Genomic DNA, 115,343 nt, shown 5'->3' with positions numbered 1-115,343 from the left:
GCTCTTGCGCCGGCCGGAGCTCGGAGGATGAGCGCTAACCCGCACGCCAATGGCGGACTTCTGCTGCGGGACCTCGACCTGCCCGACTTCCGTGATTACGCGGTGCCCGTCGACGAACCAGCTGTTCAATCACGAGAATCCACAAAGGTTTTAGGTGCGTTTTTGCGCGACGTGATCGCGCGCAATCCCGACCGGTTCCGTTTGACGGGTCCGGACGAAACTGCCTCGAACAGGCTCGACGCAGTCTTCGAGACAACCGACAAGGTGTGGTTGTCCACGATCGAGGGAAACGACGAAAATCTCGCACCTGATGGCCGAGTGGTCGAAGTCCTGTCCGAGCATCTTTGCCAGGGCTGGCTCGAAGGTTATCTGCTCACCGGCCGCCACGGACTGTTCAACTGTTACGAGGCATTCGTCCACATCGTTGACTCGATGTTCAATCAGCACGCGAAGTGGCTCGCCACCAGCCGCGAACTCGGCTGGCGGCCGCCCGTTGCATCGCTGAATTACCTTCTGAGCTCCCATGTCTGGCGCCAAGACCATAACGGCGCGTCCCATCAAGACCCCGGCTTCATCGACCTAGTCGCCAACAAGCGCCCAGAGGTCGTCCGTGTCTATCTGCCGCCTGACGCCAACACGCTGCTTTCGGTCACCGACCATTGCCTCCGGAGCCGCGACTACGTCAACGTGATCGTGGCCGGAAAGCAACCGGCCTTGACGTACCTGACCATGGATGAGGCGATTCTGCATTGCACCCGCGGGCTTGGGATCTGGCCGTGGGCCAGTACGGCAGTCGCTGAACCCGATGTAGTGCTCGCCTGCGCCGGCGACATCCCTACGCTCGAGACACTCGCCGCCGCCGACATCTTGAGACGCGACCTTCCTGGTCTTCGGGTCAGAGTCGTCAACGTCGTCGATCTGATGCGCTTGATGCCGGATTCAGATCACCCACACGGCCTCACCGACCATGAATTCGACGCGCTGTTCACCAGCAACAAGCCGGTGATCTTCGCCTATCATGGTTATCCCTGGCTCATTCACCGCCTGACCTACCGACGCACTGGTCATCGCAACGTTCACGTCCGCGGCTTCAAAGAACGCGGCACCACTACGACTCCGTTCGACATGGTCATGCTCAATGACCTGGATCGTTTCCACCTGGTGATGGACGTGATCGATCGAGTCGATGGTTTGGCTGAGCGCGCTGCTGGGCTGCGTCAACAAATGGTCGACGCCCGCGTGTCCGCCCGTGCCTATACCCGTGAGCATGGCGAAGACGACCCCGAGATTGCCGCGTGGACCTGGTCGCCGAAGGTCCCGCACGCACGATGGAAGCGTGTCGACACGTAGCGTTCGGGTGTGACTAACGGACGATGAGCAACGAAAAGTCGCTGTGCTTCAAGGCAACAGCACCGCCGGCGCCGAAGATTTGGAAGAGTTCGGCAGTCTTGCGCGCGCTAATCACCGCCAGCTGTGTGGTCGCCGCATGTTCAGAAAGATATCCGAGGAACGTGCTGAAAGCGGTCATGGTGTGAAGTGTTACGTGTGGGTAGCGCGGACTTCGCGCCGCGGCATAGCGATCGAGGATTGCCTGCATGCGACGATCATGATCGACCAGATCGGTATCTTGCTGCAGCAGATCGAATCCTGTTCGGTATGCCGACATCAACACCAAGGCAGCTTCCCTGCGGTTGGCTTCGGCGAAACCCCATTCGAGCGCGGCATCGTCGCTGGCTGACCCGTCGACCAAGGTGACGATCGATCGGTGATCGGGCATTTCCGCGTGGTGCTCACCCCTGACGACCGCAAGCGGACAAGCGGTAGATTGCGCCAATTGCGCTGCTGTTGAACCAAATCCATTAGCCGATGGAGTGCCGGACTCGGCATTGCCGATACATAGCAGGTCGGCGGACCTGGATGCCTCGACCAGTGCGCTCAGCGAGTGGTTCTCGACCCGTCGCGTCTCGACCTTCACCGGGTGCCCTAATTCTTCGATGGCAACGCGGGCTTCGTGGATTGCCTTCTCCGCCGCCGCAATCATTTCCGATCGGACGCTTCGGTCCGCGCCGGGGTTGAGGTCCGAGCAGTAAAGAAGCCGAACCGGATCGGCTGTGCCGGCGACTTCCCGGCCAGCCCACATCGCCGCTCGGATCGCGGCCCTCGAGCCGTCGATCCCGACGACGACCGAGCGCGGGGAATGACCCGTAGACATTGGCACTCCAAGGACTGGCGTTGACTGGATGGTGTCGAGACCGCCGGTGCGTGTTGCACTGCGGTCAGAGCGAATTGATGTCATGCTCGGATTACGTCGGGTCAGATTCTGGACTGTCAGCGGGATTGCTGTGCACGGCTGGCAGACCGCCGCGCTGGTACTGCCAGATCACATACCCTGGCCCGACCAGCACCAGCGCGAAGACCAGAATCCCGGCGATGACGAAGATCGCTAAGTCTTGGCTCACTTCGTCACCGCACAGATTTTCGGGCCACGATCACCGGCGTGCGCGCTGATTGGACGAGGGCGTTGCTCACTGAGCCAAGGACCAAGCGGCCGGCGAAGGTTCTTCCGTGACTGCCCACAACGACGAGTTGAGCGGAGCGGGCGGCGTCGACTAACGCGCGGCTCGGAGCATCGCAGACAAGCGACGTCGTCACTTTGACGTCGGGGTAGCGCTCGCGCCAACCGGCCAGCGCCTCCGAAAGCAAACGCTGCTCTTCGGCTTTGACTTCCGACCAGTCGATGCCAGGAAGCTCGACGAGTTCCCGATCGCTCCAGGCATGCACGGCCACCAGTTCGACGTGACGGCGTGAAGCCTCGTCGAAAGCCAGCTTGGTGGCAAGCTCCGAGGAGGACGAGCCGTCTATTCCCACGAGAACGGGTCGCTGGTCGGGCTGCCCGGCGGGTGCCCCCTCGTCGCGAATGACCGCCACCGGGCAATGGGCGTGTCGCACGAGTCCCGAGCTGACGGAGCCAAGCAATCCTCGGGTGAGTGCCCCGCGCCCGTCGGTGCCAACGGCTATTAACTCGGCGCGCCGCGAGAGCTCGATGAGTTTGGGAACCGTTGCCGCGAAGAGTAGTTCACCGTCAATCTGCACTGCGGAGTTCTCTCCGATCGCGTCGTAGGCGATCTTGAAGGCGCTCGCGAGGACATTGCGCCCCTCTGCTTCCTGCCAGCCGCGCACCTGCTCCAGGATCATGATTTGTGACCACGTCGGAGCTTTCGGATCCTCGACATGAACCAGGGTCAACGGGACCCGGCGCATCTCGGCGTCGTGGGCGGCCCAGCTAACGGCGGCGTCTGACGCGGCGGATCCGTCTACGCCGACGACGATCCCGTAATGCGTTGTCTTAGATGACATCTTGTTGTCCTCTCGTCGTGGATAACGCTATCCGCGGCGAGTCTTGGAGGCGTGAGGCTTTCGGCCCTATTCCGGGAGGTGTTCGTCCCTTCGTTCAGGGATGCTCATGGTGACGAATCCGGCAAGTCTCGCCGGCCGACCGCGGCGCGTGGTCGATTGAGCGATAGCGTTCCGGGACCAATTATTTGAGTTCTATGTGTCATCCGAACAACGTATGTTCATACCAACTGGCCTCATAAACCCGGATTAATGATACCTTAATTAATCAGCGAAGGATGCTGGCGGTGAATGTGTCATACGATCAGGTGAATCGCATAACCAGGCTTTCAGGAATGTGAGTTCCGTTGCTCTTGGATCCGCGCTTCCTTCACACGCCTGAAGAGGGTTCGGTGTGGGAAAGAACTACTCACAAGCCGCGTCACGAAAGTCACGTACGAGTGCTGAGAAAACTCAACGGCTCACGGGGTTTACGGTATCTGGTCGAGGGCCTCACTTCAGGTCGCCAATGGACGGTCTCGCACCTCACACTGCTCAACACCTATCAACCGAATCCCCTGGCTTCATAACGAATTCGCGGGCGCCCTGAACCCAAGGTAGGGACAGCGCGCAACGAAAGTGAATTGCAGGCTCGGCCGCGTTGGACGATCATGTGTCCGGCTATCTCTGTCGGCGATTCCAGGAGGTGTCATGAAGCTTGCCGAGGCACTGTCGTTGCGGGCAAACGCAAAGCGCCGCATCGAGCAGTTGCGCGCGCGCATCGTGAGCAATGCCCGCTATCAGGAGGGCGAGGAGCCTGCCGAAGACGCCGTGGCATTGTTGACTGAAGTCGACAGCGTGATCGACGAATACGAAGCTCTCATCCGGCGGATCAACCGAACGAACGCGGCGACCGCGATCGGTGCGGATGGCACGTTGACCGACGCGCTGGCCCGACGGGACGCGCTGAAATGGCGCCACCACGTGGTCAACACCGCCGCCGACGCGGCGGCGGGAAATACCCAGCAGGGCTACTCGCGGCAGCTGCGTTCGGAGCTGAAGATGTTGTCGGCCTTACCCGTTGGGGAATTGCGCGCGCAGGCCGATCGGGTTGCCCGCGAACTGCGCGAGCTCGACGTGCGAATTCAACAGTCGAACTGGGAGGTGGACCTGCTGGACTGAGGACGTAGGTGGAGCAGGTAGTCGTCGCGGAGGCGTGCACAAGCCCTGACCGGCGGGCCAAGCCCGGTCTCTCCTGGCGCGCGGAGGGCAGCGCAGAGGGTTCGACTCCCTCGTTACAGATCAGCTCCGCACCGTGCACAGGTGACAGCGCACAGCGCATTTCTCATCACCGCGTGCAGATTCGCGACGGTGAGGGCGGGCACGGGGCATCCACCTCCAGTCAGGTCACCGCCGGGGTGACAGTGCCTTCTTGCGCCGGCCGCAGCGCGCTTTCGAGTGCGCGATCGCGGTGCCGCCCGTAGGCCCATTCGAAAATTGGGCTGGCCATCAGGGTGGTCACGACGGCGACCAGGACGAGCATGGTGAACAGCGTCGGGGTGATGATCCCGGCTTGAAGTCCGATATTCAGCAGAATCAGCTCGATGAGTCCCCGGGCGTTCATCAAACCTCCCAGCGCCACGGCTTCCCGTAACGGAACCTTCCTGAGGCGCGCCGCGACCGCGCAGGCGACTCCCTTGCCGGCGATCGAGATTGCGAGTATCCCGGTGGTGACGGCCCAAAGGCGCGGCGTGTTCACCAGGCCGATCTGCGTATTCAGTCCCGAATAGACGAAGAACATCGGCAGCAGAAACGTCGTCACGAGCGGCTCGAGATTCATCGTCAGTCGTTCAGCAAAAAAGCCGTCCGGCATTGCGACGCCGAGAATGAATGCGCCGAAAATGGCATAAATACCAATGGTGTCGGTGAACCAGGCACACCCCATCAGCAGGATAAGGACGACGCTTAACACCCCCGGCGAGATCGCCCGCCGGCGCTCAGACATCGTGCCGAGCACGCGAAATGCCTTGCGGCCGAACGTAACCAGTAATAGCGTGTAGAGAATTCCACCCACTATGGCGACCACCGCCACCACGGCGTCGCCGCGGTGAATGGCAAGCACTGTGGCGAGCAGGCACCACGAGAACGCGTCGTCAGCCGCACCGCATGCTAGCGCCAGCGTGCCCAACGGTGTTCCCGCCAAACCTTTTTCGTAGATGATGCGGGCCAACATGGGAAAGGCTGTGGTTGCGATCGATGCGCCGAGGAACATCATCGCCATGACCAACGTGACGCTCTTGTCGAAGTAAATCCCGGCAGACAGCAGCGGCGCCGCGATCAGTGACCCCAGGCCGAGGGGCGCGAGAATTCCTGCCGAAGAGACGGCGGCCGCGGTACCGATGCGGTGCTTGATCAGGTTGACGTCGAAGTTGAGGCCGATGAGGAACATGTAAAGCACCAGCCCGACCTGCGCCATCGTGTACAGCACGACGTTCGCCGGTCCAGGCGGAAAGAGGTGATGCTGCATGTCCGGCCAGACGCGACCCAACAACGACGGTCCCAGCAGCACGCCGGCGATCATTTCGCCCACCACGGGTGCCTGCCCCAGCCGCTGCACCACCAGTCCGGTGATGCGGCAGGCGATAAGAATGACCGCCAGTTCCAGCAGAAAGTGAACCGCAGTGGTTGCAGGCACAGGTCTGTCCTAAGGGGTAAGCCTGACTGTTCCAATCTCCGGTTGCCGGAGCTCCGAGTTAGTGTAGCTTCTGAAATGTTAAGTAACTGTCCTATCCGAATAGCTGGAGGGACTCATGGACGTTCACGCGCAGCTGTCACAACTGAGCCCGCAGGCGCGGGCCGCGCTCGCGCAGCGGATCAAATCCCGGCTCGTGGACAGCGAGGACGTCCGGCCGGATCACGATGTGGCAATCGTCGGCGGGGGAGCTGCCGCCCTCACGTTGGCGCTGGAACTGCGTCGCGCCCGCCCCGGGATTCGAGTGGTGATCATCGAACCACGTGAACACCCGTTGCCGGAGGTTACGCACACAGTCGGGGAGTCCACGGTAGAGATCTCCGCGCAATACCTGCGCGACCGTCTGGAGTTGGCCGAGCACCTCAACACCGCGCAGATCCGCAAGATGGGGCTGCGGATGTTTTTCAGTGACGCAGGGAACACAGACATCGCCCAGCGTATGGAGCTCGGCAGCTCCTCGTTCACCCCGCAGGTGACCTACCAGATCGACCGCGGTCGGCTGGAGAATGAGCTGACTCGCCGCTGCGCATCCGAAGGCGTCGGGATGCTCGCAGGCCGAGTCACCTCTGTCGACATGAACGCCTGCGGTGACCCACACGAACTGCGCGTTCAGCGCGGCATCGAGACGACGACGACCACTGCTCGGTGGGTGATCGACGCTTCAGGCCGCAATCGGGCGTTGTCTCGGCAGCTGGATCTGAAGCGCGCAAACGAACACCATTGCAATGCCGCGTGGCTGCGGGTGGCGACCGAAATCGATATCGGGCAGTGGAGCGACGACCCGGTCTGGCAGGGCCGCCTGCGTGAAGGCGACCGAGCGTTGTCGACCAATCATTTGATGGGCGAAGGCTATTGGGTGTGGCTGATCAGGCTTGCGTCCGGCTCCACCAGCGTCGGCATCGTCGCGGATCCGGCTTTTCATGCTTTCAGCGACTTCAACACCCTGGAGAAGGCGCAGGCGTGGCTGGCGGAGCACGAGCCGCAGTGCGCCGCGGTACTCGATCAGAGCAGGCACCTGATCCAAGACTTCCGGGTGATGAAGAACTACAGTCACGGGTCGACCAAAGTGTATGACGCGCAAGCCCGGTGGGGATTGACCGGTGACGCGGCCGTCTTCCTCGACCCGTTGTACTCGTCAGGGCTCGACCTCGTAGCGATCGGCAACGGGCTCATCACCGACATGATCTGCCGCGACCTCGACGGACAAGACGTCGTGGCGCGCGCCGGCATCAATGACTCGCTGTTTCGATCGCTGGCCGACATGTGGCTGAACATTTACTGCGGCCAGTACGTGCTCATGGGTACGCCTGCGGTGATGGCCGCCAAAGTCATCTGGGATGTTGCGTTCTACTGGGGCTTCCTGGGGATGATGTACAGCAATGACCGCTTCGCAAGCGTCGCCGACGACCCGGGGATAGTGCCGCACCTGGAAGGCCTCATCGAACTGAGCAACCGGATGCAACGATTCTTCCGAGAATGGGCCGGCGTCGAAAGTGCCCACCACCGTGAGCAATTCGTCGATCTGTATTCGGCTCACAATTTCATGGTGAGGTTACACACCGCGATGATGGGACGGTCGTCGAACTTCGCGGCGGAATTCGAGGCGAACATTCTGCTATTGCGGCAATTGGCCGGCCAGCTGATCGACACCATCCTCACCGATAAGTGCCGTCTTTTCACCGACGACGTCATGCGCCAGGTGCAGGCATGGCAACGCGACACCTTCCTACGGGAACTGCGATCCGCATACCAACAGGAACAGCGTGGCGAGCCGCTGAGCAAGAAGTGGATTGTCCGAGACGCTCCGCAACTCGAATTCACTTGAGCAGAAGAATCTTCCGTTTCACAGTTTGTAAGGTCATCACTTGGATATGCGTTCCGAACACAGCGCTCAAGAGCCACTGGCTATCGTCGGGATCGGTTGCCACTTCCCGGGAGGCGCGGTGACCCCGGAGCTGTACTGGGAGTTGCTGCGCAGCGAAACCGACGCTACCCGGGTAGTTCCCGAAACCCGTTGGAATGCCGACAAATACTACGACCCGAACCCGAAGAAGGTCGGAAAGATGGCGACCCGACGAGGTGGGTTCCTCAGCGAAATCGACCAGTTCGACCCACAATTCTTCGGCATCTCGCCGCGCGAGGCAAACTTGGTCGACCCGCAGCAGCGCTTGCTGCTGCGGACCACGTGGGAGGCTTTGGAAGACGGCGGAATATCCGCCGACCACCTGGCCGGCTCTGACGTCGGGGTCTTCGTCGGCGGATTCACCCTCGATTACCAGCTTTTGCAAAATCAGGGCCGCACCAGTCGGTACCGATTCAAAACACACTCCGCCACCGGAATGATGATGACGATGCTGGCGAACCGCATCTCGTTCGCCTTCGACTTCCGGGGACCGAGCATGACCGTCGACACCGCCTGTTCGAGCTCGCTGGTCGCGCTTCATCTTGCAGCGCAATCTATTTGGAATGGCGAATGCAGTCTGGCGATAGCGGGCGGCGTAAACGTCATCATCGGGCCGAACACAGCCATCGCAGAATCGAAAAGTGGGTTCCTGGCACCCGACGGCCGATGTAAGGCCTTCGACGAGGCCGCCGACGGATACGCACGCGGCGAGGGTGGTGCTGTCGTCGTGATCAAACCAACGGCGCAGGCTTTACAAGATGGGGACAGCATCTACGCCCAGATCCTGGGCACGGCGGTTTCCCAAGACGGGCACACCGACGGCATCACGGTACCGAGCGCGGATGCGCAGCAGGCGGCCATCACAACGGCCCTGCGGCGGGCCGGCGTTCGTCCCACCGACGTCGGTTACGTCGAGGCGCACGGCACGGGAACCCCGGTTGGTGACCCAATCGAGGTCCAGGCTCTGGCCAACGCGCTCGCCTCCGAGCGCCCGGCAGCCGACCCGTTGGTCATCGGATCGGTCAAAACCAACATCGGCCACCTCGAGGCCGGTGCCGGCGTGGCCGGACTGATCAAAGCTGCCCTGGTAGTCAAACACGGTTACATTCCGGCGAACTTGCACCTGCACAACCCCAGCGCGCAGATCCCTTGGGAGCAGCTCAATATCGAGGTTCCACGAGCCGGACGCCCGTTCCCTGAAACCGCGCGACGGGTGGCCGGTGTCAATTCCTTCGGCTTCGGTGGCACCAACGCGCACGTGGTACTCGCCGAGCCACCCGCCCCGTCACGCTGCTCCGGGCCCGACCGACCACGGCCCCTCGCGGTCCTGCCCATCTCGGCGCGCGCCGAGGACGCGCTCGCGCTCACCGCCCGCCGCTTGGCTGATCATGTCGCCGCGCATCCCGATCTCTCGTTGCTCGATCTCGGCTACACCCTCAGTCAACGGCGCAGCCACCTGAACTACCGACGCGCCCTCGTCGTAGACAGCATTACCGATGCGCAACAACAACTTCAATCTCTCGCCGAGGCCGGCCATATTTCGGCGATCCGCGCGAGCACGCCGCCACCAAAACTCGCATTTGTCTGCAGCGGCATGGGCCCCCAGTGGTGGAAGATGTGCCGCGGACTGCTCGACGACTACCCCGCGTTCACCGAAAGCCTCCTGCGCAGCGATCGCGAACTGTCACGCCACACGGGTTGGTCTCTGATCGACGAGCTCCGCGCCGACGAAACCCGCTCTCGGATGGGCGAAACCGACGTGGCCCAGCCGGCTAACTTCGCCATCCAGGTTGCTCTCGCCGCGCAGCTGCGAGAATTCGGAATCGTGCCCGACGCCGTCGTCGGGCACAGCGCCGGTGAGGTGGCGGCTCACTACCTCTCTGGCATGCTCACTTTCGAGCAGGCTATCTACGTCATCTACCACCGAAGTCGCCTGCAGCAGCGGACCAGCGGTCAGGGACGCATGCTCGCCGTTGGCCTCAGCGCCGAAGCCTTTATGGCGGCGATCGACGACGCGGCACGCAACGCTGTGGGAGCGCAGATTTCGATCGCCGCTGTGAACGGTCCGTCCACCGTCACCGTTGCCGGTGAGCGCGACGTCCTCGAGGAGATCGCACGCCAACTCGAGGACGCCGGGGTCTTCAACCGGTTCCTCAACGGCAAAGTGCCCTATCACACCCACTTCATGGACGTCATCAAAGACGACCTTGTCAACGCGTTCCACGAAATGAAGTCCGATTCGGCCACGACACCGCTGTACTCGACGGTCACCGGTGAGCGGCTGGACGGATACGCCGACGGAGCCGGCTACTGGTGGCAAAACACCCGTGCCACCGTACTTTTCGAACCTGCGATTCGTCACATGCTGCAAGATGGTTACACCCAGTTCGTCGAACTGGCACCCCATCCGGTCCTGGCTTCGTCGATGTTCGAGATTGCTGCCGCTCTAAAGACCGATGCTGTGGTGCTGGCCACCCAGCGACGTAACGAGGACGACAGTCGCACGCTGATGAACTGTGTCGGAGCGCTGCATTGCCACGGCCATCCGGTCGCGTGGGGCTCCCTTTACCCTCGGGAGCAGGCGCGGCTGGTCAAGCTTCCGCCTTACCCATGGCAGTCCAAACGCTACTGGAATGAGACCCAGGAAGCTGCCGAAGATCTGCACTACCACCCGGTCCACCCGCTACTCGGGCAACCAGTGAGCGGTATCCACCCGACCTGGGAAGTCGAGTTGAGCACCGCCGCCCTGCCGTTTCTGGCCGAGCACACGGTGCAGGGGAGTGTTCTGGTTCCCGGGGCGGTGTACGTCGAAATAGCTTTGGCCGCAGCGGAAGCCACCTACGGCTCGACCGAGTTCTGTGTTGACGAGCTCCGTCTTCTGCGCGCGGTAATCCTCGACGACACGTGTGACCCAGTCCTGCGGACCACCCTAAACCGCGATACGGGGTGTCTTGAGTTCGCGGCCTTCACCGCGACCGCGTCCGGTGACGTCAAGTGGACGCTCACCGCAACAGCGGAACTCAACCGGCGGACCACCCCAGATCCGGTCGCCGCGGCGGGCGCCACCCCGGTCACCACCACCGTCGACGGCGACGAGTTCTATCGTCGCTCACAGTCAGTCGGCTTCACCTACGGCGAGCCGCTCCAATCGATTGCCCGCATTGTGTGCGGCGACGGTTGGGCGATGGCCGAGATCGTGGCTCCCCAGTGGATCGCCGACGATACCGGCAAATACCGATTCCATCCGGTCCTCATCGACGGCGCCTTCCAATCTGTCATCGGCACAACCCTTTTAGACCGCGAGGGCGACGAGGACGCTTATCTTCCCGTCTACGTCCGGCGCAGCGCCATTTACCGCGCCCCCACCCAACGCATGACGGCCCAGATCACCGTCGTGTCGACCACCACGGACGGGATCGAAAGCGACATCACGTTGCTCGGCGACGATGATGAGCTGGTTGCGGTATTCACCGGCTTCACATTGCAGGTACTGAGCGAGACGTCGCACCTGTCACCCGAGCGGGTCGAAAAGGGACTCTATGAACTCGAGTGGGTCGAGCGCGCCACGTCGGCCGACACCGAGGCTACGACGTCACCGAATAACCTGTCCTGGTTGGTTTTTCTCGACAGCGACGGAGTCGGCACCACCCTGGCCGATCAGCTGCGCCGCAGCGGGCATCACGTCTGCGTGGTCACACGCCAAGACGTCACGGCGCTGACCAAGGTCGACGGAGGGTACGCGCTGAACCCTCGACAACCCGAACAATTCGAGCAGTTGATCGAGACCCACCTGGCCTCCGACGCCCACCTCGCTGGCATCGTGAACTGCTGGCCGCTCGACATCCGCCCCGCGCCGGACGGCCGCCAACCGCACAGCCGCAACGAGATCAACGACTGCCTCGGTGTGGTCACAATTCTGCACCTCGTCAACGCTCTCGCCGACCAGGACGCCGCCAGGCCGCGGCTCTATGTGCTCACAGCCAACGCGCAACCGGTCCTGGGAAACGAGACACTCGCCGTCGACCAGTCCGCTGTATGGGGACTAGGACGCGTCGTAGGCCACCAAGAGTTCGTCGACCGCTGGGGCGGATTGATCGATATCGGCGCCGACGACGACAGAATCGACCTGGCCTCGCGCATCTGCGAGCATATCCTCACCGGGAGCCCCGAGGATCAAATCGCGCTCAGGGGCACAAGGAAATTCGTACCGCGGCTGCGCCCGGCGGCACACCTCACACCGGCGTTCCCGACGAAACTCACGCCCGACGCGACCTACGTCGTCACCGGCGGCGCCGGCGCCCTCGGCCGCATCGTGGCCGCCTACCTCGCTGAGCGCGGAGCCCGTCAGATCGTATTGCTGTCGCGCAGCGAGATCCCATCGCGGGATCAGTGGTCGTTGCTGCCCAAGGGGCACCGGCATTACGAGACGGTCGCCGCAATCCGCAGGATTGAGCGCCTCGGCGCCCGCGTGAGCACTGCGAGCGTGGACATTACTGACCCCGCCCAGGTCGACGGCTGGCTGCAGGACCACGCCCACAATGGAGGTCGGCCGATTCGCGGAATCGTGCACGCCGCGGGATCGGTCGACGACCGACTGTTGGTGAACATGACCGAAACCCACTTCGCCTCGGTCATGGCGCCGAAAGTCACAGGCACCAGGGTGCTGCACAATGCGCTGCTCGGTCACGAACTGGAATTCTTCGTCATGTTCGGCTCGGCGGGTTCGGTGATCGCCTCGCCCGGACAGGGAAACTACGCCGCCGCAAATGCATTCCTCGACGCCTTCGCGCATTTCCGGCGGGCCCATGGACTGCCGGCACTCACCATCGGGTGGGGTCCATGGTCGGTGGGCATGGTCGAAGAACTAAAACTGGAGAAGCTTTACGCACAGCGGGGCATCGAGCTCATTACCCCCTCGGCGGGCACCGCGATCCTCGACCGACTCTTCAATCAGAAGATGCCGACCGTCGTCGCGATCACCGCCGATTGGGCACGAGCCCGCCGTGCCGGTCTCGGCGGCCAGCTGCCACCGATGTTCTCCGAGCTGGGCACAGCTGAAACAGCCTCGGAAACCGTCGATTCGGACTCATCGGTATTGGACTTGCTGGCTAAGCGCCCGAAAGCAGAAAGGCTCGAGGTAGTCGTCAGCACCGTCACGCAAATCGCTGCCGCGGTATTCGAGATCGCGGCTACCGACATCGGCGCGGACGATGCACTCGACGATCTTGGCCTGGACTCTTTGATGGCGATGGACTTCCGGCTGAGGGTCAACGCGATATTCGCCATCGACCTGCCGTTGCTCGAGCTGCTCCGGGGTGTCAGCGTCAACTCAGTGGCGACCCGAATTCTCTCCGACCTGCGTTTCGACGAAGACCCAGACAGCGCGACCGCTGCGGCAGCCGAGGCGAACGGCGCCGACGATGTCGATGTGGACCGGATGGTCGAGCAACTATCGGAGGCCGAATTGCGGCAGCTGCTGGCCGAACTCGAGAAGCCGGACGAGGCGCTGTCGTGACATCCGCCGTGCAGGTCCGTGGATTGTCCAAGCGGTATGGGCAATCGCAGGCCGTGCGGAACGTGGACCTTGACGTCGAGTACGGCGAGGTGTTCGCGATCCTGGGGCCCAACGGGGCCGGCAAGTCCACGACGATCGAGATCCTCGAAGGACACCGCAAACGAGATTCGGGTCAGGTCAGCGTGTTGGGAGAAGATCCGGGAACCGCCGGGCGGGCCTGGCGCGCCAACATCGGCATCGTGCTCCAAGAGGTCAGTGACGCCGGAATGCTCACCGTCACTGAGACCCTCCGGATGTTCGCGAAATGCTATGGAACAGCGGATGATCCCAAGGACGTGCTCGACCTCGTCGGCCTTGACGCGGTGTCCGAGTCGAAGGTGAGAACGCTGTCCGGGGGCCAGCGACGCCGACTCGACGTCGCGCTCGGCATCATCAACCGGCCTGCCCTGCTATTTCTCGACGAGCCGACGACCGGCTTCGATCCCGAGGCAAGGTTGCGCTTCTGGGACCTCATTCGGTTGCTGGCACGCGGCGGTACGACGATCCTGCTCACCACGCATTACCTCGAGGAAGCGGCGGCCCTTGCCGATAGGGTTGCGGTCATTGCCGGGGGACAAGTCGTTGCGGTCGACTCGCCGCGGAACCTGATCCGCTACGTCAGCTCGGCGGCCACTGTTCGGTGGACCGTCGACGGGCGCACCCACACCGAGCAGACTGATCACCCGACCGCCTTGATCAGGCAGCGCTCCATGGACGGCACGGAGCTCGCCGAGCTGACCGTCTCTCGTCCCACGCTCGAGGATGCCTACCTGCAACTGATCGGCATGAAGTGACGGGGATCGACCGCCAAGCCCCCGCCGCGCGACAGCCAACGCGGCGGACTGGACCTTCGTTGCCGTCCCCGCTGAGCATCGGCTTGTCGCGCGTTGTCCCCGAGCTCAAGATGTTCTACCGCCGGCCGGAACAATTAGTACTGACTTTCTCGCTGCCGGCGCTCATCTGCATTCTGTTGGGATCGATCTTCTCGACGAAGCTGCCCGACACTCGCGTCAGCACGGGATCGGTCATTGCGGCCAGCATGCTCGCCTACGGGATTCTTTCGACGTCTTTCATCAACCTGGGCATCAGCATCGCCGCCGACCGCGATACCGGCGCCTTGAAGCGTCTTCGAGGCACCCCGACGACGGCGCTGTCGTATTTCATCGGAAAGATCTTCTTGGTGGCAATCGTCAGCCTTGCCGAAGCTGCGATCCTTCTGACGGTGGGTCTGCTCTTTTTCGATTTGCGGCTGCCCGCAACGGTTTTCGAATGGTTCACGTTCGCCTGGGTGTTCCTTCTCGGGGTGGTCAGTTGTTCGCTACTGGGCATTTTCATCAGCAACCTGGCGAGCAATGCGGTCGCCGCCGCCGTCGTCACCAACGGCCCGGCGGTGGGCTTGCAGTTCGTGTCGGGGACTTACGTGCCGCTGATCGTGCTGCCGACGTGGATGCTGATCGTGGGCTCCGTCTTCCCGGTCAAGTGGATGGCTCAAGGCTTTCGTTCGGTGTTGCTCCCGTCGAACCTGGCCGCGTTCGAGCCGGCTGGGACGTGGGAGCACTGGCACAGCTTTCTGGTGCTGAGCGCGTGGGCGGTCGGAGGTTTGGCCGCGTGCCTCGCGGTCTTCCGGTGGTCGGATCGAGACTGATCGATCGGACCAAAATTGTGTGAGCGCACCCCGTCGGGCTTGGATGCCGAGAAAAAAGGGAACAAGGAGGCACCCATCGATGCCTAGGGGCGGTTCAGCATGCGGTCGCTAGCAAATGCAATCCGGCTGTGTCTGGCGGCCAGCGTGCTGGAGGTGGTTGTCTTGACGCAGCGACGGTAACGGTTCGAAAGGATGTCGGTGGTCTTTCGCGCAGACCAAGAGATCGGACGCGATCTTGCCGCTGTCGATTGGGCGGCAACCCCGCTCGGACCGGTCGAGAACTGGCCGCAAAGTCTTCGCACGGCGGTCAACATTCTGCTGGCGTCGAGATTTTCGATGTGGATGGCCTGGGGCCCGGAGCTGACATTCTTCTGCAACGCGGCGTACCGCCTCAATACCTTGGGCAGCAAATATCCCTGGGCGCTAGGGCGTCCGGCCAGCGAAGTATGGGCCGAAATCTGGGGAGACATCGGCTCGCGGGTCGAACGGGTCATGTCTGCCGGCGAGGCGACCTGGGACGAAGCCCTGATGCTGCTACTCCAGCGTTCGGGTTACCCCGAGGAAACTTTCCACACCTTCTCTTACAGCCCGCTGCGCGACGACGACGCCCAGGTCGTCGGCATGCTGTGCGTGGTCAGTGAGGAGACCGACCGTGTAATCGCCGAACGTCGGATGGCGACGCTGCGTGATCTCGGCTCCGACTCGAGCGTGGTACGCACCGAGAAACAGTTGCTCAACTTCGTCGGCGAGCAACTCGCCCGTAATTCCCACGATCTGCCGTTCACCCTCACCTATCTATTCGACGGTGACGGCGACGCGCACTTGGCCGCGGTCAGCGGTATCACGCCCGGGGCTGCTGGTGCGCCGCAGACGCTACCGCGCGACGGCAGCGGAACGCCTTGGCCGGTTGACAAAGCCGCCCGGGGTGAATCCGAGCTGGTCGCACTCGATCGGAGGCTGGATCTCCCGACCGGGGCCTGGCGTGAGCCTCCCGAGAGCGCGCTCGTTGTGCCGTTGCTCCAGGCCGGGGGCGCGCCGTATGGATTTTTTGTCGCAGCGCTCAATCGGCATCGCGTGTGCGACGACGACTATCGAACCTTCGTCGAAATGGCGGCCGGATACATCGCTGCTGGAATCGGACGGACACGAAGTTTCGCGGCGCAGCAGTCGCGCGCCGAGGCGCTCGCCGAACTCGACAAGGCCAAGACCACATTCTTCTCCAGCATCAGCCACGAGTTCCGGACCCCGCTCACCCTGATTCTCGGCCCGGTCAACGAGTTGCTGAACCAACCAGCCGCAGTCGGCGAGCAGGTGCGTCAGGAACTCGAGCTCGTCCAGCGCAACGGGCTTCGGCTGACCAAGCTGGTCAACACCTTGCTGGATTTTTCGCGCATCCAGGCGGGTCGCATGGAGGGGCACTTCGAGCCGACTGATCTGTCGGCGGTCACCGCCGAACTCGCCAGCATTTTCCGATCGGCGATCGACCGGGCCGGCCTGACCTTCACCGTCGACTGTCCGTCGCTCGAGCGACCCGTCTACCTGGATCGCGAGATGTGGGAGAAGGTCGTGCTCAACCTGCTGTCGAACGCACTGAAGTACACGTTCGAGGGCTCGATAACAGTCCGAGTCGAACGCGACGACACCCATGCGGTCGTCACGGTCACCGACACGGGGATCGGAATACCAGAGGCGGAGATGCCGCGACTCTTCGAGCGGTTTCACCGCATCGAGACGTCGCGTGCCCGCTCCACCGAGGGCAGCGGAATAGGGTTGGCTCTGGTCAAAGAACTGGTGGGCCTGCACGGCGGGACCATTACCGCCGATAGCCGCCAAGGCGAGGGCACCACGTTCACCGTGCGGATGCCTTTCGAGGCTGTGGAACTGGCAGGGGATCAAGGTGATTCGGTGCCGGCGTCGCATGCGATCCCGGGACTGATAGCGGACCCATACGTGCAGGAAGCGCTGCGCTGGTTGCCTTCAGGAAAGGGAGCCGGCGCTTCGTCGGAAGCCACCACCGTCGGGGTCATCCCCGTCGAGAGCGACGGCGGCCGCGTGCGCGTTTTGATCGCCGATGACAACGCCGACATGCGTGTGTATCTGTCCAACCTGCTCAGCAATTCCGGTTACGGCGTGGACGAGGCGGTCGACGGCGAAGAAGCGCTGAAAGCGATACGGGCCGCGGCTCCGGATCTCGTCATCAGCGATGTGATGATGCCCGAGATGGACGGCCTACAACTAGTCTCGGCACTACGGGCGGACCCGCGAACGGCGGCTATCCCGGTACTGCTGCTATCGGCGAGGGCCGGCCAGGAAGCATCCATCGAAGGTCTGCAAGCCGGTGCCGACGACTACCTCGTCAAACCATTCGCCGCGGCCGAGCTGTTGGCGAGGGTGCGTGCGAATATCGAGCTGGCACGCTTGCGTAACCACCAATCCCGTTGGCGCGCCGCTTTGGTCGACTCTTTGCAGGAAGCGTTTTTCGTAGTCGACGAACACGGCGCCGTCATCGAAATCAACAACGCCTTCACCGAGATTCTCGGCTACGGTTCCGAAGGCCTGCCGTATCGGTCGACTCAACCATGGTGGCCTGACGCTGACGCTGACCCGGAAGCCCACCGACTCGTCGAAGAAGCTTTCCAACAGGTGTTGACAAGTTCCCACGGGGGATTCACCGTCCCGGTCAATCACTCTGACGGACACCGGGTTTGGGTGGCGGCCACCTTCAACCATGCCGAAGATCCCGACACGGGCCGACAGGTCATAGTCGGCACCATGCGAGACGTCACAGCAGAGCACTACATCGTGCAGCGGCAAACCGCTTTGGCGGCACTGAATCAGCAGTTGGCGCAGGCCGATACGGTCGACAGTGCATTGCGCGGTGCAGCACAGGAGTTGCGTCGGGTGTGGAAGGCTCGGCGCGTTCTCGTCGCAACATTCGACGGCAACGACCAGTCGGCCGCTCCCGATCTGGTGTGCGCCGGCGACCCTGTCGCCTGGAGCGAGCTGGCGCCGCAGGACCGAGAGCTCATCACGTCGCTTCGCGACGCCGAACTGCTCACCACCGTCGCCCAGGAACCCGGCGCTGCCGGGATCACACTGCGTCATTTGCGCGGAGTGTCGGTGTTCTGGGTTGAACTGGCCGAGCATCGCCCGTTCACCGCCGAAGACCACACCCTGCTGACCGTCTTGGCGGGACGGCTGGGCCAAGGATTGCAGCGCGTGTACGAGCTCGACGAGCAGCGTGAAACTGCTGTGGCCCTACAACATGCGATGCTGGGTCCCGCCAGTCTGCCCGGTGGTTTTGCCGTGCGTTACCACCCGGCAAGCCGCCCCTTACAGGTGGGCGGAGATTGGTATGACGTCGTCAGCTTGGACGCCGGCCGGGTCGCGCTGATCGTCGGTGACTGCGTCGGTCACGGACTGGCCGCCGCCACCGTAATGGGTCAGCTGCGTAGTGCCTGCCGGGCGCTCCTGCTCGAAAAGTCCAGTCCGAGAGATGTTCTCGCCGGGCTGGACCGCTTCGCCGCCCGGCTGCCAGGTGCGGATTGCACCACCGCCTTTTGCGGGGTCCTGACCCTGTCCACCGGGGAGCTGGTGTACTCGAGCGCGGGGCATCCGCCGCCGATCATCGTGCAGTCCGACGGAAGCACCCAGATGCTGGAAAGCGGACAGGGGTTTCCGCTGACAATCCGGGCCGACCAAGATCGGCCGGAGGCCGTCATCACCATGCCGCCGCGTTCGACGCTGCTGCTCTATACCGATGGCTTGGTCGAACGCCGTGGTGACCCCATCGAAGACGGCATGGCGCGCGCGGCTCACCTCGTAGAAGGCGGCCGGTCAAGCGAACTCGATGAGCTTGCCGACGAATTGATGTCCGGTCTCGAACCCGCCGGTGGTTATCCCGACGATGTCGCCATCCTGCTCTACCGGCAGCCGGCCCCGTTGACGATGGACTTCACCGCCGACGTTCGATACTTGGGCCCCAGCCGCGAGGCGTTGAGAACGTGGCTGACCGACGTGGGCGTCCAGCCGGACCAAATTCAAGACATGCTTGTCGCGACTGGCGAAGCCGTCGCGAATGCCATCGAACACGGACACCGAAACCGGCCCGAAGGCACGATTTCTTTGCGCGCGACGGCCGTCGTCGACGGGCTCCACGTCAGCGTGATCGACACCGGGGTCTGGAAGATACCGCGCCAGATCCCCAGCGAATATCGCGGTCGGGGTCTTTCCCTGATGCGTTGTTTGGTGCAGGACTTGAGCATCCATTCCAACGACGCGGGTACTACAGTTCACATGTACGCAAGGATCACGTAATGATGACCCCGCTCACCTTGAACACCGACCGTGGCGTCGATGGGACGCCACGGGTGACTGCGGCGGGCGAGATCGACATCAGCAACATCCACGTGTTCACCGAGGCGTTGAATACGGCGAGCGGCGGTAACGGCGGGCCGATCACCGTCGATATGAGCGCGGTCAAGTATCTGGACAGCGCCGGCGTCAACGTACTGTTCAAGCACGCTGACGAAATCGACCGCCTTCACCTCATCGTCCATCCTCTTTTGGTCCGGGTCCTGTCGATCACGGGACTGAGCGAGATCGCGATCGTCGAATCCGCGCCGACCAGTGATGCCGGCAGGAAATAGCGAGGGTGAACCCTACGGCCGAATTTCGACTTGGTCGTTGGGATTGAAATAACGCTCGGTGCCGTCGGTGAACTTAACCGTGCACAGTTCAGGCAGGAAGCCGCCTTCGTATGGGGCCAACTCGGACACGACTCGGGTCTTGACCCGTTTCCACGCGTCGTCACCTTCGCCACACTCGCGCAGTTGGTATCCAGGCAACCGGTTGGTGAGATCGACTGCCCGCATTTGGAGCACCCGGCTTGATGGCGTTGGCATAACTACCAATTCTGCCGAGCAATTCTTACAAGCAGGTGACGACTAAGTACGAACGGGCAGTGCATCCGACAGCCGTCGGCAGATCGATGTAGACGTCACGGACGGACCACCGGCACCGGCTGTGTCGCCGGTTCGCCGGACCCGCCAGGTCCGGGCAGCGGATCTGACGGCCGCCGGCGCACCAGCGTGGGCCACCAGAACCATGGCCCCAGGATGGCGAGGATGGACGGCACGACGAACGAGCGCACGATCAACGTGTCGAGCAGTAGGCCGATGCACACCGTCGAACCGACCTGACCGATGGTTCGCAGATCGCTGATCAACATCGCCAGCATTGTGAATGCGAAGACCAGACCCGCAGAGGTCACGACACCTCCGGTGCTGCCCAGCGCCCGGATCAGCCCAGTGTGCAGTCCGCCGTGCAGCTCCTCTTTCACCCGGTTGATCAGCAGCAGGTTGTAGTCCGAGCCGACTGCGACCAGGATGATGAACGTCAGCGGCAGGATCAACCAGTGCAGCGGCAGCCCGATCAAGTGCTGCCACAGCAGGATCGAGAGCCCGAACGCGCCGGCATACGAGAACGCCACGGTGGCCGGAATGACGAAGGCGGCCACCAGGCTTCGGGTAATAAACATCATGATCAGAAAGATCAGTACGAACGCGGCAATGGCGGCGATGAGCAGATCTGACATCGCGTATTGCTTGATGTCCTTATCGTTGGATCCCGAGCCGCCGATGTAGACGCGCGCGCCGGCCAGCGAGGTCTCCTTCAAGATCGTCTTGATCGCCTCGGGAAACATCTCGACGTGCTCGACACCTTCGGGGCCCATCGCATCGCCCTCATGCGTCACGATGAAGCGGGCTGCCTTGCCGTCCGGCGACATCATCAACTTCATGCCGGTCTTGACATCTTCGTTGTCGAACCCTTCGTGCGGGATGTAGAAGAAGTCGTCGCTGCGTGACTGGTCCCAGTCGTTGCCGACGTTGATGGAGTCGTCGAATGTCTGCTGGGTCGATTGGGACTGCAGATCTGCCGACCCATAACTGTTGACCAGCTTGGCTTTCAGGGCTTCGGTGTCATCTGCGGTGGCCTTCAATTGCTCAATGATCTTCGGGAAGGTTTTGTCCACCTCCGATAGCGAGATCCTGGCGAATTTGATGTCTTCAGCCAGATGGTCGATGTCGTCGACGGTGGCGAATACCGATCTGAACGTCCAGCAGATCGGAATGTCGTAACAGTGCTTCTCCCAAAAGAAATAGCTCTTGATCGGTCGGAAGAAATCGTCCAGGTTCGAGATGTTGTCGTTCATCTCGTTACTGATCGCCTCGAGGTCCTCGACGGTCAGCACGGTCTTGTGGAGTTCGTCGGAGACCTTCTGAAAGAAAGTTATTTCTTTTCGCAGCACCGCAACCGAGTCGTCCTGGATCTTGGCCTGGGCGTCGGTGTTGTTGTTCTGTTCGATGTTGAAAGGCAACTGGGCGCCATTGCCGCTTCCCTGAGTCGTGAACAGGTAGGGGATGCTGGCGTGTTCCAGAGCCCGGCCCAAAGGCCTTGTCATTCCTTGCACCATCGCAACGCCGTTGAGTCGAATCAGCGCTCTGTTGACCCGGTCGAGAGAGATGAAGTCGGCCGAGTTACGCATGTCGTGATCCGATTCGATCATCAGCATCTCGGAGAACAGCTTGCTCTTCGGGAAGTGGCGATCGGCGGCCTGGAAGCCCATGTTGGAGGGCGCGTCGTGCGGCTGATATTGGCGGTCGTCGTAATTCTGCCGATAGCTCGGCACGAAGACGGCGCCCAGCATCACGATCGCCGAGCTGGCAACCAGGATCGGCACCGGCCACCGCACGACGCTCGCACCGATTCGCCGGTACAGGTGCCCCCTGGCCTGCTGCCTGGGTTCGAACATTCCGAACAGACTGCCCACCGTCAGCACCGCCGGGCCGAGCGTCATCGCCGCGGCGATCGTGAACAGCATCGTGACCGCGACGGCTGGGCCCATCGTGTGGAAGTAATTCAGTCGCGCGAAGGTCAGGCAGAAGCACGCGCCGGCGATCGTCAGCCCAGAACCCACGACGATGGGCAGGACGCCCTTGTAGGCGATATAAAAGGCGTCTTCGCGGCTGTAGCCCTTGTTGCGTTCCTCGTGGTAGCGGCCCATCAAGAAGATGCCGTAGTCCGTCCCCGCCCCCAACGTCAGTGCGATGACGATGTTCACGGCGAAGGAGGACAACTCGAGCCACCCGTGATGCCCGAGAAATGAAACGAGCCCCTTGGCGAACAGCATCTCGATGAGGACGCCGAGCAACACCGGTAACACCGTCGGAGGGGAGCGATAGACGATGATCAGCATCACCAAGATGAGGATGATCGTCACGATCGTGACGTTGTTCAGGCTGGCATTGGCAATGCTCAGCGTGTCGGACGCCAGCGGCGCGGCCCCGCTCACAAAGACCTTGAGCCCCGGAGGAGGAGCGTTGTTGTCCTTATCGCCATGGTTCACGATGTCGCGGACGGCATTGACCGAGTCGTTGGCTTCCATCGTCCCGATGTCGCCCGCCAGCCGTAACAACACGTACGTGCACTTGCCGTCGACGCTTTGCGCTCCGGCGGCGGTGAACGATTTGCCCCACAGATCCATCACGTACTGCACGTGCTTGGTGTCGTGCTGGAGGCGGGTCATCAACTTGTCGTAATAGGCGTGGTCCTGGTCACCCAGTTTCCGGTTCTGCGCCTCGAGTACGACCATGCTCAAGTTCGTCGAGTTCGACTCGTGGAACTTCTCGCCGATATGCAGCAGCGCCCGCTGCGACGGCGCGTAGTGCGGCACCATTGGGCCCGCGAGCTCCTCGGCGACGTCTTCCACCTTGGGTGTGAAGGCCGTCATCGTGACCGACGTGAAGCCCCAGAAGAAAATGATCGGTATCGCGAACCGACGCACCATGCGGGGGAGAAACGGACGCTTGACCTGGTGGTCGTCCATTCGGTGCTCGCTCACGCCGATTTCACCCTGCACTCGACGTCAGCGTCGGGATGATCGTCGGTGGCTTCCGGAACCCCGGACTGAGGGGGCGGCAGCACGCCGTTCACCAGCATCCGGCATTTCAGCGGACCGCCATGGACATGCACGGAGATGGCACCGGATGCCACCGTCAACGTGGTGGTCTCGTCGTGACTCCACGGCTCTTTGGTGAATGTGACGTCAACTGGATGAGGGTGGCCTTCGATGTCGACGTAGACGATCTTTCCTTTTCTGCCGACCGGCCCGATCACCTGATAGGTCAGTCGTTTGATGTTGAACTGTTCGGGTGCCTGCGGCCCGTTGACGGTGATGACCGGTTCCGGCTCTGAAAACTGGTGCACCTTGTCCATGCAGATCAATCCGATGCTGACGACGATGACGGAAACCAGAGGCATCCAGATGCGCGACAGCACACTGCGCGCAGTGGGACGACGGCTCACCCGATGACCCTTTCGGAACGACGTTTCCCCGGAACTCGTTTGCGTGACCGACCGCGGCGTCGGCCCTATATATCAACCAGCTTGATATACAGCCGTTCTGACGTTACCAGTACAGAACGCGAACGACTACAACTTGGCGGAACGTTATCACCTGCCCATGCGCTCGGCACGGTGTGCAGTGTGCCCTCAGCCGACCACTTGCGTGGTGCGCAGACGGCCCCTGAGCCGTTTCGCCCGCAACAGCTGAATCGCCAGGTTCGTCGAGGTGAACATCGGGATCACCCCGATGAAGGTCCGTTCGGATGGAGTGGCGCCTTGCAGGTACTCCAGGCAGCCGAAGACGTAGTAGACCGACAGCGCGAACAGCGTGAAGGGAATGCAGAAGGCCATTGGATTGCCGCGGATCGCGACGATGCGTTGGGCGTATTCGAACTCGGCGGGCGTCATCGACTCGCGCTTGCGCAGTTTCTTGATCACTCGCGGCGCGGCCCCGATCTCCTCGCTGAACGGCAGCTTCGGCTCGCTCTCCAGCCGCCGCACGTAGACGGTTCCGATCGTCAACAGAACAAGTGCGACCGCCAGGGCGATCAACGCGAACAGCCCCCACAGATATGTACTCAGACCCAACGAGTTCACATTCGACTCCTTTACTTGCTGCTCGAACCTAACACCGCGCGCAGGGTTCAGCCCGCCCGTCGACCCTGCAAGACTGGCCGCGTGGCAGCCTTCGACACCCGCGTGCGCCACGCCAGCCCGCAGGATGCGGCGGCGTGCCTGGAGATCTATCGCCCGTACGTCGAGAACTGCGCGGTGAGTTGGGAACTCGAGCCGCCCACCGTCGAAGAAATGGCGAATCGGATCGCAACGGTCAACCAGACACACGCCTGGTTGGTGCTCGAAAGGGACCAGCAGACAATCGGATTCGCCAACGGGCACGCCCTGTGGAGCCTTCCCTCGTACCGATGGTCCACGCAGACCGGCCTCTACATCCACGCCGGCGATCAACGGCGCGGTGGCGGCCGCATTCTCTACACACACCTGTTGCAGCGGCTCGGTGAGCGGGGCTACCGACGGGCGTTCGCCGGGATCACCCAACCAAACGAGGCGAGCAACGCGTTCCATCGATCGATGGGCTTTCAGGATGTGGGTATATATCGCCGTGTCGAATGGAAAAACGGTCAATGGCATGACGTCGCGTGGATGCAACGCGACTTGCCGGGTGCTGAGAACGCCGCCGACCCCCCGGGCGTGATCACCTGAACGCCCCCGGTGTCCGATGAGAACGGAGCAACATGAGCGAGAGCGCCCAGACCGCAACGATCGAGACCCGCGTCCCGGCGAGGTTGGATCGACTGCCGTGGTCGCGATTCCACTGGCGCGTCGTGATCGGACTCGGCGGAGTGTGGGTGCTGGACGGCCTCGAGGTCACCATGGTCGGCAATGTCTCGTCACGCCTCACCGAGCACGGCAGCGGAATCGCGCTCACCGCGGCGGATATCGGGACCGCCGCGGCGTTCTACATCGCAGGGGCATGCGTGGGCGCATTGTTCTTCGGCCACCTGACTGATCGATTCGGGCGACGCAATCTGTTCATCTTGACCCTCGCGCTCTACCTGGTCGCGACGGTTGCGACCGCATTCGCCTTCGCTCCGTGGTACTTCTTCCTGACCCGATTTTTCACCGGCGCCGGGATCGGCGGCGAGTACGCCGCAATCAATTCGGCCATCGACGAACTCATACCCGCGCGGGTGCGCGGACGCGTCGACCTCGTGATCAACGGGACGTACTGGCTCGGCTCGGCCGCCGGGGCGGGCGGGGCGCTGCTCCTGTTGGACACGGCGAACCTTCCGGCCAACATCGGCTGGCGGCTCGCGTTCGGGATCGGTGCGATCTTCGGGATATTCGTCCTGCTCGTCCGGCGCAACGTTCCGGAAAGCCCACGCTGGCTGTTCATTCACGGACACAACGACGAAGCCGACCGGATCGTCGGCGAGATCGAAGCCGACGTCGAGCAAGAGACCGGTGGGCCACTTCCCGATCCGCAGGGCGAGCCGCTCAAAGTCCGTCAGCGCGAGACGATTTCGTTCGTCGAAATAGCCAAGGTGGCGTTCATGCTCTACCCGCGACGCGCTGTCCTCGGACTGGCGTTATTTGTCGGGCAGGCATTTCTCTACAACGGTGTGACGTTCAACCTGGGCACGTTGCTCAGCGGGTTCTTTGCCGTCAATGCCGGAAAGGTGCCGCAGTTCTACGTGTTGTGGGCGCTCAGCAACTTTCTCGGGCCGCTGGTGCTGGGTCGACTGTTCGACACCATAGGCCGCAAGCCGATGATCACCATCTCCTACGTGGGCTCTGCCCTGCTTGCCGGGCTGCTCGGGGTGCTGTTCGCGACGCAGACCGGGGGAGTGTGGACCTTCATCGCCGTGCTCGCCGCCACGTTCTTCCTGGCGTCGGCGGGCGCAAGTGCCGCCTACCTGACCGTCAGCGAGAACTTTCCGATGGAAACCAGAGCGCTGGCCATCGCATTTTTCTATGCCGTCGGAACGGCAATCGGCGGCATCAGCGGGCCGCTACTGTTCGGTGAGCTCATCGAGTCCGGCCAGCGAGACCATGTGATGTGGTCCTTCCTCATCGGCGCTGCCGTCATGGCCGCCGCCGGACTGGTGGAGTTGTGGTTGGGGGTCGCCGCCGAGCAACGTCCGCTCGAGGAACTAGCGCTGCCGTTGACCGTCGCCGACGCCCAGCGTGAGGAGCAGCCCGGGCACTGAAAGCGTCGTGCGGGCCACGACCTCGTTAACATTCGCTGAAATCGCGGCAACCACCTGCGAAGATGCGCCGAGGCGGCCTGCGTTTCGCGGGCAGATTTGGGAGACTTTCGAGCCATGAGACGACGACTGCTGATGCTTCTCAGTGCCCCGGTCATGATCGCGCTCGCTGCCACGGCGCAGGCTGACCCTTCCTCAGCGCCAAACGACGATGTCGATTTCCTCAAGCAGATGACCGATGCCGGGTTGTCCTATCACGACCCGAAACAGGCAGTGACGGTCGCCAAGAGTGTCTGCGATCTGGCCGATAAAGGAACATCGCAAGCAGACATCGAGAAGGACTTGATGACGTCAAATCCGTCGTTCACTTCCGGCGGCGTAAGAAAGTTCGTGATCTTGTCGGCGGGTGAGTATTGCCCCAAATATCTGCCGACCGAATATCGGCCGAAGCCGCCTGCGGAGGGTGATTCTCCCAAGCCGCCCAGCCCTTAGAGGAACTAGGCGCCTTTGCGCACCACACTGTCGGCAGCAGCGTGCATCCGCTCCGACAGGCGCAACAGATCGTGTTCACCGATCCCGTTCTGCATGGTGTACGCGAGTTGCCGCAATTCGACTGCGCAGGTGCGCAGTTCGTCTTCGAGCCGGGTCTGAACCGGGATCATAACTGTCTCCCTCGAGCGGGGCGGGCGCTGAGCCCGACGATCCAATATGAAGAATCTACGGAGTCCGTAAGTCTTCCGCGACGGTTGCGAAGCTCTTTTTACGGGACATTGACATTGCGTTTACGTCCGACCTTTTCTGCCGGACACATCAATTGCGGGATTAACACTCGCGCGAGCGCTTCGCGCTGGGACGGGCACATCACACAGCACACCTATCGCTGGCTTGAACGTCATTGCACCACAATGACATCGCCATGACTGGTGCCGTCCACAGGAACAGATCACGGCCTTGTTCACGACCCGTTCGGCCCTCATCAGATGACCGCGGGGACAGCGCGGCGGGGCCGACACGATATGGATCGACGGAAACCGCACACGTTCTCCGGCTGCGGACATAGAGCGACGGTAAGGGCCCACCCTGCGCGCGTCATTATTAAATCAGATGGACTGGCTAAGAAAAGTTGAGCGCCACGCGCTTGCACGTGACCCCGAAATCGGCGAATGAAACTGTGGATCCCTATATTTCGAGTGCTGCCATTTCGGCGGGGTGTAGCTTCGACTCGTGTCTGAACCGGGAAAGCCCCTGCGCGTCGGCGTGCTCGGCGCGGCCAGGATCGCGCCGGCGGCGCTCATCAAGCCTGCCAAGGACAACCCCGCTGTGGTGGTGTCGGCGGTAGCCGCGCGAGACCGGTCACGTGCTCAAGCGTTCGCCGGCAAATACGGGATTGCGCGAGTGCATGACAACTACGAGGCGCTGCTCGCCGATCCTGAGCTGGATGCGATCTACAACCCGTTGCCGAACGGCTTGCATGGCAAATGGACTCGGGCAGCAATCGATGCCGGCAAACACGTGCTGTGCGAGAAGCCATTCACCGCCAACGCCGACGAGGCACGCGCGATTGCCGCCTTGGCGGCGCAATCCGATCGTGTCGTGATGGAGGCATTTCACTATCGCTACCATCCGCTCGCACTTCGCACCGAGCAGATCATCGCGTCCGGCGCGCTGGGAAGGCTCACGCGAGTCGAGGCCGCTCTTTGCTTCCCGCTGCCTAAGTTCTCCGACATTCGGTACGACTACGCGCTGGCCGGCGGAGCGCTGATGGACGCCGGCTGCTACGCCGTGCACATGGTCCGCACCTTCGGCGGGTCGACCCCCGAGGTGGTCTCCGCCAAGGCGACACTTCACGACCCGCAGATCGACCGGGCCATGACGGCGGAATTGCGCTTCGCTGAGGGGCACACCGGTCAGATTCGCTGCTCAATGTGGTCCACCCGCCTGTTGGAAATTAGCACCCGAGTGGTCGGCGAGCGGGGTGAGGTGAAGCTATTCAATCCAGTGACCCCGCACTTCGTCCACCGACTCACGGTCCGCGACGCCACGGGCCGACGCGTCGAGCGCTTTTCTCGCCGGCCGTCCTACGCCTACCAGCTCGACGCTTTCGCCGCGGCAGTCCAGCGCGGCGAACCGGTGAAAACGACACCGGAAGACGCAATCGAGAACATGACCTTGATCGACGCCATTTACCGCGCGGCCGGCCTTCCGCTGCGGCAGCCGAGCTGATCCTCTAATCCCGATCGCCCGGGTGAGTCCTCGCCATATCATCGGTCGATGAGTACCGGCCGCGTGGACACCGTGGGTTCGCCGGCCTTCACCGACGAAGAATCGGCTCGCTATTACGCGGCCGGCTGGTGGTCAGGCTCGACCCTGTCTGAGGCGGTCGCGCGCAACGCCATGCAACGCCCGGGTCGTGCCGCCTACATCGATCGGCCAGGCCAACCGGTGACATGGTGCGAATTCGACCTCGCTGCAACGGCTCTCGCGGAACAGCTGATCGGTGCCGGTGTGGCACGAGGTGATCGAATCGCGGTGTGGCACGGTGACTCAAGCGCCCTACACGCCTTGTTCGTCGCCATCGAGCGTTGCGGGGCCGTTGTGGTCGGCATCGGCGCTCGAGCCGGCGTCCGCGAGGTCGCCGCGATCCTTCGCGCCGGGCAACCGTCGATGTTGATCTGCGACGCTCCACGTGACGACGACGCGGCCCGGGCTACCGCCGATATCCCGGTCGTGGTCCTGACCGCGATTGGCGGGAAACTTCGGCTGGACGTCGAGGCCGCGCCCGTGGCGTTGCCGGCCGACCGTGCGCTCGGGCCCGACGAGGCCTTCCTGATCAATTCGACGTCGGGAACCACCGGGTTGCCAAAGTGTGTCGTACACACCCAGAACCGCTGGTTTTATTTCCACCAGAAGGCAGTCGAGAACGGTCAGCTGACGCCCGACGACACCTTTCTGCCAGTCATCCCGATGCCATTCGGGTTCGGGGTGTGGACCAGTCACACCACGCCGATCTTCTCGGGGGCCACCGCGGTGATTCTCGACCGCTTCGGCGCCCGCGCGACCTGTCAGGCGATCGCGGAGCATCGCGTTACGGTGTTGTGCTGCGTGAGTACGCAGTTGACGATGCTCATCGCCGACAGCGCCGCACGCGAGTATGACCTGAGTTCGGTGCGAGTCGTCTTCACCGGCGGTGAGGCGCTGCCTTACCGTCCGGCAGAGGAATTCGAGAGGCTAACCGGCGCAACGATTCTTCAGTTCTACGGATCGAACGAGACTGGTTTGCTCAGCGCCACCACCATTCACGATTCGCAGTCGCGTCGCCTGCGCACGGCCGGCCGCACCGTTCCAGAGATGGCGGTACGCCTCTTCGACCGCGACAGGGATGTGACTACGGAGGGCCGGGGCCAGCCAGCATGCCGCGGTCCCGCCACCAGCCTCGGCTACCTCGGCGGCACCGACCACGACAAGTTGTTTACCTCGGACGGGTGGATGCGGATGGGTGACATCTGCGAGATCGATGCCGACGGATACGTGACTGTCACTGGCCGCACGTCGGACTTCATCCTGCGAGGCGGCAAGAACATCAGCGCGGCCCAGGTCGAGGACGCCGCCACCGTACATCCCGCCATCGCGGTCGCGGCCGCGGTAGCCATGCCCGACCCGGTGTTCGGCGAGAAAGTCTGCCTGTACGTGGAATTGGTCGAGGCGGCGTCGGTCGATCTGCCGGGTCTGATCGACTTTCTACTGGCCGACGGTGTGTCGAAGGAGCTGCTCCCCGAGCGCCTGATCGTGGTCGACCGGCTACCCCGATCGTCGGGCGGCAAGATCGCCAAAGCCGCACTCCGTGAGGATGTTCAGGCAAGGATGGAGATCAACCATGAACGCTCCTGACGCCCGCCAAGGCGGCCTGCAGGTGTGGGCGCCGTCGGTGGTCCCGCCCGTCGGCGTCGACCTGACCGACGAGCAAGCGCTGGCCGTCGCCTTCCGTCACCTGGCCGCGATCGGTTTCGCCGAGAATCTGGCCGGACACATCACCTGGCAACCCGATGGGCGGACCGACATGTTCGTCAATCCGTGGGGCCTGTGGTGGCAGGAGATCACCGCCTCGGACATCTGCGTGGTGAACCCCGACGCGAGGGTGGTGCGCGGGCGGTGGGACGTCACGCCCGCGATTCACATCCACACCGAGCTGCACCGTGCCCGCAGCGACGCTCGGGTGGTCATTCACAACCACCCGTATTACGTCTGCGTGCTCGCCGCGCTGGGCAGGCTGCCGGAGCTGGTGCATCAGACCGGCTCATTGTTCCTGGATGACCTCTGCCTAGTCGAGACCTACGACGGCGAGATCGACAGTGCTTCGCGCGCAGCCGATCTCGCGGCCCGGATCGGTGGCGCCAATCTCACGATCCTGGCCAATCATGGCGTGATCGCCACCGGGCGCAATCTCGCGGAGGCCGTCTACCGCGCCGCATCCATCGAGCGGGTCTGCAGGCTCGCCTACGACGTGCTGCTCACCGGCATGCGACCCACGCCGATGAATTGGTCGGACATGGCCGGCGTGCAGCGGTCACTCGTCGAACGCGCGGCCGACGTGTATTGGGCGGGTGCGGCACGCCTGACCATCAAAGCCGATCCCGCCGTCCTGGATTGAGGCTGATAGTGAGCGAAGCGCGATGAAATCGATCGACGATCTGGCCGCCAATCTGAATTTCACCACCGCGAAGACCGGCCAAGACCGGTCAGTCACGTTTCTGCCTGATCCGCCCAGGGCTTTGCGGCGTTACACCCTGATCTCGGTGGACGATCACATCGTCGAGCCGCCGGACACATTCACCGGGCGCCTGCCGCTCCGGTTCGCCGACCGCGCACCGAAGGTGGTGGAGACCGACCACGGCGGCCAGACGTGGGTCTACGACAACCAGGTGCTGCCAAACGTCGGATTTAACGCGGTCGTCGGTCGTCCGGTGTCGGAGTACGGCTTCGAGCCGGTGCGCTTCGACGAAATGCGGCGGGGTGCTTGGGATATCGATGCCCGGGTCAAAGACATGGACCTCAACGGCGTCTACGCGTCACTCAATTTTCCGTCATTCTTGCCAGGGTTCGCCGGCCAGCGCCTGCAGCAGGTGACCAAGGACCGCGATCTGGCGCTGGCCTCGGTGCGCGCCTGGAACGACTGGCATCACGACGTGTGGGCCGGTTCGCACCCGGGCCGGATCATTGCTTGCCAGCTGCCTTGGCTGCTGGATCCCGAACTCGGTGCGCAGATGATTTACGAGAACGCCGAGCGCGGATTCCATGCGATCACCTTCAGCGAAAATCCGTCCATGCTGGGGTTGCCCAGCATTCATTCCGGCCACTGGGATCCGATGATGGCCGCGTGCGCGGACACCGGGACGGTGGTGAACCTACACATCGGGTCGTCGGGGTCGTCGCCGTCGACCACAGACGACGCACCACCGGATGTGCAGGGCGTGCTGTTCTTCGCGTACGCCATATCGGCGGCGGTCGATTGGCTGTACTCCGGGTTGCCGAGCAGGTTCCCCGATCTCAAGATCTGCTTGTCCGAGGGCGGAATCGGTTGGGTCGCAGGGCTATTGGATCGCCTCGATCATATGCTCGGTTACCACGAAATGTACGGCACATGGGCCGCGCTGGGGGAGAGCCTGACCCCGGCCGAGGTGTTCACCCGCAACTTCTGGTTCTGCGCCGTGGAAGACAAGTCGTCTTTCGTGCAGCACGATCGCATCGGAGCCGACAACATCATGCTGGAAGCCGATTATCCGCACTGCGACTCCACCTGGCCGCATACACAGGAGATCGTGCATCAGCAGATCGGGGATCTGCCGGTGCACCTGATCCGGAAGTTCACCTGGGAGAACGCATCACGGCTGTATCGCCACCCCGTACCGGCCGAGGTGCAGGTCGACCCTGACGCGTTCTGACGTAACGCGGCTATACGGCACCTTTACCCGACGTCGTTGTCGAGGGCGGATAGACTCCGCGGCCATGACAGTACCGCAGCCCTTACTGGAAGGCCGCCGAGTATTGGTGACCGGCGCCGCCACCGGGATCGGAGCAGCGGCCGTCCGCGTTCTGCACGATGCGGGAGCGCAACTTGTGGCTACCTATCATCGGACCCCCGCCGCTGTCGACGCGGCGGCAGTGACGTGGTTGCAGTGCGACGTCCGAGATGTGCACTCGGTGGACAGGACTTTTGAGGGCGCGGTGGAGGAACTCGGCGGTCTGGACGTGCTGGTCCACGCCGCAGGCCTGTGGCAGCCGGGAGTGCCCGGGTCCATCGGCAGCGACGAGGTCGATTTTCTGCTGGCGACCAACGTGAAGGCGACAGTGCTGACCAATCAGGCCGCCTACCGAGCGATGCGCGAAAACGGTGGTCAGATAATCAATTTCGGATCCGCCGAGGCCGTGATGGGTAGCCCGGTCGCGGCTGTTTACGCGGCCACCAAGGGTGCGGTCCAGGCGTGGACACGTTCCGCGGCCAAGGCGTGGGGCGCGGATCGAGTCACTGTCAACGCGCTTGCGCCCGCGGTGAAGACACCTGGTGCGGACCGGTTTCGCGACTTCCTCGGTCCGGACGTCGCCCCGTTCATCGACCAGCAGATGAAGTTGTCGATCCCGTTGGGCGGCAAGCTCGGCGACCCCACCGACGACCTGGGCCCGGTATTGGTCTTCCTGGCCAGCGCCGCAGCCCATTTCATCACCGGTCAGCTGATCCCGGTCGACGGCGGCCTGGCCATGGTCGGTGGCTGAGGCTGGATCAAACGGGCGTAAGAGACTGAGTCACAGAAGAACTGCAGGTGACGTTTCAGCTGCCGAGGGCGTTTTTGACCAGCTCGTCCTGCTTTTGGCCGACATCGGCGACAAACTCCGGCGGCGCGAGCGCATACGAGGGACCGTCGAACTCGATGGTGACCAACGCCTTGTTTTCGGTGAACAGCAGCACTGTCACGCCCTTGGAATGGTCCTCTGACTGGCCGGTCACTGTCGCGCCTCCCACGCCGACTTCGACGCGCAGGGACTTGGCGTGCAGCGTTTCGCGGCGCGATGCCTTCGCCGAGTCGAGCGCGCTCGCGGCGGCTTCGACGTCCGGCAGGATCTGGATCGTGTCGATGATCGAGTGGCTGTGGTCGGAGTCGGTGAAGGTTACCGAAGCACCTTGCTGACCGTTCGGGTCCTTGGTGGCGGGCCCGGCGGTAAAGGCATCGGGGGCCTTGATATCGCTGGCCTTGATCAGCAGCGTGGTGTAGTCACTGACCGGCGGGCGTGGGGTGGTGGCGGATCCCGATGGCGCCTTCGTCGACGTCGAATCATTGCTACAGCCGACGGCCGACGCTATCAGCGTCGCGGCGATCACCATCGGGGCGATCGCCCGCGGCGGAATCCTCGTCACACCACACTCCTTACATCGGGGTAGTTCCAAACCGTATCCCAGCGCTATCCAATGCGCCGCGCGGTCTCTGGGGCGCTGACCTGGCGTTGCCCTGTCGGTGTTTGGCCGCGGGAAGATCGGGAAGCCCCTAAGTGCGAATTGACAACGGTTGATCGTTGGGGCATCAAAACCATGAATGCGCTTACAGCGCAGGTCAAGTGGTGCGCGTCAGCCCGATTCGTACGCATGAGCGGTAGCTCGACACTGACGAAAGGGGAGATCCATGGCGGATCAGAATAGCGGGCCAGAAGAAGGCATCAAGGGTGCCGTCGAAGGCGTCAAAGGAAAAGTCAAGGAAGTCGGCGGAACCATCGCCGGACGTGATGACATCAAGCGGGAGGGTGAGGCTCAGCAGGACAAGGCCGACGCTCAGCGCGATGCGGCGAAGAAAGAGGCCGAGGCCGAGTCGGCTCGCGCCGGCGCCGAGTCCGCCGAACAGCGGCAGAAAAAGCACCAGTAGTCGCGATCGCGCGCGGTCCGGTCCGTCACGGCGGGCCGGACCGTTCGCATTCGGGTCGGTTCAGCTAATCGGTGGCGCCGACGGCAGCGACCTCCACGACACATCCGAGCCCGCCGCTGCGGTCGCGCACTCGGCGCACCATTGGCGGCGCATTCCCAAACGGGCGGAACGTCCTGTCTCCCAAGAGGATGCGGACGGTTACGCAGTCACGACCTCTTCGCGAGCGTAGAGTCCGCTTCCAGTGATGAACGGCAGGTCCAAGGTCGTCCTGATACCGGGCGCCGCGGCGATCACCGCGGGAATGGCATTGACGATACGGCCGGCCGCGCCCGAGATCGCGGCTTGATTGTGATCGCCGAAGCGGCTGCTGGGCACGATGTCGACGGCATACGAAGGCTCCCCGGTGATTTGAATGCGATACGAGCCCCCTCCCGCAGCGGGCTGCGGGAGGTCCGGGCGCAGATCAGGCCGTAGGCGAGTGACGTGCTCGATGACAATGGCAGGGTGGCCGTCGACCATGCCGCGGATCTCGAATTGCAGGACAGCGAGTGTGCCCTTGGCGACATGGCCGACCGCGATGTCGAAATCCTCAGGTGCCGGTTCGCGTTGATACGACTCGGTGATCTCGTCGACCTCGATCCCGAGACCCGCGGCGAGCTGCCGGATCGCCGTCCCCCACGCAATACTGAGCACGCCCGGCTGCAGCAACATGGGAATTTCGTCCAGCGGGCGGGCGAAACCCATGTAGTGCATGACTTCTGCGCCGTCATAGGACGCATAGTCATGAATCTCCATGCAACGAACCTGCTCGATGCGCTGACAGGTGCCGGCCAGGGCGAGTGGAATCAGGTCGTTGACAAAGCCAGGGTCGACACCGCTGATGAACAAACTCGAGTTTCCCTGTTGGGCAGCATCTTCCACCCGCTGAATGTATTTCTCCGGCATGACACCCCAGGGATACTGCAGCAACCCGGGCGAGGAGCCCACGACGTTGATCCCGGCAGCCAGTATGCGCATCACGTCGGCCATCGCCTCGGGCAGACGGGTGTCGCCCATCGCGCAGTACACGATGCACTCCGGCCGGGCGGCGATCAGCGCGTCGAGGTCGTCGACGGCGGAGATCCCGGTGATCGCATCCAGTCCGGCGAGCTCGCCGGCGTCCCTGCCGACTTTGTCCGGCGTCGAGACGCAGAGGCCGACCAGGTCGAACCGCGGGTTGCTGATCAGCTCGGTCAGCGCCAACCGGCCCACGTTTCCGGTGGCAACATGGGCGACTCGGATCCCCATAGAGATACTCCATCCCTGGATGCGCACGACAAGTCGTTCCTCGACGCTAGCTCACCGCGAATGTTGGCGAGCCGAATCGTGAAACGGTGGCGCCGTCGTTGCCGACAGAGGAGTGCCGCTGGCGAGAGCCGGCGAGCGCGCTAGGACGCCGCCTCGCGCGTCTCGGGTTGGCGACGCAGGCCAGCTACCAGTTCAGCTGCCGAAGCCACCGTGTTGTGGCGCTGGGCCGCCGGCTCCCTGCAGGTGGCTTGCCGCAAAGTCGGCGCCTTGGGCGATCACGCTGCCGTCATCGACGTAGCTGTTATGCGCGGCGAAGTTCACCCCTTCGGAACACACCGGGTCCTCGACCGCGCACACCTCGATGGTCTTGGACTGGTACAGCGGCCCGATCACGAGCTGCGGCTGACCGAGGAAGTTCATCGCCCGGACGTTGGGCGTCCCAAAGAGAACAACTGCGGCAACATGATTGGCGACTGAGGGGTCAAGCGGCTTGGGTATGGTCGCCGGATCAATGTCTTGGGGCACCGAGTCCGGCACGGCGGGCGACGTCACGAAGCCCGCGACCGCTGCGCCCTGGGAGTATCCGCCGAGCACCATCTTGGTGTTCGGGCAGGCAGCGGCCTCGGACACCACGTGCGCGCCGGCATCCCTGATGCCGTCGAGTCCGGTCGACCATTGGTCGCTGGCCGGGTAGTTCACCGGGTAGACGTCCACTGACTTACCGGGCAGACGGCTGCGCAGCGCATCGATGAACGCTTGGCCGGTCGGCCCGACACCCGGTTCTTCCCCGGTGCCGCGTGCGAAGACGACCTGCGTGTCCGGACACTGCGCGGCGGCCGGTGGGGCAGTGGAAACCGGTAACGTGGTAAATCCGAGTAAACCTGCCGCGGCCAGCGCAGCACTGACGGGACGAGTGACGCGATGCGCATTCATGAGGCAAAAGGTTCCCACACAGATGTTTCTCCAAACTAAGAATCGGCTGGGTTTACGCTGAGTGCGCTGTATCACTGCGCGGGATTTATTGAGACGAACGCTGGCGGCCCAGTTAACTAGGGGGCCAGTTCATTTCGGTGAGGTAAACCGATGCTGCCCGGCGCATCAGTCACTTTCACCAGTTGTACCTCGGGCCGGGCCGGGACGTCTTCGCTGAGAAACCACCGAAACGCCAGGTTGCCGCGAGGATAGTCAAGTGTGGTCAGCGAATTCGGATGTGTCGTCATGTCACGGGAAAGGACGACAGTCACCGACCCGTCGGCATTCGGCACCGCGGAGTGACCGTTGATCGAGCAACGGCCGTCGATGACGCCGTGGGTGGCCATGAACTGGTTCCACACCACCAGATTCCAGAATCTGCAGGATGGTGGGCGGTGCGTAATCACCAGCGCCTCGTCGTCGTCCAACACGAAGCTGCCGTAGGAGTAGCAGGCATCGCGCGCCGACCATCCGAAATTGGCGTCCGGTACTTGGTATGGTTCGGCGAATTCGTTTGCTGCGTGCGCGATCTGGTGGCCCAGAGAATGCGGCGTGTCGACCCGCGCACCCACTGCCAATGGGACGATCGCGAACATGGTTCGCATCCAGGCCGCTGCCGCACGCAGCTTTGCCGCGGTCTCGGCATCGCCATGTCGGATCGGCTCGGGCTCGTCGAGCGATTCGATTTGCCAGTCGATCGGGCGGCCCGTCAGCGGGTCGGCCTGGTAGTCGCGGGTCATCAGTACCGCCGCGTCCGGTATCGGTCCGAGCTCGAACGAAAAATTCCCGCCGGCATCGACGTCGAGATCGTCGTCACGCACGATCGCCACGATCCGGTCCGACCAGCCGCCCGGCGACGGCTCGTTGTACGCCGTCAGCGAGAAGTACACGCTGTCACCGCGGTTGCCACTGATGCGGTAACGGCGGCGGGGGTCGACCGGACAGAGGAAGTAGTAGGCATCGGTGTTGTCGCCGCCCCACCGACGGTCACGCCGAAACGGTGTATTGACCGCCGCGAACACGGGTCGACTCGGCTCACCGAACAGACAGGCGTCGAAAGCCACACCCAGGGTGGTGGCCAACATCCGATAGCCGTCGGCGATCTGCTGGTCGTCGGTGACAGCACGATCGCCATCCAAGAACGAGCGATCCAACTCACGAAGAGTGTCCAATAGCTCACGCCATGCCGCAGTGGACGCGTACCCATCGGTGGTCATCCGCTGATTCCTCTCGCAATCAATGCCGCTGTCCGGTTCACCCAGCACTCGTCCAGGGCATCGCCGCGGGTGAGTAGTGCCAGGAAAGTCGTTCCGGCAACGACCTCGACGACCTCCGCGGCGGTGACGTCCGCCCGGGCCTCGCCGCGGGCGACGGCATCGGTAAGCCGGTCGGTCAGGCCCCGGGACAAGATGTCGCCGAAACGTTCCAGTAAGGCCGCGTGCAGCGTCAGATCGGCAGCCATCTCACCGACGAGGCCGGGCAGGGCGGCGCGAGCCGCGGGGGAGTTCAGCACCACCGCGGTGCGGCGCACCATCTCGCGAACGTCTCCAGCCAGCGATCCGGTCTCGGGGAGGGCAGTGGCGTCAGTGATTGGGAAAACGGCTTCGTGTACGAGGTGAGCTTTGCTCGGCCAGCGCCGGTAGATCGCGGGTTTGCTGGTGCCCGCGCGGCGAGCAATTGCATCGACCGAGAGTTCGGCGTAGCCAGTCTCGGCGAGGAGCTCAACGGTCGAGCGCAGCACGGCACCGTCGATCCGCTTGTCGCGGGGACGGCCGAGCTCTGTTTTCATTACGAAACTGATAGTAACATAATTAGCTGTGACGGATGCGGCTCCCACTCTCGTACACCTCGACGACCTTGCAGTGCCGCGGTTCAGTGCCGAAAGCGGCCAGATGCGCGATCTGTTGGCCACGATGGCGCCGGATTGCCCGCTGGACGCCGACGTGCTGCACGCCAAGGCGGAAGCCGAGACCGGCCTGACCGACTTCGGTCCGGACGATTACCGCGAGCGCCTCGAGGTGTACCTGGCCGCGCTAAGCGAGATCGACGGCTTGACCGCTGCCGGGATCGTCACTTTCCACGGGCAGATATTGCAGCTCCTGAAAAATCGGCTGCTGCTCAGCGACTTGCTGGCGCGCCACCCCGAGATTCGGGACATCGATTTGCTGCCCCCTGTAGTCATCGCGGGCCTGCCCCGGACCGGTACCACCCATCTGCACAACCTGCTGGCCGCGGGGCCCACCTTCCGGACCATTCCCTACTGGGAAAGTGTCGAGCCGTTTCCGCTGCCGGCCGAGGTGGGATTAGAGCCCGATCCCCGCAAGGCGCGCATGGACCTGGCTCTCGAATTCATGAACGCGGCGATGCCGCACTTTCCGCTCATGCACGAGATGACCACCGAGCACGTCCATGAAGAGATCCAGCTGCTGGCCAATGACATGTCGACAATGCTTTTCGAGACGCTTGCCCACGTGCCGCGCTGGCGCGACTACTACCTCGCGCACGACCAGACATCCTCGTACGAATATCTCAAGCTGCAGCTGAAGGCTCTGCAGTTCCTCAGGGGTGGGCGCCGCTGGCTGCTGAAATCGCCACAGCACCTCGAACAGCTGGCGGTTCTGGGCGCGGTGTTTCCGGGCGTCGTTGTCGTGTGCACTCACCGCGACCCCGTGCCGGTAGTGCTATCGATGCTGGCGATGCTGACCTACACCGCGCGCATGCATCGCTCGCCGGTGCCGGTGCGCGAGATCGCCGCATCATGGTGCGACCGCCTAGAACTGATGATGGGCGCTCTCGTCCGCGACCGGGATCTCCTACCGCCCGACCGCTCGATCGACGTTCGCTTCGACGACTTCATGGCGGACGAACTTGGCACGGTCGAGCAAGTCTACGAACTGGCGGGGGAGCCGCTGACCGACCGCGTCCGGGCCGCGGTGGTCGACTATCTGCACCACCATCGACGCGGACGGCTGGGCACGATCGTGACGTCGGCCGACATGTTCGGGCTCGACGAGCACGACCTGCCCAGCCGCTTCACCCGCTATCGGGAGCGGTTCTCAATCTGACGCTTAGCTCATGCTGCGGCCGGTGGTGCCGGCACGTCATCGGGGGCCGGGGCGGCTGGAGGGACATCGGGCCCGGGCGGCGGGGGAGGCGGCGCGTCCGGTGCGGGAGGCATCGGGGCCACCGAGTTCACCAGGACAGGGCCTGGGGGATCCGCGGGCGGCGGCGCATCAGCCGGCGCGTCGCCGTCGACCGGCAGGTACATGTGATGGTTGAACTGCGGCTGGTAGGCGCCGCCGCCACCGATTCGTACGCCACCCCCTTCGCCGCTGGAGACCGGGGTGCCGTCGGGCAGCGTGACGGCGGTGTGCCGCCCGTTCCAGCCGATCACCAAGGCGCCGGGCGCCGTGCCGTACTTGAAGCCGCGGGCGAGCAGAGCCGACTCCTCGTTGCCTGTGTTGAACCGTCCGCTGAACGCGGGCCGGTCGGTAGCCACGTTGGAAACCAACGACGCAAGACCGGAGCAATCCGTTCCCGCGGGCGAGTTGCCGCCGGTGATGTACGGGGTGCCCGACATCTGCTGCAGCAATGTCATCAGCGTTGCTAAAACAAACATGAGCCGGGACGGTATCCACAAGATTAAATCCCGACCAAACTATGTGCAGGCCATCACTTTTGACCGTTGAGCATGATGCAGGTCTCACTTGCCGACGAAAAGTGCTGGTAAGGCAGCTCGTTGGCGAGCAATTAGACGCGGGTTGAAAAGTGACGCATTACCCAACATTTGGGCGTGAAAAACGCTCTGTCCAGCAACTTTAGGTCAAATCACAGCTTTAGCAAAGTGTTATACGTCACCCGGCGCAAAATCGCTTGAAACGCCTCGCGCTTCGCACACCGGTTGGCGAACTCTCAGGTGCGAGTTGGCTTTTCGCAAGTAAGCGATCTCGCGACGGTGCGTTATCTGCACACGATGCGAACTGGGCACGCGGACACAACGTTCAGTCGACCGATCAGGCTGAAAGCCTGCTCGTGGCAAGGCTATTGACGCAGACATCGTGAAAGACTGTGCAGGACAGCTATTTAGCGCGAGCGACACGATTGATCATTCGCGCGGTGGCGCGCTCGATCACTTCTCGCCGTACCTCCGGGCTGCGCTTACGCTCGGCCTGACGCAACGCACTCGCGATGGTCAGCCCGCGCTCGTAGGCGGTGACCACGCGCGGATCGACGTATGACCTGCGCGCCACTGCGGGAGTGTTCCCCAGCTGGTCGGCCACTGCCCGCATGACTGCCGCCTCCTCGCGGCGGCGGGCCGTTTTAGATGTCGGGTCGCCGGCGATGGCGAAAGCCTCGGCGGCGAGCACCGTACCGTGCCAGGTTCGTAAGTCCTTGACACTGAACTCATCACCCACCAGTTCGCGAAATCTCGCGTTGATGTCGTCGGCGTGGACTTCCGACCAACCGTCTGACGTCTGGTACGCAAGCAGACGCGGCGTGGTGGCTGGGGCGCGCAACAGCGAACCCACCGCTCGGAGCACCAGTGGGTCCTCCAGCGAAATAGTCCTACGCACACCGCTTTTCGCGGGATAGTCGAATTCGACCCTGCCGCGCTTCAGGTGCACGTGCTCGCGTAGCAAGGTCGACAGGCCGTAACTACCGTTCTCGTCGACGTACTCCTCGCCGCCGGCGCGGAAGTATCCCTGGTCGATCAGGTGCTGGGCGAGCGCAAGGACGCGGTCGCGTGCCACGCCGCGACGCTTCAGATCGACCAGCAGCGCGAGGCGCCAATCGGGCAGGTGCTTGGCGAGCCTCAACGTGCGCTCGTACTTCTCCTCGGATCTCTCCTCTTGCCAGCGTTCGTGATAGATGTATTGCCGACGTCCGGCCGCGTCGGTGCCGACAGCCTGGATGTGGCCGTTGACATGGGGCGATATCCACACGTTCTTCCACGCCGGAGGAATCACCAGGCCCTCGATCCGCGCGAGCACCTCGGCGTCGGCAACACCGACGCGATCGTCGTCAACGTAGGAGAACCCGCGGCCGCGGCGCACCCGATGCAGCCCCGCTCCGCCGACGTTGCTCTTGCGCAACTTCATGGCGACCCACTCGCCAGGCGTGGTCGGGTGCCTGGATTCGCTTCGTAGTTCACCGCTCTCAATTACCCCGCGAACGAGAGCCGCTAACGCCGCTGCCTGCGCCGAAGGCCCGACACGACCGGATCAGCCGTCGTGTGGAGAGCCGACGTGAGACGGTAGTTACCCATGCAGGGCTTTGAGTACGTTAACTACGAGACGTTCGGACGACGCTTCTTCGAAGTGGCCGTGACCGAAGAGCGCGTCGGTGCCGCGTTCGCCGCAATCGCCGGTAGCCAATTCGACATGCCGCCGATGGCCCAGGGGCCGGGGAAGATCGCACGGGTCAGCGCCTCCGTCAGGATCAAGCAGCCCAAGGTCACGCGGAAGGTCGCCGACCTCATCACTTTCGACATTCACATTCCGCTGCTGATCGACCTGCTCGTCGATCTCCGAATCGACAAGCAGCGGTTCACCGTTGACGGCGACATCGCGCTGAGCGCGACGGCGCGGGCTGCGGAGCCGTTGTTGCTGATCGTCGACGTCGCCAAGCCGCGACCGTCTGACATCGCGGTACATGTGTCGTCGAAGAGCATCCGAGGCGAGATTCTGCGCGTGATCGGAGGCGTCGACGCGGAGATCCGCCGCTTCATCGCCCAGTACGTCAACGAGGAGATCGACGCGCCCCAATCCCAACAGGCGCAAGTCATCGACGTCGCCGAGCAGCTCGACCAGACCTGGACCGGCATTTAGTGGGTGAACCCACGGTTTACGGCGTTGGGACGCCCGGGTATTTACACGCCGCGGATCGAACGGTTTCCACCCACGGCAGGAAGAGAGACGGAGTGGCTCAAGTCGATGTCTCGACGACGTCGAGGCTGTCCCCCGAGTCGGCGTGGAAGTTGGCATCGGACCTGAGCCGATTCGGTGACTGGATGACCATCTTTGGTGGCTGGCGCGGCGACGTTCCAGACGTTATCGAGGAAGGGACCTGCATCTCGTCGCTGATCAAGGTCAAGGGATTTCGCAACGTGATCCATTGGACGGTGACGCGGTACGACGAGCCACACGCGATCGAACTCACTGGCCGCGGCCGTGGTGGGATAGGAATTACGGTCGCGATGCGGGTGAGCGACAACCACCCGGGGTCGACCTTCGATCTCACCGCCGATCTCGGCGGCGGCCTGCTCAACGGGCCGGTAGGGCGGCTGGTGGCCCGCCTCATCGCCTCAGACGTCCGAAAGTCTGTGTGCAACTTGGCTTCTCTCGAGTAACTTCACGCCGCGGGTGCAGACAAAATACCCGTCTACAGAGGGATGAAACGAAGGCTGGGTTCAAGGCGGCCGGTTTGTGCCGGAGTGCGAGGGGCTACAGGAGAACAATGACATCAGTGGTGGTCGTGGGCAGCGGGTTCACCGGGTTTGAGTGCGCGCGGCGGTTGGCCCGCCGGCTACGAGGGACCGACATCGATGTGACCATCATCTCTCCGGTGGACTACATGCTCTACACGCCGTTGCTGCCCGACGTGGCCGGCGGCGTCGTCGACGCGCGGTTCGTCGCCATTCCGCTGGCAGGGACGCTCAAAGGTGTGCGCGCCATCCGCGGCAGGGTGGACGACGTCGACCTCGATGGTCACCGCCTGCGGTTCACCGACCTAGAGCAGCGCACCCGCGAGCTCGCATGGGACCGGTTGGTGTTGACGCCCGGATCGGTCACCCGCTTGTTCGACATCCCCGGATTGGCGCACTATGCAAGGGGTTTGAAGTCGACGGCGGAGGCTCTGTACCTCCGTGATCATGTGCTGGAGCAACTGGAACTGGCGTGTCTGGAAGAAGACCCTGAGTTGGCCCGGGCCCGCCGCACGATCGTGGTGGTCGGCGCGTCGTACTCCGGTACCGAGCTGATACTTCAGCTCCGAGCGCTGGCCCACGCCGCCGCCAAGCACATGAATTTCGATCCGTCGGAAGTGAAATTCCTGCTCCTCGACCTCGCCGAACAAGTGATGCCGGAGGTCGGTGAAAAACTAGGCGCCCGTGCGCAACGTGTACTGAAGAAACGCGAGGTCGACGTCCGACTGGGGTTGACGCTCAACGAAGTTCATCCCGACCATGTCGTGCTCAGCGACAACACGCGGGTGGGCACCCACACCGTGGCGTGGGTGACGGGGGTGACCGCGGCGCCACTGATCGAGACGCTCGGTCTGCCAACCGAGAAGGGTCGGCTCAAGGTGCAGACCGACCTGTCCGTACCCGGGCATCCCGATGTCTTCGCCGCCGGCGACGCGGCGGCGGTACCCGACGTGACGCAGCCGGGCAAGATCACCCCGCCGACGGCGCAACACGCGACGCGTCAGGGCAAGACACTGGGCAACAACGTGGCGGCAAGCCTCGGTCACGGCAAGAAACGCGAATACAAACACCATGACATGGGTTTGGTCGTCGACCTCGGACCGCATCAGGCCGTGGCGAATCCGCTGAAGATCCCGTTATCCGGATTCGCGGCCAAGGTCGTTACCCGCGCCTATCACCTGTATGCCATCCCGCGGGGCGTCAACCGCTGGGCCGTCACCCTCGCCTATCTGACCGACGCGATGTTCGCACGGTCGGTGGTGTCGTTGGGACTCTCGACTCAGAGCGACGCCGAATTCTCGACCAGCGAAGGCATCCCGCTGCCGGAAACCGGCTGACGGCAACGTATCTGCCACCGCACGAACCTGACTCGTCCGCGCGCGTTAGGTTATGCCGGTGAAGTTCGTCCTTGCCGCCTATGGCAGCCGCGGCGACACCGAACCCTGTATCGCCGTCGCGGCGGAACTGCAGCGCCGCGGTCATGACGTGCGGATGGCGCTCACGGTCCCACCGGACCTGCGCCGCTATGTCGACTCTGCGGGGCTGGTGACGGTCCCGTACGGGCGGGATTTGGAAGAACTATTGCTTGACGGCGACTTCACTCGGATGCTGCAAAACCCGATGACCGCGATCCCGCAGGCCGTCGAGTACGTGGCCAGGGTGGTGCAGGAGAAGACGTCCACCTTGATGTCGTTGGCGGAGGACGCCGACCTGATGGTCGCCGGGATGACTGAGCAGGAGCCGGTCGGCAATGTCGCCGAGTATTACCGCATCCCGCTAGCGGCGCTGCACTTCTTTCCGCCGCAGATCCTGCAGCAGGGATCCCCGGATGACAGAGTGTCGGCCAAGTCCGACCAGGCGCAGCGCCGGTCACTGGGTCTGCCGGATGAGCCGCGGCCCGGGCGGCCGCTGGAAATTCAAGCCTACGAGAAGCTTTGCGTGCCTCGGTTGGCTGCCGAGTGGGAGGGCAGTTCCCGGCCGTTCGTCGGAGCGCTGACGCTGCAACTGGAAACCGCTGCCGACCACGACGTGCGATCGTGGGTCGGGAGCGGTACCCCGCCGGTGTACTTCGGCTTCGGCAGCACTCCGGTCCAGGCGCCCACCGACACGATCGCGGTCATCAGCGCGGCCTGCACGCGGGTCGGTGTGCGTGCGCTGATTTGTATGGGCCCTAACGACTTTGCCGGTATCGCTGTCGAAGACCATGTCAAGGTTGTTCGAGAGGTGAGCCACGCGGGCGTCTTTCCCGAATGCCGCGCCGTGGTCCACCACGGCGGAGCAGGGACCACCGCAGCAGGGTTGCGGGCCGGGGTGCCGGCTCTTGTGCTCTGGAATGGTCTCGATCAGCCGATGTGGGCTACGTCGGTGGCATTCCTCGAAGTCGGCCTCGGAAGGCGTTTTTCGGAGTCGACTTTGGATTCCTTGGTCGCCGATCTGCGTGCGGTCCTCACACCGCACTACGCCAGCCGCGCTAAAGCAGTCGCGGCGAAGATGACCCCGCCGTCGGAAAGTGTCAACCGGGCAGCCGATCTGCTCGAAGCGGCTGCGGCGCGCGGTCGTCAGGACTGACGAGGTCGCACCCGGCGAACCGGACGAGTGTCGATCGCGTCGATCGTCAACGCCCGGCGGCGGATCCGCCACGTGCCGTCGACGTCGCGCCGGTATTCGTCCACGTAGCGCAGGTACCAGGTGACGTCGCGGATCTGATCCTCGTGTCGAACCCAGTGATGCGCGATGCAGCTGATCCTTCCACCGGCGGATTCAGGGTGGGGGCCGGTCTCGTAGACCTCTCCGACGATGGCGTGCTGGGTACGGACAGTGGCCGCGACAGTCTCGAGGGCCGCACCGATACCGACGTGGCCCGAGTAAGTCGTGACCGGCTCCAGGGCCGTCGGCGGGTCGGGCAGTACCAGCTGCGCGTCGTCGGTGAAAAGCTCAGCCAGCGAATCGAATTGACGATCATCGATGCGGGCGGCGTATCGGTGCACAAGGTCGCTCAGCGTCGTCCGGTCGTCTGCGCTGACAGTCATGACTGGGTACGCATCGCCTCGGCCAGCGTGTTGGCCCGACGGTCGGTGAACACATCTTCGAGCAACATCGGCTTGCCGTCGGGAGCGCTGAGCGGAACCCGCCAGTTCGGATACTCGTCGGTGGTTCCGGGCTGGTTCTGAGTCCGCTTGTCGCCGACCGCGTCGGTCAGCGCGAGACCCAGCAGTCTCGACGGAGTTCGGCCCAGGTACCGGTGCAGGGCCAGCACGGTTTGTTCTTCGTCGGCGTGTTTGGACAACAAACCGACTCGTCGCAGCTCCGCGAGCCAGGCCGCTTGCTCGGCTTCGGCCGACGCCAGCTCCTGCTCGACCGGTCGGGTCAAAAGCCCAAGCGAATCCCTCAGTCGCACATGCTCGTTGGCGAGGTAACCGGCCGTCGGCGGCAAGTCGTGCGTGGTCACCGAGGACAGGCAGTATTCGCGCCAGCGTTCCGCCGGCAACGGCCCGCCCGTCCCGTCGCGGTCGAGTTCGAACCACAAGATCGACGTGCCCAGCACGCCACGCGCCCGCAGATAATCGCGAACCCACGGCTCGACCGTGCCGAGATCCTCGCCCACCACCAGCGCCATCGCCCGGTAGGCCTCCAGCGCGACGATGCCGATCATCGCCTCGTGGTTGTAGCGCACGTACGTGCCTTCGGTGGGCGCCATGCCCTGCGGGATCCACCACAACCGGAACAGCCCGATGATGTGGTCGATCCGCACCCCACCGGCGTGCCTCAGCACGCCGCGGATCAGCGCACGGAACGGCTGATACTCCAACTCGTCGAGACGATCCGGCCGCCACGGCGGTTGCGACCAGTCCTGGCCCAGCTGATTGAACTCGTCCGGGGGAGCGCCGGCCGAAACACCGAGGGCCAGCGCATCCTGCAGAGCCCAGGCGTCGGCGCCGTCGGGATGCACCCCGACGGCAAGATCATGCACGACACCAAGAGGCATGCCCGCCGACACCGCCTGGGTTTGCGCCGCGGCCAGCTGCTCGTCGAGCTGCCACTGCAGCCAGCGGTGGAAATCGATTGCGGCAGAATGCTTCTTGACGAACTTCGCGACGCCGGCGGAGCCCGGGTGGCGCACCGATTCGGGCCACTCGTGCCAGTCGGCGCCGTACTTCTCGGCGAGCGCGCACCAGGTGGCGAAGTCGTCGAGCGCGGCGCCTTCCCGACGGCAGTATGCCGCGAACGCGAGCTCACGGCCGGCGGTGCGCGGAACGGCGAAGATGAGCTGCAGGGCCTCCCGTTTCGCCGTCCACGCGGCGTCGCGGTCTATCGAGTCCTGCGCCGCGGCCTGCTTCTGGACGCCGTCGCGCAGCCGTCGCACCCGGGTGCGTTTCGACAGCTGGGCGAACTCGGGAATGGCCTCGACGCGCAGATAGAGCGGATTGACGAACCGGCGTGAAGTCGGCAGGTAGGGGGAGGGCTCCATCGGTGCGGTCGGTCCAGCCGCATGCAGCGGATTGACCAGCACAAAACCGGCGCCGTGCACCGACGCCGACCAGACCGCCAGGTCGACGAGATCGGTCAGGTCGCCGACGCCCCAGGATTGTCGGGACCGCACGCTATATAACTGTGTCGCCAGTCCCCAAGTACGACGGGCGCCCAACCGCTCAGGCACGCCCAGCCACGGCGGTGTGACGATCACGGCGGCGTCGGCCTCGTCGTCGCCGGAGCGCAGGTGAACTCGGTGATAGCCCAGCGGCAGATCGTCGGGCAACACGAAGCTCGCCTCGCCGACGAGGCGCCCGTCGAGATCGAACGGCGGGGTGAAGTTGTCGACTTGCCGTATTCCGGTACGGACGGAGCCGTCTTCGAGCTCGATCGACACCTCGGCCGGCTGGCCGTGCGTCACATGCACCCAGAACGTCGTCTGGGTGCCTGGTTGGCCGAGGATCGTCGGCGGTAGCGGGCGCGCCCAGTGCGCCCGGTCGTGCGCTATGCGCGCGGCATTGCGTTGCGCTTCGTCTGCTGCATCGACGCCGAGCGCGGCGAGCGCGGCGATCAGCGTGCCTTCCGGGACGTCGACCCAGCGACCGCTCCAGTCTTGGTATGCGGTGGAGATTCCGAACCGACCCGCGAGTTCGACCAACGAGGGCGCCATCTGGCTCATGGCACACATCTTGCTTGGCCAGATATCCGAGCCGCGACCCGAGTGTCCACCTCAGCGTCACTTTTTCGTCGGGTCCAGTTTGCGTCTGGCCGTACTATGCGCTCAGACGGAGCCGTCGAATCCTTCCACTATCAATTGACAGGTGACAGCACTGTGGCGCAAACCACAAACGGCGCGGACGTGAACAGCGCCCGCGCTCGAACATTCACATGGCGAGGTCGCACGGGGTGCCCTACCGTTAGCTCTGTGAATCGTGGGACTACACCGTCTCCGGTCGTCGGGTCCGACTGGAGGGTGATCGAACATGGCCGGTGACCAGCAGCGAGGTTCGGGCTATGGCCTCGGACTATCCACCCGGACTCAGGTAACCGGTTACCAATTCTTGGCACGCCGTACTGCGATGGCGTTGACGCGCTGGCGAGTGCGGATGGAAATCGAGCCCGGTCGGCGCCAGACGCTGGCCGTCGTCGCTTCGGTCTCGGCCGCCCTGGTGATCTGCCTGGGCGCCTTGCTGTACTCATTCCTCAGTCCGTCGGGCCAGCTGAACGACACCCCGATCATCGCGGACCGTGATTCGGGCGCGCTGTACGTGCGGGTCGGCGACAAGTTGTATCCCGCGCTGAACCTGGCATCGGCGCGGCTGATCGCCGGCCGCGCGGACAACCCGCACAAGGTGCGGGCCAGCCAAATCGCCGAGCAGCCGCACGGGCCGCTGGTCGGCATCCCCGGAGCGCCGTCGGAATTCGCGCCGACCACCCCGGCGACGTCGTCGTGGCTGGTGTGCGACTCGGTGGCAAAGACGGAGGGAGTCGCGACGGCGCCGGTGACGGTCACCGTCATCGACGGCAAGCCCGACCTGTCGAATCGTCGCCGCGTGCTGAACGGGTCCGATGCCGTCGTGCTCAAGTATGAGAAGGACACCTACGTGGTCCGGCAGGGCCGCCGGTCGCGCATCGACTCGTCCAACCGCGCCGTGCTGCTGCCGCTGGGCCTGACCCCGGAGAACGTCAGCCAGGCGCACCCGATGAGCCGTGCGCTGTTCGACTCGCTGCCCGTCGGCCCCGAGCTGGCGGTGCCCAAGGTGCCCGGCACAGGCCAGCCGGCCGGGTTCAGCGGTGCGCCGGGCCCCATCGGTACCGTGATCGTGACGCCGCAGATCAGTGGGCCGCAGCAGTATTCGGTGGTGCTGGGCGACGGCGTGCAGACCGTCAATCCGGTAGTCGCCCAGATCCTGCAGAACGCCGGCACGCCCGCGGGCAACTCACCGATGGTGGTGGCTCCGGCATCGCTGGCGAAGATGCCCGTCGTCAACGGGATGGATCTCTCGGCCTACCCCGACGCGCCGCTCAGCCCGGTCGACCTCAAGGAGAACCCCGCGACGTGCTGGTGGTGGCAGAAGACCGCCGGTGAGGAGCGCGCCCGCATCCAGGTGATCTCCGGGCCGACGATCCCGGTGCCCAACGAGAAGACCGACAAGATCGTGTCCCTGGTCAAGTCGGACACGTCTGGTCGTGAAGCCGATCACGTCTACTTCGGCCCTGAATACGGCAACTGGGTGGTCGTGACCGGCAACGACCCTGGGTCGACGACCTCCGAATCCCTGTGGTGGCTCACGAGTTCCGGTGCGCGCTTCGGCGTGGAGAACACTCGCGACTCACGCTCCGCACTCGGCCTGACAGCCCAGCCGTCGCCGGCGCCGTGGGTCGCGCTGCGCCTGCTGGCACCGGGCCCCGCGTTGTCACGCGCGGATGCCTTGGTGCGCCACGACACCCTTCCGACAGATATGAACCCCGCAGAGTTGGTGGTACCCAAGTGAAGCAAGGTTTCGCACGCCCGACGCCCGAGCGGGCGCCTGCCGTCAGGCCGGAGAACATCGTCCTCCCGACGCCGCTGAGTGTCCCGCCGCCCGAAGGCAAGCCCTGGTGGTTGATTGTGGTCGGCGTGCTGGTGGTCGGCCTGCTGGTCGGCATGGTCGGCATGACCGTCGCCAACGGCTCGCGCATGTTCCTGGGCGCCGGCTCGATCTTCCCGATCTTCATGATCGGTGGCGTCGCGATGATGATGTTCGGCGGCCGTTTCGGTGGCCAGCAGCAGATGAGCCGGCCGAAGCTGGACGCGATGCGCGCCCAGTTCATGCTGATGCTGGACATGCTGCGCGACACCGCGAACGAGTCGGCCGACAGCATGGACGCCAACTACCGCTGGTTCCACCCCGAGCCGACCACTCTGGCGGCCGCGGTGGGTTCGGCCCGGATGTGGGAGCGCAAGCCGGACGGCAAGGACCTGAACTTCGGCGTCGCCCGCATCGGGGTGGGCATGACCCGTCCCGAGGTGACCTGGGGCGAGCCGCAGAACATGCCTACCGACATCGAGCTGGAGCCGGTGACCGGTAAGGCACTGCAGGAATTCGGCCGCTACCAGAGCGTCATCTACAACCTGCCGAAGATGGTGTCACTGCTGGTCGAGCCCTGGTACGCGCTTGTCGGTGAACGTGAGCAGACGCTGGGCGCCATGCGCGCGCTGATTCTTCAGCTGGCCTTCTCGCACGGGCCGGACCACCTGCAGATGATCGTGGTCACCTCCGACATGAGCAAGTGGGACTGGGTCAAATGGCTGCCGCACTTCGGCGACCCGCGCCGTCGCGACGCGGCCGGCAATGCGCGAATGGTGTACGCCTCGGTGCGCGAGTTCGCCGCCGACCAGGCCGAATTGTTCGCCGGCCGTGGATCGTTCACGCCTCGCCATGCCAGCTCGTCGGCCGAGACGCCGACGCCGCACCACGTGATCATCGCCGATGTCGACGACCCGCAGTGGGAGTACGTGATCAGCGTCGACGGCGTGGACGGCGTGACGTTCTTCGACCTGACAGGTTCTGATCTGTGGACCGGTAACCCCGAGCGCGTGCTCAAGTTCACCAACGAGGTCGGGGTGATCGAGGCGTTGCCGCGCGATCGCGACACCTGGATGGTGATCGACGACAACCGCTGGTTCTTCGCCCTCGCCGATTACGTCACCGAGGCCGAGGCAGAGCAATTCGCCCAGCGCGTCGCGCGCTGGCGATTGGCCGAGGCCTACGAGGAGATCGGGCAACGCGTCGCCCACATCGGCGCGCGGGACATCCTGTCCTACTACGGAATCGACGATCCCGCCGAAATCGACTTCGAGACGCTGTGGAGCAGTCGTCGCGATGCGCTGACCAGCCGTTCCCGGCTGCGGATTCCCTTCGGAAACCGCTCCGACAACGGTGAACTGCTGTTCCTTGACATGAAGTCCCTCGACGAGGGCGGCGACGGCCCGCACGGCGTCATGTCGGGAACGACCGGTTCCGGTAAGTCGACGCTGGTGCGTACGGTTCTCGAGTCGCTGATGCTGTCGCATCCGCCGGACGAGCTGCAGTTCGTGCTTGCCGACCTCAAGGGTGGTTCCGCCGTCAAGCCGTTCGCCGGCGTGCCCCACGTCTCACGGATCATCACCGACCTCGAAGAGGACCAGGCGCTGATGGAGCGCTTCCTGGACTCGCTGTGGGGTGAGATCGCCCGTCGTAAAGCGGTGTGCGACAACGCCGGTGTCGACGACGCCAAGGAATACAACGAGATGCGTTCGCGCATGCGGGCCCGCGGCCAAGACATCCCGCCGCTGCCGATGCTCGTGGTCGTCATCGACGAGTTCTACGAGTGGTTCCGCATCATGCCGACCGCTGTGGACGTGCTGGACTCCATCGGCCGGCAGGGTCGTGCCTACTGGATCCACCTGATGATGGCCTCGCAGACAATCGAGAGCCGGGCCGAGAAGCTCATGGAGAACATGGGTTATCGGTTGGTGCTGAAGGCGCGCACCGCCGGTGCGGCACAGGCGGCCGGTGTTCCCAACGCCGTCAACCTGCCCGCGCAGGCCGGTCTGGGTTACTTCCGCAAGAGCCTCGACGAGATCATCCGCTTTCAGGCGGAATTCCTGTGGCGCGACTACCGTCGCGGAGTCTCGCTCGACGACGGCGGGCCGGCAATGCTCACCCATACGGTCGATTACATTCGGCCGCAACTGTTCACGACCGGGTTCACCCCGATCGAGGTCGACGTGACCGGGCCGGACGAGTTCGAAGCCTTAACCAACGGGGACAGCAACGGCGAGTTCTTCCTTGGTAACGGCGCCGCCGAGGAGCCGGAGGAAGAGGAAGAAGAGGCGATCCGGACGCCGAAGGTCGGTACCGTGATCATCGACCAGCTGCGACGGATCGACTTCGAGCCGTACCGGTTGTGGCAGCCGCCGCTCGACCAGCCGATTTCGATCGAGAACCTGGTCAACCGCTTCCTCGAACACCCGTGGCAGGAGCAGTACGGCAAGAGCACCGACCTGGTGTTCCCGGTCGGGATCATCGACCGGCCGTTCAAGCACGACCAGCCGCCGTGGACCGTGGACACTTCCGGGCCGGGTGCCAACGTGCTGATCCTGGGCGCCGGTGGGTCGGGCAAGACCACCGCGCTGCAAACGCTGATCACGTCGGCAGCCCTGACTCACACGCCCGAGCAGGTTCAGTTCTACGTGCTGGCCTACAGCAGCACCGCGCTGACGACGGTGGCCGGGTTGCCGCACGTCGGTGAGGTGGTCGGTCCGACCGACCCGTACGGCGTCCGCCGCACGGTGGCCGAGTTGTTGGCGCTACTGCGTCAGCGCAAGCACACGTTCCTGCAGTTCGACGTGCCGTCGATGGAGGTCTTCCGCCGGCGCAAGTTCGGTGGGGAAGCGGGCCGGGTTCCCAACGATGGCTTCGGTGACATCTTCCTGGTGATCGACAACTACCGGGCGCTCGCCGAAGAGAACGAGGTGTTGATCGAACAGGTCAACCAGATCATCAACCAGGGACCGTCGTTCGGTATCCACGTGATGGCCACCGCCGACCGCGAATCGGAGCTCCGGCCCCCGGTCCGCAGCGGGTTCGGGTCGCGGATCGAGTTGCGGCTGGCCGCGGTCGAGGACGCCAAATTGGTGCGCTCGCGGTTCGCCAAGGATGTTCCGGTCAAGCCGGGCCGAGGCATGGTCGCGGTCAACTACGTCCGATTGGACAGCGACCCGCAGTCCGGTCTGCACACGCTGGTCGCACGGCCGGCGCTGGCCGACACGCCCGACAATGTCTTCTCCTCGGAGAGCGTCGCGGCGGCGGTCAGCAAGATCGCAGTCGGCCACGCGCCTCCGGTGCGTCGGCTTCCGGCCAAGTTCGGCCTGGAGCAGGTGCGGGCGCTCGCGCAGCAGGATCAGCGCCAGAACGTCGGCGTCGGCGGAATCGCCTGGGCCATCAACGAACTCGACCTGCAGCCGGTCTACCTCAACTTCGCGGAGAACGCGCACCTGATGGTGACGGGTCGACGCGAGTGTGGTCGGACGACGACCTTGGCCACGATCATGGCCGAGATCGGACGGGTCTACGAGCCGGGAGCCAGCATCGCCCCGCCGACGTCACGTCCGTCGGCGCAGGTGTGGCTTGTCGACCCGCGTCGTCAGCTGCTGACCACGCTGGGCACCGACTACGTCGAGAAGTTCGCCTACAACCTCGACGGAGTCTCGGCGATGATGAATGAGCTGGGCGAGGTGCTGGCTCGTCGCGAGCCGCCGCCAGGGCTGTCGGCCGAAGAGCTGCTGTCGCGCGCCTGGTGGAGCGGTCCGGAGATCTTCCTGATCATCGACGACGTGCAGCAGCTCCCGCCCGGCTTCGACTCGCCACTTCAGCGGGCCGCGCCATGGGTGACCCGGGCGGCCGACGTCGGCCTGCATGTCATCGTCACCCGGACCTTCGGTGGATGGTCGTCGGCGGGTAGCGACCCGATGCTGCGGGCGCTGGCTCAGGCCAACGCGCCGTTGCTGGTGATGGACGCCGACCCCGACGAGGGCTTCATCCGCGGCAAGATGAAGGGTGGCCCGCTGCCCCGCGGTCGTGGTCTGCTCATGGCCGAGGACACCGGTGTGTTCGTTCAGGTAGCGGCCACCGACTTGCGTCGATAACCGGAAGTCGAAAAAGTCCCTCCGCCCGCGTCGGGTGGAGGGACTTTTTTGGTGCACGTGCATGCGGGATCGTTGCCAGACGTCTCATAGCCGGCGCATAGCTTCGCCATGACGGCGGCCCATCTTTCGTCCTTAATGTCTCAGTGACAGGTGGGGTCTGCGGTGGAGGGAGTGCCAGATGTCGTATGTGAACACACAGCCGGCCGAATTGACGGCCGCTGCAGACACTTTGCAGGGCATCGGGTCGATTATGGCGGGGCAGAACGCTAGTGCGGCCGCTCCGACGACCGGCGTGATACCCGCTGCGGCCGATGAGGTTTCGGCGTTGACGGCCGCGCAGTTCGCCACTCACGCCCAGATGTATCAGGTGATCAGCGCCCAGGCGGCCGCGATTCACGAGTTGTTCGTCAGCACGTTGGGCGCCAGCGCGGTTTCTTATGCGGCCACCGAGGCCGCCAACGCGGCCGCGGCAGGCTAGGCGGATCGATGTTGGATTTCGCCGCCCTGCCGCCGGAGATCAACTCCGGACGGATGTATGCCGGTCCGGGCCCGGGCACGATGCTGGCCGCCGCGACGGCGTGGCAGTCGCTGGCCGAGGAGTTGAGTTCGGTTGCAGCGGCCTATGGTTCAATCCTCTCGACGCTGACGAGTGGTCCGTGGACGGGCGCCAGCTCGACCGCGATGGCCGCGGCAGCCGCGCCGTATGTGACGTGGCTGAGCGCCACCGGCGACCAGGCGCAACAGGCGGCCACGCAGGCCACTGCCGCCGTGAGCGCCTACGAAACCGCTTACGCCGCAACGGTTCCACCCCCGTTGATCGCCGCCAACCGGAGTCTGCTGGCAGCTCTCGTCGCGACGAACATCCTGGGGCAGAACACACCGGCGATCATGGCGACCGAGGCCCTCTACGCCGAGATGTGGGCCCAGGATGCGTCTGCCATGTACGGATACGCCGCCGCCTCGGCCACCGCGTCGCAAGTCACCCCATTCACCAATCCGCCGCAGACCACTAATCAGGGTGGGTTGACAAGCCAGGCGGCGGCCGCAGCCCAGTCAGCGGGCACGTCCAGCGCGACCGACATCGAGTCGCTCATGTCGTCGGGCCCGCAATTGATCTCCAGCACACCCCAAGCGCTGCAAAGCCTCTCGTCGCCGCAAGCCTTGAGCGGTCTCGCGTCCACGGCGACCGACTCGTCGTCGTCCTCTTCGTCGCTGTCATCGGGCTCGCTGCTCAACGAACTCAGCACGCCGATGAAATTCGCGTCGATGCCGATGAGCATGCTCTCCAAACTCTTCACAGCGGGCAGCACCGCCACCGCTGCCAAGGCCGCGACCACTGCGGCCAACGAGCTGGGGGCGGTGCATTCAGCTGGAATAGGCTCTAGCACCGGCGCTTTGACGCTGTCCGGCTTGTCCGGACTAGGGCAGAGCATGCCCGGCGTCTCCGCCGGTATGGGCCAGGCCACGACTGCGGGCGCTCTGTCCGTCCCGACCGCTTGGAACGCCGCCGTGACCCCGGCCGCGAGCGCCGCCGCAGGAGCGCCCCTCGGCGCGGTACCGGCTGCGACCGTCCCCGGTCACGCGAGCATGCCGCCGATGATGCCGATCACCGCGATGGGCGGCCGGGCAGCCGCCCCGGCGCCGACCCGCTTCGAGCTTCGCTCGACCGTCGTGCCCTTTTCGCCGGCCGCTGGGTAACGGTCGCTCTGCGGCCACCAGGTGGCGTGAAGTGGAACATCATCTGAACAACAGTTGATCGCGGATGAACACTGTTTGATCAGGAATGAATAGTCGGCATCGTCGTCGCGGATCGCCCGCGCGGCCATCTAATGTCGCAGCCAGCGATTGTTCAGCGATGAACGTCGGGCTCAATGTTGTTGACGCCAAGGGTTACCGAGGAAAAGAAAGCGCATTTCGTCTGTGGCCATGTATCGCGTTCCGCACATCGACGCCGATCGGGCGGTCCACCAGGATCCGCCGACTGCTGATCGATTCACGACAACGCCGCACGCTGCCGGTTCGCCGTGGCAGGCGACGGAGCAGACGCAATCTTGGCTTGCTGGAGGGTCTGGTGCTTGATTTCGCCGCGTTGCCGCCGGAAATCAATTCAGGTCGGATGTACTCGGGTCCCGGGCCCGGGCCGCTCTTGGCGGCGTCCGAGGCATGGGACGGCCTGGCCGCGGAGCTGAGCTATGCGGCCAGCGGTTACACCTCCGCGCTGGCGGAGCTGACGAGCAATGCGTGGGTGGGCCCGACCTCGGTGGCGATGATGTCCGCGGTCACTCCTTACATCACCTGGCTGACGACCACCGGCGCTCAGGCCGAGGAGACGGCCAATCACGCTCGCGCAGCCGTGGCCGCCTACGAGGCGGCGTTCGCGATGACCGTGCCGCCGCCGGTGATCGCGGCCAACCGCGCGCTGTTGGCCGCCCTGGTCGCGACCAACTTCTTCGGGCAGAACACCCCCGCGATCATGATGACTGAAGCCCTGTACGCCGAGATGTGGGCGCAGGACGCCGCCGCCATGTACGGCTACGCCGGCGCCTCGGAGACCGCGTTGGCGATCACTCCGTTCACCGAGCCGCCGAAGACGACGACCACCGACGACGGGGCCACCAGCCAGGGCAATGCGGTGGCCAACGCCGCTGCCACGCCCGCCAGCCAAGCGGCATCGGTCGTCCAGAACGCGGTTGCGGCCGCACCGTCGACGAGCACTCAGACCAGCTCGGCGTTGCCCGCTGCGACATCCGGAGCCACGACCGCCGCGACGCCGCCGACCTACACCGGCCCGTTCTCCTGGCTCGTGCAATTGATCTACAACACCTACAACCAATTCCCGACCGGCGGTTGGGGCCTTGGCCTGTCCAACGCCAACCTGAACACGATGCGCCAGATCCTCCAGGCCTACTTCGCGGTCGGTCTGGCCAACTTCGGGTGGGGCATCGGCCAGCAGCTGCTCTCCCCGGCCCAGGCGCAGGCGCTGTTCAATCCGGCCGCGGCGGCCGGAGCGGGCTCATTGATCGGACCAGCGCCACTCGGCGGCATCGGCGGTACCGCGGGCGTGAGCGGTGCGCCGTTCACGGCCAGCAGCGTGCAGGCCAGCCTGGGCCAGGCCAACAGCCTTGGCCGGCTTTCGGTGCCCGCCGGTTGGCAAGGGGCGACGCCCGCAGTGGTCGAAGAGGCCAAGCTGGTCAGCGCCGCACGGTCGGCAGCGCCCCAAGCCAATGGAATCCTCAACGGTGTTCCGATGGCAGGCAACGCGGGCCTCGGTGGCAGCCGCGGCAGTCAATACACCGTGAAATACGGGCTGAAGCACTCGGTGATGACCAAGCCGCCCGCCGGCGGCTAAGCGGGAGCTCGGCCCGGCGGGGGGATGCACCGGTCATTCCTGGCGACGGAACTCGCATTCGCGGTGCGCCAAAGATATTGCCATCCAGCGGTATTGACGCTGTTGTGGCGCGAAACGCCTTCGCGAGAATGAGGGTCCGAAGTGCGCAACCGGGGAGGCTGGCGTTCGCGCCGGTCTCAGCGGATCGTGCCAGGCGGCGAAAGGCGGCCGTCGTATCGCCCGACCATCTCGCATGTCAGACCGCTAAAGCACTGTGCGCGTTGAAGATTCGCTTCACCAGCCTGTGCTGCCGCCGCGTTGTGCCGAAAACCTCTGTCGCGCAACCTCACTGCCATGCGTGCTGAGCGGTGAGAAGAGTGTCGCGCATGGGTCGGCACGGCTCGCCTCGCCGGCGGTAGGAGAGCCCGTCGGTCAATGCGTTACCGCAGGTGAAAGGTTTGTCGAACGGCAGGTGAACGGGCGATATCGCGGGGTGAATACTCGCCGTCCAGGCGTGAACAGTTAGGTCGGCAGCGGCTTTACCCCATCGTGACCATCTAATCTTGCACCCGGACGACCTTGCCCAAGGTCGTAGACGCGCAACGGTTACTTAGGAGGAAACCGGATGTCGTTCGTGACCACACAGCCGGAAGCATTATCCGCAGCGGCCACCAGCCTGCAAGGTATCGGCGCGGGCCTCAACGCCCAGAACGCCGCCGCAGCAGCCCCGACCACTGGTGTGGTTCCCGCTGCCGCAGACGAGGTTTCGGCTCTGACGGCGGCGCAGTTCGTCGCTCACGCGCAGTTGTATCAGGCCGTCAGCCAGCAGGCGGCGGCAATCCACGAAGCTTTCGTCAACACGCTGGGCACTAGCGCCGATTCCTACGCAGCCACCGAGGCCGCCAACGCGGCTGCGGCTGGCTAGGAGGCAATTCACATGGTGGATTTCGGGGCGTTACCGCCTGAGATCAACTCGGCCCGGATGTACGCCGGTCCCGGATCGTCGTCGTTCCAGGTTGCGGCCTCGGCATGGAACGGGCTGGCCGCCGAGCTCCAGTCGGCCGCGCAGGGCTACGAGACGACGATCACGCAGCTCGCCGGCGACGAGTGGAACGGTCCGGCGTCGGCGGCGATGGCCAGCGCGGCGCAGCCGTACATCACCTGGATGCAGGAGACTGCCGCGCAGGCCGAGCAGGCCGCGACCCAAGCCCAGGCGGCGGCTGCCGCCTTCGAGCAGGCGTTCGCCGCAACTGTGGCGCCGCCGCTCGTCGCCGCCAACCGCGCCGAGACCGCTGCCGCGGTGCAGGCCAACGTGTTTGGTCAATACACGCCGTTGATCATGCAGCTCGAGGCGCAGTACGCCCAGATGTGGGCGCAGGACGCCGCGGCGATGTACGGCTATGCGGGGCAGTCCGCCGCCGCGGCGAAGGTGACCCCGTTCGCCACCCCAGCAGCGACCACCAATCCCGGCGGCACTGCAGACCAGTCGGCTGCGGTCGGCCAGGCCACCGCGACGTCGGCGGCCACCAGCTCGCAGACGATCCTGCAGGAGCTGATCTCGTTGCTGCCGAGCAACATTCAAGCACTGCTGACGCCAGCGGGCTTCCAGAGCGCGTTCGGAACTCCGTCGTCGATCGAGGGGACACTGTTCGGCTACATCTTCGGCACGACCGTCTTGCCCACCTCGCTGGCTGGTTTGGTCACGCTGTACTCGCCGTACGCCAGCTTGTTCTACAACACTGAGGGTTTGCCGTACTTCAGCGTTGGTATGGGCAACTTCGGTGTCCAGATCGCCAAGAGCGCGGGAATCCTGGGCGGGGCCGCGCCGGCCGCAGCCGCACCGGCGCTCAAGGGACTGGGCGGCCTGGGTGCCGGACTGGGCAGCGGGGCCGCAGGCGCCGCCGGTGCCGGCGCCCACGCGGTGTCGGCTATCACGGGTGGCGCCGGTACGGTCGGCAAGCTCGCGGTGCCGGCGTCCTGGATCGGTGGGGCGCCCGCGGCTGCTCCGCAGGGCGTGCAATTGGTCAGCCATGTCACCGCCGCGCCGGAGGCCGCCGCCAGCGGTGGCGGGAACCTCCTCGGCGGCATGCCGTTGGCCGGCACGCGCGCAGGCTTCGGCAACGGTCTGGGTCCGCGCTACGGGTTCAAGCCGACCGTCATGGGTCGGCCGCCGATCGGTGGTTGAGTCCGCGTAGAGCTTCTACACCTCGTGGGGTGTCACGCTGCGGCGTGGCACCCCACGACGCGTTGCGGCTGCTGAATATCGGTGCGCGCCTTGGCCTGCAACTCAGGTGAAGCGCGTATGGCCCGATGATGTCTCAGAGGTGAACAGTTGGGGTGTATTCGGAAGCTGTCGAGAGGGGCGGCGTAGGTTACCGACAAGTGAACAATGGCCCCCTTGGGTAGGAGGGATACGTGGCAGACCACGCCGATGTATCTGGTCCGATGACGTTGCCACGGCGGCCGCGAAACCCCGCCCAATCGTGCGCCGGCGGCGCGATCACCGCGCCGGCGTCCGCAGCGGCGGGCATCTTGCCGCGCCACCCCGCACCGCCCGCCGAGATAGCTCAGGCGCGGGTGTTCGAACGGCTGCTACAAAGCGAACACGCCGAGCTTTCTGAACTCGCGCATCGTGTAGCCGCAGAGGGCAATCAGCAACCGGGTCTCGCGTCGGGGGAGCTGACACAACTTCGTGCTCGCATCGCCGAGATCGACGGTCTGCTTGGGGCTTTGCAGGGCAGGTTCCCGCACTCGAACGCGAAATAGACTGTCGCCCAGTCAATCCTCTTCCAAGATCAGCGCCATCTCAGGGCATGATGCGACCCCGTCACGGGTCAGCGGCGCGTCCTCCGGCGCGACTTCATGTTCCTCGAGGATGGAGTAGCCGGAATCGTCGATCGGAAAAAGATCGGGGTCGACGGCAAAGCACTGTGCGTGGCCAACGCACCTCGACTGCTCGACACGTACCTTCACACCGCCGATTCTAAAAGACGTGGGAGATGGCCGTCGCTCCGTTCGGTGACCGCTAGCCGACGAGGTGCGATCGACCCTGCCAGGGCGCATAGCATGTCTACTGTCGTCCGGCAGCGCGCCACAGAGCCGACGGTAGCGATCGGGCGGGCAGAAAGATCAGGTAGATGAGCACCATTGATGAGAGCCTGTACGGCAAGGGTTTTCACCTACCTCGGCTTGAATATTCCTCGTTGCCGATGCAGGCAGACCGTGGCGCCGGGTGGAAAGTGCTGCGCGATGCCGGCCCAGTGGTTTTCATGAACGGCTACTACTACCTCACCCGTCGCGAGGATGTGCTGGCGGCGTTGCGCAGTCCCAATGTCTTCTCGGCTCGACTGGCGCTTCAACCCCCGGGAAGCCCAATCCCGGTGATCCCCTTGGGATTCGACCCGCCCGAGCACACCCGGTACCGCAGAATCCTGCAGCCGTTCTTCAGCCCGCACGGGCTGAGTAAGTCGCGACCGGTGCTTGTTCGCCACGCCGCGGACATGATCGACGCGATCGCCGGCGGCGAAGCGTGCGAGGCCATGAAGGACCTGGCCAAGACGTATCCCTTCCAGGTTTTCCTCGACCTCTACGGTTTGCCACTCGAGGATCGGGACAAACTGATCGCCTGGAAAGACGCCATCATCAGCGACAGCCCCTACGCCACCCAGGCCGACGTCGCCCCGGCGGCGATGAGCATGTACAACTACCTCACGGACGCAATCCAGCGGCGCCGGGAGAATCCGGGCTCCGACATGTTGTCGACCGTGATGCGCAGCGACGGCAACTTTACCGACATCGAACTCCTCGGCATGAGCCACCTGCTGATCTTGGCGGGATTGGACACCGTCACCGCGGCTATCGGTTTCGCCTTACTGGAGTTGGCGCGCAGGCCGCAGCTCCGCGAGCAGCTTCGCGACAATCCGCGGCAGATCAGAGTTTTCATCGAGGAGATCGTCCGTTTGGAGCCATCGGCGCCTGTCGCGCCACGAGTGCTCACCGAGACAGTCGTCGTAGGCGGCATGACCTTGCCCGCCGGGTCGGCAGTGTTCTTGTGCATGGCCTTGATCAATCGCGACGGCAGCGACGCCACCTCGACCGACGAATTGACGATGGATGGGAAGGTGCACCGCCATTGGGGGTTCGGTGGTGGACCGCACCGCTGCCTGGGGTCGCACCTGGCGCGCATGGAATTGACCGTCATCGTCGACGAGTGGCTCAAGCGGATTCCTCGATTCGAACTGCCGCCCGACTACGAGCCCCAGATCAAGTTTCCCAGCAAGACTTTTGCGCTGAAGGAACTGCCCCTGCTGTTGGGTTGACCCTGTGACTCGCGGTCTCAGGTTGTCGCCGTCGAGCCCACCCCTGACGCGCCGTCGTTGTGGCCCCAAGCCGAGCCCGGGCGTTATCCGCGCATAGATTTTTTCGAGGCGCCGCACGGTTGCGCCGCCCGTTCGCTGGCGCCACGCGACAGCGCCGCGATCGAGGCCGACCACGTCGCCACCCCGGCCGCCGTGCATTCGACCACTTCAGAGCGCGTTTCGCGCTGCTGGACGGTATCGGCTTGGCGGCACCGGTTACTGAGCTGTTACCTCAGATGAACAGTTGTTGCCAACGGGTGAACAGTTGCAAACACCCAGCTTCAGCCCCGGCGCAGCGGCATACGCACGTCTATTCTCATGCACGGACAGATCGCCGGAACTGACTCAGGAGGGATCCCGGAATGTCGTTCGTGACCACACAGCCGGAGGCACTATCGGCGGCGGCCACCAGCCTTCAGGGAATCGGCTCGGCGTTGAATGCGCAGAACACGGCTGCGGCGGCCCCGACCACGGGTGTCGTTCCGGCCGCGGCCGACGAGGTCTCGGCTCTGACCGCCGCCCAGTTCGTCGCCCATGCTCAGCTTTACCAGGCGGTGAGCGCGCAGGCGGCGGCCATCCACGAAGCGTTCGTCAACACCCTCGGCACCAGTGCCGGTTCCTACGCGGCCACCGAGGCTGCCAACGCAGCCGCCGCCGGCTGAGTATCGCCGATGAAGACCATCCCACTGTGGCGCCACACACGGTGGCAGCTATCACGCGGGGAAGGGGGGACCAGCCGTGTGTTTCAAGTCGGCGGTTACCTCGGGTAACCGGTCCGACTACCACGTTCATCGCAGTCAATCACTACTCAAGCAAGGAGAAAGTTAAGTGCCTACGCGTTTTATGACTGACCCGCACGAGATGCGGGCGATGGCTGGCCGTTTCGATGTCCACGCCCAGACCGTGGAGGACGAGGCCCGCAAGATGTGGGCGTCGAGCCAGAACATCGCCGGGGCCGGCTGGAGCGGTAATGCTCAGGCCACCAGCTACGACACGATGGGTCAGATGAACACGGCGTTTCGCAACATCGTGAACATGCTGCACGGTGTCCGGGACGGGTTGATCCGCGACGCGAACAACTACGAGGCGCAAGAGCAGGCCTCGCAGCAGGTTTTGAGCAGCTAACTCCACTGGCAGCGTAAACTTCTCAAATCAGGAGGACAGATAAATGTCGATCAGTTACCAGTTCGGTGATGTCGACGCCCACGGCGCGTTGATCCGTGCCCAGGCCGCTTCGCTGGAAGCCGAGCACCAGAGCATCGTTCGCGATGTACTGGCCGCCGGCGACTTCTGGGGTGGCTCGGGTTCCGTGGCTTGCCAGGAGTTCATCACCCAGTTGGGTCGGAACTTCCAGGTGATCTACGAGCAGGCCAACTCCCACGGTCAGAAGGTGCAGACGGCAGGCAACAACATGTCGTCGACCGACTCCGCTGTGGGCTCCAGCTGGGCCTAACAATCAGCACAGGGCGCGGCAGCACACCGACTCAGGTGTGCTGCCGCGTCGTGCGATAACTGGAAACATCTACCCGAGAGAAGCGAATGGATCAGAGCACACGCACCGACATCACCGTCAATGTCGAGGGTTTCTGGATGTTGCAAGCGTTGCTGGACATTCGCCATGTCGCGCCAGAATTGCGATGTCGACCATTCGTCTCCACGGATTCGATGGAGTGGCTCAATCAGCATCCGGGCATGACGGTCATGCGCGAACAGGGCATCGTCGACGGCGAGACTGTCAATGAGGCGGTCGCCGCCCGAATGCGCGTACTTGCCGCACCCGATCTTGAAATCGTCGCGCTGTTGTCCCGCGGCAAATTGCTCTACGGCGTGAAAGAAAAGGACGAAGGCGGCGCCGAGGAGCCGGTGGGCTCGCGTGAGATCCCCGACAATGAGTTCCGCGTGCTGCTCGCGCGCCGCGGCACGCACTGGGTGTCGGCCGTTCGGGTCGGTGACGAGATCACGGTTGACGACGTCGCCATCGCGGACACGACCTCGATCGCGACTTTGGTCTTTGATGCCCTCGAGTCGATCCACCATGCCGAGCCGGCCGCGATCAACGCGGTGAACGTGCCGCTCGAAGAAATGCTCGAAATCACCAAAGCCTGGCAGAGTTCCGGGTTCAACGTCTTCTCCGGCGGAGACCTGCGACGGCTGGGCATCAGCGCAGCGACCGTGGCCGCTCTCGGCCAAGCGCTGTCGGATCCGGCCGCCGAAGCCGCGGTCTACGCCCGTCAGTATCGCGATGACGACAAGGCGCCCAGCGCCTCGGTGCTGTCCTTGAAGGACGGGTCAGGCGGCCGAATCGCGATGTATCAGCAGGCGCGCACGGCTGGCTCGAACGAGGCCTGGCTCGCAATCTGCCCAGCAACTCCGCAGTTGGTACAGGTCGGCGTCAAGACCGTCCTGGAAACCCTTCCGTACGGAGAGTGGAAAACACATAGCAGAGTTTAACCAATCTTTTACGCAGTGACCGAGCACGCCAAGGATTTTCGATGCAGCATTTAGCGAAGGTGCGGATGCCGCAAATCCCTCTTAGAATCTGCTCAACAATTGCGACGCGATGTCGCAATTCCACATAGCGAGGCAACACACATGGACCCACAAATCGTCGACGGAGGGGTGCAACGATGACCGCAGTAGCCGAGGCCTCACAGCCTGGCATCGAGGCAGTCTCGTCGCCTCAATCGGCCGTGATCGGCATCATCGCCGGCGAGGGCGTGCAGATCGGCGTCCTACTCGACGCCAACGCGCCGGTTTCGGTGATGGTCGACCCGCTTCTGAAGGTCGTCAACGTTCGGCTGCGGGAACTCGGGCTTGCGGCGCTCGAAGCCAAGCAGCGCGGTCGGTGGGCACTGTGCCTGGTTGACGGCACCCCGCTGCGCGCCACCCAGTCGCTCACCGAGCAGGATGTCTACGACGGCGACCGGCTGTGGCTGCGGTTCGTCGAAGACACCGAGCACCGCTCGCAGGTCATCGAGCACATCTCGACCGCCGTCTCGGTCAACCTGAGCAAGCGCTTCTCCTCGATCAACCCGTCGGTCGCCATCCAGGTGGGCGCAGCGATGGTCGGAAGCGGTGTGGTGCTGGCCTCGCTGCTGCTGGGCTGGTTCCGCTTGCGGCACGACTCGTGGGTCCCGGCGCCGTATGCGCTGGTGATCTCGATCCTGGAGTTCACCGTCGCCCTGCTGATCCTGAATCGCGCCCGCACGCCGGAGAACCGGCGCGCCGGGGACATGCTGCTCTGGGCCGGCATCGCCCCCATCTCGATCGCCGCGGCCTCCGCTCCTCCTGGACCGGTGGGCTCGCCGCACGCCGTGATGGGTTTTGCGGTCACCACCGTCGCCGCCATGCTCATCATGCGGTTCACCGGCCGCCGCCTGGCCACGGGCACCGCGATCGTCACGGTGTCGCTGATCGCAACCGTCGCGAGCCTGTGCCGGATGGCATTCGACACCAGCGCGGTGACCTTGCTGACCACGATTCTGCTGGTCTGCGTCTTCGGCTACCACGCCGCTCCGGCGATGTCTCGCTGGTTGTCCGGTATCCGCTTGCCGGTCTTCCCGTCGGCCACCAGCCGTTGGGTGTTCGAGGCTCGGCCGGACCTGCCGACCACCGTCACCGCCGGCGTCGACGGCGGCCGCCCGACGCTGGCCGGCCCCGAGTCCATCCAGGACGTCGTACTGCGCGCCGAGCGCGCCCGCTCGTTCCTGACCGGACTGCTTGTCGGGTTCGGCGTGCTGACCATCTTCTCGCTGGCCGGCGTATCCGACCCGCGTACCGCGAACCGTTGGCTGCCGCTGCTGCTAGTCGCTTCGACTGCGGGCTTCCTGATGCTGCGCGGCCGGTCCTACGTAGACCGTTGGCAGGCGATCATTCTCGCCGTGACGTCAGTCCTGATCGTCGGCGCGGTGATCGTCCGCTACTCGCTGGTGCTGTCCTCGACTGCCTCGATCTCGGTGGCTGCCGGTATCGCGGTGCTGCTGCCCGCGGCGGGCCTGACCGCCGCGGCGACGGTGCCGAACACCATCTACAGCCCGCTGTTCCGCAAGCTCGTGGAATGGGTCGAGTACCTCTGCCTGATGCCAATCTTCCCGCTGGCATTGTGGTTGATGAATGTCTATGCCGCGATCCGTTACCGCTAGTCGGAGACTGCGGCCGCTTCGTGCGGCCGCAGTTTCTGCCGCAACCCTGATCGTCGCCACCATCGCGCTGTCCGGGGCTCCGGCCTACGCGATCAACCCTCCGGGTATCGACCCGGGTGCAACACCCTCGGACAGCCCGCCTGGTCCGGGCCAGCCGATGAAGCAGAACTCGTACTGCACTGAGGTGGGCGTCCTGCCGGGCACCGACTTCAAGGTTCAGCCGAAGTACATGGACATGCTGAACTTGAACGAGGCGTGGAAGTTCGGCCGCGGTGCCGGTGTGAAAGTGGCTGTCATCGACACCGGCGTCACCCCGCACCCGCGGTTGCCGCACCTCACCGGGGGCGGCGACTATGTGATGGGCGGTGGCGACGGACTGTCGGACTGCGACGCCCACGGCACGCTGGTGGCGTCGATGATCGCCGCGTCGCCGGGGACCGCCGGGCTTCCGGAAGCCCCCGCCCCGCGCCGGCCACCGCCGGTGCCGACCAAGGAACCACCGCCACAGGCGCCGCCGCCGCAGACCATCAGCGTGGCCCCGCCGCCGCCGCAGACCATCACGATGGTTCCAGCGCCGCCCGCCGCACCATCGGAGGAGGCTCCGGCCTGCCCGTGGTGTCCGCCGGGAGCACCCAAGACGGGTGGTGCCGCCAGCCACGACCACGGCAAAGTAGTGCTGCCCGGATTCTCCGGCGGCAAGCACGGCCAGGTCGTCTCGGTGGACTACCCCCGGCCGGCCGCGCCGACTCCGCCGCTGGACCCGCCACCTCCGCCGGCGCCGAGTGACGCCTACAGCGGCGTCGCCCCGGACGTCGACCTGATCTCAATCCGCCAAACCAGCCAGGCTTTCGGGCTCAAGGACGCCTACACCGGCGACGAGGATCCGCAGACGCGGCAAAAGCGGGACAACATCTTCACCATGGCGCGGGCGATCGTGCATGCCGCCAATATGGGTGCGCGAGTCATCAACATTTCGATGGTGATGTGCATGAGCGCGCGCAGCCTCATCGACGCCCCCGACCTCGGTGCCGCGGTGCGTTATGCCGCCGTTGACAAAGATGCCGTCATCGTCGCGGCCGCAGGTGACACCAGCCAGCGCGACTGCAAAGAGAACCCGCTTGTCGACCCGTTGCATCCCAACGACTCTCGGGACTGGGGCGGCGTGACGACCGTGGTGACCCCGTCCTGGTACAGCGATTACGTCTTGACGGTCGGCGCCGTGGACTCCTCCGGCACGCCGATGGACAAACTGAGCGTCGCCGGGCCGTGGGTGGGGATTGCCGCACCCGGAACCGACGTGGTTGGTCTGTCGCCGCGAGATGACAGCCTGGTCAACGCCATTGACGGGCCGGACAACTCGCTGCTGGTGCCGGCCGGCACCAGCTTCTCCACCGCGATCGTGTCCGGCGTGGCGGCATTGGTTCGGGCCAAGTACCCCAACCTTTCCGCACATCAGATCATCGATCGCTTGATCCGAACCGCACGGGCACCCGCTCGCGGGGTGGATAACCAAGTCGGGCACGGCATCGTCGACCCGGTCGCCGCGCTGACCTGGGATGTGCCCGAAGGCTCTGTACTGCCGAAGGATTCGGCTAAGCCGCTGAAGCTGCCTCCCGCTCCGCCCCCGCGCAACATGGTGCCGGTATGGGTCGCTGCCGGCGGGTTGGGCGGTGCCCTGATACTGGCCGGCCTGATCTTCGGGGGAGCAGTCTTGATGAGGAAAACAGCAGGGAGACAGGAATGAAGGCACAGCGCGAGTACGGCTTGTCGCTGACGTGGGAGCGGGTCACCACGGTGTTCCTGATTGACGTTGCGCTGCTGGTGGTTACGAGCCGGTTGCCTGACTCGTGGCAGGCCGGCCGCAACCTCTGCTTCTGGATCGGTGTCGGCCTGGCGGTAATCCTGACCGTCGCTGCCTTGCTGACCAACGGGGGAGTGCCGGTGTCGTCGGCGCCGATTGCGCGCATCCGCAACTGGTATGCCGACCCAGAGGCGCTGACGGTTGGCTGCACCCCGGCCGTCGACCATCGTCGTCAGTTCAGCCGCGAAACGGTCGGAATCCGTGAGCACGAGGGCCAGCTGATCGCGGTGATCTCGGTGGACGGGGCGGGCGAGGCCGGCCGGCACCGCCATCGTGAAGGGTCGTCAGCAAGCATCCCGCTGGAAGCGGTCGTTACCTCGTTGCGGCAGTTTGATGTTCGGTTGGACAGCGTCGATATCGTGTCGGTCGGCACGCGTCAGGGCAGCAAGGACGTCAAGTCCGCGGTCGCCGACGACTTCGGCGGCGGTCGACGCCCGATCGAAGAGCGCAACACCTGGCTGGTTTTGCGGATGGACCCGCAGCACAACGTGAATGCCGTTGCCGCGCGTGACTCGGTGGCCTGCACCCTCGCCGCCGCCGCCGAACGGCTGGCGCATGACTTGGACGGGCGCAGCTGCGCCGCCCGGCCGCTGACCGCCGACGAAATCGCTGAGGTCGACGGTGCCGTGCTCGCCGGGCTGCAGCCGGCTCACGTCCGCCCGTTCTGGCGCTACCTGAAGACTCCGGACGGCTTCGTGACCAGCTTCTGGGTGTCGCCCGGTGACATCACCAGCGAGACGCTCGAGGAGCTCTGGCTGACCGACGCCGACGTCACCGTCATGACGATCCGCATCATCGCGGAAGGCCAAGAGGCCGACGTGTCGGTGTGGGTGCGCTACCACAGCCACCAGCGACTCCGGAAAGAGGCCTTCAGCGGTTTGAACCGGCTGACCGGACGCCAACTGGGCGCGGTCGCCGCGAGCCTCCCGGCGCCAACCGCCCGTCGCCCGTTGCCCATGCCGAGCCGCACGTTGACCCGTAGCGAGGACATCCTGGTGCCGGTGGGAGCGACCGCGGGGGCGCCGGAGAACGGCGCCTAACCCTTACGATGGCAGGATGACGCGTCCGCAAACCAGCGCGCCGGACTCGCGCAATGCGATGGTCGCGGGTCTCCTCGCTTCCGGCATTTCGGTCAATGGGCTTCAGCCCAGCCACAATCCGCAGGTGGCCCTGCGCATGTTCACCACGGCCACCAGTCTCGACCCGGAGATGTGCGACGCGTGGCTGGCCCGGCTGTTGGCGGGTGACCAGAGCATCGAGGTGCTCACCGGCGCATGGAGTTCCGTCCGGACGTTCGGCTGGGAGATGCGCCGCCTCGGCCTCACTGAGCTGGAGTTCCGTCCCGAAGTTTCCGACGGGATGTTCCTGAAGCTGGCGGTGACCAGCGTGGAGTCGCTGGCTGCGGGCTACGCCGCGGCGCTCACGGAAGCGAAACGGTACGCCGAAGCGGCCGAGCTGCTCGACTCGATCACCCCGCGGCACGCCTCTGACGAAGAATTGGTCAAGTATGTCCGCGGGCTGCTCTACTTTCGCACGGGTCGTTGGCCTGATGTGCTGTCGCAGTTCCCGCCGGGAGCCGGCTGGCGTCACCCCGAGTTGAAAGCCGCCGGGGCTGCAATGGCGACCACCGCGCTGGCGTCGTTGGGAGTGTTCGAGGAGGCGACTCGCCGCGCGCAGGAGGCGATCGAGGGCGACCGGGTGCCTGCCGCAGCCAACGTCGCGCTGTACACCCAGGGGATGTGCTTGCGTCACCTGGGCCGCGAAGAAGAGGCGATCGAGAGCCTGCGCCGGGTGTACTCGCGCGATGCGAAGTTCACCCCGGCCCGTGAAGCGCTGGAAAATCCCAGCTACCGCCTGGTGCTGACCGACCCGGAAACCATTGAGGCGCGCACGGATCCGTGGGACGCCGACAGCGCGCCGACCCGCGAGCAGGCCGAGGCCGCCCGGCACGCCGAGATGGCGAAGAAATACCTGGAAGAAGGCGATGCCGAGCTGAATTCGATGCTCGGCATGGAAGCGGCCAAGCGGGAAATCAAGCTGATCAAATCCACCACCAAGGTGAACCTGGCGCGCGCGAAAATGGGCCTTCCGGTGCCCGTCACCTCGCGCCACACCCTCTTATTGGGACCTCCTGGAACCGGTAAAACATCTGTGGCACGGGCGTTTTCGAAGCAACTGTGCGGCCTGACCGTGCTGCGCAAGCCTTTGGTAGTCGAAACCAGCCGTGCCAAATTGCTCGGTCGCTACATGGCCGATGCCGAGAAGAACACCGAGGAGATGCTCGAGGAGGCGCGCGGCGGCGCCGTCTTCTTCGACGAGATGCACAACCTGCACGAAAGCGGTTACTCCACCGGGGACGCGTACGGAAACGCGATCATCAACACCTTGCTGCTCTACATGGAGAACCACCGCGACGAGTTGGTGGTCTTCGGCGCCGGGTATGCCAAGGCGATGGACAAGATGCTCGAGGTCAACCAGGGTCTGCGACGCCGATTCTCCACTGTCATCGAGTTTTTCAGCTACAACCCCAAGGAACTCGTCGCGCTGACCCAGCTGATGGGCCGGGAAAACGAAGACATCATCACCGACGACGCCGCCGAGAGTCTGCTGCCGTCCTACACAAGGTTTTACGACGACGAGACCATCTCGCCCGACGGGGACCTGATTCGCGGCATCGACACCCTGGGCAACGCCGGATTCGTGCGCAACGTGGTCGAGAAGGCCCGCGATCACCGTAGCTTCCGCCTCGACGACGAAGATCTCGACGCGGTGCTGGCCAGCGACGTCGACGAGTTCAGCGACGACCAGTTGCGCCGGTTCAAGGAATTGACCCGCGAAGACCTCAACGAGGGGCTCAGTGCCGCCGTGGCCGAGAAGAAGAGCGACTGACCCCCCCGGGACCTCCGGCTGCCGCCGCGGAGTAAGGCTGTTACGCAACGCTTTTGACGCCTAGGCAGCTCACTGGACCTGGTGTCGTCGATCTCGATGGGACGATTTCGGCTCGCCGCACTTTCGGATCCGCCTGCGCGACGAGTTGACTCCCTTCGGTCCGGGTGGAACCATGACCCGAGCAAGCACCTCGCTAGGTGAGGCGTCTGCGCGGATACAGGCCACTGACCTCAAATGTCGAAAGACACCCAGGGTCAGGACAGCTCTTCCCGGCTTAAGGGTTGAGCCCAAGTGGCTTCCAGGCCTAAATGGCTCGGGATACGCCGCGCAGTGCCGAAGCTCTGTCGAGAGGGGTGCGGCGGCCGGCTCATCTGCTGGGTCCGCCCCGTCCCGTGTGCACCGAGTCGGCACCCCCGAGTGCCCTGGCCGCGAGGAGGTGAGGCGAGATGAGTCCGAGTGAGAGTCCTTATCCGAGACCGGTGACCGTTTCGTCTGGATCCGGCCCCGGCGCTCACATCATCCCCTGAATCGGCCGCGACCGCTTCAGTCCGTCACGCGCGCTTGCCTTTTCACGCGCGCGTCGGGCTGTCATGCCTCGGCACCGGCGCGGCGTCAGCGATCCGAGAGGAGTGCCACGATGAATGCACCCTTCGACTTCGGCGCATTCCCGCCCGAAGTCAACTCCGCCAAAATGTACGCCGGTCCGGGATCGGCGCCGATGATCTCGGCCGCAAACGCTTGGGCCGCGTTGGCATCCGAATTGCGTTCGCACGCAGCCGATTACGACGTCATCGTGTCGAACTTGACCGGTGACAGCTGGCAGGGTCCGGCCTCGACGGCGATGGCTTCCGCCGCAGCGCAATACACGTCGTGGATGAACACCACAGCCGCCCAGGCCGAGCAGACCGCCGGCCAGGCGCGGGCCGCGGCAGCCGCCTACGAGTCCGCCTACGGGCTGACCGTGCCGCCTCTGGTCATCGCCGCCAACCGAAGCCAATTGGCCGCGTTGATCGCAACGAATCTGCTCGGCCAGAATGGACCGGCGATCGCGGCCACCGAGGCCCATTACGCCCAGATGTGGGCGCAGGACGCCGCGGCGATGTACGGCTACGCCGCGCAGTCAGCAGTAGCGGCCAAGGTCCCGACATTCGCCACCGCGCCGCAAACCACGACGGCCGGAGCGCTCGCCGGACAGGCCGCCGCGACCAGCCAGGTCGCCGGGTCCAGCACGCAGGCAGCGCTGTCGGAGTTGACGTCCGCACTACCGGGCACGCTGCAGGGAATGGCCGCACCGGCGTCGTCCGCGTCGTCGCAAACCTCGACGCTTTCTGCGCTCGGGGGCCTGCTGACCGGCGGTTCATCCGGTAACTCACAGCTCGACAGCTTCTGGAGCGCGTGGGGCCCGAACGCTAACGTGTGGAACACGTTGACCTCGACCGGTGCCATCAACCCACTGCAGGCGGTGCAAGCTTTCCTGGGACTCGGCCCGACGCCGGCAACCGGAGGTCTAAGCGGACTATCGCCAGTTAGCGCCGCGGCCGGCATCGGCTCTGGCGCGCAGGGGATTTCAGGTCTTGCCGGATTGGGTGCGGCCAGCTCCTCGATGTCGGCAGGCCTGGGTCAGGCCGCGTCCGTCGGTTCGTTGTCGGTGCCGCCGAGTTGGGCGGGCACCGCACCGCCGGTGGCAGCGGCGCTCACACCGGCGCCGGGCGGTACGTCGCTGGCGACGCCTCCGGAAATGGCCGGTGTTCCAGGAGTCGCCCCGACGGGCGCCGCGGTGGGGGCCCGAGCAGGGGCGAGCGCCGGGATCGCGGACAACCGCTTTCTCATCCGCCCGCCAATGGTCCCGTCGTGGGCCGCGGTCGGATAACAACATCGTCCACACTGGTGAGGGCCGCGCCGGCCCGGGAAAAGGAGATTCGTGCCATGCAAACGATCAGCGCCGCAGAATTCGCGCTGCGGCTGGGGATGGGCCTCGGTTGTGGCGCCCTGATCGGAATCGAGCGGCAGTGGCAGGCGCGACGGGCCGGACTGCGGACCAACGCCCTGGTCGCGACTGGCGCCACCTTGTTCGTGCTGTATGCGGTGGTGACCAACGACAGCAGCCCTACCCGGGTGGCGTCATACGTGGTCTCCGGCGTCGGCTTCCTCGGCGGTGGCGTGATTCTGCGTGAGGGGTACAACGTTCGCGGACTGAACACCGCCGCGACGTTGTGGTGCTCGGCGGCAGTGGGCGTGCTAGCTGCCAGCGGGCACTACCTGTTCACCCTGATTGCTACGGGCACGATAGTCGCGATACACCTACTAGGTCGTCCGCTGGGCCATCTGATCGATCGTGACAACGTGATCGAGGAAGACGAGGACGACCAGCCTTACCAACTTCAGCTGATCTGTCGGCCGAAATCGGAGAAGTACGCGCGGGCGCAGATCGTGCAGCGCACCGGTGGCGGAGGCGATCAATTGATACTGCGCGGAATCCACACCGGTCGCACGAGTGACGACGCCGTCGCCCTGACCGCGTACCTGCTCAGCGACGGCCACGCGCCGTCACGGTTGGAGCAACTCGTTGCCGAACTCTCGCTCCAAGAGGGTGTGCAGGCCGTCCACTGGTACGCCGGCGACGAAGACGACCCGATGCCGCGGGTGCATTAGTCCCAGCACAGATCAGGCGCGTCGTAGGCTGTGGGACGTGCGCGCGATTACTGGCTTTCTCTCCGTTCTGCCGGAGCAGATGCGCGATCCGGTGTTGTTCGCGATTCCGTTCTTTCTCACTCTGTTGATCCTCGAGTGGACCGCGGCTCGCAAGCTCGAACGCATCGAGCGGGCGGCGAACGTGCACTCCGATCGTCCGGGCTCGGGCGCTTATCTGACCGCCGACTCGTGGGCCAGCATCCAGATGGGCCTGATCTCGGTGGCGACAACGGCGGCCTGGAAGTTCATCGCGCTCCTCGGCTACGCGGCGATCTACGCCTACGTCGCGCCCTGGCATCTGGCGGCAACGCGGTGGTACACCTGGGTGATCGCGATTCTCGGTGTCGACCTGCTCTACTACTGCTACCACCGTTGCGCACACCGGATCCGCGTGATCTGGGCGACCCATCAGGCTCACCACTCCAGTCAGTACTTCAATTTCGCCACCGCGCTGCGGCAGAAGTGGAACAACAGCGGCGAGATCCTCATGTGGATTCCTTTGCCGCTCTTGGGTATTCCGCCGTGGGTGGTTTTCTGTAGTTTCTCGCTCAATCTGATCTATCAATTCTGGGTGCACACCGAGCGGATCGGCAGGATGTGGGCGCCATTTGAGTTCGTGTTCAACACGCCGTCGCATCATCGCGTACACCACGGCATGGACGCCGACTACCTGGACAAAAACTACGGCGGCATATTCATCATCTGGGATCGGTTGTTCGGCAGCTTCCGGCAAGAGACTTTCCGTCCGCACTACGGCCTGACCAAACAGGTGAACACGTTCAACGTCTGGACGTTGCAGACTCACGAATACCTGGCTATCGCGCGTGATTTCCGTTCTGCGACACGGATACGCGACCGGATCGGTTACGTGTTCGGACCCCCGGGTTGGGAACCGTCATCGAAAGTCAGGGCCGAAGCCTCGGGCTCGCTGTCAGCGTCGCGCTAGTCGTTCATTCCCTGTTTTTATTGCGGCGAGCCGAAGACCACCGCGGCTCAGCCAAGATCAGTATGTTCGACGCCGAGGCCGGTATCCGCCTGCCGTGACCACGAGAAGGGAATTGCTGTGGGAGACACTCTCACCGAGGGGCAAAAACTCGTCAAAGGTGAATCGCTCACTTCGAGCAACGGGGCCTACACCCTGACGTTGCAGGATGACGGAAACCTGGTCCTAGCGTCGCGCGGACATGCGATCTGGGCGTCGGGTACCAACGGAGAAGACGTGGTCCGCGCCGAGGTTCAAAGCGACGGCAACTTCGTTGTGTACACCGCCGACAAGCCGGTGTGGCACACCGACACCAAGGGCAAGAAAGACGTGCGCCTCGTCCTCCAGGACGACCGCAACTTAGTGCTGTACTCCGGCGAAGCCGCCGCATGGTCGACCAAGACGGAGACGGACGCGCCGCCGCCACCGGAGCCGGAGGCCGCCGCGCCAGAAGCCCCCGCGCCGGACACCACTCCGGCGGCCACCGAAGCGCCTGCCGTCCAGGAAGCGGCTCGCGAGGAACCCGAGCCCGCGGCCGCGCGGACATACACCGTCGAGTCCGGCGACACGTTGTGGGCTATCGCCGAGCAGTTCTATGGCGACGGCTCCAAGTATCAGACCATCGCCGACGCCAGCGGCATCTCGAACCCCGACCTGATTTATCCGGGACAGGTTCTGACCATTCCGTGATCCTCAGACGGAAGCGCGCCGGCCAGGTACGTGGTCGGCGTGTTTCCATTTGTGCTGCCCCGCGCGATCGGCTCGCTTACTATCAAATTAGTTGAGCTCACGGACGGCCGGTGGGGCGCCGGCCTCGACGGATCGGAGTCGGCGGGTGGGGGGTCCGGTATCTCGCGCATTGGGCGCAATGGTCATCGCGGCAGCGGCGTCCGCAGTCGTCCCGGCGCACGCCCATGCCGATCCGGTGCTTGTCTTCCCTGGAATGGAAATCCATCAGGGCAGCCACCTCTGCACGCTGGGCTACGTCGATCCAGGGCTGCGGGTGGCCTTCAGCGCTGGGCATTGCCGCAGCGACGGCCCGGTGCTCGACCGAGCGAACAAAGTCATCGGGAACGTCGCGACCTTCCGCGACAACACACCCAACGGCGCCTTCGTTCACGCCGACCAGCAGATTTCGGACTACGAGTCGATCGTGCTCGCTCCCGACGTCACGGTGAACAATGTCTTGCCGGGGGGCCGCATGCTGCAGTCCGACCCCGGGCTTGTGGTCACCCCCGGCGAACCCATCTGCCATTTCGGTGTGATCACCGGTGAGAGCTGCGGGACCGTCGAGGCCGTCAACAACGGCTGGTTCACGATGGCGCACGGGGCGGTCAGCCAGCAGGGCGACTCTGGCGGACCGGTCTACCTCACCGGCGGCCCGGGCCCGGCCCGGATCGTCGGAATCTTCAACAGCGTGTGGGGCAACTTCCCGACCGCGGTGTCCTGGCAATCCACCACCCAGCAGGTCCGTCAGGACGTGGGCGTCGGCGGTCCGGCCATCTAGCCGCCGGCCGTCAGCGCGAAGACCGGGATCGATGGGGCCGCGGCGCGAACCTGCTCGTCGCTCGAATCCGGGGTCAGGCCGGCGATATGCCCTTTGACCTCCCAATACCACCGAGCCAGGTAGCGCCGGAGTAGCTCTGGCTTCGCCGCGTCATCGACCTCGGTCGCCCGCAACGTGTGACGTCGCCACGCCGGTCCGATCTCGACGAACCCGGCTGCGCGCACGTTGCGCGCCCACTGCGTGTTACCGCGTGGCGACACCAGGTATGCCACGTCGCCTACGGTCAGCACATTGATCACGACGCGGCGTACCTGACCGGTCTTGCGCCCTCGCACCCGCAGAGCCCGGGTGCCGGCGATGCTGATGCCGGCCTCCGCCAGCCAGCGGATCAGGGCGTTCGCCGCCTTGGCCACGCCATTGGGTTCGTCATAGCGCACTGTCATCGGAGATCCTCCCTCTGCGCTAGAGAGCACTGCTCTCTATTTACTCGACGGTGACACACCGGCGCCGAGAAAGCAAGAGCACTGTTCTCATTCATGCGAGACTTGCCTGATGGCGAAGCGGCGTGACGCGCGCGAACGCACCGAAGCTCAGATCATCGAGCTCGGTCGGCGCCATTTGATCGAGCACGGCGCGGCCGGGCTCTCATTGCGCGCGATCGCCCGCGACCTCGGCATGGTGTCGTCGGCTGTCTACCGCTACGTGTCCAGCCGGGACGACTTGTTGACGCTGCTGGTGATCGACGCCTACTCCGAACTGGCCGATGCGGTGGATCGGGAGCGCGAAGCCGAGCCGGACGTGTGGAGCGACGACGTTCTGGCGATCGCGCACGCCGCCCGGGCCTGGGCCGTTGCCCACCCGGCGCGCTGGGCTCTGCTCTACGGAAGCCCGGTACCCGGCTATCACGCGCCGGCCGAGCGCACGGTCGGACCCGGGACGCGGGTGATCGGAGCACTTTTCGACGCCGTCGCGGCCGGTATCGCCACCGGTGACATCAAGTTGACCAATCACGCTGCACCGGAACCGGTCTCGTCTGACTTCGAACGGCTGCGAAGCGAATTCGGTTTTCCCGGCGACGATTCGGTGATCGCGAAATGCTTTGCGATCTGGGCCGGCGTCGTGGGCGCCATCAGCCTCGAGGTGTTCGGCCAGTACGGCGCCGACACGCTCAGTGACGTACCGACAGTGTTCGACACCCAGGTGCGGTTGCTCCTGTCGGTGCTGACCCGCCCACAGACTGACGCGGCTCCGTTTCGCCCCTGGGGTCGGAATTAGAACGTGTTCACCGCGCTAGCCGCAGCACGTTACGATGCGCCGGCGGCAACGTTAAACCGGTAGTTTCAGCAGCGGTGGATGCTGAGTTATCCTGCGAGACGATGAGCCTTCGTTTCGGATCTCCGGTGCAAACCGCCTGGGTGACCAACGGCCTGGACGGCACAGAAAAGGCTCTCACCGGGCTGTTAGGAGTCAAGAAGTGGGTGCGGCTGCCGGAGATCCATTTCGCCCCGGACTCGTGCAGCTACCGCGGCGCACCGGCCGACTTCGTCGCCAACATCTCGCTGAGCTACCTCGGTGAGATGCAGCTCGAACTGATCGAACCGGTTCACGGGCCTAATATCTATAGTGACTTTTTGGCGAGTAACGGACCAGGTCTGCACCACATCTGCGTCGAGGCAGCCACCCTGGACGACTTCGACGCCGTGCTGGCCGCCGCGGCCGAACAGGGAGCTGCGGTGCCCCAACAGGGCGTGATGCCCGGTGGCATGCGATTCGCCTACCTCGCCGCCCCGCAATACGGGGTTCCCTTCGTAGAGATCGCACACTTCTCGTCCGAGATGCGCCAGTTTTTCGACTACATCAAGCAGGAGCAGAGTTGAATACCGATATCCCAGTAGCGTTGCAGGCCAACGATGTCGAGTCATGGTCGGACGAGGTCGACGTGGTGGTCATTGGTTTCGGCATCGGTGGCGGCTGCGCGGCGGTCAGCGCGGCGGCCACTGGGGCCAGGGTGCTGGTGTTGGAGCGGGCGGCCGCGGCCGGCGGTACGACCGCGATGGCCGGCGGCCACTTCTACCTGGGCGGCGGCACCGCGGTTCAGGAGGCCACCGGGCATCCCGATTCGGCCGAGGAGATGTACAAATACCTTGTCGCGGTGTCCCGGGAACCGGACCACGAGAAGATCCGCGCCTACAGCGACGGAAGCGTCGATCACTTCAACTGGCTGGAGGATTTGGGCTTTCAGTTCGAGCGCAGCTTCTACCCGGGCAAGGTGGTCGTTCCGCCGGGTACCGAAGGCTTGAGCTACACCGGCAACGAAAAGGTCTGGCCGTTCTGCGAGCAGGCCGTCCCGTCGCCGCGTGGGCATTCGGTGCCGGTGCCGGGCGAGCTGGGGGGCGCATCGATGGTGATCGAGTTGTTGGTCAAGCGGGCCGAGAGCCTGGGCGTGCAATTCCGCTACGAGACAGGTGCCACCAACCTCGTCGTGGACGAGGGCGGTGCGGTGGTGGGCGTCGCGTGGAAGCACTTCACCGAAACCGGTGCCGTCAAAGCCAACTCGGTCATCATCGCGGCTGGTGGGTTCGCAATGAACCCCGAGATGGTCGCCGAATACACACCGGAGTTGGGGCAGCCGCGGCGCACCAAGCACCACGGATTGGTGGCGCCCTATATCTTGGGCAACCCCAACGACGACGGCCTCGGCCTACGGATGGGTGTATCGGCGGGCGGCGTCGCCGAGAACATGAACGAGAAGTTCATCACTGCCGCCGCCTATCCGCCCGAGATCCTGCTTACCGGTGTGATCGTCAACAAGGAGGGCAAACGCTTCGTCGCCGAAGACTCTTACCATTCGCGCACATCGGCTTTCGTGCTGGAGCAACCGGACCAAACCGCGTACCTGATCGTCGACGAGGCGCACACCGAGATGCCGGCGATGCCGCTGATCAAATTTCTCGACGGCTACGAAACGATAGACGAACTCGAGACCGCGCTCGAGATTCCTGCGGGCAATGTGGCCGCGACGTTGGAACGCTACAACGAGTTCGCGGCCAAGGGTGAGGATCCGGACTTCCACAAACAGCCGGATTACCTTGCGCCCCAAGACAACGGGCCGTGGGCCGTGTTCGACCTGTCGCTCGGGCGGGCGATGTACTCCGGTTTCACCATGGGAGGTCTCGCGGTCACAGTCGACGGTCAGGTAAAGCGCAGTGACGGCAGCGTCATCCCCGGTTTGTACGCGGTGGGCGCGTGTGCCTCCAACATCGCCCAGGACGGCAAGGGCTACGCCAGCGGTACCCAGCTCGGTGAGGGATCGTTCTTCGGCCGCCGCGCGGGAACGCACGCGGCCACGAATCGCTAGACCGGAGCGCTTTCCTTGCCGACGGCGCTCAGCCGCCACGGGCCTCCACCGAGCAGCTCGAGATGTTGCTCGTGGAACGTCTCGACTGCCGGTCGATGGCTGACGCTGACCACGATGCACTCCGGTAATTCGTTGTGCAACAACTGGTATAGCGCGTGCTCGAGTCCTTCGTCGAGCGCTGAGGTGCTCTCGTCGAGGAAGACCGCCTTCGGCTTGGTCAGCAGGATGCGCGCGAACGCCACACGTTGCTGCTCGCCGGGGGAGAGCACCTTCGCCCAGTCGCGTACCTCGTCGAGTCGCTCAGTCAACGGAGCGAGCGCGACCTTGGTCAGCGTCTGGTTCAGCGTCTCGTCGGAAATGTCAGTCGGTGCCTTCGGGTAGGCGACGACGGTTCGCAGATCGCCCAACGGAACATAGGGCAGCTGCGACAGGAACATCGTCGCGTTGTCACCCTCCGGGCAACGCAGCGTGCCCGACGCATACGGCCACAATTCGGCCAGGCTGCGGAGCAGGGTGGTCTTGCCCGCACCCGACTGCCCGGTGATCACTAGAGACTGACCGGATTCCAGCCGCACATCGAGTGGGTCGACCAGTGGGTCGCCATCAGGGGTGCGCACCTCGACGCCGTCGAACTCGACCGAGCCGTCGTCGGTGGGACGGGTCAACACCGCGGGTAGATCGCGGCCCTTGGCGTTGGCGTCGACCAGCCCGTACAGACGGATGATCGCGGCGCGGAACGCGGCGAACGCGTCATAGTTGTTGCGGAAGAACGAGAGTGAGTCGTGGATTTCACCGAACGCGGTCGCCGTCTGCGTGACGTCACCAAAGGCGATCTGGCCCGCGAACAGTCGTGGCGCTTGAACGAGCCACGGCAGCGGGACGATCGCCTGCGACATCGAGGCATTCCAGCCGAGGAAGCCGACGGTCCGACGCACATAACGCCGGTAGTTGCCGATGAGCGGATCGAAACGTCCCTGCAGCGTCGATCGCTCGACCACCTCGCCCCGGTAGAAGCCGACCGCTTCGGCGGCGTCCCGAAGCCTGACCAAGGCGTACCGGAAGGCCGCGTTGAGCTTCTCGTTGTTGAAGCTCAACCAGATCAGCGGGCGACCAAGCACGAACGCGACGATCGTCGCGATCGACACATAGACGATGACGATCCAGAACATCGCTCGCGGAAGGACGATGCCTGCGAGCTTGAGCGGCCCAGACAGATTCCACAGGATCGCGGCGAACGAGATCACCGATACCACCGACTTCACCGCGCCGAACAGCAGGGTGCTCGAGGTGTCATTCTGAGGGATGTTGGGAGTGCCGCCGACGCCGGCGGTGAAGATGTCGACGTCCTGCTGGATCCGCTGGTCCGGGTTGTCAATGGTGTTGTCGATGAACAGATCTCGGTAATACGCCCGCCCGTTCAGCCAGTCGTCGGTCAGGTGGCCAGTCAGCCAGATCCGCCACCCGATGATGAACCGCTGGGTGAGATAGATGTCGAGCATGACTCGCCCGATCCACAGCGTCGCCAACACACTGAAGTGCACCAGCGACGAATAGAAACCGTGAATCCCCGACTGCTTGGCAACGGCGTCGCCGGACGCGGTGCCCATGAACGCCGTCTGCAATGCGCTGAACATGTCGTTGCTCTGATAACTGAGCAAAACCGAGAGCCGGACCAGTCCCAGCACCAACAACAACAGCAACGACAGCTGTAGCCATGTCGGCACCGCATGCCGCCCGGTGAAGTAGCCGCCGGTGATCCGCCAGTACTGCCGACCCCACGTGGTGAAGAAGCGCAGCAGAACCAGCACCACCAGCACACACACCGCGGCGATCAACCAGCCTTTCGCCAGCCACCACAAAGACTCTGTGGTCGCTTGTGCCCAGTCGATGGACGGCTTGAATGGCTTGGGCTCCAAGATCGCGTCTCCTCGCTGACGTGGGCCCTCCGGCCGCCGTCACAGTGGATGCTTCCCCGCGAAAGTACCGTAGGACGGCCGATAGGCTGCGCCCATGGGCAACGATGCCGACCACACCTTCCATGCCGGACAACTGATCGCACGCCGACTCAAGGCCAGCGGGATCGACACCATCTTCACGTTGTCCGGCGGCCATCTGTTCTCGATCTACGACGGCTGCCGCAGCGAGGGCATCCGGCTGATCGACACCCGCCACGAGCAGACCGCCGCGTTCGCCGCCGAAGGCTGGTCGAAGGTGACGCGTCAGCCCGGAGTCGCCGCGCTGACCGCGGGCCCGGGCGTGACGAACGGCATGAGCGCCATGGCCGCCGCCCAGCAGAACTCGTCGCCGCTGCTGGTCCTCGGCGGACGTGCGCCCGCCGGCCGTTGGGGCATGGGGTCGCTACAGGAGATCGACCACGTGCCCTTCGTGGCGCCGCTGACACGATTCGCCGCGACGGCCCCCTCCGCGGAGGCCGTCAGCGGTTTGATCGACGATGCACTGCGGGCGACGGTCGGCGCGCCGTCGGGCGTCGCGTTCATCGACTTCCCGATGGACCACGTCTTCTCGATGGCCGCCGACGCCGATCAGCCCGGTGCGTTGACCGTTCCGCCGGAATCGACCCTGCCCGACGGTGACGCGCTGGATCGCGCGCTCGGCCTGCTCGCATCCGCCGAGCGGCCGGTGATCATGGCCGGCACCAACGTGTGGTGGGGGCACGCCGAGGAGGCGCTGCTGCGGTTGGCCGAACAGCGGCGCATACCGGTGCTGATGAACGGTATGGCCCGCGGCACAGTGCCCGCCGACCATCCGCTTGCGTTTTCCCGAGCGCGCTCAAAAGCGTTGGGGGAGGCCGACGTTGCGGTGGTCATCGGCGTGCCGATGGATTTTCGGCTCGGCTTCGGCGGCCTGTTCGGGCCCGAGACCCAGCTGATCGTGGCCGACCGGGTGCAGCCCGATCGACAGCATCCCCGGCCGGTCGCCGCCGCGCTCTACGGTGATCTGGCGGCGACGTTGACGGTGCTCAGCGAGACGCCCCGCGCGGAGACCTCGAGCCCTGAGGAGTGGGTCGCCGGCCTCCGCGCGACCGAGACGGCTGCGCGCGAGCGGGAGCGGGCGGAATTGGCGGACGACCGCAGCCCGCTGCACCCAATGCGCGTTTATGCCGAGCTCGCGCCCATGCTCGACCGGGACGCGATCGTCGTGGTCGACGCCGGCGATTTCGGCTCCTACGCGGGCCGGGTGATCGACAGCTATGTGCCCGGCGCCTGGCTGGACAGCGGCCCGTTCGGATGCCTTGGCTCCGGGCCCGGATATGCGTTGGCCGCCAAGCTGGCCCGGCCAGACCGGCAGGTGGTGTTGCTGCAGGGCGACGGCGCCTTCGGGTTCAGCGGCATGGAGTGGGATACGTTGGCGCGCCACAACGTTCCCGTTGTGTCGGTGATCGGCAACAACGGCATCTGGGCCCTCGAACACCACCCGATGATGGCCCTGTACGGCTATTCGGTGGTGGCCGAATTGCGCCCGGAGACCCGCTACGACGAGGTGGTGCGTGCCCTCGGCGGCCACGGCGAGCTGGTCTCGACGCCGGCCGAGCTGCGGCCGGCGCTGGCCCGGGCCTTCGACAGCGGTCTGCCGGCCGTCGTCAACGTGCTGACCGATCCCGACGTCGCCTACCCGCGCCGGTCGAACCTCGCCTGACCTTTCTGCTGCGGTGCCGCGGTGGCTAGTACCGTTGACCTGTGCCAAAGACCACCAGCTCAACGTCGAGCCGCCTGAGCGGCCGCTTCTGGCGACTGCTCGGCGCCAGCACCGACAAGAACCTGGGCCGCTCGCTGGCCCAGGTCACCGCATCCGGTGAGTACGGCGAGAAGGCGGCGGGGCTCGACGACGAGCAATTGCGCAAGGCGGCCGGCCTGCTCAAATTGGACGACCTGGCCGACTCGGACGACATTCCGCAGTTCCTGGCGATCGCGCGGGAGGCCGCCGAACGGGCGACCGGGCTGCGACCATTCGACGTGCAGTTGCTCGGGGCGTTGCGCATGCTGGCCGGCGATGTCGTCGAAATGGCGACCGGCGAAGGCAAGACCCTATCGGGCGCGATCGCAGCCGCCGGTTATGCGCTGGGCGGCCGACACGTCCACGTCGTCACCATCAACGACTATCTGGCCCGCCGCGACGCCGAATGGATGGGTCCGCTGCTCGAGGCGCTGGGCGTCACCGTCGGCTGGGTGACTGGTGAGTCGACCGCTGACGAGCGGCGCGCGGCCTACAAGCGCAACGTCACCTACGCCTCGGTGAACGAGATCGGCTTCGACGTGTTGCGCGACCAGTTGGTCACCGACGTCGACGACCTGGTGTCGCCGAACCCCGATGTCGCCCTGATCGACGAAGCCGACTCGGTGCTGGTCGACGAAGCGCTTGTGCCGCTGGTGCTGGCCGGCACCAGCCACCGCGAACAACCGCGGCTGGAGATCATCCGGCTGGTCGGGCAGTTGCAGCCCGGCGAGCACTACGAAACCGACTCCGACAACCGCAACGTGCATCTGACCGAGGCCGGAGCTCACCGGCTCGAAAAGCAGCTCGGCGGAATCGATCTCTATTCCGAAGAGCACGTCGGCACGACGCTCACCGAGGTCAACGTCGCGTTGCACGCGCACGTCCTGCTGCACCGCGACGTGCACTACATCGTGCGCGACGACGCAGTCCATCTGATCAACTCGTCGCGTGGCCGGATCGCCCAATTGCAGCGCTGGCCCGACGGTCTGCAGGCGGCGGTGGAGGCCAAGGAAGGCATCGAGACCACCGAAACCGGGGAAGTGCTCGACACCATCACTGTGCAGGCCCTGATCGACCGCTATCCCACCGTGTGTGGCATGACCGGAACCGCGTTGGCCGCAGGCGAACAGCTTCGTCAGTTCTACAAGCTCGGGGTGTCGCCGATCGAGCCGAATACGCCAAACATCCGTGAAGACGAACCCGACCGGGTCTATATCACCGCCGCGGCGAAAATCGACGCGATCATCGCCCACATCATCGATGTCCACGAAACCGGGCAGCCGGTTCTGGTCGGCACACACGACGTGGCCGAATCCGAAGAGCTGCACGAGCGCCTGCAGCGCCGGGGTGTGCCCGCGGTGGTCCTGAACGCCAAGAACGACGCCGAGGAGGCCTCGGTAATCGCCGAGGCTGGAAAACTGGGGGCCGTTACGGTCTCGACCCAGATGGCCGGCCGCGGCACCGACATCCGGCTCGGCGGATCAGACGAGAGCGACCACGACAAAGTGGTCGAGCTCGGCGGTCTGCACGTCGTCGGCACCGGGCGCCACCACACCGCGCGGCTGGATAACCAGTTGCGCGGCCGCGCAGGCCGCCAGGGTGACCCGGGTTCGACGGTGTTCTTCTCCAGCTGGCAAGACGACGTTGCGGCGGCCAACCTCGAACCCAACAAGCTGCCCATGCAGACTGACGAGGACGGCCGTATCGTCAGCAACAAGGTCGTCGGCCTGCTCGAGCACGCTCAGCGCGTCGCCGAGGGCCGTCTGCTCGACGTGCACGCCAACACCTGGCGATACAACCAGCTGACGGCCCAGCAGCGCGCGATCATCGTCGAACGGCGCAACACCTTGCTGAGCACCGCGGCGGCGCGCGAGGAGCTTGCCGAGCTCGCCCCCGAGCGTTACAAGGAACTGTCCGAACGGCTTTCAGAGGAGCAGCTGGAAAAGATCTGCCGGCTGATCATGCTGTTCCATCTCGACCGCGGGTGGGCCGATCACCTGGCCTACCTGGCCGACATTCGGGAGAGCATCCACTTGCGTGCCCTCGGGCGGCAGAACCCGCTCGACGAGTTCCACCGGATGGCTGTCGACGCCTTCGCGTCGCTGGCCGCCGACGCTATCGAAGCCGCACAGCAAACCTTCGAAACCTCGACGTCCATCGAAGACGAGCCGGGCGTCGATCTGTCGAAGTTGGCCCGTCCGACCTCGACGTGGACTTACATGGTGCACGACAACCCGCTGTCCGACGATTCGCTTTCCGCGCTGAGCCTTCCCGGCATCTTCAGATGATGATCGCCCGCCTCCTCCTCACGCCGTTACACGGCGAGCATCGTCGTCGGGCGTAAGCTCCCCGCACATGAACCGGCCGCCCGCCCACGACCGGCTGCTGACGGTGCCCAACGTGCTCAGCGGGCTCCGGTTGGTCCTGATCCCGGTCTTCCTCTACGCGCTGCTGGTCGCCCACGCCGACGCTGTCGCGCTGGGCATCCTGATCTTCAGCGGCGTATCCGACTGGGCGGACGGCAAGATCGCCCGACTGATGAATCAGTCGTCGAAGTTGGGGGCGTACCTCGATCCACTCGTCGACCGCCTCTACATGGTGACCACGCCGATCGCGTTCGGACTGGCGCACATCCTGCCGTGGTGGATCATCGCGGTCTTGCTGGTGCGCGACGTGCTGCTGGCCGCCGAGCTGCCGCTGCTGCGCACCCGCGGGATCACCGCGCTGCCGGTGATCTACGTCGGCAAGGCCGCGACGTTCGCGTTGATGTCGGCCTTCCCGCTGATCCTGCTCGGCCAGTTCGACGCCCAGTGGAGCCGAGTCGTATTGGCTTGCGGCTGGGCCTTTTTGATCTGGGGAACCTACATGTACCTGTGGTCGTTCATGGTCTACGCCTGGCAGGTGGTCATCGTGCTGCGCCGGTTGCCGGCGGTAAGGGTGCGCAATGCCTGACCCGGCACTGGGCGGTTACGAGCCTTATTCCGGGCTCAACGCGCACGAGGCCGGGCGGGCGCAGCGAATTCCGGTGCCGTCATTGCTGCGTGCGTTGCTTTCCGAGCATTTGGACCCCGGATACGCGGCCGCGGCCGCGAAACGGGATTCCGGCGAGAAGCCGGCGGACCGTGCGCGCGCCCAGAACTGGTTGTGGCAGGCGCTGGCGGCGCTGCTGGTGGCGGCTGTGTTCGCCGCTGCGGTCGCCCAGGCCCGGCTGGTCGCCCCCGGTGTGAGCGCAGCGCAGCGCGTGCTGGCGTCCGGAGTTCGCTCGGAGGAGGCGACGACGGGCCGGCTCACCAAGGAGCGCAATACGCTTGCAGCGCAACGTGATGAGGTGCAAAGCAGGGCACTGGCCGAGGATGCCGCGGGACAGCGGTTGCTCGCCAGCCTGGACCGACTCAGCCTGGCCGCCGCGAGCACCCCGGTCACCGGCCCGGGCTTGAGCGTGACCGTGACCGAGCCCGCCGTCGGGCCGAATCTGTCCGACGTGTCCAAGCAGCGCGTCGCCGGCAGTCGGCAGATCATCCTCGACCGCGACCTTCAGCTGGTGGTCAATTCGCTGTGGGCCAGCGGCGCCGAGGCGATCTCGGTAGACGGTGTCCGGATCGGCCCGAACGTCACCATTCGGCAGGCCGGTGGCGCGATTCTCGTCGACAACAACCCGACCACCAGCCCGTACGCCGTTCTCGCGGTCGGGCCGCCGCATGGCATGCAGGAAATGTTCGACAACAGTCCCGGGTTGCGCCGGCTGCGACTTCTGGAAGCCTCGTACGGAGTCGGTGTCGACGTCAGCATCAAGGACAACCTCACTCTGCCGGCCGGGGCCGTGCGAGATGTCAAGTTCGCCAGACAGATTGGTTCGTAGTGCGGAAATTCCAACGAAGAGGAGCAAAGCGCCGATGATCGGGATCGCAGCGCTGGCCGTCGGTATCGTGCTGGGTTTGGTGTTCCATCCCAATGTGCCGGAGGTCGTCCAGCCGTATCTGCCGATCGCGGTGGTCGCCGCACTCGACGCGGTCTTCGGCGGTCTGCGCGCCTACCTCGAGCGAATCTTCGACCCCAAGGTGTTCGTCGTATCGTTCGTATTCAACGTGTTGGTGGCCGCGCTAGTCGTCTATGTCGGTGACCAATTAGGCGTTGGCACACAGTTATCCACCGCAATCATCGTGGTGCTGGGGATTCGCATCTTCGGTAACGCCGCCGCGCTGCGGCGCCGGTTGTTCGGCGCGTGACGGGTATGGATTCACCATGAGCGACACTGATCCCGCAGCCCGCGACGCCGCCGAGGAGACTGAGGCCGCCGACGACACCGCTGCGCAAAAGGGCGGTCAGGTTTCCGCCCAGCCCGACGAGCATGGGCGACACGAGTTGCCACCCCACCAGCCGAAACCCGCGATCGGCGCACTACAGTCCGGTGGATTTCTGCGCCGCGGCCGAACCACCTTCGGCACACTCGCGGTCATGCTGTGCCTGTTACTCGGCATAGCTATTGCAACCCAGGTCCGCCAGACCACGACCGGCGACTCGCTGGACACGGCACGCCCCGCCGATCTGCTGGTGCTGCTCGACTCGCTGCGCCAGCGCGAAGCCACGCTGAGCACCGAAGTTGCGGAATTGCAGCGGTCATTGAACGCTCTGCAGGCTTCCGGCAGCAGCGATCAGACCGCCATTCAAAACGCCCAGGCCCGCCTAGCGGCGCTGTCGATCCTGATCGGCACCGTCGGGGCCACGGGGCCGGGGGTGACCGTCAAGATCGAGGACCCGGGGCCGGGGGTGGCGCCGCAGGCCCTGCTCGACGTGCTAGATGAATTGCGCGCGGCCGGCGCCGAGGCGATCCAGATCAGCGATCGTCACCAGGCGGTGCGAACCGGGGTCGACACCTGGATAGTCGGAGCGCCCGGCGCGCTCACCGTCGACGGCAAGACTCTGACGCCACCGTATTCGGTTGTCGCCATTGGTGATCCGCCGACGCTTGCGGCGGCGATGAATATCCCCGGTGGGGCGGTCGACAGCGTCAAACGCGTCGGCGGCACCATGTCGGTGCTGCAGGCGGACAAGGTGAGCATCACCGCCTTGCGGCAACCGAAACCGCGCCAATACGCTCAGCCCGTCAAATAGTCACCGACCAGAACAGGAACACCGTGAGCGAAATCCCACCAGATTTGCACTACACCACCGACCACGAGTGGGTTCGGCGAACCGGTGACGACACCGTCCGGGTGGGGATCACAGACTTTGCTCAGTCGGCCCTGGGGGACGTCGTGTTCGTCCGGCTACCCGACGTGGGTGACCAGCTGAACGCCGGTGAGGCGTTCGGCGAGGTGGAATCCACCAAATCCGTGTCGGACCTGTACGCGCCGGTCTCGGCGAAAGTCGTTGCCGTCAACGAGGATCTGGACGGGACGCCGGAGCTGGTGAACTCCGAGCCGTACGGCGGTGGCTGGCTCATCGACCTGCAACTCGAGGCCGCCGAGCTCGACAAGGGCATTGCTGAGCTCTTGGACGCGGAGACGTACCGCGGGTCACTCGCGGAGTGACCCTGTTATCGTTCCCCGCGCGGCGACAATGCGCGCCGTACAGCGGCGCGGTGAGGAGCCGGGCCGTGGGACATTCCGGCGACAGGCCGGCCCGACCGGGGCGGAAGTTATGCGGCTAGCAGATGTAACCGCCGATCCGGCGGGGGACGGCACATTGGGCTCCTGTGCGCGGTACGGTCGTCACATCGACGGTCACTGCGGGTGGGAAGCCGGCCGGCCGGACCCAACCAGACAACGCAGCAGCGGCCAGTGAGGAGCACCGGGTGACGGACAAGGACAACGACCTGACATCTGATGAAGTGACCGTGGAAACGACTTCTGTGTTCCGCGCCGACTTCCTCAATGAGCTCGATGCTCCCGCGCAGACCGGCAGCGAGACCACGGTCTCCGGTGTCGAGGGTCTGCCCGCAGGTTCGGCGTTGCTGGTCGTCAAACGCGGGCCGAACGCCGGCTCCCGTTTCCTGCTCGATCAACCGACCACCTCGGCCGGCCGCCATCCCGACAGCGACATCTTCCTCGACGACGTCACCGTCAGCCGGCGGCATGCCGAATTCCGTTTGGAAAGCGACGAGTTCCATGTCGTAGACGTCGGCAGCCTCAACGGGACCTACGTCAACCGAGAACCGGTCGATTCAGCCGTGCTGGCCAACGGCGACGAGGTTCAGATCGGGAAATTCCGTCTGGTCTTCCTGACTGGGCCCAAGGCCGGTGAAGACGGAGGGGCCGGAGGCTAGTGACCGCGCCCGAGACCCCCGCACTGAGCGGGATGTCGATCGGAGCGGTCCTCGACCTGCTGCGGCCGGACTTCCCGGATGTGACGATCTCCAAGATTCGCTTCTTGGAGGCCGAGGGTCTCGTAACGCCGCAACGCGCGGCATCGGGTTATCGCCGGTTCACCGCGTACGACTGTGCCCGGTTGCGCTTCATTTTGACGGCCCAGCGCGATCAATATCTGCCGTTGAAGGTGATCAAAGCGCAGTTGGACGCGCAGCCGGACGGTGAGCTGCCACTCGCCGGATCGCCTTACGGGATACCGCGATTGGTGCCGGTCGGTGACGGGGCCCCGGCCGAGGCGGACTCCGTCGCAGTCGCCTCCAGCCGCGTCCGGCTCAGCCGCGAAGACCTGCTCGAGCGCTCAGGTGTCGACGACGACCTGCTGACCGCTCTGCTCAAAGCCGGGGTGATCACCACCGGTCCGGGCGGTTTCTTCGACGAGCACGCGGTCGTGATCCTGCAGTGTGCGCGCGCACTCGCCGAGTACGGTGTCGAGCCACGCCACCTGCGGGCGTTCCGCTCGGCCGCCGACCGGCAATCCGACCTGATCGCACAGATTGCCGGACCCCTCGTCAAGGCAGGCAAGGCTGGTTCGCGTGACCGCGCCGACGACCTGGCCCGCGAGGTCGCCGCCCTGGCGATCACTCTCCATACGTCGTTGATCAAGTCCGCCGTGCGCGACGTTCTCCACCGCTGAAGGACTAGACTTCAACCACAGACTTGCGTTCGGCGGCTTGGCGTTTCCACCACTGCGTCGGAGTAAGTTCGAGTGAGACAGCGCAGCACGTGCGGAGGGCAGGCACAGATGGGTGAAGTTCGCGTCGTCGGCATTCGCGTCGAGCAGCCGCAGAACCAGCCGGTGCTGTTGCTGCGCGAGGCTAACGGTGACCGGTACCTGCCCATCTGGATTGGCCAGTCCGAAGCCGCCGCGATCGCCCTCGAACAGCAGGGGGTCGAGCCGCCCCGGCCGCTGACCCACGACCTGATCCGCGATCTCATTACCGCGCTTGGCCATTCGCTCAAGGAAGTCCGAATCGTCGACCTTCAAGAGGGCACCTTCTACGCGGACCTGATCTTCGATCGCAACATCACCGTCTCGGCGCGGCCGTCGGATTCGGTGGCCATCGCCTTGCGGGTCGGCGTGCCGATCTACGTCGAAGAAGCGGTGCTTGCCGAGGCCGGGCTGCTGATCCCCGACGAGAACGATGACGAGCAATCCGGCGCCGCCCGCGAGGACGAAGTCGAGAAATTCAAAGAATTCCTCGACAGCGTTTCGCCCGACGATTTCAAGGCCACCTGAGGCGCTAGCAGGCGCAATCGGCATTCGGCCGCACATATTGCGGCGCGCCGCTAAGAGGCCGATCTCGATCTCAGCCCGGATTATCACGGATGCGTCTCATCTGCGAGTCCGACCTCGACACGCCCGGCGGATAGCGTGGAGAGGCCCCCCTGACCGCCATACTTTGGTTCGACTGACGAGTTCCGGTTTGTTCTCAGAACAACCGCAACGAGTCGAAAAGCGTATGCTCACAAGCACTCGATTGAGCAAACGCGACAACGGCAACCCGTAACGAGCGCGCGATCGGCGAGAGGATGCACCGTGGGTGACCAGCCACGTCAGGATCAACTGGATCTCGAGTCTCTGACCACGCTCGGCGACGGTCCAGATGCCGGCCCCGAACCGGCGATCCGCGTGTCCAGCGAACCCGTGCAAGGCGGCCTGTTCCCGGACGACTCGGTGCCTGACGAACTGGTCGGCTACCGCGGCCCCAGCGCCTGCCAAATCGCCGGCATCACCTACCGTCAACTGGACTACTGGGCGCGCACTTCACTGGTCGTCCCGTCCATCCGGAGCGCTGCCGGGTCCGGAAGCCAGCGCCTTTACTCGTTCAAAGACATCCTTGTGCTGAAGATCGTCAAGCGATTGCTCGACACCGGCATCTCGCTGCACAACATCCGCGTCGCCGTCGACCACCTGCGTCAGCGCGGAGTGCAGGATCTGGCCAATATCACCCTGTTCTCCGACGGCACCACGGTCTACGAATGCACCTCGGCCGAGGAGGTCGTTGATCTGCTGCAGGGCGGTCAGGGCGTATTTGGGATCGCCGTATCCGGCGCGATGCGCGAATTGACCGGCGCTATTGCCGATTTCCCGGGGGAGCGTGCCGACGGAGGCGAATCCATCGCCGCACCGGAAGACGAACTCGCTTCTCGGCGTAAGCACCGCGACCGCAAGATCGGCTGATTGCCCCCATCCTATCGGCGCTGCCGGTCATGACGGCGGCGTCGGAGTAGGTAGACTCGACGACGCATCGTTCTTGCGCGGGAGAGTTTCGTGGCGGCCAGCCACGGACGCCGAAGGAGCAATACCTCTCCGTCAACCTCTCAGGCACCCGGACCGCGCCAGACCCCGATGCCTCTGGAAAGCGGTGGCGAGCAGTCACCCGCCCATGGGGAAAGACATCTGATGTCGAATCTCTCAGGCGCCCGGTTCGGGTAGACGACAGAGGGGGAGGACCTGCCTCTTTCGTCAGGAGTCCGCCATGTCCGACTACACCAACCCGCTCTTCGCCGACCGGCACATCGGCCCGGACAGCACCGCCGTCGCGGCGATGCTCGAGGTCATCGGGGTCGACTCACTCGACGAGCTCGCGCGTCGCGCCTTACCTCCCGGAATCCTTGATGCCCTGACCGAATCCGGCGCCGCGCCCGGCCTGGATGAGTTGCCGCCGGCTGCCAGTGAGGCGGAGGCCCTGGCTGAGCTGCGGGAGTTGGCCGACCAGAACACCGTCGCGGTGTCGATGATCGGGCAGGGCTACTACGACACCTACACACCGCCGGTGCTGCTGCGAAACATCCTGGAGAACCCGGCCTGGTACACGGCGTACACGCCGTACCAGCCGGAGATCAGTCAGGGGCGGCTCGAGGCGCTGCTGAACTTCCAGACCATGGTCGCCGACCTGACGGGCCTCGAGGTGGCCAATGCGTCGATGCTCGACGAGGGCACCGCCGCCGCCGAGGCGATGACCCTGATGCATCGGGCCGTCAAAGGGAAGGCGAACAAGCTGGCCGTCGATGTCGACGTGTTCGCCCAGACCGCCGCGATCCTCGCCACCCGCGCGGAGCCGCTGGGCATCGAAATCGTCACCGCGGATCTGCGGGACGGTCTGCCCGACGGTGATTTCTTCGGCGTGATCGCGCAGCTGCCCGGCGCGAGCGGCCGGATCACCGACTGGTCGGCCCTGGTCTCCGAAGCTCACGACCGCGGAGCCCTCGTCGCTGTCGGCGCTGATCTGTTGGCATTGACGCTGATCACGCCGCCGGGGGAGATCGGCGCCGACGTCGCTTTCGGCAACACCCAACGTTTCGGTGTGCCAATGGGATTCGGGGGCCCGCACGCCGGATACCTGGTGGTGCACGAAAAGCACGCGCGCCAGCTACCCGGCCGGCTCGTCGGTGTCTCCGTCGACGCCGACGGCTCGCCTGCGTACCGGCTGGCGCTGCAGACGCGCGAGCAACACATCCGCCGCGACAAGGCGACCAGCAACATCTGCACCGCCCAGGTGCTGTTGTCGGTGATGGCCGCCATGTACGCGAGCTACCACGGCGCCGACGGGCTGCGCGGCATCGCCCGACGCGTGCACGGCCATGCCGAGGCGATCGCCGCTGGCCTGGGCGATGATTTGGTGCACGACAAATACTTTGACACGGTCGTGGGTCACGTGCCGGGCCGCGCCGACGAGGTGGTCGCGGCGGCCAAGGCCCACGGCATCAACCTGTGGCGGGTCGACGCCGACCACGTGTCGGTGACGTGTGACGAAGTGACCACCGAGGCGCATGTCGCGGCCGTGCTGGATGCTTTCGGCGTTCAGGCCGCCGAGTCTGTCTGCGCGGGGATCGCGAACCGGACATCGGAGTTCCTGACCCACCCGGCGTTCGTCGACTACCGGACCGAGACATCGATGATGCGGTATCTGCGCGCGCTGGCGGACAAGGATCTTGCCTTGGACCGCACGATGATTCCGCTCGGCTCGTGCACGATGAAACTGAACGCCGCCGCCGAGATGGAGTCGATCACCTGGCCGGAATTCGCGCGTCAGCACCCGTTCGCGCCCGCGTCCGACAGCCGGGGCCTGCGCCGGCTCATTGCCGACCTGGAGAACTGGTTGGTGCAGTTGACCGGATATGACGCAATCTCGTTGCAGCCCAACGCCGGATCGCAGGGCGAGTACGCCGGGCTGCTCGCGATCCACGCCTACCACGCCAGCCGCGGCGAAGCCGCCCGAAACATCTGTCTGATCCCGTCCAGCGCCCATGGGACCAACGCGGCATCCGCTGCGCTGGCCGGCATGAAAGTTGTTGTGGTGGCCTGTCGTTCGAACGGCGACGTGGACCTCGATGACCTGCGCGCCAAGGTCAGCGAGCACGCCGAGCGGCTGTCCACGTTGATGATCACTTACCCGTCGACGCACGGGGTGTATGAACAAGACATTGCCGACATCTGCGCGGCCGTGCACGACGCGGGCGGCCAGGTCTACATCGACGGCGCCAACCTCAACGCGTTGGTCGGGCTGGCGCGGCCGGGCAAGTTCGGCGGCGATGTCAGCCACCTGAATCTGCACAAGACGTTCTGCATTCCGCACGGCGGTGGCGGGCCCGGCGTCGGGCCGGTCGCCGCGCGTGCGCACTTGGCGCCGTTCCTACCGGGGCACCCCTACGCCCCCGAACTACCTGCGGGCGCGCCGGTGTCGTCGGCGCCCTACGGCTCGGCATCGATCCTGCCGATCAGCTGGGCGTACATCCGCATGATGGGTGCGCCGGGTCTGCGCGCGGCGTCGCTGACGGCGATCGCGTCGGCCAACTACATCGCCCGCCGCCTCGACGAGTACTACCCGGTGCTGTACACCGGAGAGAACGGCATGGTGGCCCACGAGTGCATCCTGGACCTGCGGCCGATCACCAAGTCAACCGGAGTGACCGTCGACGATGTCGCAAAGCGACTGGCGGACTACGGTTTTCACGCCCCGACCATGAGCTTCCCGGTCGCCGGCACGCTGATGGTCGAACCTACCGAGAGCGAGAGCCTCGCCGAGGTCGATGCGTTCTGCGACGCGATGATCGCCATCCGCGGTGAGATCGACCGCGTCGGCTCAGGGGAGTGGGCGGTCGACGACAACCCGCTGCGCGGTGCGCCGCACACCGCCGAGTGCCTGGTGGTGGACAAGTGGGAGCACCCGTACACCCGCGAGGTCGCGGCGTACCCGCTCGGCAAGGGCTTCCGGCCCAAGGTGTGGCCGCCGGTACGCCGCATCGACGGAGCCTACGGCGACCGCAACCTGGTCTGCTCGTGCCCGCCGGTGGAGTCTTACGCTTAGCGCTTACATCCCCAGCGAGGTCAGGATCTGTTGCGGGATCACGTCGCTCAGCAAGGTAGCCAGTCCGCCGAACCCGTCGATGTTGATCGTGGCGATGTCGCCCAGGCCGAGGTCGCCCAGCAGGCCACCGACGGTCAAATCGGTGAGGTCGCCGAGGTTGCTCAGGTTCAGCGGGAGGTCGGACAGGCCGAGGTCACCGAGCAGATCGCTAAGACTGACCGTGTTGAGCAGGTCGCCGATTCCCGTGTCACCGATACCCAGGTCGGTCAGCAGACCGGACAGGGTCAGGTCGGCTGTGCCGGAAGCGAACCCGAGGTCGGTCAGAATGCCGCCGACGGTCAGGTTGTCGGGGATGTCGATACCAAGGTCGCCCAGCAGGCCGCTAACGGTCGTGTCAATCCCCTGGCCGCCCAGCAGATCACCGATGGTGATGCCGTTCAGCGCGGTCTCGAGGTTGCTGACGTCTAACAGACTGTTGAGGTTGAGGCCGGCAGCGGTCAAGGCCGAACTGAGCAACGGGCCAAGGGCCGGGATGCTGAGCAGCGGGTTCAGCAGGGTGCCCAACACGCCGTTGAGGCTGGAGAGCGCGCCGGTGAGAAGCCCGCTCGGCAGCGTCGCAAGCAGGCTGCCCAAGCCTTCGTTGACCAGGCTGCCAAAACCCAGATCGGTCAGCAGGCCGCTCAGGCTCAGATTGATCGGGGAGTCGAGGCCGAATGCGTCCAGCACGGTGCTCAAGCCCAGTTCGTTGAGCGGAGTCGCGCCGTTGAGTCCAAGATCGCTCAGGATCTGAGTCAGGCTGAAGCTGCCCAATCCCAAGCCGCTAAGGCCGAGGTCGCCGAGCAGCGAACTGAGTGTCGCGTCGGTAAGCAGGCTGCCCAAGCCGTCGTTGCCGATGCCAAGCGCATCGAACAAGCCGCCGAGGTCGAGGTTGCCCAGACCGAGCTGGTTCAACAGGTCGGTGAGATTGATGCCGAGGCTGCTGAGGCTGAGATCTCCCACGCCCAGGGCGTCCAGCAGGTTGGCCAAGTTGAGGCTGATGCTGACTTCCTGCAGCGGCGCCAGGATGCCGTTGAAGCCGGCGATGTTGATCGTGCCGTCGAGCAGGCTGATGTTGTCTTCGCCGTTGAGGAATCCGTTCAAGATGGTGGCCGGCGCCTCCAGGAGCGTGTTGAACGCGCCCGCGGGGTTGCTGGACAGTTGGCCGATGACCTCGTTGACGGATTCGAGAGTGGTGGCCCAGGCGCCGAGCTGCGCGATGCCGAGTTCCAGGCCGGGCGGCAAGTCGATGTTGACTGTCGCGGGCAGCGAGCCGAGCTCCGTTGTCACCGTGGGGGTGAGATCGGTCAGCGCCTGGATGACGCCCAGCGGATTGCTCAGCAGCGCTTGGAATACGCCGGCGATCGCGGTCGGGTCAGAATTGGCGGCGATGTTGGACAGGTTGGCTGTGGTGTCGGAGACGAGATCGGTCCAGGCATCGACCAGTTTGACCGAATGCGCCTGAATCTCGGGAAGCGGCGGCGCGACGGGAGTTACGACGATGATGCTGGCGCCGACGAGGGCAACTCCGGCGGTGGCATAAGGACGCAGGGCGAGTTGCATGGCGGGCATCTCCTCGATCGAGCATTGCGCTGTGATGGCAATCACATAGCCGGGACAGCGTGAAACTTTACCTGAGGTGCGTCTGAGTAATTGGACAATCTTCTAATGTCTATCGATTGGCCGATGTATTCGACGGACGCCCCATCGATGGGACGGCAAACAGGCTGGGGCGCTTGCGCTCTTGGCCGGTATAGCCAACCCAGTTCGTGGGCGATGACTGAGCATTATTCGAAGAAAGGGCACTGACTTTGAGCCATCTTCGAATTCAGTCTGTGTTCACGCTGAGCGGCGTGAGGGGCTGCCCGCTCTGCGGCGCCGGCGAGCCAGATCAGCTCAGGAAGCTCGATACCGCGCTGGCCAGGTCGGGTGAGGCGGACGTCGCAAGGTTCTGATAGGTCCCGCCGGAGAGTTTCGCGACGGCCTCCCAGGTCTCCCGGTCGGAGTCGGAACCAAAGTCGATGACGTTGACGGCCACCGGTTTGGCCGGGTTTGCGCTCTGCTTGATGAAGTCCTGCAAACCCTGCCCACCCAAACTCTGATCGGTGTGCGGGCCAGCGGTGATCACCAGGATCGAATTCGTCTGTCCGGCATGGAAGTTCGCTTGGGCATTCTGGTAGATCAGCCGCAGCGTGGTGAAAGACACCGCGCCGCCGGACGACGCGTGCTGTCGATCCAGCGCTGCTGTCAGCTCCTCGGTACGCGGCTTACCGTCGACCTGATCGCTGAGCGGTCCCGCCGGCACTTCTGACCGGCCTTCCTTGCCGTCGAACGTCCACAAGCCGATCACGGCGTTGGGAGCCAGCGCCTTGATCCGGTCTTCGAGTGCGCTCACGACGTTGCCCAGCCGGGTCTTGCCGCCTTCGTCGGTCGTCATGGACTGCTCGAGCATGATGATCGCCGCCGGAGCGCTCGCCGGCGCCGAGACGGCGTTGGCCAACGCGGCGCGCGTAGCGTCGTCACCGATCGACAGCGTCGAGGGCAGCGCCGGGAAATTGGTGACGTCACTTTTCGGGGTCTTGGTCCCCTCGGCGCGGAACCCTGCCTTGGCCAGTTCGGCCAACTGGTCTGGCTTGTGCATGAAACGGGCGAATTCGCTGGCCGCGGTGACCTGCTCCTGCGACAGCCACGATCCACTCAGCAGCACGGTGGGGTAGTCGGCAACCGCGGCGGCCCCGGGCGGCTGCCATGCCTTCAGCACGCCGCCGGCATCGGACTGCGACTGCCCGCAGGCGAAGACCTGCTGTTCGGTGGTGACCACCGCGTGGACCGGCGCCGTGGCGGCGTCACCGGGCTTCAGGAGCGCGTTCAGCGCCTCGCCGAGCGAGTTGTCGGCGAGTTTGGGCTGCCCGCTGATCAACCTGCGCACGGCGCCGCTGCCATCGGTTGGTGGAGCACCGGGTGGGACCGATCCGGCTGCCACCGCCTCGCCGGCGAGGAACGCCGCGTCGCTGTTGCCGCCGATCGGCAACGCCAACCGCAGCGACCCCCAGGACGGAAGCTTCAGTCCGGCCATCGAATCCGGTTTGGTCTGCAGGTCGGGAAGAGCGGCCCAATTCTGGTCGCCCAAGGCTTTCTGGAGCTCCGGCCGCACCGCGAGGACGACGGGTGACGTCACCAGCGAGCGACTGTCGCTGACGGTCTCTTTGCCCGCCGCGGCGGTCAGTCGCGCCGCGGACACCGAGCTGCCCGGAATCCACAGCGCCGGGCGTTGACCGAGTTCACCAGGCCATTTGCCGATGAAGCCGTCGACAACGGCGTCCGAGCCGGCCGATGTCACACCGATGGCGACGCAGTGGTCGCCGACAGGTGCGGATTGGCCGTTGAACCGGTCCGCCAGATGTTGGACCTGATCGGAGATCGACGGGTCGGCGACCACGGCGACCGGAATCTTGTCACCGACGCATCGCGCGCTGTGCGAGCGGTTCGACAGCGCGTCACCAAAGAAGCGCCACAGGATGACGACGCCCACCACGACGACGACGGAGATCAAAGCGGCGATCACGCCGATGCTGACGCCGCGCCGACCGCCTTCAGTGCGGTGGCCGCCACTGAAGCCGGGTAGGCCGCGGTGCCCGCCGGTCGGGGGTCCCGACGGCGGCGGCGCAGGTTCTGCGTCGCGGCGCGGAAAGTCCGGGAACTCCTCCGACAGGTCGGGGTCGACAGGCGGCACGTCGCGCTCGATCGAGACGGGTCGCGTCAATTCGTCGCGGTGCTCGTCGGCCGGCTCGTCGAAGCCGAAAAAATGATCGTCGTCGCCGAAGTCCTCAGGCGGACTCGTCGGGTAACGCGGTGCCGAGAACGAACCCGGGTAGGGCGGCTCGTCGTCCGGAAAGGCCGGCGCTTCGCGATGTTCGTCTACATCTCCGAAAGGCTCCGGCGCGGGATGCTCGTCTGACGGCTCTTCGATCGGTTCGTCGTCATCGTCGTCGGGAGCCCTGTGCCTACCCATGCCGGTCCTCTCCTGAGCGCCGGAGGTGTCTGCAGCCGCTAACCATCGGAGCGGTGAAAGTTCCCCAAACAGACGTCACTGATGAGCGCGTGCCTTGAACTCGCGCCGCCGCCGATGCAGGATCGGCTCGGTGTAGCCGCTGGGCTGCTGACCGCCCTGCAGAATCAGCTCCTGGGCGGCCAGGAAGGCGATGCTGTCGTCGAAGTTGGGCGCCATCGGCAAGTAACCGGAATCACCGGCATTCTGCTCGTCCACCAGCGGAGCCATCCGCTCCAGGCTAGCGCGCACATCCTCTTCGGTGATGACGCCATGCCGTAGCCAGTTAGCCAGCAGCTGGCTGGAAATCCGAAGCGTGGCACGGTCTTCCATCAACGCGACATCGTGGATGTCCGGAACCTTCGAGCAGCCCACGCCCGCGTCGATCCAGCGCACCACGTACCCGAGGATCGACTGACAGTTGTTGTCGACTTCCTCGCGGATCTCCTCGGGCGCCCAGGCCAGCTCCTTCGCCAGCGGCACGGTCAGCAACTCGTCGATCGTGGCCCGCTTCTTGCCCTCGAGCTCTTCCTGCACCGCGGCGACGTCCACGTAGTGGTAGTGCATCGCGTGCAAGGTGGCCGCCGTCGGTGACGGCACCCACGCGGTGGTGGCACCGGCCTTGGGCTGGCCGATCTTTTGCTCCATCATGTCGGCCATCAGCTCGGTCATGGCCCACATGCCCTTGCCGATTTGCGCCCTGCCCTTGAATCCGGCGGCGAGCCCGGTGTCGACGTTGTTGTCTTCGTAGGCCTTGATCCAGGTGGTGGTCTTCATCGCGCCCTTGCGGATCATCGGGCCCGCTTCCATAGACGTGTGGATCTCGTCGCCGGTGCGGTCGAGGAAGCCGGTGTTGATGAACACCACCCGGTCGGCGGCGGCCTTGATGCACGCCTTGAGGTTGACGGTGGTGCGGCGTTCTTCGTCCATGATGCCGACCTTGAGCGTGCCCTGCGGCAGACCGAGGACGTCCTCGACGCGGCTGAAGAGCTCGCAGGTGTAGGCGACCTCGTCGGGGCCGTGCATCTTGGGCTTGACGATGTAGACCGAGCCGGTGCGGCTGTTGGTCAGCGGTCCATTGGCGTCACCGGTCTTGAGGCCGTGGATTGCGGCCAGTCCGGTGAATAGCGCGTCCTGGATGCCCTCGAACACCTCGTTGCCCTCGGCGTCGACTATCGCATCGTTGGTCATCAGGTGGCCGACGTTGCGGACGAACAGCAGGCTGCGTCCGGGCAACGTGAGCTCGCCGCCGTCGGGGGTCTTGTATGTGCGGTCCTGGTTGAGCACGCGACTGAAGGTCTTGCCGTCCTTGGTGACCTCTTCGGATAGGTCACCCCGGTTCAGGCCGAGCCAGTTGCGGTAACCCAGCACCTTGTCGTCGGCGTCGACGGCGGCGACCGAGTCCTCGAAGTCCATGATCGTGGTGATCGCCGACTCCAGCACGACGTCTTTGATGCCGGCGTTGTCGGTCTTGCCGACCGGCGACTGCGGGTCGACCAAGATCTCGATGTGTAGGCCGTGATTGACCAGCAGCACCGACCAGCTGGGGGAGCCGAGTTCACCGGTGTAGCCGAGGAACTTCTCCGGGTCGGCCAGCTCGACGGATCCGTCGGCCGTGGCGATCTTCAGGTGGCCGTCGTCGACGCTCAACCCGGTTGCGTCCGACCAGGAACCCGACGCCAGGGGCACGGCCTTGTCGAGGAATTCGCGGGCGTAGGCGATCACCTTGTCGCCGCGGACCCGGTTGTAGCTAGTGCCCTTCTCGGCGCCGTCGCTTTCCGGGATCACGTCGGTGCCGTAGAGCGCGTCGTACAGCGAGCCCCATCGGGCGTTGGCCGCATTGAGCGCGAAGCGCGCATTGAGGACGGGCACCACCAGCTGGGGACCGGCGGTCGTGGTGATCTCGTCGTCGACACCGGCGGTGGTGATGGTGAAGTCGGCGGGTTCTGGCTGCAGGTAACCGATCTCGGTGAGGAACTCGCGATAGCCCTCGGGGTCGAGCGGCTCGATGACGTGCTGGCGGTGGTACTTGTCGATCTGCGCCTGCAGTTGATCGCGGCGTTGCAGCAGGTCCTGGTTCTGCGGCTGCAGGTCGGTGACGACCTTGTCCACGCCGGCCCAGAAGCTGTCGGGGTCTATGTCGGTGCCCGGCAGAGCCTCGTTGTTGACGAAGTCGTACAGCACTTGGGCGACGCGCAGGTTCCCCACCGACACGCGATCAGTCATCTTTTCCCTCCGGACTTACCTGTCGAAATCACTTCTCAGCCTACCGGCCGGTCGCGTGCCTACTCGCCACCGGCAACCTGCAGCAGCAGGTCACACCGCTCCAGCAGCGCAACCCGCAACGGTTGGGCGCGGGTCGCAATGTCCTTTTGGCAACGCACGTACTCGGCTCGACCGGCCGCGTCCTCGACCGCAATCGGCGTATACCCGTAGCCGCTCAGATCATAGGGACTGGCCCGCATGTCGATTTCACGTGCCGCCGCGGCCAGCTCCAGGCAGGCCAGCAGCGTCTCGGAATCGATCAGCGGGCTCAGCTTGTAGGACCACTTGTACAGGTCCATATTGGCGTGCAGGCAGCCGGGCTGTTCCCAGTCGTGCTGGGTGTCCCGCCTGGGTTTGCCGGCGTTGCGTGGCGCGGCATCGGCAGTGAAAAACCGGAACGCGTCAAAGTGGCTGCACCGCAACGGCCCTGCGATCTCGGCCTCGACGACGGTGTCGGTGGCCGCGGCGCCGAGTCGCAGCGGAACCCGATCGTGGCGGACCTCACCGCTGCGGTAGACCATCGCCCACTCGTGCAGCCCGAAGCAGTTCAGTTGGGCCGGTCGCTGCGCGGTCGCGCGCAGCAGTCGGGCGACGAAGGCGATTGTCTCGACCCGGCTGCACAAGTGGGCGCGGCTGACGGTGACACCGGACCCGGCGACGGCGTACCCGCGGCGGTCCCGATAGCGGCGGATCGCCTCATCGCCGGTCAGCGTCACCCCGTACCCGGGATGCCAGCAGCGCAGCTGGCCAGGGCGCAGGCTGTAGTAGCTGAACAGGAAGTCCCACACCGGGTGCGGCTCGCCGACTCGGGCGCGCTCGGCGTGCGGGGCGACGAAACCCTCGACGCGCACGGCATGATCGCGAGCGCGGGCTAGCCACTGTTCGGGCTCCAGCACACTCTGATTGCCGATCTCACGCACGCGACGTCCCGTCGCGGACAACGCCGACCAGGTCGCGCACCAGGTCTTCGAGCGCGACCATCGCGACCACGGTGCCGCCGTCCTGCGCCGTCACCAGCGCCAGGTGGCTGTTGGTGCGACGCATCCGCGACAAGGCCTCAGGAACGCTGAGTGACCCGGAGATGCGGGGCAGGGGCCGCACTCTGGCCAGGTCGATCACCGCCTGCGGGTCGCCCGCCAGCGACAGCATGTCCTTGATGTGCAGGTATCCGACGAAGCTGCCGTCGACGCCGACCACCGGGAAGCGCGAGTAGCCCGTCGTCGCCAGGGCTTGTTCAATCACGGCAACCGTCGGGCCGGAACCCTCCGCCGCGACCGGGACGGCCTGGATACCCGCGACCGGCACCGCGACGTCAGCGACCGTGCGATTACGAATCTGCAATGCCCGGGTGAGGCGGGTGTGTTCCTCGCGGTCCAGCAGTCCTTCGGACACCGACTCGGCGATCATCTCGCTGAGCTCGACGGTGGAGACCGTCACGTCGAGCTCGTCACGGGGGCGCACGCGAAGCGCCCGCAAGATGAAGCTGTTGCAACGACTGTAGAAATTCACCAGTGGTCGTACCGCGCGGGCGTACACAAGATAGACCGGGATAAGCAGCATCGCGGCCCGTTCCGGCCCGGCCAACGCGATGTTCTTCGGCACGATTTCGCCGAGGAGCAAATGCAGCGTGACCACGATGCCCAGAGCCACCACGAACGATGCGGTGTCCAGCAGCGCGGGCGACGCTCCAACCAGGTCGAACGGGCGCCGAAGCAGGTCGGCGACGGCCGGTTCGCCGATGCGGCCGAGCAGGATCGACGAGACCGTGACACCCAGCTGTGCGCCCGCGAACATCAGTGGTAGCTGTTCACCGGCGCGGATGACGGTCACCGCGCCCGACCGCCCCTGTTCGGCAAGCCCCTCCAGGCGATCCCGTCGCGCGGAGATCAGCGAGAACTCGGCCGCGACGAAGAAGGCGTTCGCGCCGATCAGCAGGAACGTGGCAAGTAACTCGAACAGGTCGCCCATCAGCGACCTCGCAGTGCGCCGGAGTCGGCCCGGTCCGGCAGTTGGGTCAGCTCGAGCAGATCGATGCGACGGCCGTCCATCCGTAAGACTCTGGCCCGCCACGCGGAGGTGTGCGGTACGCCGTCGTGCTCGTACCCACTCAGCTGTACCTCGTCGCCGATGACGGGGATGCGGCCGAGCTGCTCGAGTACCAGTCCACCGATCGTCTCGTACTCTCCCTCGGGGGCGTGATAGCCGGTCGCCGCGGCCACCTCGTCGATACGAAGCAGCCCCGAGACCCGCCAGCCGCCCTCGACGGCTACGACGTCCTGGACGGCGTCGTCGTGCTCGTCACGTACGTCGCCGACGATCTCCTCGATGAGGTCTTCGACGGTCACCATGCCTGCGGTCCCGCCGTACTCGTCGACCACCATCGCGGTTTGCAGGTCGTTGGCCCGGATCTGTCCCATCAATGCGTCGCCGTCGAGGGTCGACGGCACCTTGGCGACAGGCCGCGCGACCGCGGTGACCACGGTGATGTCGCGCTGTGCGGGTGGCACCGCAAAAACCTGCTTGACGTGCACGATTCCGACCGTCTCGTCGAGGTCGCCGTCGACGACGGGAAACCGAGAAAAGCCGCTTTCGACGGCGGCTTCAATGAGATCGGCGACGGTGTTGTCGACCTGCAGCGCAACGATTTTCGACCGTGGCGTCATCAGCTCCTCGGCGGTCAGTTCACCGAATTGCAACGACCGGTCGAGCAGCGCCGCCGTGGCCGGGTCCAATGAGCCGCTGCGTGCCGACGTGCGGACCAGCGAGACCAGCTCTTGCGCCGAGCGTGCCGAACGCAGCTCCTCTGCCGGCTCGACACCAAGCTTGCGCAGAATCCAGTTGGCCACCCCGTTGACCAGCCGAATCGGCCATGTCATCAGCCAGGAGAACAACAGTTGCATCCCGGCCACCGCTCGCGCCGTCGCCGGAGGACGCGCCACCGCAATGTTTTTCGGGATCAGCTCGCCGAAGATCATCGACAACGATGTGACGATCACCAGCGTCACGAATGTGATCACCGCATCGGCGATCCGGCTGGGCACGCCCAGCGCATCCAGTGCCGGATGCGGCAGCTCCTTGACCAGCGGCTCAGTCAGGTAGCCGGTGATCAGCGTGGTGATCGAGATGCCTAGCTGCGCGCCGGACAGTTGAAACGACAAGCTGTGATGGGCGCGCTGGACATAACGATCGCGCCGTCCGCCGAGGCGGGCGTTGGCCTCGACGGTGCTGCGCTCGAGCGTGGTGAGGGAGAATTCCGCGGCGACGAACAATGCGGTGCCGGCCGTGAGCGCCACGATCGCCAGCAAACTCACCAACGTGACGAGCAGATTCATCGCGGCCACCCTCGAACGGTCGTGACCCGCTTCGCCCGGGCTTTGCCCGCGCTCGCGATCACTCCTGGCCCGACGGTCGTGATCCGCTTCGCCCGGGCTTTGCCCGCGCTCGCGATCACTCCTGGCCCGACGGTCGTGATCCGCTTCGCCCGGGCTTTGCCCGCGCTCGCGATCACTCCGCGAGAAGGAGGCTCCTCGGGGTCGGCGTCACACACGCCGGTTGGCGCGGGTGCCTGCGGCACGGGGGCCCTTTCTTCGATGTATCCACTCACAAGTGAACTCTGATGGTAGCGAAGGCGCGACCCGCGCGAGTTGTGGCCGCGCTGGTGACACGCCCGTGATCACCAGCCGAACGGCAGCGGATGGCCCTCGGCGAAGCCGGCCGCGGACTGGATACCGACGACCACTTGATCGTGCAGCTCCGACAGGGTCGACGCCCCGACGTAGGTGCAGGTGCTGCGCACGCCAGAGGTGATGTGGTCGAGCAGGTCCTCGACGCCTCCTCGGACGGGGTCGAGCGCCATCCGCGATGTCGAGATGCCCTCCTCGAACAGGGCTTTGCGGGCCCGCTCGAAGGCGCTGTCGGCGGCGGTGCGGGCGACCACCGCGCGCTTGGAGGCCATGCCGTAGCTCTCCTTGTACGGTTTGCCGTCCCGGTCGCGCAGCAGGTCGCCGGGCGACTCGTAGGTGCCGGCAAACCACGACCCGATCATCACGTTGGACGCCCCGGCCGCCAGCGCCAGCGCTACGTCGCGCGGGTGGCGCACGCCGCCGTCGGCCCATACGTGCGCGCCGAGTTGTCTTGCCGCCGAGGCGCATTCGAGGACGGCGGAAAACTGGGGCCGACCGACACCGGTCATCATCCGAGTGGTGCACATGGCTCCCGGCCCCACCCCGACTTTGACGATCGAGGCTCCGGCATTGACCAGATCGCGAGTGCCGTCCGCCGACACCACGTTGCCCGCGACCAGGGGTACGCCGAGGTCGAGCGATGCGATCGACTTGATCGCGTCGAGTGCCTTGGCTTGATGTCCGTGGGCGGTGTCGACGACCACCAGGTCGACCCCGGCTTCGGCGACCGCTTGCGCCTTGGCAACCACGTCGCCGTTGATGCCGACCGCTGCACCGACGCGAAGTCGGTCACGCCCGTCGAGAGCCGGCTTGTAGATGCCGGCGCGGATCGCGCCGGTCCGGGTTAACACACCGGCGAGCGTGCCGTCATCCGCGGTCAGCACCGCCACGTCGACGGAGGCGTGTTCGAGCAGATCGAAAACGTCGCGTGGGTTCGTCCCTACCGGGGCCTTGACGAAGTCGGTGATCGCGATGTCGCGCACTCGGGCGAAGCGATCGACCCCTTCGCAGCACGATTCGGTGACCAACCCCAGCGGCCGTCCTTCGAACGTGACCACCGCGGCCCCGTGCGCGCGCTTGGAGATCAGCGCGAGCGCGTCAGACACCGAGTCGTCGGGTTCCAGGGTCACTGGAGTGTCAACCACCAGGTCGCGGCTCTTGACGAAGTCGACCGTTCGCTGCACCGCAGTGATCGGAAGGTCCTGCGGCAGAACGACAATCCCGCCGCGACGGGCCACTGTCTCGGCCATCCGACGGCCCGCGACCGCGGTCATGTTGGCCACCACCACCGGAATGGTGGTGCCGGAGCCGTCGTTGGTGGACAGGTCGACGTCAAAGCGTGACGCGACGTCGGAGTGGTTCGGCACGATGAAGACGTCGTCGTACGTCAGGTCGTACGCGGGCCGGTGCCCGTCGAGGAAATTCATCGCGCCCCGCTATGCAGGAACTTCGCTGCGATCTCCACTCCACAAGGTGTGGAACTTCTTGCTGGGGTCTTCATCAATCCGTCCGTAGGTGTGGGCACCGAAGAAGTCCCGCAGGCCCTGGGTGAGCGCTGCGGGCAGTCGTTCGGTGCGCAATGCGTCGTAGTAGGACAACGCCGAGGCGAAGCCCGGGATGGGGATACCCAGTTCGGTCGCGGTGACCACGACGCGACGCCAGCTGTCGACGCCGTCCTCGATCGCGCTGCGGAAATACGGCGCGGCGATCAGCGTGGGGAGGTCGGGGTCGTCGTCGAACGCCTCTTTGATCCGGTTGAGGAACTTGGCCCGGATGATGCAGCCGCCGCGCCAGATGGTGGCCATGTCACCCGGGGTGATGTCCCAGTCGTATTCGGCGCTGCCGGCCTGGATCTGGTTGAAGCCCTGGGCATAGGCGATGATCTTCGAGGCGTACAGCGCCTTGCTGACGTCGTCGATGAATTGCTGTGCATCGCTTGGCTTTTCGCCGAGGTGGCCGGACGCCAGCCCGGTGGTGGCTTTCCGTTGTGCCACCGACCCGGACAGCGCGCGGGCGAACACCGCCTCGGCGATACCGGTCACCGGGACGCCCAGGTCGAGCGCCGACTTGACCGTCCAGCGGCCGGTGCCCTTCTGCTCGGCCTCGTCGACGATCACGTCCACCAGCGGCTTACCGGTTTTGGCATCGGTCTGGCGCAGCACTTCTGCGGTGATCTCGATCAGAAAGCTATCCAGGTCGCCCTTGTTCCACTCGGCGAACACGTCGGCGATCTCGGGCGCAGTTTTGCCGAGGGCGTCTCGCAGCAGCTGGTAGGCCTCGCCGATGAGCTGCATATCGGAATACTCGATGCCGTTGTGCACCATCTTGACGAAGTGTCCGGCGCCGTCGGGGCCGATGTGGGTGCAGCAGGGGACACCGTCGACGTGTGCCGAGATCTCCTCCAGCAGCGGGCCCAGCGACTTGTACGACTCGGCGGGTCCGCCCGGCATGATCGAGGGGCCCTTGAGTGCGCCCTCCTCGCCACCGGAGATGCCGGCGCCGACGAAGTGCAGCCCGCGTTCCCGGATGGCCTTCTCCCGGCGGATGGTATCGGTGTAGAGCGCATTGCCGCCGTCGATGATGATGTCGCCTTCTTCCATCGCGTCGGCGAGCTCGTTGATGACGGCGTCGGTGGGGTCACCGGCCTTGACCATGATGATCACCCGTCGCGGCTTCTCCAGCGCGTCCAGGAATTCCTCGATGGTTTCGGAGCGCACGAAATTGCCCTCGTCGCCGTGCTCCTTGAGCAGCGCATCGGTCTTGGCGATCGAGCGGTTGTGCAGGGCCACCGTGTAGCCGTGGTGGGCGAAGTTGCGGGCGAGGTTCGAGCCCATCACCGCCAAGCCTGTGACGCCGATCTGCGCGGTCCCGGTCTTCGATTCCGACGAGCTCATGTGTGCGCCTCTCACTGGAGTGACTTTCGTGCCATGCACCAAACACTGTGGCACAGCGCGTCCAAAGTATCGCCCCAGCGCGGAAGCTGACCGCGTGGCCGGTTAGAAAGCGGTGAACAGCCGATGCAGTTCGGTGAGCCAGGGGATCGCTAGAGCGATGGTCGGCACGATCAGTACGGCTGCGGCGGCGAGATAGGCGGCCGTCGAGACCCATACGCTGTTGCCGCTGCCGGAGAGCCGTCGAACCCGTAGCAGGGTGTGGGCGCCGCCGGCGGCCAGTGCGCCCATCGGGGCGCGGCCCGAGGCGCACGCCACCAGCGCCCGGGCCAGCGGAGCGGGGCCGGCCACCCGGACCGCTGCGTCGTCGGCCAGTAACTCGGCGAGCAGCTGTACCGCGTCCAAAGCGCTTGCGCTGCGGACGAATCGGGGGAAGGCGGCATGTGCCGCGGTGAACGCCTCGAGCACCAGATCGTGGCGGGCGCGCAAATGGGCGCGCTCGTGGCTCAGTATCGCGGTGACCTCGCTTTCGGTGAGCGAGTCCAGCGTCCCCTCACTGACTACGACGCGGCTTCGCACTCCCGGCAGGCAGTAGGCCAGCGGCTGCGCCACTTCGAGCACACGCAGGTCGCGGTCGCGGGCACAGGCCCGGGTCGAGACCAAATCGGGCGACAGCCCCAGCAGGTCGACCAGCATGCGGTGGTGGGCCCGCCGTCGACGGGTGGCGACCGCCACCCGGACGACCGCGACGAAGAGTCGCGCGCCGATGATCAGCGTGAGCCCGAAGACCGCTACGTCCAGTAGCCACAAGGGCCAGCCGAGGCGGCCGATTTCCGCGGCAGGACTTGCTGTCGGACGACCATCGGGACCTGGGACGAACAGACGGCTGGCAATCGCGATGCCGGCGCTGAACGCCGACAACACCGCCGCGACCGCGACTGCCTGCCAGAGGACCATCGCGGCGCGCGGCGCCCGCAGCGGCCAACTGGCGCGCGCCAACAGCTCCGGGACCGGGCCGACCAGCATCACCGCGAGAACGGTGAAGGCCAGCCCAGACATGGTCCCAGTGTCCCTTAGTCCTCCGACCGAGCGCCACCAGATCGGGGTTTACGACTCCCTGATTCCAATTCGTCGAGCGCGCGTCGCAACGCTTCGGCCTCATCGGCCCCGACCCGCTCGACGAAGTGCACGAGGGCGGCCTGTCGGCTTCCGGTGTCTGCGGCCTGGTCGAGTGCGTCGACCATTAGTCCGGCGACCAGCTCGTCACGCCCGTGCACCGGGGCGTATTGATGTGCGCGGTCGTCACGGATCTGCGAGACCAGGTTCTTCTTGGCCAACCGCTGCAACACGGTCATCACGGTCGTGTAGGCCAGGTCGCGGCGCTCCGAGAGCGCTTCGTGCACCTGACGGACGGTCTGGGGGTGCGAAGCGGACCATAAGTGGTCCATCACCGCGCGCTCTAGGTCTCCGAGCCGCGTTTGCTTAGCCATGTTCGCTCATCTCCTGTGCAATGCCGCCAGAGTACTCGCGCTTACTACCGCATGTCGTACCTCTCCGGTGGCGGCAAGGTGCCACTCGCCCGCGAAGGACGTGTGCGGGGTCCCCGCCGAGGCGGAATCGAGCATATGGTTAGGCTAACCTTACAACAGGAGGTGACCGTGACCATCACGATCGACGACCCGCTGATCGCGGCGATGGCCATTGACCACGTACTGCCGTTGCACGAATCCAGCCGACGGCTTCGCGAGTTGTATCCGCAATGCCCACGGGTCTACGGAGTCGCAGTACTCGGTGATGTGTCGGTGCGTCGTTGGTGGCCTCTGGCTTCGGCGCTGAGCACCGATCGGCTGCAGACCATGTTCGACACCGCCGCGATCGACATGGACAGGCGCAGTGCCGCAAGGCAACTCGCGGCCACGTTGGTGCACACGGTAATCGGCCGGGTGGTGGCGCTGGTTGTGCTGGAGGCCAGAGCGTGGGACACCGGGCTGGAAAACCTCTGGGTTCACGTCGACTCCGACGGCGTCATCGACTGGGCTGGAGTCGTCGACCCGACCGTGCGGGTGCTGCCTGGCGATCCCTGCGCGCAGGGCGAAGGTGTGGTCCGGTTGCCCAGCGAGGCGGCGCTGACGACCTGGGTGGCGCACCGCTGCCACCGGTCCTTGGAGCCGTTGTTCGCCAAGCTGCATGCGGTCAGTGGCGGCGCCCTGTCGACCGCGGCGATGTGGCACATCGCCGGCTCGATGGTGGTTGCCTCGGCGACGCAGGTGCCGCAGCTGGCCGGCACCGACGAGCTCGCCGCGATGCGTCGCGGACAGGCGGTGCTTGACGCGCTGGTCGGCTTTGGCCTGCCGGTGCGTGGCCTCTCAGCAATGCGCCCGCGACGCCGGACAACCTCTTGCAAAGTTAGGACAGGCTTGCCTATGCTACTTGCATCGAGCGATGAATGACCGCGACGGCGTCCTGAGGGCTGCAGTGACCCCCGGTCTCTCGATACAGCGAGCCCCGTGCATCACGCACGGGGCTCGCTGGTGTCTGAGAGGCGCTGTCAGTCCTTGATGAAGTGGTACATCCGGTACGACAGCCGACCGCGCTGCAATTCCTTGTACATCAAGGTGTCTGGGGTGCCGGCAAACAGTTTGCCGAACGGCCGCAGGAACACCGGTAGCCGGCTCCCGACCAATTCCAGGTACCGACCCGAGTTGTTGTCGAGCCCGCGCAATACCTCGTTGTTGATCTCGCGCTTGGATTCCATCCGCATTGGTAGCGCCGCCAGCGCCGCATCCCATTCGTCGTACTCGAGGAACCCGCGGAAGTCGACGTAGAGGAAGTGTCCGCCTGGCCGAAGCACCCGGACCATTTCCTTGAGGAAACGGTCGAAGTGCGGATACGCGTGCGAGGCCTCGACGTTGAGCACCGCGTCGAACGACTCATCGGGAAACGGCAGGTTCTCGGCATCGCCGTGCACGAAATCCAAACCAGGCAGCGGATAGCGGCGCTTGGCGAAGGCCACCCCGTCGGGGTTGAAGTCCAGGCCGGTGTATGACTCCGGGTGCAGCGTCTTCATGACGTAGGCGCCGCCACCGCCGTGGCCACAGCTGGGCTCGAGCACCTTTTTGCCGCTGAGGTCGGTTTGCGTCGCGGTGCGGTGGTACAGCTGAATGCCCCACCGGTTCTTCTCGTCCTCGGGTGCCAGCGGCAGGCCCATGGGCGGGTCTTCCTCGTAACCCCAGTTCAGGAAGACGACGTCGTCCTGGTCCCACCTGCGGGTGACGAAGGGATACCAGTACTTGTTCATGGCCAGCTTGAACCACGAGTAGCTACCGAGAGGTTTCACGTATTGCCTGAGGCCGCCTGTCACAGGTCGCAAGTATGCCAGTGCGTCAGACGGTGCCGTGGTCAGCCACGAACATCGAATCCGAATCGACCGGCGGCTTGTCCGTGCGGCGATACACGATCGCACGCGCACCCTTGGCCGGCACGGTCGCGACGCCGCGCCAGAACGCCTTCTCGCCGGGCGCTGTGGTTGGGGCCAACCGGAATTCGCGAAGCAGCATGCGCAATACGACGTCGGACTCCATATTGGCGAACGCGGCACCGACGCATCGGTTGACACCGCCGCCGAACGGAATCCAGGCGACCGGCTTGCTGGCGGTGCCCAGGTAGCGGTCCGGGTCGAACGCCTCATGGTCGGGAAAGTCCTGTTCGGAGGCGTGCGCCAGCTTGATGCTGATGATGATGTTGGTACCTTCCGGCAGGACCCACTCGCCCAACCGAATTCGGGTCTTGGTGCGCCGCGTCGTGCCGTCCAGCACGGGCCGTGTGCGTTGCACCTCCCAGATCGTCGCCTGCCGCAGTTCACCGCCCCCGGCGTCGGCCTCGTCAGCCAGTCGCCGGCACAGCTCGGGATGCCGGCTCAACCGCTCTATTGCCCATGCCAGCGACGACGCGGTGGTTTCATGGCCGGAGCCCAGCAGGGTCAGCAGCTCGTCGGTGATGTGCTCGTCGGAGATCGGCTGGCCGTCTTCGTAGCGCGCCTGCAGCAGCAACGCCAGCACGTCTTTGCGCTCTTCGATGGCCGGATCGGCGCGGGCCTCCGCGATCAACTGGGCAATGACCTCGTCGAAGCGCCGGCGCTGCTTCATGTAACGGCCCCACGGGCTCCAGGGACCCAGCTCCGTGCGGACGATCGGGGGACACACCACGAGCAGCGAGCCGAGCGTCACCATCGCCGGCACGGTCTCTCGAAGTTCTTCCAGCGCAGCACCTTCGGCGCCGAACACCGCCCGCAGAATGACCCCGACGGTGATCCTCAGCATCGGCTCGAGAGTCTCGAATTCCCGACCATCGGTCCAGGTTGCGAACTCGCGCTCGACCTCTTCTTCGATGATGCGGTCGTAGCCGCGCATCCGCTTGCCATGGAACGGCGGTGCGAGCAGCTTGCGGCGCTCCCGGTGTTCATCGCCGGCGAGGCTGAAGGTCGACCCCGGCCCGAACGCCCCTCCGATCGACCCGTTCCCCGAAGGCGGACGTTGGATCAGCTCAGTGCCGGTGCTGAACAGTTCCTTGGCCAGCGTCGGGTCGTTGACCACCACGGCATGGTCGTTGTGCGGCAGGTTGACGCTGATCACGTTGCTGCCGTAGCGCTTGCAGATGTTGTCGAACATCGCGTGGTTCTGCACCAGAAAGCGGACAGTTTGGATCAGCTTCGGAGTTCGGGGACCGGGCGGCAACCGCACCGGCTCGGTCGTCGCCGCTACCATGTATTCCCTTCAAGCTGCGAATGTCGTGAGCGCGCTAAGGCCGTCCTCACAGGGGGCGTGGAGTCAACCCACAGTATCGGGTGACCGCACAGACCGCAGGAATTCGCTCCCCCCGGAACACCCCCCGTGTCCGTCGGCCTGTAGACACTACAACCATGCAGCCGATGCCAGAAGCGCCGTTCGATAAGGAATTAGGACTGGAATTCACCGAGATCAGTCCCGATCGAACGCGCGCGCAATTGGAGGTCGCGCCGAAGCTGTTGCAGCCGATGGGCATCGTTCACGGTGGCGTGTACTGCGCGATAGTCGAAAGCCTGGCCAGCGTTGCCGCCTACACCTGGATGGCCGCCAAGGGCGGCCAGGGGTCGGTCGTCGGTGTCAACAACAACACCGACTTCCTACGGGCGATCGGCAGCGGAACGATCTACGGCACCGCGACGCCGATTCATCGCGGGCGGCGTCAGCAACTCTGGCTGGTCACCATCGTCGACTCCGACGAGCGATTGATCGCCCGCGGACAGGTACGACTGCAAAACCTCGAAGCCGACAGCTAACTGGCGGCTTTCGCGGTCTCGCCCTCATGCGCTTCGGCCGCTAGGACGGCCAGCTGCTCAAGCCGAGTACGCGCGAACGCCTGCTGCTCGGTGATCGTCAATTGGCCGCGGCGACCGCTCAAGAACGTCACTATCCACGACAGCACGGTGGTGATCTTGTTCTTGAAGCCGATCAGGTAGACCAAGTGCAGTAACAGCCAGGCCAGCCAGCCGATGATGCCGCCGAATTCGACCGGGCCGATTTTCACCACGGCGTAGTACCGCGATACCGCCGCCATCGAGCCCTTGTCGAAGTACTGGAACGGCTCGCGCTGGGCGGGGTCGGCGCCGGCCAGTTCGGCCTTGATCAAACGGGCCGCGTATTTTCCACCCTGGATCGCGCCTTGCGCGACTCCGGGAACACCCTCGACGGCGGCCATGTCTCCGACGACGAATACGTAGGGATAACCGGGAATTGACAAGTCCGGCAACACTTTCACGCGGCCCGCGCGGTCGAGCTCGACAGCGGATTGCCGGGCCAGATCGCGGCCCAACGGGCTCGCCGAGACGCCTGCCGACCACACCTTGCAGGCGGACTCGATGCGACGGATGGTGCCGTCGGCGTCCTTCACGGTGATGCCGTCGCGGTCGACGTCGGTCACCATCGCACCGAGCTGGATTTCGACGCCCATCTTTTCCAGGCGCGCGGCCGCCTTCTTGCCGAGGTTCTCACCCATGGGCGGTAGCACGGCCGGAGCGGCGTCGAGCAGGATGACTCGCGCCTTCGTCGAATCGATATGGCGGTAAGCGCCTTTGAGCGTGAAGTCGGCGAGTTCGGCGATCTGGCCGGCCATTTCAACGCCGGTCGGTCCTGCGCCGACGACGGTGAACGTAAGCAGCTTTTTGCGTCGTTCCGGGTCGTTGGACCGCTCGGCGGCTTCGAACGCGCTCATGATGCGACCACGCAATTCCAGCGCGTCGTCGATGGACTTCATGCCGGGCGCGAACTCGGCGAAATGGTCGTTTCCGAAGTACGACTGACCGGCGCCGGCCGCGATGATCAAACTGTCGAACGGTGTTTCGTAGCTGTGACCAAGCAATTCCGAGACGACGAACTTGCCCTTGAGGTCGATGTGCGTGACATCACCCAACAGCACCTGGGCGTTGTGCTGGCCACGCAAGATCATGCGGGTCGGGGGAGCGATGGCGCCTTCGGCGACGATTCCGGTGGCTACCTGATACAACATCGGCTGAAACAAGTGATGGGTGGTGCGCGCGATCAGCTTAATGTCGACGTCGGCTCTCTTGAGCTTTTTGACGGCGTTGAGGCCACCGAATCCGGATCCGATGACTACCACCCGGTGTCGACGATTCAGGGCAGTGTCTTCGGGCTGGGCGTTCATGGTGTGGGGCTCCTCAGCGGCGGGTTCACCACCACGATAGTCGGCAGGACCTGCAATTATCGACGTACGCGGGTGTGATCGCCCACACCCGCGAACCTCATAGGTGACGTACCTCGCTACCAGGTTTACCGACCGACCAGGGGGCGAAACGCTTCACCGGCCGAGGCAATCACGCCGGGCCTCGGTCAATAGGGTCGGGTTGCCACTTACCAACGCGCTCAACTGAACTCGCTCGATTGCGATCGCTAGTGCGGCTCGTCACGCCTCATTGGCGGCTGGTAGATGTGGCTAGTCACGAAAACCGAGTTGGAGCAGACTGATCCAGCCTTGAAAGCCATGTCGAATGATTACGAAATTCAGTCGTGTGAGCAGGTCTCGTCGAGGATGGGCGCCGACGAGAAGCACGCGCTAGGCGAACTGCGTCAGTGCGCCGTGGCTCACGTGCAGCGTCTGGCCCGTGATGTGACGGGCGGCTCCGGTGGTGAGGAACAGCGCCATCCGTGCGATCTCGGAGGCTACCGACGGCGCCGTGGTGGACAGTCCGTCGTAGCCGGGCTGGGCGCTGCGTCCAGTCGCGACGGCGTTAACCGTGATTCCGCGGGTGCCGAAGATGGTCGCCTGGCCGGCGACCCAACTGGACAATGCGGCTTTGACCGCGGCCTCAGCGCTGCCCGGGCGGGGGCTTTCGGGCATCACGCTGATGATCGATCCGCCGGAGCGCAGGTGGTCGCCGACCGTCGCGAGGGTGAGAACGGCGGACAACACCGTGTCATCCAACGTGGTGCGCCAGGCAGCGGCCAGGTCGGACAGCGAATACGCGCGCGGGTCGCCGGAGTCCCAGCGTGGCGCCGGAACGTTGACGATCGTGTCGAGGTGGTGCGGGAAGAGGTGGCGGACCTCTGCCAGCGCGGCGGGGTCGGTGGTGTCGCAGACGATTGCGTCCGCTTCGATCTCCTTGGCCGCGACCTCGAGGTCGTCTCGGCGTGCGCCGAGAAGAGTGACCGTGTGTCCGTTGTTGTGGAACTCTTCAGCAACGGCACGACCCAACTCGGTGTCGCCTCCGGTGACAAGTACCTCCACCGCCATGACCTCCTCGTATTCAGCGTTGAATCCAGGCGCCGGCCCGTCAGGAGCTCCG

96 protein-coding genes and 3 riboswitches (1 of these 99 running past the window's edge) are annotated in these 115,343 nt (G+C 64.9%); of the genes, 61 read left to right on the top strand and 35 right to left on the bottom strand.

What is annotated here, in order from left to right:
• Nucleotides 1-1,350 carry the 3' portion of a phosphoketolase family protein gene (locus MKK62_RS22815; protein WP_240263574.1) on the top strand. Its footprint begins 1,074 nt before the window's first position, so only the last 1,350 of its 2,424 coding nucleotides appear in the window; the start codon falls outside the window, past its left edge; the stop codon is at nt 1,348-1,350.
• A gap of 13 nt (nt 1,351-1,363) precedes the next feature.
• Here the strand turns inward: MKK62_RS22815 and MKK62_RS22810 are convergent, their stop codons facing one another.
• The 3 genes from MKK62_RS22810 to MKK62_RS22800 all read right to left on the bottom strand — a co-directional run bounded on the left by MKK62_RS22810 (nt 1,364) and on the right by MKK62_RS22800 (nt 3,357).
• Nucleotides 1,364-2,140 carry a universal stress protein gene (locus MKK62_RS22810; protein WP_240263983.1) on the bottom strand — a complete coding sequence of 259 codons (777 nt, stop codon included), beginning with the start codon at nt 2,138-2,140 and terminating at the stop codon, nt 1,364-1,366.
• A gap of 163 nt (nt 2,141-2,303) precedes the next feature.
• Nucleotides 2,304-2,459 (bottom strand): hypothetical protein, encoded by a 156-nt coding sequence (locus MKK62_RS22805; RefSeq protein WP_240263575.1) that lies wholly within the window; start codon nt 2,457-2,459, stop codon nt 2,304-2,306.
• A 4-nt stretch (nt 2,460-2,463) separates the two neighbouring features.
• A complete protein-coding gene (locus MKK62_RS22800) occupies nt 2,464-3,357 on the bottom strand; it encodes a universal stress protein (protein ID WP_240263576.1) in 894 nt (297 codons plus the stop codon).
• A gap of 687 nt (nt 3,358-4,044) precedes the next feature.
• Between MKK62_RS22800 and MKK62_RS22795 the strand changes: the two genes are divergently transcribed.
• The gene (locus tag MKK62_RS22795; protein ID WP_240263577.1) at nt 4,045-4,515 is read left to right on the top strand and encodes a DIP1984 family protein; all 471 of its coding nucleotides are present in this window, start codon (nt 4,045-4,047) and stop codon (nt 4,513-4,515) included.
• Nucleotides 4,516-4,735: 220 nt separating this feature from the next.
• Here MKK62_RS22795 and MKK62_RS22790 read toward each other — a convergent pair whose 3' ends face one another.
• Complete coding sequence (locus MKK62_RS22790) at nt 4,736-6,028, bottom strand: cation:proton antiporter (RefSeq protein ID WP_240263578.1); 1,293 nt, start codon at nt 6,026-6,028, stop codon at nt 4,736-4,738.
• Nucleotides 6,029-6,143: 115 nt separating this feature from the next.
• On the opposite strand from MKK62_RS22790, the gene MKK62_RS22785 reads away from it, so the two are divergent.
• From MKK62_RS22785 to MKK62_RS22760, 6 genes are all read left to right on the top strand, one after another.
• Nucleotides 6,144-7,910, top strand: coding sequence for an NAD(P)/FAD-dependent oxidoreductase (locus MKK62_RS22785; RefSeq protein ID WP_240263579.1), 1,767 nt, complete (start codon nt 6,144-6,146; stop codon nt 7,908-7,910).
• Between the two features lie 46 nt (nt 7,911-7,956).
• Nucleotides 7,957-13,503 carry a type I polyketide synthase gene (locus tag MKK62_RS22780; protein WP_240263580.1) on the top strand — a complete coding sequence of 1,849 codons (5,547 nt, stop codon included), beginning with the start codon at nt 7,957-7,959 and terminating at the stop codon, nt 13,501-13,503.
• On the top strand, nt 13,500-14,336 hold the full coding sequence (locus MKK62_RS22775; RefSeq protein ID WP_240263581.1) for an ABC transporter ATP-binding protein: 837 nt from the start codon (nt 13,500-13,502) through the stop codon (nt 14,334-14,336). Before MKK62_RS22780 ends, MKK62_RS22775 begins: the two co-directional genes overlap by 4 nt.
• An 83-nt stretch (nt 14,337-14,419) precedes the next feature.
• Entirely contained in the window at nt 14,420-15,187 is a 768-nt protein-coding gene (locus tag MKK62_RS22770) for an ABC transporter permease (protein ID WP_260060447.1), read from the top strand.
• Nucleotides 15,188-15,379: 192 nt separating this feature from the next.
• Nucleotides 15,380-19,504 carry a SpoIIE family protein phosphatase gene (locus MKK62_RS22765; RefSeq protein ID WP_240263583.1) on the top strand — a complete coding sequence of 1,375 codons (4,125 nt, stop codon included), beginning with the start codon at nt 15,380-15,382 and terminating at the stop codon, nt 19,502-19,504.
• The gene (locus tag MKK62_RS22760; RefSeq protein ID WP_240263584.1) at nt 19,504-19,836 is read left to right on the top strand and encodes an STAS domain-containing protein; all 333 of its coding nucleotides are present in this window, start codon (nt 19,504-19,506) and stop codon (nt 19,834-19,836) included. Before MKK62_RS22765 ends, MKK62_RS22760 begins: the two co-directional genes overlap by 1 nt.
• A gap of 12 nt (nt 19,837-19,848) precedes the next feature.
• Here the strand turns inward: MKK62_RS22760 and MKK62_RS22755 are convergent, their stop codons facing one another.
• The 4 genes from MKK62_RS22755 to MKK62_RS22740 all read right to left on the bottom strand — a co-directional run bounded on the left by MKK62_RS22755 (nt 19,849) and on the right by MKK62_RS22740 (nt 24,175).
• Entirely contained in the window at nt 19,849-20,091 is a 243-nt protein-coding gene (locus MKK62_RS22755) for a hypothetical protein (RefSeq protein ID WP_240263585.1), read from the bottom strand.
• Between the two features lie 95 nt (nt 20,092-20,186).
• Nucleotides 20,187-23,036 carry an MMPL/RND family transporter gene (locus MKK62_RS22750; RefSeq protein ID WP_240263984.1) on the bottom strand — a complete coding sequence of 950 codons (2,850 nt, stop codon included), beginning with the start codon at nt 23,034-23,036 and terminating at the stop codon, nt 20,187-20,189.
• A 50-nt stretch (nt 23,037-23,086) separates the two neighbouring features.
• A complete protein-coding gene (locus tag MKK62_RS22745; RefSeq protein ID WP_240263985.1) occupies nt 23,087-23,509 on the bottom strand; it encodes an MmpS family transport accessory protein in 423 nt (140 codons plus the stop codon).
• 231 nt (nt 23,510-23,740) lie between these two features.
• A complete protein-coding gene (locus tag MKK62_RS22740; RefSeq protein WP_240263986.1) occupies nt 23,741-24,175 on the bottom strand; it encodes a hypothetical protein in 435 nt (144 codons plus the stop codon).
• Between the two features lie 96 nt (nt 24,176-24,271).
• Between MKK62_RS22740 and MKK62_RS22735 the strand changes: the two genes are divergently transcribed.
• The 3 genes from MKK62_RS22735 to MKK62_RS22725 all read left to right on the top strand — a co-directional run bounded on the left by MKK62_RS22735 (nt 24,272) and on the right by MKK62_RS22725 (nt 26,811).
• The gene (locus MKK62_RS22735) at nt 24,272-24,814 is read left to right on the top strand and encodes a GNAT family N-acetyltransferase (RefSeq protein ID WP_240263586.1); all 543 of its coding nucleotides are present in this window, start codon (nt 24,272-24,274) and stop codon (nt 24,812-24,814) included.
• Nucleotides 24,815-24,846: 32 nt separating this feature from the next.
• Nucleotides 24,847-26,322, top strand: a complete 1,476-nt coding sequence (locus MKK62_RS22730; RefSeq protein ID WP_240263587.1) for an MFS transporter — start codon at nt 24,847-24,849, stop codon at nt 26,320-26,322.
• 114 nt (nt 26,323-26,436) lie between these two features.
• Entirely contained in the window at nt 26,437-26,811 is a 375-nt protein-coding gene (locus MKK62_RS22725; protein ID WP_240263588.1) for a DUF732 domain-containing protein, read from the top strand.
• A gap of 5 nt (nt 26,812-26,816) precedes the next feature.
• Here MKK62_RS22725 and MKK62_RS22720 read toward each other — a convergent pair whose 3' ends face one another.
• Nucleotides 26,817-26,981, bottom strand: a complete 165-nt coding sequence (locus MKK62_RS22720; protein ID WP_240263589.1) for a hypothetical protein — start codon at nt 26,979-26,981, stop codon at nt 26,817-26,819.
• Between the two features lie 562 nt (nt 26,982-27,543).
• Here MKK62_RS22720 and MKK62_RS22715 point away from each other — a divergent pair.
• The 5 genes from MKK62_RS22715 (at nt 27,544) to MKK62_RS22695 (ending at nt 33,087) form a co-directional block, all read left to right on the top strand.
• The gene (locus MKK62_RS22715) at nt 27,544-28,542 is read left to right on the top strand and encodes a Gfo/Idh/MocA family protein (RefSeq protein ID WP_240263590.1); all 999 of its coding nucleotides are present in this window, start codon (nt 27,544-27,546) and stop codon (nt 28,540-28,542) included.
• A gap of 48 nt (nt 28,543-28,590) precedes the next feature.
• Nucleotides 28,591-30,207, top strand: a complete 1,617-nt coding sequence (locus tag MKK62_RS22710) for a class I adenylate-forming enzyme family protein (RefSeq protein WP_240263591.1) — start codon at nt 28,591-28,593, stop codon at nt 30,205-30,207.
• A complete protein-coding gene (locus MKK62_RS22705; protein WP_240263592.1) occupies nt 30,194-30,967 on the top strand; it encodes a class II aldolase/adducin family protein in 774 nt (257 codons plus the stop codon). The genes MKK62_RS22710 and MKK62_RS22705 overlap by 14 nt, the downstream gene beginning before the upstream one ends.
• Nucleotides 30,968-30,989: 22 nt before the next feature.
• Nucleotides 30,990-32,258, top strand: a complete 1,269-nt coding sequence (locus MKK62_RS22700) for an amidohydrolase family protein (protein ID WP_240263593.1) — start codon at nt 30,990-30,992, stop codon at nt 32,256-32,258.
• A gap of 64 nt (nt 32,259-32,322) precedes the next feature.
• Nucleotides 32,323-33,087, top strand: a complete 765-nt coding sequence (locus MKK62_RS22695; protein ID WP_240263594.1) for an SDR family NAD(P)-dependent oxidoreductase — start codon at nt 32,323-32,325, stop codon at nt 33,085-33,087.
• Nucleotides 33,088-33,142: 55 nt separating this feature from the next.
• Here the strand turns inward: MKK62_RS22695 and MKK62_RS22690 are convergent, their stop codons facing one another.
• The gene (locus tag MKK62_RS22690) at nt 33,143-33,694 is read right to left on the bottom strand and encodes a hypothetical protein (protein ID WP_240263595.1); all 552 of its coding nucleotides are present in this window, start codon (nt 33,692-33,694) and stop codon (nt 33,143-33,145) included.
• A 295-nt stretch (nt 33,695-33,989) separates the two neighbouring features.
• On the opposite strand from MKK62_RS22690, the gene mbp1 reads away from it, so the two are divergent.
• On the top strand, nt 33,990-34,226 hold the full coding sequence (gene mbp1 / locus MKK62_RS22685; RefSeq protein ID WP_240263596.1) for a microaggregate-binding protein 1: 237 nt from the start codon (nt 33,990-33,992) through the stop codon (nt 34,224-34,226).
• 198 nt (nt 34,227-34,424) lie between these two features.
• Here mbp1 and MKK62_RS22680 read toward each other — a convergent pair whose 3' ends face one another.
• The 4 genes from MKK62_RS22680 to MKK62_RS22665 all read right to left on the bottom strand — a co-directional run bounded on the left by MKK62_RS22680 (nt 34,425) and on the right by MKK62_RS22665 (nt 38,274).
• Complete coding sequence (locus MKK62_RS22680; protein ID WP_240263597.1) at nt 34,425-35,513, bottom strand: NAD(P)H-dependent amine dehydrogenase family protein; 1,089 nt, start codon at nt 35,511-35,513, stop codon at nt 34,425-34,427.
• Between the two features lie 192 nt (nt 35,514-35,705).
• Nucleotides 35,706-36,446 carry a cutinase family protein gene (locus tag MKK62_RS22675; RefSeq protein WP_240263598.1) on the bottom strand — a complete coding sequence of 247 codons (741 nt, stop codon included), beginning with the start codon at nt 36,444-36,446 and terminating at the stop codon, nt 35,706-35,708.
• Nucleotides 36,447-36,562: 116 nt separating this feature from the next.
• Nucleotides 36,563-37,702, bottom strand: coding sequence for a DUF1214 domain-containing protein (locus MKK62_RS22670; RefSeq protein WP_240263599.1), 1,140 nt, complete (start codon nt 37,700-37,702; stop codon nt 36,563-36,565).
• Entirely contained in the window at nt 37,699-38,274 is a 576-nt protein-coding gene (locus tag MKK62_RS22665) for a TetR/AcrR family transcriptional regulator (RefSeq protein ID WP_240263600.1), read from the bottom strand. Before MKK62_RS22665 ends, MKK62_RS22670 begins: the two co-directional genes overlap by 4 nt.
• Before the next feature lie 28 nt (nt 38,275-38,302).
• On the opposite strand from MKK62_RS22665, the gene MKK62_RS22660 reads away from it, so the two are divergent.
• Nucleotides 38,303-39,550 carry a sulfotransferase family protein gene (locus MKK62_RS22660; RefSeq protein WP_240263601.1) on the top strand — a complete coding sequence of 416 codons (1,248 nt, stop codon included), beginning with the start codon at nt 38,303-38,305 and terminating at the stop codon, nt 39,548-39,550.
• Nucleotides 39,551-39,558: 8 nt separating this feature from the next.
• Here MKK62_RS22660 and MKK62_RS22655 read toward each other — a convergent pair whose 3' ends face one another.
• Both MKK62_RS22655 and MKK62_RS22650 read right to left on the bottom strand, forming a co-directional pair.
• Nucleotides 39,559-40,104, bottom strand: a complete 546-nt coding sequence (locus MKK62_RS22655; RefSeq protein WP_240263602.1) for a C40 family peptidase — start codon at nt 40,102-40,104, stop codon at nt 39,559-39,561.
• A gap of 460 nt (nt 40,105-40,564) precedes the next feature.
• Nucleotides 40,565-41,584 (bottom strand): DNA topoisomerase IB, encoded by a 1,020-nt coding sequence (locus MKK62_RS22650; protein ID WP_240263603.1) that lies wholly within the window; start codon nt 41,582-41,584, stop codon nt 40,565-40,567.
• A 165-nt stretch (nt 41,585-41,749) separates the two neighbouring features.
• Here MKK62_RS22650 and MKK62_RS22645 point away from each other — a divergent pair, with 165 nt between their 5' ends.
• The 4 genes from MKK62_RS22645 (at nt 41,750) to MKK62_RS22630 (ending at nt 45,477) form a co-directional block, all read left to right on the top strand.
• Nucleotides 41,750-42,313: a hypothetical protein gene (locus tag MKK62_RS22645; RefSeq protein WP_240263604.1), complete on the top strand. Its 564-nt coding sequence runs from the start codon at nt 41,750-41,752 to the stop codon at nt 42,311-42,313.
• Between the two features lie 92 nt (nt 42,314-42,405).
• On the top strand, nt 42,406-42,834 hold the full coding sequence (locus tag MKK62_RS22640; protein WP_240263605.1) for a type II toxin-antitoxin system Rv0910 family toxin: 429 nt from the start codon (nt 42,406-42,408) through the stop codon (nt 42,832-42,834).
• A 107-nt stretch (nt 42,835-42,941) separates the two neighbouring features.
• Nucleotides 42,942-44,246: an NAD(P)/FAD-dependent oxidoreductase gene (locus tag MKK62_RS22635; protein ID WP_240263606.1), complete on the top strand. Its 1,305-nt coding sequence runs from the start codon at nt 42,942-42,944 to the stop codon at nt 44,244-44,246.
• Between the two features lie 58 nt (nt 44,247-44,304).
• Complete coding sequence (locus MKK62_RS22630) at nt 44,305-45,477, top strand: glycosyltransferase (protein WP_240263607.1); 1,173 nt, start codon at nt 44,305-44,307, stop codon at nt 45,475-45,477.
• Here the strand turns inward: MKK62_RS22630 and MKK62_RS22625 are convergent.
• Together MKK62_RS22625 and malQ are read right to left on the bottom strand one after the other, a co-directional pair.
• Nucleotides 45,468-45,938: a nuclear transport factor 2 family protein gene (locus MKK62_RS22625; RefSeq protein ID WP_240263608.1), complete on the bottom strand. Its 471-nt coding sequence runs from the start codon at nt 45,936-45,938 to the stop codon at nt 45,468-45,470. The genes MKK62_RS22630 and MKK62_RS22625 overlap by 10 nt on opposite strands.
• Nucleotides 45,935-48,058, bottom strand: coding sequence for a 4-alpha-glucanotransferase (malQ, locus tag MKK62_RS22620; RefSeq protein WP_240263609.1), 2,124 nt, complete (start codon nt 48,056-48,058; stop codon nt 45,935-45,937). The genes MKK62_RS22625 and malQ overlap by 4 nt, the downstream gene beginning before the upstream one ends.
• A gap of 304 nt (nt 48,059-48,362) precedes the next feature.
• Here malQ and eccB point away from each other — a divergent pair, with 304 nt between their 5' ends.
• The 8 genes from eccB to MKK62_RS22580 all read left to right on the top strand — a co-directional run bounded on the left by eccB (nt 48,363) and on the right by MKK62_RS22580 (nt 60,146).
• Nucleotides 48,363-49,874 (top strand): type VII secretion protein EccB, encoded by a 1,512-nt coding sequence (gene eccB, locus MKK62_RS22615; protein ID WP_240263610.1) that lies wholly within the window; start codon nt 48,363-48,365, stop codon nt 49,872-49,874.
• Nucleotides 49,871-54,052, top strand: coding sequence for a type VII secretion protein EccCa (eccCa, locus tag MKK62_RS22610; protein ID WP_240263611.1), 4,182 nt, complete (start codon nt 49,871-49,873; stop codon nt 54,050-54,052). Before eccB ends, eccCa begins: the two co-directional genes overlap by 4 nt.
• 178 nt (nt 54,053-54,230) lie before the next feature.
• Nucleotides 54,231-54,530 (top strand): PE family protein, encoded by a 300-nt coding sequence (locus tag MKK62_RS22605; protein ID WP_240263612.1) that lies wholly within the window; start codon nt 54,231-54,233, stop codon nt 54,528-54,530.
• An 11-nt stretch (nt 54,531-54,541) separates the two neighbouring features.
• Nucleotides 54,542-55,750 (top strand): PPE family protein, encoded by a 1,209-nt coding sequence (locus MKK62_RS22600; RefSeq protein ID WP_240263987.1) that lies wholly within the window; start codon nt 54,542-54,544, stop codon nt 55,748-55,750.
• A gap of 373 nt (nt 55,751-56,123) precedes the next feature.
• Nucleotides 56,124-57,401 carry a PPE family protein gene (locus MKK62_RS22595; RefSeq protein WP_286670872.1) on the top strand — a complete coding sequence of 426 codons (1,278 nt, stop codon included), beginning with the start codon at nt 56,124-56,126 and terminating at the stop codon, nt 57,399-57,401.
• Between the two features lie 604 nt (nt 57,402-58,005).
• A complete protein-coding gene (locus tag MKK62_RS22590; RefSeq protein ID WP_240263613.1) occupies nt 58,006-58,305 on the top strand; it encodes a PE family protein in 300 nt (99 codons plus the stop codon).
• A gap of 15 nt (nt 58,306-58,320) precedes the next feature.
• Complete coding sequence (locus MKK62_RS22585; protein ID WP_240263989.1) at nt 58,321-59,565, top strand: PPE family protein; 1,245 nt, start codon at nt 58,321-58,323, stop codon at nt 59,563-59,565.
• Nucleotides 59,566-59,795: 230 nt separating this feature from the next.
• Nucleotides 59,796-60,146 carry a hypothetical protein gene (locus MKK62_RS22580; protein WP_240263614.1) on the top strand — a complete coding sequence of 117 codons (351 nt, stop codon included), beginning with the start codon at nt 59,796-59,798 and terminating at the stop codon, nt 60,144-60,146.
• Nucleotides 60,147-60,158: 12 nt separating this feature from the next.
• Here MKK62_RS22580 and MKK62_RS22575 read toward each other — a convergent pair whose 3' ends face one another.
• Nucleotides 60,159-60,353 carry a ferredoxin gene (locus MKK62_RS22575; protein ID WP_240263615.1) on the bottom strand — a complete coding sequence of 65 codons (195 nt, stop codon included), beginning with the start codon at nt 60,351-60,353 and terminating at the stop codon, nt 60,159-60,161.
• Between the two features lie 164 nt (nt 60,354-60,517).
• Here MKK62_RS22575 and MKK62_RS22570 point away from each other — a divergent pair, with 164 nt between their 5' ends.
• From MKK62_RS22570 to MKK62_RS22505, 14 genes are all read left to right on the top strand, one after another.
• Nucleotides 60,518-61,699, top strand: coding sequence for a cytochrome P450 (locus MKK62_RS22570; RefSeq protein WP_240263616.1), 1,182 nt, complete (start codon nt 60,518-60,520; stop codon nt 61,697-61,699).
• Nucleotides 61,700-62,100: 401 nt separating this feature from the next.
• Complete coding sequence (locus MKK62_RS22565) at nt 62,101-62,400, top strand: PE family protein (protein WP_240263617.1); 300 nt, start codon at nt 62,101-62,103, stop codon at nt 62,398-62,400.
• A 166-nt stretch (nt 62,401-62,566) separates the two neighbouring features.
• The gene (locus tag MKK62_RS22560; RefSeq protein ID WP_240263618.1) at nt 62,567-62,863 is read left to right on the top strand and encodes a WXG100 family type VII secretion target; all 297 of its coding nucleotides are present in this window, start codon (nt 62,567-62,569) and stop codon (nt 62,861-62,863) included.
• A gap of 43 nt (nt 62,864-62,906) precedes the next feature.
• A complete protein-coding gene (locus tag MKK62_RS22555; protein WP_067336045.1) occupies nt 62,907-63,191 on the top strand; it encodes a WXG100 family type VII secretion target in 285 nt (94 codons plus the stop codon).
• A gap of 86 nt (nt 63,192-63,277) precedes the next feature.
• Nucleotides 63,278-64,189, top strand: coding sequence for an ESX secretion-associated protein EspG (locus tag MKK62_RS22550; protein WP_240263619.1), 912 nt, complete (start codon nt 63,278-63,280; stop codon nt 64,187-64,189).
• Between the two features lie 176 nt (nt 64,190-64,365).
• A complete protein-coding gene (gene eccD / locus MKK62_RS22545) occupies nt 64,366-65,880 on the top strand; it encodes a type VII secretion integral membrane protein EccD (RefSeq protein WP_240263620.1) in 1,515 nt (504 codons plus the stop codon).
• Complete coding sequence (gene mycP / locus MKK62_RS22540) at nt 65,858-67,624, top strand: type VII secretion-associated serine protease mycosin (protein WP_240263621.1); 1,767 nt, start codon at nt 65,858-65,860, stop codon at nt 67,622-67,624. Before eccD ends, mycP begins: the two co-directional genes overlap by 23 nt.
• Entirely contained in the window at nt 67,621-68,781 is a 1,161-nt protein-coding gene (eccE, locus tag MKK62_RS22535) for a type VII secretion protein EccE (RefSeq protein ID WP_240263622.1), read from the top strand. Before mycP ends, eccE begins: the two co-directional genes overlap by 4 nt.
• A 16-nt stretch (nt 68,782-68,797) precedes the next feature.
• Entirely contained in the window at nt 68,798-70,630 is a 1,833-nt protein-coding gene (gene eccA / locus MKK62_RS22530; protein WP_240263623.1) for a type VII secretion AAA-ATPase EccA, read from the top strand.
• A gap of 182 nt (nt 70,631-70,812) precedes the next feature.
• Nucleotides 70,813-70,990: riboswitch (M-box (ykoK) riboswitch) on the top strand.
• Between the two features lie 277 nt (nt 70,991-71,267).
• Nucleotides 71,268-72,500 (top strand): PPE family protein, encoded by a 1,233-nt coding sequence (locus MKK62_RS22525; protein WP_240263624.1) that lies wholly within the window; start codon nt 71,268-71,270, stop codon nt 72,498-72,500.
• Nucleotides 72,501-72,556: 56 nt separating this feature from the next.
• On the top strand, nt 72,557-73,282 hold the full coding sequence (locus MKK62_RS22520) for an MgtC/SapB family protein (RefSeq protein ID WP_240263625.1): 726 nt from the start codon (nt 72,557-72,559) through the stop codon (nt 73,280-73,282).
• Nucleotides 73,283-73,319: 37 nt separating this feature from the next.
• On the top strand, nt 73,320-74,267 hold the full coding sequence (locus MKK62_RS22515) for a sterol desaturase family protein (protein WP_240263626.1): 948 nt from the start codon (nt 73,320-73,322) through the stop codon (nt 74,265-74,267).
• 117 nt (nt 74,268-74,384) lie between these two features.
• Nucleotides 74,385-74,993, top strand: coding sequence for a LysM peptidoglycan-binding domain-containing protein (locus MKK62_RS22510; protein WP_240263627.1), 609 nt, complete (start codon nt 74,385-74,387; stop codon nt 74,991-74,993).
• Between the two features lie 178 nt (nt 74,994-75,171).
• Nucleotides 75,172-75,810: an Rv1815 family serine proteinase gene (locus MKK62_RS22505; RefSeq protein WP_240263990.1), complete on the top strand. Its 639-nt coding sequence runs from the start codon at nt 75,172-75,174 to the stop codon at nt 75,808-75,810.
• On the opposite strand, the gene MKK62_RS22500 is transcribed toward MKK62_RS22505, so the two are convergent.
• Nucleotides 75,807-76,253, bottom strand: coding sequence for a nitroreductase family deazaflavin-dependent oxidoreductase (locus MKK62_RS22500; RefSeq protein ID WP_240263628.1), 447 nt, complete (start codon nt 76,251-76,253; stop codon nt 75,807-75,809). The two genes, MKK62_RS22505 and MKK62_RS22500, sit on opposite strands and share 4 nt — an antisense overlap.
• Before the next feature lie 109 nt (nt 76,254-76,362).
• Between MKK62_RS22500 and MKK62_RS22495 the strand changes: the two genes are divergently transcribed.
• From MKK62_RS22495 to MKK62_RS22485, 3 genes are all read left to right on the top strand, one after another.
• Nucleotides 76,363-77,085, top strand: coding sequence for a TetR/AcrR family transcriptional regulator (locus MKK62_RS22495; RefSeq protein WP_240263629.1), 723 nt, complete (start codon nt 76,363-76,365; stop codon nt 77,083-77,085).
• A 101-nt stretch (nt 77,086-77,186) separates the two neighbouring features.
• A complete protein-coding gene (locus MKK62_RS22490; RefSeq protein WP_240263630.1) occupies nt 77,187-77,687 on the top strand; it encodes a VOC family protein in 501 nt (166 codons plus the stop codon).
• Entirely contained in the window at nt 77,684-79,168 is a 1,485-nt protein-coding gene (locus MKK62_RS22485; protein WP_240263631.1) for an FAD-binding protein, read from the top strand. Before MKK62_RS22490 ends, MKK62_RS22485 begins: the two co-directional genes overlap by 4 nt.
• Here the strand turns inward: MKK62_RS22485 and bacA are convergent.
• Complete coding sequence (bacA, locus tag MKK62_RS22480; protein WP_240263632.1) at nt 79,165-81,084, bottom strand: vitamin B12 ABC transporter pemease/ATP-binding protein BacA; 1,920 nt, start codon at nt 81,082-81,084, stop codon at nt 79,165-79,167. The genes MKK62_RS22485 and bacA overlap by 4 nt on opposite strands.
• A 94-nt stretch (nt 81,085-81,178) precedes the next feature.
• On the opposite strand from bacA, the gene MKK62_RS22475 reads away from it, so the two are divergent.
• The 12 genes from MKK62_RS22475 (at nt 81,179) to gcvP (ending at nt 94,583) form a co-directional block, all read left to right on the top strand.
• Entirely contained in the window at nt 81,179-82,825 is a 1,647-nt protein-coding gene (locus MKK62_RS22475) for an acetolactate synthase (protein WP_240263633.1), read from the top strand.
• A gap of 41 nt (nt 82,826-82,866) precedes the next feature.
• The gene (secA2, locus tag MKK62_RS22470; RefSeq protein WP_240263634.1) at nt 82,867-85,191 is read left to right on the top strand and encodes an accessory Sec system translocase SecA2; all 2,325 of its coding nucleotides are present in this window, start codon (nt 82,867-82,869) and stop codon (nt 85,189-85,191) included.
• A 67-nt stretch (nt 85,192-85,258) separates the two neighbouring features.
• A complete protein-coding gene (locus tag MKK62_RS22465; RefSeq protein WP_240263635.1) occupies nt 85,259-85,855 on the top strand; it encodes a CDP-alcohol phosphatidyltransferase family protein in 597 nt (198 codons plus the stop codon).
• Nucleotides 85,848-86,762, top strand: coding sequence for a DUF881 domain-containing protein (locus tag MKK62_RS22460; RefSeq protein WP_240263636.1), 915 nt, complete (start codon nt 85,848-85,850; stop codon nt 86,760-86,762). The genes MKK62_RS22465 and MKK62_RS22460 overlap by 8 nt, the downstream gene beginning before the upstream one ends.
• Nucleotides 86,763-86,796: 34 nt before the next feature.
• Nucleotides 86,797-87,129, top strand: a complete 333-nt coding sequence (locus MKK62_RS22455) for a small basic family protein (protein ID WP_240263637.1) — start codon at nt 86,797-86,799, stop codon at nt 87,127-87,129.
• A 16-nt stretch (nt 87,130-87,145) separates the two neighbouring features.
• Nucleotides 87,146-88,015: a DUF881 domain-containing protein gene (locus MKK62_RS22450; RefSeq protein WP_240263638.1), complete on the top strand. Its 870-nt coding sequence runs from the start codon at nt 87,146-87,148 to the stop codon at nt 88,013-88,015.
• Between the two features lie 23 nt (nt 88,016-88,038).
• Nucleotides 88,039-88,434 (top strand): glycine cleavage system protein GcvH, encoded by a 396-nt coding sequence (gcvH, locus tag MKK62_RS22445; protein WP_240263639.1) that lies wholly within the window; start codon nt 88,039-88,041, stop codon nt 88,432-88,434.
• A gap of 263 nt (nt 88,435-88,697) precedes the next feature.
• Complete coding sequence (garA, locus tag MKK62_RS22440) at nt 88,698-89,168, top strand: glycogen accumulation regulator GarA (RefSeq protein ID WP_240263640.1); 471 nt, start codon at nt 88,698-88,700, stop codon at nt 89,166-89,168.
• The gene (ftsR, locus tag MKK62_RS22435; RefSeq protein ID WP_240263641.1) at nt 89,168-89,905 is read left to right on the top strand and encodes a transcriptional regulator FtsR; all 738 of its coding nucleotides are present in this window, start codon (nt 89,168-89,170) and stop codon (nt 89,903-89,905) included. Before garA ends, ftsR begins: the two co-directional genes overlap by 1 nt.
• A gap of 108 nt (nt 89,906-90,013) precedes the next feature.
• A complete protein-coding gene (locus MKK62_RS22430; protein WP_240263642.1) occupies nt 90,014-90,508 on the top strand; it encodes a bifunctional nuclease family protein in 495 nt (164 codons plus the stop codon).
• Between the two features lie 300 nt (nt 90,509-90,808).
• The gene (locus MKK62_RS22425; protein ID WP_240263643.1) at nt 90,809-91,453 is read left to right on the top strand and encodes a MerR family transcriptional regulator; all 645 of its coding nucleotides are present in this window, start codon (nt 90,809-90,811) and stop codon (nt 91,451-91,453) included.
• A gap of 68 nt (nt 91,454-91,521) precedes the next feature.
• Nucleotides 91,522-91,619: riboswitch (glycine riboswitch) on the top strand.
• Nucleotides 91,620-91,725, top strand: a riboswitch (glycine riboswitch).
• A gap of 26 nt (nt 91,726-91,751) precedes the next feature.
• Nucleotides 91,752-94,583, top strand: coding sequence for an aminomethyl-transferring glycine dehydrogenase (gcvP, locus tag MKK62_RS22420; protein ID WP_240263644.1), 2,832 nt, complete (start codon nt 91,752-91,754; stop codon nt 94,581-94,583).
• A gap of 3 nt (nt 94,584-94,586) precedes the next feature.
• On the opposite strand, the gene MKK62_RS22415 is transcribed toward gcvP, so the two are convergent.
• From MKK62_RS22415 to MKK62_RS22370, 10 genes are all read right to left on the bottom strand, one after another.
• Nucleotides 94,587-96,227: a hypothetical protein gene (locus MKK62_RS22415; protein ID WP_240263645.1), complete on the bottom strand. Its 1,641-nt coding sequence runs from the start codon at nt 96,225-96,227 to the stop codon at nt 94,587-94,589.
• A gap of 283 nt (nt 96,228-96,510) precedes the next feature.
• Nucleotides 96,511-98,631 (bottom strand): substrate-binding domain-containing protein, encoded by a 2,121-nt coding sequence (locus MKK62_RS22410; protein WP_240263646.1) that lies wholly within the window; start codon nt 98,629-98,631, stop codon nt 96,511-96,513.
• A gap of 75 nt (nt 98,632-98,706) precedes the next feature.
• Nucleotides 98,707-100,893, bottom strand: a complete 2,187-nt coding sequence (locus MKK62_RS22405; protein ID WP_240263647.1) for a malate synthase G — start codon at nt 100,891-100,893, stop codon at nt 98,707-98,709.
• 59 nt (nt 100,894-100,952) lie between these two features.
• Entirely contained in the window at nt 100,953-101,852 is a 900-nt protein-coding gene (locus MKK62_RS22400; RefSeq protein WP_240263648.1) for a polysaccharide deacetylase family protein, read from the bottom strand.
• Entirely contained in the window at nt 101,845-102,900 is a 1,056-nt protein-coding gene (locus tag MKK62_RS22395) for a hemolysin family protein (RefSeq protein ID WP_240263649.1), read from the bottom strand. Before MKK62_RS22395 ends, MKK62_RS22400 begins: the two co-directional genes overlap by 8 nt.
• Entirely contained in the window at nt 102,900-104,264 is a 1,365-nt protein-coding gene (locus MKK62_RS22390) for a hemolysin family protein (RefSeq protein ID WP_240263650.1), read from the bottom strand. Before MKK62_RS22390 ends, MKK62_RS22395 begins: the two co-directional genes overlap by 1 nt.
• A 341-nt stretch (nt 104,265-104,605) precedes the next feature.
• Nucleotides 104,606-106,042, bottom strand: a complete 1,437-nt coding sequence (locus tag MKK62_RS22385; RefSeq protein ID WP_240263651.1) for a GuaB1 family IMP dehydrogenase-related protein — start codon at nt 106,040-106,042, stop codon at nt 104,606-104,608.
• A 9-nt stretch (nt 106,043-106,051) separates the two neighbouring features.
• Nucleotides 106,052-107,509: an NADP-dependent phosphogluconate dehydrogenase gene (gene gnd, locus MKK62_RS22380; RefSeq protein WP_240263652.1), complete on the bottom strand. Its 1,458-nt coding sequence runs from the start codon at nt 107,507-107,509 to the stop codon at nt 106,052-106,054.
• A gap of 102 nt (nt 107,510-107,611) precedes the next feature.
• Nucleotides 107,612-108,565 carry a M56 family metallopeptidase gene (locus MKK62_RS22375; RefSeq protein WP_240263653.1) on the bottom strand — a complete coding sequence of 318 codons (954 nt, stop codon included), beginning with the start codon at nt 108,563-108,565 and terminating at the stop codon, nt 107,612-107,614.
• A gap of 14 nt (nt 108,566-108,579) precedes the next feature.
• Entirely contained in the window at nt 108,580-108,996 is a 417-nt protein-coding gene (locus tag MKK62_RS22370) for a BlaI/MecI/CopY family transcriptional regulator (protein WP_240263654.1), read from the bottom strand.
• Between the two features lie 168 nt (nt 108,997-109,164).
• Here MKK62_RS22370 and MKK62_RS22365 point away from each other — a divergent pair, with 168 nt between their 5' ends.
• On the top strand, nt 109,165-109,956 hold the full coding sequence (locus MKK62_RS22365; protein ID WP_240263655.1) for an iron reductase: 792 nt from the start codon (nt 109,165-109,167) through the stop codon (nt 109,954-109,956).
• Between the two features lie 98 nt (nt 109,957-110,054).
• Here the strand turns inward: MKK62_RS22365 and MKK62_RS22360 are convergent, their stop codons facing one another.
• Nucleotides 110,055-110,804, bottom strand: coding sequence for a phthiotriol/phenolphthiotriol dimycocerosates methyltransferase (locus MKK62_RS22360; RefSeq protein WP_286670905.1), 750 nt, complete (start codon nt 110,802-110,804; stop codon nt 110,055-110,057).
• A gap of 85 nt (nt 110,805-110,889) precedes the next feature.
• Nucleotides 110,890-112,269, bottom strand: coding sequence for a cytochrome P450 (locus MKK62_RS22355; protein WP_240263656.1), 1,380 nt, complete (start codon nt 112,267-112,269; stop codon nt 110,890-110,892).
• A gap of 155 nt (nt 112,270-112,424) precedes the next feature.
• Between MKK62_RS22355 and MKK62_RS22350 the strand changes: the two genes are divergently transcribed.
• Complete coding sequence (locus MKK62_RS22350; protein WP_434084981.1) at nt 112,425-112,823, top strand: PaaI family thioesterase; 399 nt, start codon at nt 112,425-112,427, stop codon at nt 112,821-112,823.
• Here MKK62_RS22350 and MKK62_RS22345 read toward each other — a convergent pair.
• Both MKK62_RS22345 and MKK62_RS22340 read right to left on the bottom strand, forming a co-directional pair.
• The gene (locus MKK62_RS22345; protein WP_240263658.1) at nt 112,820-114,205 is read right to left on the bottom strand and encodes an NAD(P)/FAD-dependent oxidoreductase; all 1,386 of its coding nucleotides are present in this window, start codon (nt 114,203-114,205) and stop codon (nt 112,820-112,822) included. The two genes, MKK62_RS22350 and MKK62_RS22345, sit on opposite strands and share 4 nt — an antisense overlap.
• Nucleotides 114,206-114,613: 408 nt before the next feature.
• Entirely contained in the window at nt 114,614-115,291 is a 678-nt protein-coding gene (locus MKK62_RS22340; RefSeq protein WP_240263659.1) for an SDR family oxidoreductase, read from the bottom strand.
• Nucleotides 115,292-115,343: the final 52 nt, after the last annotated feature.

It is taken from the genome of Mycobacterium paraterrae (assembly GCF_022430545.2).
GTDB classification, from domain to species: Bacteria; Actinomycetota; Actinomycetes; order Mycobacteriales; family Mycobacteriaceae; genus Mycobacterium; species Mycobacterium paraterrae.
Note: the sequence above shows the minus strand (reverse complement) of the source record. Positions and strands in the feature narration are given on the sequence as shown.

Coding starts and splice junctions, on each gene's coding strand:
- MKK62_RS22810 (WP_240263983.1), bottom strand. CDS start 2,140: ATGTGGGCTGGCCGGGAAGTCGCCGGCACAGCCGATCCGGTTCGGCTT.
- MKK62_RS22800 (WP_240263576.1), bottom strand. CDS start 3,357: ATGTCATCTAAGACAACGCATTACGGGATCGTCGTCGGCGTAGACGGA.
- MKK62_RS22795 (WP_240263577.1), top strand. CDS start 4,045: ATGAAGCTTGCCGAGGCACTGTCGTTGCGGGCAAACGCAAAGCGCCGC.
- MKK62_RS22785 (WP_240263579.1), top strand. CDS start 6,144: ATGGACGTTCACGCGCAGCTGTCACAACTGAGCCCGCAGGCGCGGGCC.
- MKK62_RS22780 (WP_240263580.1), top strand. CDS start 7,957: ATGCGTTCCGAACACAGCGCTCAAGAGCCACTGGCTATCGTCGGGATC.
- MKK62_RS22765 (WP_240263583.1), top strand. CDS start 15,380: ATGTCGGTGGTCTTTCGCGCAGACCAAGAGATCGGACGCGATCTTGCC.
- MKK62_RS22760 (WP_240263584.1), top strand. CDS start 19,504: ATGATGACCCCGCTCACCTTGAACACCGACCGTGGCGTCGATGGGACG.
- MKK62_RS22755 (WP_240263585.1), bottom strand. CDS start 20,091: ATGCCAACGCCATCAAGCCGGGTGCTCCAAATGCGGGCAGTCGATCTC.
- MKK62_RS22750 (WP_240263984.1), bottom strand. CDS start 23,036: ATGGTGCGTCGGTTCGCGATACCGATCATTTTCTTCTGGGGCTTCACG.
- MKK62_RS22745 (WP_240263985.1), bottom strand. CDS start 23,509: ATGCCTCTGGTTTCCGTCATCGTCGTCAGCATCGGATTGATCTGCATG.
- MKK62_RS22730 (WP_240263587.1), top strand. CDS start 24,847: ATGAGCGAGAGCGCCCAGACCGCAACGATCGAGACCCGCGTCCCGGCG.
- MKK62_RS22725 (WP_240263588.1), top strand. CDS start 26,437: ATGAGACGACGACTGCTGATGCTTCTCAGTGCCCCGGTCATGATCGCG.
- MKK62_RS22720 (WP_240263589.1), bottom strand. CDS start 26,981: ATGATCCCGGTTCAGACCCGGCTCGAAGACGAACTGCGCACCTGCGCA.
- MKK62_RS22710 (WP_240263591.1), top strand. CDS start 28,591: ATGAGTACCGGCCGCGTGGACACCGTGGGTTCGCCGGCCTTCACCGAC.
- MKK62_RS22705 (WP_240263592.1), top strand. CDS start 30,194: ATGAACGCTCCTGACGCCCGCCAAGGCGGCCTGCAGGTGTGGGCGCCG.
- MKK62_RS22700 (WP_240263593.1), top strand. CDS start 30,990: ATGAAATCGATCGACGATCTGGCCGCCAATCTGAATTTCACCACCGCG.
- MKK62_RS22695 (WP_240263594.1), top strand. CDS start 32,323: ATGACAGTACCGCAGCCCTTACTGGAAGGCCGCCGAGTATTGGTGACC.
- MKK62_RS22690 (WP_240263595.1), bottom strand. CDS start 33,694: ATGGTGATCGCCGCGACGCTGATAGCGTCGGCCGTCGGCTGTAGCAAT.
- mbp1 (WP_240263596.1), top strand. CDS start 33,990: ATGGCGGATCAGAATAGCGGGCCAGAAGAAGGCATCAAGGGTGCCGTC.
- MKK62_RS22680 (WP_240263597.1), bottom strand. CDS start 35,513: ATGGGGATCCGAGTCGCCCATGTTGCCACCGGAAACGTGGGCCGGTTG.
- MKK62_RS22675 (WP_240263598.1), bottom strand. CDS start 36,446: ATGAATGCGCATCGCGTCACTCGTCCCGTCAGTGCTGCGCTGGCCGCG.
- MKK62_RS22670 (WP_240263599.1), bottom strand. CDS start 37,702: ATGACCACCGATGGGTACGCGTCCACTGCGGCATGGCGTGAGCTATTG.
- MKK62_RS22665 (WP_240263600.1), bottom strand. CDS start 38,274: ATGAAAACAGAGCTCGGCCGTCCCCGCGACAAGCGGATCGACGGTGCC.
- MKK62_RS22655 (WP_240263602.1), bottom strand. CDS start 40,104: ATGTTTGTTTTAGCAACGCTGATGACATTGCTGCAGCAGATGTCGGGC.
- MKK62_RS22650 (WP_240263603.1), bottom strand. CDS start 41,584: ATGAAGTTGCGCAAGAGCAACGTCGGCGGAGCGGGGCTGCATCGGGTG.
- MKK62_RS22645 (WP_240263604.1), top strand. CDS start 41,750: ATGCAGGGCTTTGAGTACGTTAACTACGAGACGTTCGGACGACGCTTC.
- MKK62_RS22635 (WP_240263606.1), top strand. CDS start 42,942: ATGACATCAGTGGTGGTCGTGGGCAGCGGGTTCACCGGGTTTGAGTGC.
- MKK62_RS22625 (WP_240263608.1), bottom strand. CDS start 45,938: ATGACTGTCAGCGCAGACGACCGGACGACGCTGAGCGACCTTGTGCAC.
- malQ (WP_240263609.1), bottom strand. CDS start 48,058: ATGAGCCAGATGGCGCCCTCGTTGGTCGAACTCGCGGGTCGGTTCGGA.
- eccB (WP_240263610.1), top strand. CDS start 48,363: ATGGCCGGTGACCAGCAGCGAGGTTCGGGCTATGGCCTCGGACTATCC.
- MKK62_RS22605 (WP_240263612.1), top strand. CDS start 54,231: ATGTCGTATGTGAACACACAGCCGGCCGAATTGACGGCCGCTGCAGAC.
- MKK62_RS22590 (WP_240263613.1), top strand. CDS start 58,006: ATGTCGTTCGTGACCACACAGCCGGAAGCATTATCCGCAGCGGCCACC.
- MKK62_RS22570 (WP_240263616.1), top strand. CDS start 60,518: ATGAGCACCATTGATGAGAGCCTGTACGGCAAGGGTTTTCACCTACCT.
- MKK62_RS22565 (WP_240263617.1), top strand. CDS start 62,101: ATGTCGTTCGTGACCACACAGCCGGAGGCACTATCGGCGGCGGCCACC.
- MKK62_RS22555 (WP_067336045.1), top strand. CDS start 62,907: ATGTCGATCAGTTACCAGTTCGGTGATGTCGACGCCCACGGCGCGTTG.
- MKK62_RS22550 (WP_240263619.1), top strand. CDS start 63,278: ATGGATCAGAGCACACGCACCGACATCACCGTCAATGTCGAGGGTTTC.
- eccD (WP_240263620.1), top strand. CDS start 64,366: ATGACCGCAGTAGCCGAGGCCTCACAGCCTGGCATCGAGGCAGTCTCG.
- mycP (WP_240263621.1), top strand. CDS start 65,858: ATGCCGCGATCCGTTACCGCTAGTCGGAGACTGCGGCCGCTTCGTGCG.
- eccE (WP_240263622.1), top strand. CDS start 67,621: ATGAAGGCACAGCGCGAGTACGGCTTGTCGCTGACGTGGGAGCGGGTC.
- eccA (WP_240263623.1), top strand. CDS start 68,798: ATGACGCGTCCGCAAACCAGCGCGCCGGACTCGCGCAATGCGATGGTC.
- MKK62_RS22525 (WP_240263624.1), top strand. CDS start 71,268: ATGAATGCACCCTTCGACTTCGGCGCATTCCCGCCCGAAGTCAACTCC.
- MKK62_RS22520 (WP_240263625.1), top strand. CDS start 72,557: ATGCAAACGATCAGCGCCGCAGAATTCGCGCTGCGGCTGGGGATGGGC.
- MKK62_RS22505 (WP_240263990.1), top strand. CDS start 75,172: ATGGTCATCGCGGCAGCGGCGTCCGCAGTCGTCCCGGCGCACGCCCAT.
- MKK62_RS22500 (WP_240263628.1), bottom strand. CDS start 76,253: ATGACAGTGCGCTATGACGAACCCAATGGCGTGGCCAAGGCGGCGAAC.
- MKK62_RS22495 (WP_240263629.1), top strand. CDS start 76,363: ATGGCGAAGCGGCGTGACGCGCGCGAACGCACCGAAGCTCAGATCATC.
- MKK62_RS22490 (WP_240263630.1), top strand. CDS start 77,187: ATGAGCCTTCGTTTCGGATCTCCGGTGCAAACCGCCTGGGTGACCAAC.
- MKK62_RS22475 (WP_240263633.1), top strand. CDS start 81,179: ATGGGCAACGATGCCGACCACACCTTCCATGCCGGACAACTGATCGCA.
- MKK62_RS22465 (WP_240263635.1), top strand. CDS start 85,259: ATGAACCGGCCGCCCGCCCACGACCGGCTGCTGACGGTGCCCAACGTG.
- MKK62_RS22460 (WP_240263636.1), top strand. CDS start 85,848: ATGCCTGACCCGGCACTGGGCGGTTACGAGCCTTATTCCGGGCTCAAC.
- MKK62_RS22455 (WP_240263637.1), top strand. CDS start 86,797: ATGATCGGGATCGCAGCGCTGGCCGTCGGTATCGTGCTGGGTTTGGTG.
- MKK62_RS22450 (WP_240263638.1), top strand. CDS start 87,146: ATGAGCGACACTGATCCCGCAGCCCGCGACGCCGCCGAGGAGACTGAG.
- MKK62_RS22430 (WP_240263642.1), top strand. CDS start 90,014: ATGGGTGAAGTTCGCGTCGTCGGCATTCGCGTCGAGCAGCCGCAGAAC.
- gcvP (WP_240263644.1), top strand. CDS start 91,752: ATGTCCGACTACACCAACCCGCTCTTCGCCGACCGGCACATCGGCCCG.
- MKK62_RS22410 (WP_240263646.1), bottom strand. CDS start 98,631: ATGGGTAGGCACAGGGCTCCCGACGACGATGACGACGAACCGATCGAA.
- MKK62_RS22405 (WP_240263647.1), bottom strand. CDS start 100,893: ATGACTGATCGCGTGTCGGTGGGGAACCTGCGCGTCGCCCAAGTGCTG.
- MKK62_RS22395 (WP_240263649.1), bottom strand. CDS start 102,900: ATGGGCGACCTGTTCGAGTTACTTGCCACGTTCCTGCTGATCGGCGCG.
- MKK62_RS22390 (WP_240263650.1), bottom strand. CDS start 104,264: ATGAATCTGCTCGTCACGTTGGTGAGTTTGCTGGCGATCGTGGCGCTC.
- MKK62_RS22385 (WP_240263651.1), bottom strand. CDS start 106,042: ATGAATTTCCTCGACGGGCACCGGCCCGCGTACGACCTGACGTACGAC.
- gnd (WP_240263652.1), bottom strand. CDS start 107,509: ATGAGCTCGTCGGAATCGAAGACCGGGACCGCGCAGATCGGCGTCACA.
- MKK62_RS22375 (WP_240263653.1), bottom strand. CDS start 108,565: ATGTCTGGGCTGGCCTTCACCGTTCTCGCGGTGATGCTGGTCGGCCCG.
- MKK62_RS22370 (WP_240263654.1), bottom strand. CDS start 108,996: ATGGCTAAGCAAACGCGGCTCGGAGACCTAGAGCGCGCGGTGATGGAC.
- MKK62_RS22360 (WP_286670905.1), bottom strand. CDS start 110,804: ATGAACAAGTACTGGTATCCCTTCGTCACCCGCAGGTGGGACCAGGAC.
- MKK62_RS22355 (WP_240263656.1), bottom strand. CDS start 112,269: ATGGTAGCGGCGACGACCGAGCCGGTGCGGTTGCCGCCCGGTCCCCGA.
- MKK62_RS22350 (WP_434084981.1), top strand. CDS start 112,425: ATGCAGCCGATGCCAGAAGCGCCGTTCGATAAGGAATTAGGACTGGAA.
- MKK62_RS22345 (WP_240263658.1), bottom strand. CDS start 114,205: ATGAACGCCCAGCCCGAAGACACTGCCCTGAATCGTCGACACCGGGTG.
- MKK62_RS22340 (WP_240263659.1), bottom strand. CDS start 115,291: ATGGCGGTGGAGGTACTTGTCACCGGAGGCGACACCGAGTTGGGTCGT.